This is a genomic window from Clostridium weizhouense (assembly GCF_019431045.1).
GTDB lineage: Bacteria > Bacillota > Clostridia > Clostridiales > Clostridiaceae > Clostridium > Clostridium weizhouense.
On record NZ_JAHXPT010000013.1, the window covers coordinates 1 to 115,343 of the forward strand.

Consider the following 115,343-nt stretch of genomic DNA (forward strand, 5'->3'; position numbering starts at 1 on the left):
CATAAAAAAATCCCACCTCCATAGATAGATGAATTTATTTATTTCATCTGTCTACTTAAGTGGGATTGTATCATTTTGAGATAGCCCTATTTTTCTGATTTTTTTAAGCATATTATTTAAAACATAGCTATTTACTTTGAATAATATTCTTTACCTAAAATAAATACTTTTTTTATTTCAATATTATCATCAAATAATATTAAATCCCCATCATAACCTTCTTTAATTAACCCTTTATGGTCTGCTATTTTACAATGTTTAGCAGGATTATATGATGCCATTTTTACGATTTCATTTAAAGGTAAATCAGAATTTTTATAGATGTTATTAACAGCTTTATCAAGGGTCAAAACGGAACCCGCTAAAGAACCACTATTAACTCTAGCTACATTATTTTTTACTATAACTTCTTGTCCACCTAATGAGTATTTTCCATCAGGCATACAACATGCCATAATAGCGTCAGTTATTAATAAAACATTATCAGTTCCTTTTTGTTTATAAGCAATTCTTAATGCGGGATATGATACATGAACTCCATCAGCAATAGTTTCAGTTGTGATATTAGTATCAAATATAGTACCTATAATTCCAGGATTTCTATGATTAAAGGGTGGCATTGCATTAAAGAGATGTGTCGAATGAGATGCACCACACTTTATTGCATCAATTGTTTCTTCATAGGTAGCTTTAGTATGCCCTAGTGAACATATGACATTATTTTTAGAAAGAAATTTAATTAACTCATTAGAACCATTAATTTCTGGTGCTAATGTAATTGAAATAACACAGTCTTCACAATCTTTAACCATAGATTTATAAGTAGAAATTGATGGAGGTAAAATATAATTTGGATTTTGAGCACCAATTGCATTTGGATTTATAAAAGGACCTTCTAAGTGAATACCTAAAACATGAGCACCTTCAGCCCCATCTTCTTTTAATGTTTTTATTGCTCTCATAGATTTATTAATATCGTTTATTGATACTGTCATAGTAGTTGGTACAAAAGATGTTGTACCATGTTTAGCAATTATTTTTGAAATTGTATTAAGTGAATCTATTGTTCCATCCATAGTATCACATCCACCAGCACCATGAATATGAACATCAATGAATCCAGGGGAAAGATATAATCCTTTTGCATCTATTATCTCATCATCAGTAAAATTAGATGGATTAATTTCTTTAATTTTACCATCCTTAATAAGAACAGAACCACTTTCTATCTTGTTTAAATAAATAATATTGCAATTTTTAATTAACATAAGAAAAACCTCCTAATATTTTAAAATACGGTTATATTTTAAAATAGTGTTGATATTGTGGTATAAAGCAAATTCCAATGCCAATTCGCCCTTATACTACAATATCAACGTTCATTTAAAACATAGCATAAAATAATATTAAAAATTTAATATGTATATGGAAAAATTTAGAACAGATAAATATGTATTTAAAATTTTAGTAAATCTATAGAAATATTAAATGAGGTTATAATTATTTAAAGTAAAAATATAATTAATTTAAAAGGGGGAGATGTGTTATGTATTATTTTAATTTTATTTTGTTGGCAATTATTTTATCATTTTTAACTATATACGTATACAATATATTTAGTTTAAAAACTGCTGGAAAAGAAAATTTAAAGATTTCAAGTTTTTTTATATTATTCAGTTTACCGATAGCTTTATTTATACTTATAATTATGAGTTTATTTTTAAAATTAGCAAACTGGACATTACCAGTTAATATTTCTGCTTATAAAATTTTTATAATATCATTTGTAAGTGTATTTATAATCTTTATTGGAGAATTTATTATAAAAATATTTTTATCTAGTACAATAAGTCGATATTTAAATAGAAAATATAAGAATAATACTCTATCAGAACATCAAATGCTTGAGATAATATCAGATAAACATAGAATTATAGAGATATTTAAAATTATTTTAATGTTTTTAGTGAGTTCTGTTGTATATAGTATATTATTTAACTTATTAAACTTAGTAAGTTCAATAAGTTTGATAATAATATCATCTTTACTTACTAGTATAATCTATTTTTTTATGTTTAGAAGTAAAAAAATAATTTAAAAAATATTTTATTTCAAAATATTGACAGTCTAATTGTAAAGGATTAACATTGATATATGGTAATTACCAATCGGTAAAAATTTAACTGGTATTTATAGGAGGGGTGAGAAATGCCAAATATATTATTAACAAGAATTGACAACCGGTTAGTGCATGGTCAGGTTGGAGTGACTTGGGTAAATCATTTAGGTGCTAATTTACTTGTAGTAGCAAATGATGAGGTTGCCAAAGACCCTATTCAACAAAATCTAATGGAAATGGTTATTCCAGATACAATAGGGATAAGGTTTTTCTCAATACAAAAGACTATAAAAATAATAAACAAAGCAGCGCCAAGACAATTGATTTTTTTAGTCTGTAAGACACCACAAGATGCAGTTAGATTAGTAGAAGGCGGTGTTCCTATTAAAAAGATAAATATAGGAAATTTACATTTTAGCGAAGGCAAAAAACAAATTTCATCAACAGTTTCTATAAATGAAAATGATGTACAAGCATTTAGAAGACTTAAAGAATTGGGCATTGAATTAGAAATAAGAAGAGTACCTGATGAAGCAATAGATGAAGATATTTATAAACACATATAACCCTGTAGAATTAAGAGAATATTTTTATTTATCAAAAATATATTAATGAAGGAGGAAACTCATGTTTGTTAAAGCTTTATTAATTGCAATTTGGGCAGGTATTGCAGGAATTGACTTATTTGATGGATTAACACATATACACAGACCTATAGTAACAGGACTTGTAGTTGGTTTAATTTTAGGAGATGTACAAACTGGACTTATAGTTGGAGCTGCATTAGAACTTGTTTTTATGGGGATGGTTCCACTTGCAGGAGCTCAACCACCAAATGTAGTTATTGGGGGAATTATTGGAACAAGTATAGCTATTTTGGGTAAATTAGAACCTCAAGCGGCTGTTGGAGTAGCGATACCATTTGCTGTGGCTGTACAAGCTGCTATAACATTTATTTTTACAGCATTTTCATTTTTTATGCACAAAGCTGATACTTATGCAGAAAATGCAGATACCAGAGGTATAGATAGAATTAATTATATGGGAATGCTGTTCTTATTTGTATTTTATTTTGTAATTGCATTTTTACCAATATTCTTTGGTGCAGATAGAGCAGCAGACATTGTAAGAGCAGTTCCAGAATGGATTATTGATGGATTAAAAGTAGCTGGTGGAGTAATGCCTGCAATTGGATTTGCAATGCTATTAAAGATTATGTTAAAGAAAGAATATATGGCGTTTCTTATTATTGGTTTCTTATTTGTAACATATGGTCATATTTCAATCTTGGGATTAGCTTTAGTTGGATTAAGTATAGCATTATATGATTATTATTCAGCTAGTAATAAGCAAACAGTTAAAGTTGTAGAGGAGGAATATGAAGATGGAATCTAATGTAGTATATAAGGATCCGAGTCCTAAAAAGGTACTTACTAATAAAGATTTAAATCATATGGTTTGGCGTTCACTTTTTCTACAAGCATCATTTAATTATGAAAGAATGCAAGGTTGTGGATGGCTTTATGGGTTAATACCAGGCTTAAAGAAAATTCACACTAATAAAGAAGATCTTTCTCAAGCAATGAAAGATCACATGGAATTTTTTAATACTCATCCATTTTTAGTAACTTTTATTATGGGTTTGATATTGGCAATGGAAGAAAATAAAGAAGATAGAAATACAATTAGGGCGATAAAGGTTGCTACTATGGGACCGTTAGGTGGTATTGGAGATGCATTATTCTGGTTAACAGCTTTGCCAATTTGTGTTGGTATAGGTGCATCAATGGCTATGGAAGGAAATGTTGCAGGACCTATAGTATTCTTGATAATGTTTAATGCATTACATTTCTTCTTAAGATTCTTTTTAATGAATTATGGATATAAGACAGGAGTTAAAGCACTTTCATCATTAAAAGAGCAAACTAAAAAAATATCTCATGCAGCATCAATATTAGGATTAACAGTTGTTGGTGGATTAATAGCATCAATGGTTAATTTAAAAACAACAATGGTAATTTCAGTAGGTTCTGCAAAAGGTGATTCAGCAATAAAATTACAAGAAGGTGTTTTAGATCAAGTAATGCCTAATATGTTAGCTTTAGGTTATACATTTTTAATGTATAAGTTATTGAAGAAAGGATATTCACCGATTAAATTAATAGTAATTACAATCGCATTAGGATTAATTGCAAAATTTATACAACATATTACAGGCTTTGCAATATTATAATGATTTATGTTTTAAAACTATGTTGGTGATAAATCATAATATTAACATTATTTTAAAACATAGAATAATATAAAAATAAGTTTCGGGTGGAGTTTTAACTCCATCTGAACTTTTCAAATACTTAAAATCATTATTAAAACTAGTATGTATAAAGTATTATCAATAATAAAAGGTAAAATCTATAACTAATAATATGATATAATTATGAAAAAATAGATTAAATTGTAAAGAGGTATACTTAAATGAATAAAATTGATAAAAACTCTAAGATTCCATTATATGTACAATTAATGGATATTCTTATTAATCAAATAGAGAATTATATGGAAGAAAGTGATCAATTAGATTCTGAAAGAGAGATTTGTGAAAAATATGGTGTTAGTAGAACAACTGTAAGACAAGCGTTGGATGAATTAGAAAAACAAAAATATATATATAAAATTCATGGAAAAGGAAATTTTATATCATCAAGAAGATTTGAACAAGAGTTAATAAAAGTTTATTCATTTACTGATGAAATGAGAAAGCTAGGTAAAAAGCCTGTATCTAAATTATTAAATTTTGAAATTGCAGAACCAGATAGTAAAATATCAAGAAAATTAAAAATAAAAGAAAATGAACTGGTATATAAAATAACAAGAATAAGAATAGCAGATGATATTCCAATGATATATGAAGTGACATATTTACCATATGAGAAATTTAACAGAATGACCAAAAAAGATTTAGAAGAAAATCCTATGTATGAAATTTTTAAAAGAAATTTTAATGTTCATATAACGTCGGCAGAAGAAGCACTTGAAAGTGTTTTAATAAATAAATTAGAAAGTATTTATTTAGATGTATCACAAGGTCAACCAGGCTTGAAAATCGAAAGAACAACATATGAAAATAAGCAAGTTATTGAATATACATTAAGTATTGCAAGAGGAGATAAATTTAAATATAGAGTATGCTTAAAAAACTAATAAAAATTTTATAGAAACTGGTAATGATGACGTATCCAGTGAAGGAGGGCATTATGATTTTTGGAAAAACTATTGAAGAATTAGAAAAATTAAATTCAATAAATACAGCAAAAGAAATAAGACAACAACCTTGTTTATGGAAAGAGACATATAAAATAATTTATGATAAAAGAGATAAAATTAAATCATTTTTAAATAAAAATATATCAAAGAATACAAGAATAATATTAACAGGTGCAGGAACTTCAGATTATGTAGGACAAACTGTTTTATTAGAATTAAAAAATAAAGTAAATGCACGAATTGAAGCTATTGCTACTACTGATTTAGTATCAAACCCTAATCAATATATAGAAAAAGATACACAAACCATTTTAGTATCTTATGCAAGATCAGGAAATTCACCAGAAAGTGTTGGAACATATGATTTATTTGAAGAGAATGTTACTAATATATCACAAGTGGTAATTACCTGTAACAAAGATGGAGAATTAGCTAAAAAGGCTATTAAAAATAATAAGGATTTAGTATTGTTTATGCCAGAAGAATCAGATGATAAAGGGTTTGCGATGACAAGTTCTTTTAGCTCTATGTTATTAGCGACAATATTAATGTTTGATATAGATAATATAGAGAAGAATAGAGAATTTGTTGATTTAATATCAGAACAAGCAGAATGTATTTTAGAGAATAAGTGGACTGATGTTTATGACTTGGTTAATTATGGATGCAATAGAGTTGTTTATTTAGGATCAGGAATATTAAAGGGTTTAGCTCAAGAGATGGCACTAAAAAGTTTAGAACTTACAAGTGGTAAAATAGTAACAATATTTGAATCTGTTATGGGATTTAGACATGGTCCTAAGTCAATAATTAATGATGATACTTTGGTTATTATTATGAATTCTATAGATAAATATACTAACCTTTATGATTTAGATTTAATAAATGAAATATATAATGATTCTGGAAATCATAAGCTTGCAGTAATAAGTTATGAAAAGAATGAAAAATTAAAAAATAGGTGTAATAAATATATAGAGATCGATGGTAAAAATGTACCAGAAGTTTATACAGTGTTTAATTATATGTTATTTGGACAAATGTTCGGATTATTTAATTCAATAAAACTTAAAATATCTCCAGATAATCCAAGACCAGATGGTACTGTTAATAGAGTTGTTAAAGGAGTGTATATTCATAAATATGGTGATAGGGAGAAAGAGCAATGATAGGATTGATTATTATTGGACATGGAATTTTCCCGACAGGAATACTTAGTTCATTAAAATTAATTGCAGGAGAACAAAAAGGGGTCATAGGAGTAAATTTTGAATGTGGACAAGGAGTGGATATATTAAAAAAGAATATTGAAAATGCTATTGATAGTCTTAATACAGATGAAGTATTAATTTTATCAGATTTAGCAGGAGGTTCACCGTTTAATGTATCTGTTATTATTAGTGAAAATAGAAAAGATAAAAAAATTAGAGTTATATCTGGAGTAAACTTACCTATGGCATTAGAGGCATCTTTATCAAGGAATGATCATACGATGGAAAAATTAGTTGAAGCTATTAAAACTGCTGCAACTATAGGAATTAGAGAATATAAGAAAAAAGAAATAAAAGAATCTGTAGAAATTTGTGATGGAATATAAATGTTAAAAAAGTTGGATTTAACTTATAAGAAAGGAGATATGTTATGCATAAAATACTTTCAACAAAGGAAATGTTATTAAAAGCACAAAAAGAAGGATATGCTGTACCTGCTTTTAATATACACAACTTAGAAACATTACAAGTGGTTGTTGATACAGCCATGAAAATGAGATCACCTGTAATTATAGCAGGAACTCCATCTACAATAGAATATGCAGGTGGGGCTTATATAGAAGCGATGGCAGAGGTGGCAGCAAAAAAATATGATATACCTATAGCTATTCACTTAGATCATTTTGAAGATATAAATGAAATAAAGAAAAATATTGATATTGGATTTAGATCATGTATGATTGATGCATCTAGAGAAGAATTTGAAATTAATATTATAAAGGTAAAAGAAGTAGTAGAATATGCACATAAATATGATGCTACTGTTGAAGCAGAACTTGGAAAACTTGGAGGTAAAGAAGATAATTTAATAGTATATGAAAAAGATGCAATGTATACAAATCCAGAGGATGCAGTAGAATTTGTAAAAAGGACAGGTGTAGATTCTTTAGCTATAGCAATAGGAACAGCACATGGATTATATAAAGGAAAGGCAAAGTTAGATTTTGAAAGACTAAAAGAAATAAGAAATAAAGTAAGTGTGCCTTTAGTATTGCATGGAGCATCAGATGTTCCAGATGAATTAGTTAAAAAGGCAATTTCACTTGGAATATGTAAAGTTAATATAGCTACAGATTTAAAAATACCTTTTTCAGATGCTGTTAAACAATACTTCAAAATAAATCCCAAGGCAAATGATCCAAGAAAATATATGACTCCGGGGAAAGACGCAATGAAAAAAATAGTAGAACACAAAATAGAAGTTTGTGGAAGTGCCAATAGATATTGAGGTAGATGCTATGTTTTAAGTGAAATGTTGATATATACATAAACAAAGATGGACAGAGATGAAATAGGAAACTCGACTCATGTACATTCGCTGAGTAAGTTCAAGTAACAAAATATAAAATTGCACTCTGTGAAAGTTCGAAGAACCAAATATAAAATTTGGATTCTCACTTTTGACTTTCAGTTAAGAATTCTAAAAGTCAAATTACAATGCACTTTGTCTATTGTATATATCAACTTATACTTAAAATATAGAGCAATAAATGGATTTTATTAAAAAAGGAGCAAAATAATATGATATTAGTTATAAATCTTAATGCTTCTATAGATAAAAGATATGAAATTGAGGATATAAAAAAAGGCCAAGTAATAAGAGCAAGATATGTGGAAAATACTCCCGGAGGCAAAGGGTTACATGTTGCAAATGTAGCTACTATATTAAATGAGGACTGTATAGTGACAGGATTACTTGGGGGGAAGAGTGGAGAATTTATTGAGGAGAAGCTTAAGGATTATGGAATAAAGAATGATTTTACAAAAATAAATGGAGATACAAGAGAGTGTCTAGCATTTATTACAGATGATCTTGTTCAAACAGAAATACTTGAACCAGGTCCAGAGGTAACAAAAAGAGAGCAAGAACATTTTTTAAATAAATATAATGAATTACTTGAAAAGGCTAATGTAATTGTAGCATCTGGAAGTCTTCCAAGGAATGTACCTAAAAATTTTTATAGAACGCTAATAGAATGTGCTAATATTAAAGGAAAAAAATTTTTATTAGATGCTAGTGGTAAAGCATTAAAAGAAGGTATAGAGGGTAAACCATATTTTATTAAACCTAATAAATATGAAATAGAAGCTTTAACAGGTAGAGAAATTTTATGTGAAGAAGATGCTATAAGAGAAATAAAAAATTTACAAAATAGGGGAATAAAATTTATTGCATTATCTTTAGGGGAAAAGGGGTCAATTATTGGTTTTGAAGAAAAGTTTTACAAAGTAACTATTCCTAAAGTTAATGTTGTAAACCCAGTTGGTTCAGGTGATGCTTATGTAGGAGGGATAGCAGTAGCAATTCAAAGAGAATATGATATTATAAATATTTTAAAATTAGCATCAGCTTGTGGGACCTCAAATGCAATGGAAAAAGAAACAGGATTTATAAAAAAAACTGTAGTGGATGATTTATTTAATAAAATCATTATAGAAGAAATATAACATTTTTATTATTTTAAATATAGCCTAAAAAATAAATTACTTGACTTGTGCACTAAATTGAGTAATTTTACCAACTGGCTTAAAATCAAGGTTTATTAAATATCAAATAATAGATTTTAGATATACTCTACTCAATCTTTTGTATAAATTTGGTTTATTTTTGAAATATAACAAGTTAAAATCTATTTAATTCTAAAATTTATGCTTAAAAATAATAGAATGTTGGCTTTTTGGAACATATATCCAAATCACTGCACAAGTCTAGTAAATTATAAAGAATACCTTACCCATTTTATATAAATAAAGGTAAAAATCTTAAAAATACATTTATGTATTTAAGATTTTCACCTTTTTAATTTTACAATAAATTACAGTGTTCTTAAAACTTTAATGTCTTATAAAAATTATTATTTTTAAACACCTTTATGTTTTTCGTTAGCTAATCCTCTTTCAGCCAAAATTTCATAAATAGTTTTTGATGTAGTATCATTTAATGAATATCCTAACAAAGAAACAATTTCATCTAATTTATCTTCAGAATTGGTTTCAATCTCAAGATAAGGAAAAGGACAAAAAGATTTATCATTTATATCTATTTCAACTAATGAATCTTTTATTTTATAGCTTTCACGATATTTTTTATTTGATTCTTTCAATATTAATCCAAGAGATTTAAAAATTCCTTCGGCCATTTTTTTATTATCTACTATTACTTCATTTTCTTCCATAACTTTAAATCTATCTTGAGATAACATCTTTTTAGTAGTCATGTAATATACAACTTTATTATTAAGGTTATCATTAACAGTCCTTATACGGGCATAGCCTTTCTTGTTTAGAAGTCTTCCATCTTCAAAGTCATATATATCATTAACTTGATCTTCTTTTTTGACATTTTCTGCACCGTGAGATAAAAGTATCTTTATTATATTATCAACGTCAATATCAACAATTCTAGTTTCTAATTCTTGCATATATAAATCCTCCAGTAAAAAATTTAGGTATAATTATTAAACCTAAGTAATTTAATGTTATAATATAATTCTTGAAATTGCTAGTATATTAATTAGTGTTTTGAGTTTTTTTATAATTAAAAAATTGTATAATATTTAAGGAAACGGATATGTTTTTATAAATATAGGTAATAAAGGAGAGAAAATATGGAATACATAAGTGAGATAAATATAAATGAAGCAGTTATACATATATTAGATAAAAATGGTTCGGAGCCTGTATTGAATGAATATAGCTTAGAGTTAAATGAGGATATATATAAATTTTTATATAAGCATGTAGAGAAGTGCTTAAAGGATGAAGAACTTAAGTATGGTGTATTTATTCAGGGTACTAATACTGTGAAAGAATGTGTTCAAGACTATTTAAATGGTATAGATGATGATTTGATATCTATTTCAAAAAAATTAGCTAAACAGCTATTTGCTGTAATGCAAATGGATGAAAATATTCCGTCAAGTGATTTAATTGTTATATCTTTAATTACAGATAAAGGGCCAATGATTGGTATTTTAAAGATGGATTATATTAAAAATTTCACCCATGAAATTCAATTTATAGATGAGAAAATAGGGATAGGAATAGTACCACAATCAGCAGGTCTTCCAGGAAGTGGTCAAAAAATACAAAAGGCAGCATTTATAAAGCCAATTAGAGAAGATGAAAGATATAATTTAATGATATTAGATAAGCAAAAAAGAAGTAAAGAAGAAGAGGAAATGGGAATAAATTATTTCTTAAATGATTTCTTGTATGCAAAAATAATAACTAATGAGAGAGATATGACCAAAACATTCTTAAAAGCTACCGAAGAATGGACTAGAAAAAATATAGAAAATGATGCTGAAAAAGCGGAAGTAATCAGAAGTACAGTTAAAAGTAAATTAAAAGAAGATGATAGTATAAATATAGATGATTTATCAAAGGCACTTTTTAAAGAGCATCCTCAAGTAAAAGAAGATTTTTCTAACTTTGTTAAAGCACAGGGGTTAGAGGAAGAAGTTTTAATTGATAAGACCTGGGTAGAAAAAAAGCTTAAAAGAGTTAGATTAAATATTGATAAACAAATTGATTTATACATAAATGAAGAAACATATCATGATGATAGTAAATTTGAAATTCAAAGAAATGGTGATGGAACTATAAATTTAGTAGTTAAAAATGTTATGAACTATATAGAAAAATAGTGTTTAATACTATAATATAAAAAATTAATTTACTTATAAAAACAGTCTCAAACTATTTTGAGACTGTTTTTGGTATATTATATTGAATTTAGTTGTTCTTCATTTAATGCAATTAAATTTTTCATATTTCTTTTATTTTCATACATTAATTTATCGGATCGAGATATTAAATCATTTAAATTTATGTCTTGATCAAATTTAAAGTTGTCATATCCTATTGCAGCACTAAGTTTAAGAGGTGAATTTAAATTATGTGCTTTAATCATAGAATGTAATGTATTAAGTTTATTTTTTAAGTTTTTTTCAGAAACATTAAGTAAAATAGCTATGAATTCATCTCCACCAATGCGGTAACAATGTGCAATTTCGCTGAAGTTTTTATTTAAAATATTAGCAAATGAATTTATTAATTTATCACCACTGCTATGTCCTAAAGTATCATTGATTTCTTTGAGATTATTAATATCCATAGATAAACACCATATTGAATCATATGAATTTAAATTTCTATTTACATGTACAATTTTTTCTTCAAATGCAGCTCTATTTTCAAGAGATGTCATTATATCAGTAAAAGCCATTCTTTCATAAATTGTAGATTGTATTGATGAACGATAGTAATTAAAATGTGAATTTATAACATACCCTAGTTGTATCATTATAAAGAATAATACACCTATTTGAAAACATATACCATAATACGTGGAAATATAAAGATAAAATAATGTTATATCTATTAATGTTCCAATTAACATTGGTATTATTGAAATTTCAAAATATTTACTTCCTATATTTCTATTTTTTCTAGAATTTATTATTATATATAAACATAAAATGCTATTTGTAATTATTAGAATATGTGAAATAAATAACATACTTCTAAAATCAAATACACCTAAAAAATTCAAAACAACTTGTACAATAAAATTAGTTAAATCTAAATAAATTATTGGGACCAATATTTGAGTATATTTTTTATTTGTTGTTTCTAACATTATCATAATTATTGGTATTGAAACTAACATTAATGACATAAATGTTAAGTTGTTAAGTAAATAAGTATTTGGTAGTAGTAATTGCAATATATTTGTTTCAGAAATTGAATATGTAGTTGCTAACAATGCAAATAATCCTATTGAAAGTAAATGAAATAAATTATTTACTTTTTTTAATAGTGCTATCCCTAAAATATTAAATATTATTATTGTAAAGTTAATCATCAAAAATAATATAATATAATTTAAAATTTGACTAGATATAAGATTGTAAATTATTTCGGATTTGGTTCCTATTAATGGTGTTTTTATATCATAAGGTAAATAAGGATTTTCTCCCATCTCTACCTTGAAAGTCAAATTCTTATTATAAAGTTCACTAGGTAACTTAATCATATGTAAAGTACTTTTACCACGATTTGAAAATTTATCATAACTATCATCAGAAAAATTATATATTAAATTATCATTTATATACACATCTAAATTAGCAAATCCTGTACGTAAACATAATAGTTTATCGTTACTAAAATTATCATCTTTAATAGTTTTAGAAAAAGAATAAATAGTATCTTTAGAATACTTTAGATTAAGAGGAAATTTAATGATGTCTTGTTCTTCAGTACGTTTATTTATAAAAAGCCAATCATTATTTAAATTAATAGCATTTTTCCCGATAAATGTATTGCTATTATAGTTCATAAAAATACCAGAAATAATAATTGATATTAAAAAAAGAACTACAGAAAATACTAGTAGCTTTACAATAAGATTTTTATGATCTATTTTTATTAATTTATTCATATTAACACCACCTTGAATTGTAACAATTGAAAGGTTTTCGAATTATAAAATATAATTATATTAATTTATAAATTTAATATATATTTTAGTGTAATATTTTTATTTAGAAAATTTTTAATTATATAATAAATTATACCATATTTTTTATTCTTTACATATAAATAATGTTATTAAAATGAAAAAGATGGTAGATAAAAATACTTTATCTACCATCTTTTTTAGATTATTTATTTCATCAATTTTACGAGTACGGCCTTTTGTGCATGTAATCTATTTTCAGATTCATCAAATATTTCTGATGAATGTTCTTCTAAAACTTTAGTTGTTATTTCTTCTTCTCTATGTGCAGGTAGACAATGAAGTACAATAGCATCATTTTTAGCTACACTCATTAGATTATCATTTACTTGGAACCCGTTAAATGCTTTAATTCTTGCTAATTGTTCTTTTTCTTGCCCCATGCTTGCCCATACATCAGTAATAATAACATCAGCATTTTTAGCAGCTTCTAAAGGAGAGGTTGTTTTTGTGAATTTAACATTTTCTTTTTCAGCAATTTCTTTAGCACGATTTAAATATTTTTCATTAGCGGTATAATTTTCTGGTGATGCAATAGAAAAATTCATTCCAACTTTTAAGCAACCAACCATTAAAGAATTTGCCATATTATTACCATCACCAATAAATGCTACATTTAAACCTTCAAGAATATTTTTATATTCCCTAATTGTCATTAAATCAGCTAAAACTTGGCAAGGATGTTCTTCATCAGTTAATCCATTTATAATAGGGATTGACGAATTCTTAGCTAAAACTTCAATATCTTCTTGAGAATAAGTTCTAATCATTATTCCATCTAAAAATCTAGAAAGAACTCTTGCAGTATCTTGAATTGGTTCACCTCTACCAATTTGTAAGTCTTTATTACTTAGAAATAAAGCATTTCCACCTAATTGATACATACCAACTTCAAAAGATACTCTTGTTCTAGTTGAAGATTTTTCAAAAATCATTCCTAAACTTTTTCCTTTTAAATGATGATGTTCTATACCATGTTTTTGTTCATATTTTAGCTGATCCGCTAAATTTAATATATCTAAAATCTCTTCTTTAGAGAGATCATCCATTTTTAATAAATCTTTTTGCATATAAAATAACCTCCATTTTATTCCTAATTTAAATTTAATTTAATTCTATGTTTTAAGTGAGTATTGATATTTTAAAACATAGAATTATTGGTTAATAGAATTTAGTACATTAAGTAATATATCTATACCATATTTTAATTCATCATTACTTATTATTAAAGGTGGTAATAATCTTACTGTATCTTTACCAGCTGTAAGTACTAATAATCCGTTTTTTAGAGCTTCTTTTTGAACTAATGAAGGAGAACATTTAGTTTTAATACCAATCATTAATCCCATACCCCTAACTTCTAATATTTGATGATTATTAGATTTTGTTAATAGGTCTTTTACGTAAGCACCTTTTTTAGATATTTCATCAAAAGATTTTTCTGTGCAAAGAGTATCAAGTACAACTAATGCACCAGCACAAGCAACTGGATTTCCACCAAATGTAGAACCATGATCGCCAGGATTAAATACATTTTCCACTTTCTTAGAACAAAGAACTCCTCCAATAGGAAGACCAGCTCCTAAACCTTTAGCAACAGTAACTATATCAGCATTAATATCAAAATTATTGTAACCAAACATTTTTCCTGTTCTACCAATACCACATTGAACCTCATCAAATATTACAAGTATGTCTTTCTCATTACATATTTCCACTAAACTTTGTACAAACTCTTTATTAAGTGGAAGTACACCACCTTCACCTTGAATAGCTTCTAACATAATAGCACAAACATCAGAGGTTAATTTTGCTTTAAAATCATCAAGATCATTTGCATTTATATAATTAAATCCTTCTGTGAATGGAAAGAAATATTGATGAAATTTATCTTGACCAGTAGCTTTTAATGTAGTTATAGTTCTTCCATGAAAAGATTGTACTAAAGAAAGAATAGTAGACCTTCCTTTTCCATACTTATCATAACTATATTTTCTAGCAAGTTTTATTGCACCTTCATTAGCTTCAGCTCCTGAGTTTGCTAAAAATACTTTGCTCATTTCAGAGATTTTAGTTAATTTTTTAGCAAGTTTAACAGTTGTATTATTAAGAAATATATTAGATGAATGTTGAAGTGTTTTCATTTGGTTAGTAGTAGATTCAATCCAAGTTTTATGATTATAACCTAAACTATTTACACCTATACCACTTGTAAAATCTAAATATTTATTATTATTTGTATCATAAAGGTAAACACCATTACCATAAGATATTACTGGTTCTAAAAAATTATAAGAATTGACTAAGCATTCTTTTGCTTCATTAAAATCATATGACATAAAAAGTACCTCCCATATAAAGTGATTTTTACTCTGTTTTAATAAATCATAGTTCCTATACCTTCATGAGAAAATAATTCTAAAAGAATAGAGTGGGGGATACGTCCATCAAGAATAGTTGCGTTTTCAACACCCATTCTAATTGCTTCTACACAACAATCAACTTTAGGAATCATACCACCTTTTATTACTCCCTCTAAAGAAAGTTTTGGAATTTGATGTAGTCTTAATACACTTAAAAGAGAATCACTATCACTAGGGTCCATAAGCACTCCTGGTACATCAGTAAGCAGTATTAATTTTTGAGCTTTTAATGCAGCAGCTATTTTTGAAGCGCATATATCTGCATTTATATTGTAGGATTTATTATCCTCTTCACCTAAAGCAATGCTTCCAACAACAGGGATATAACCAGCTGATAGAGTTGTATTTAAAATATTAGTATCTACAGCAGTTATTTCACCAACATATCCTAAGTCTATATCAGATTTAAGTTTTTTAGCTTTAAGAAGACAACCATCAATTCCACATAGCCCAATAGCTTTACCACCGAATTTTTCTATCAATGAAACTAAATTTTTATTTACTTTTCCTCCCAAAACCATTTGTACTATATCCATAGTATCTTCATCTGTATATCTTAATCCGTTAATAAATTCACTTTTTTTATTTAGTTTATTTAAAAAGTCTGATATATCAGGACCACCCCCATGTACTACAACAGGATTAATACCAACGCATTTCATTAAAATAATATCATTTATTACAGTTTCTCTAAGTTTATCACTTATCATTGCATTTCCACCATATTTAACAACTATAGTTTTCCCATAGTATCTTTGAATATAAGGCAGAGCATCAATTAATACTTCAGCTCTTTCATTATGATTCAATTAAATACACCCCCTATATTTATTTAATTACATATTGCTTTAACTTCTATAATCACCATTAATTTTTACGTAATCGTAGCTTAAATCACATCCCCAAACGCAAGCATTACCATCACCTAAAAATAAATCTACTTTAATAGTAATTTCATCTTGAATAAGTATTTCCTTTGCTTTACTTTCATTAAATTCTATTGATGTTCCGTGTTCACATACTTTAATAGAACCAGCACAACTTTCAAAATAAACATCAACTTTATTAGGATCAAAATCGATTTGTGCATATCCTAAAGAACATAAGATTCTTCCCCAATTAGCATCGCTACCAAATATAGCTGTTTTAACTAAATTTGAATTAACTATGCTTTTTCCTAAAGTTACTGCATCATCTTCGGTTTTTGCACCTGATATTTTACATTCAATTAGTTTGGTAGCACCTTCACCATCTTTAGCAATATTTTTAGAAAGTTTTATATTTAAATCATTTAAAGCATTTAAAAATGTTTCATATTTTTCGTCTTTTTCAGTAATTGGATCATTTTTAGCAAGTCCGTTAGCTAAAATTAATACCATATCATTTGTGCTTGTATCACCATCAACGCTAACTCTGTTATAGCTTATTTTTACACTTGATTTTAATGCTTCATTAAGTAATTCAGGAGAAATATCTAAATCTGTTGTTATAAATGAGAGCATGGTTCCCATATTAGGTTCAATCATTCCAGAGCCTTTTGCCATAGCACCTAATGTTATTTTTACATCTCCAATATAAAATTCTAATGCTAATTGCTTTTTAAATGTATCTGTTGTCATAATGGCAGAAGAAGCATCTTCATATCCTTCTTTAGCTAATTCTTTAGTAAGTAAAGGAATACCATCTTTTATAGCATCTATATTTAAAGGAACTCCAATTACCCCAGTTGATGCAACTAAAACATCATCAGTTTTTATATTTAATTCTTTTGCTTGAAGCATAGCCATTTTTTTAGCTTTTTTTAATCCATCTTCTCCATTACAAGTATTTGCATTACCGCTATTAACTATAATTGCTCTTGCTTTTTTATTTAATAAATGCTCTTTTGTTATATAAAGTGGAGCACCTTTAACTTTATTTTTTGTAAAAACTCCAGCAGCATTTGAAGGAACTTCGGAATAGATTAAAGCTAAATCTTTTTTTATTGTACTTTTTTTTAATCCACAATGTATTCCAGAAGCTAAAAATCCTTGTGGAGAAGTTACTCCACCTTGTATATAATTAATATCCAAAATTATAACCCCCTTCTCAATATAAAATTTATAATCGATAATTTTAGAATAATTTCTATGTTATTTTAATTTTATTAATTTATGTTTTAAATGTTAGTTAATAGTATAGTATTATGGAATAAACATAATCTTAAAACATAATATTTTTTATTTATTGCTTAAAATGTATATATTATTAAAAAGCTGGTGAAATTATCTTTAATCCATCATCTTCATTAAAACCTAAAATAAGATTCATATTTTGGATTGCTTGCCCAGCTGCTCCTTTAATCATATTATCAATTGTACTTATAATTATTATTTGATTTTTTCTATGATTTAAATGTAGAGAAATATGGCAATTATTTGATAAACGTATATTTTTAATTGCTGCAATTTCTCCTAATGGTAATATGTGAACAAATGGAGCATCTTTGTAAAAGTCATTATATAATTTGTGTATATATTCAAGGTCTATATTATCCTTTGGAGTACAGTAAATTGTTGAAAGTATTCCTCTGTTTATTGGAAGTAGGTGAGGAGTAAATGTAACATTAACTTTTTCATTAGCTATAAATGATAATATTTCTTCAATTTCAGGAGTATGTCTATGATCACCTATTTTATATGGAGCAAATGATTCATTTTCTTCTGGAAAATGAGTACCTAAACTTAATGATCTTCCAGCACCTGTTGTACCAGACTTTGAATCACAAATAATATTATTTGTATCTATTAAAGAATTTTTTAATAATGGCATTAATCCAAGTTCTATACTAGTGGGATAACAACCAGGATTAGCAATTAAATGAGAGGTTTTAATTTTTTCTTTATTTAATTCAGGAAGTCCATATACACTTTTCTTATGAAGTTCAGGCTCAGAAAACTCTTTTCCATACCAAAATTTATATTCATTTTCATCACTTAATCTAAAATCTGCTCCTAAATCTATACAAATTTTTTTATTATCAATCACTTCTTTAGCTATATCTTCACTTAGCCCATGTGGAAGTGCAGTAAATATAACATCACATTTTTTAACAACCTCATTCATATTTTCACAAATAAGATTTGTTTTATTAAAAAAGTTTTTATATATACTATCAATTTCTTGCCCTTCAAAAGAAACGGAGCTGATAGCTCCAATCTCTATTTTAGGGTGGTTTAATAGTAGTCTTAAAAGTTCACAACCAACATATCCAGTAGCTCCAATTATTCCAACCTTAATCATTTCAATCATTCTCCTTCATTGAATTAATAAATTTGTCTAATTCATTAATTTGTAATTTTACTGATTGAGTAGAAGGTCCCCCAATAACGTTTCTTTCTTCAACACAAGTTGATAAATCTATTGCTTTATATACATCTTCATCAAAAATAGGAGAAAATGTCTTAAGTTCATCTAAAGTCAATTCTTCAATCATTTTATTTTTCTTTATGCATTCAAGTACGATTTCACCCACTATTTCATGAGCATTTCTAAATGCAATGCCTTTTTTAACTAAATAATCAGCAACATCAGTAGCATTGGTAAAGCCTAATGCAGCACTTTTTTTCATGTTATCTTTTTTTACTTTCATAGTTTTAAGCATTCCAGTAAAAGTTTTTAATGATAAGGTAACAGTATCTAACGCATCAAAAAGAGCTTCTTTATCTTCTTGCATATCTTTATTGTAAGCTAGAGGTATTCCTTTCATAACAGTAAGTAAAGTAATAAGATCTCCATAAACTCTACCAGTTTTACCTCTTACAAGTTCAGCAACATCAGGATTTTTCTTTTGTGGCATTATGCTACTACCAGTGCTATAGGCATCATCAAGTTCAATAAAACTAAATTCTCCAGTACACCAAAGAATAATTTCTTCAGAAAATCTTGAAAGATGCATCATAATCAATGATAGGGTAGATAAAGCTTCAATAACATAATCTCTATCAGAAACTGAATCTAAACTATTTAAAGTTATTTTAGAAAATCCAAGATTTTTTGCAACAAGATTTCTATCAATAGGATAAGTAGAAGTCGCTAAAGCTCCACTTCCTAAAGGCATTTCATCAGTTCTTTTATAAGTATCATCTATTCTTCCGATATCTCTTTTAAACATTTCTGCATAAGCTAATAAATGATGAGCAAAAGTAATTGGTTGAGCCTTTTGCATATGAGTATATCCTGGCATTATAGTTTCTATGTTTTCAGTAGATTTTTCTAAAAGAACTTCTTCTAAATTTAAAACATCATGTTTTAAATTAACTAATGCTTTTTTTAAATACAGTCTTAAATCAAGTGTTACTTGGTCATTTCTACTTCTAGCTGTATGAAGCATTTTGCCATAATCACCAATATAATAAGTTAAAGTACTCTCAATAAAGCTATGAATATCTTCTGAAGTAGAATCAATTTCAATAACTCCGTTATCCATTCTTTTAAGTATTTCTAAAAGTCCAGAAGTTATTCTTTCACTAGCTTCTTTAGGAATTATTTGTTTTTCTCCTAGCATTGAAGCATGAGCTAAACTTCCTTCTATATCTTCTTTATACATTCTTGAATCAATGTTAATAGAAGAATTAAAATCATTAACTAATTCATCTGTTCCTTTTTTAAATCGTCCGCCCCAAAGTTTCATAATTATTTCTCCTTTTCTTTAAACACTTGAAATAAAATAATAAATTAAATATATAAATTCTGATGGTATATTACTTTGTTAAATGTTCCTTATAATTTAATGCTTCGTTCATTTTAGCTCTAACAACTAAAGGAAGGCCAAATAAACTTATAAATCCTGCTGAATCTTTTTGATCATATACTTGATCTTCTCCAAAAGTAGCATATTCTTCACTATATAATGAGTAAGGAGATGTCATACCTGCATTTACAATGTTACCTTTGTATAATTTTAATTTAACTTCTCCTGTAACTGTTTCTTGAGTCTTTTTAACAAATTCAGATAAAGCTTCTCTAAGAGGAGTAAACCATAAGCCGTCATAAACTAATTGTGCAAATTTAAGAGCAATTTGTTGTTTATATTGAGAAGTATCTTTGTCTAAGCAAAGTTCTTCTAACGATTTATGAGCTTCATATAAAATTGTTCCACCAGGAGTTTCATAAACGCCTCTTGATTTCATTCCTACAAGTCTATTTTCAACCATATCAATAATACCTATAGCGTTTTGTCCACCAATTCTGTTTAATTCTTCTAAAAGTTCAACACTAGACATTTTATCTCCGTTTAATGCAACTGCATTTCCTTTTTCAAAAGTTAATGTTATATAAGTAGGTTTATCAGGTGCATCTTCAAGAGTATTACAAAGCTCTAATATTTCTGAATATTTAGGTTCGTTAGATGGATACTCTAAATCTAAACCTTCATGACTTAAATGCCATATATTTTTATCTTTACTATAGTTAGTTTCGTAATTTATTTTAATAGGAACTTTTTTTGCTTCTGCATAAGCTATTTCTTCTTCTCTTGATTTTATATCCCAAATTCTCCATGGTGCTATAATTGGCATATTAGGAGCAAAAGCTTTAATTGCTAATTCAAATCTTACTTGGTCGTTCCCCTTACCAGTACATCCGTGACAAATTGCATCAGCACCTTCAGCTTTAGCAATTTCTACTATTCTTTTAGCAATCAAAGGTCTTGCAAATGAAGTACCTAAAAGATATTTTCCTTCATATACTGCATTTGCTTGAATAGTAGGGAATATATAATCATTAACAAATTCTTCTGTTAAATCTTCTATAAAAATTTTAGAAGCTCCAGTTTTTATTGCTCTTTCTTCTAATCCTTCTAGTTCATCTTTTTGTCCAACATTACCAACTACAGCTATAACTTCACATTCATAATTTTCTTTAAGCCATGGTATGATTACAGAAGTATCTAATCCTCCTGAGTATGCTAAAACTACTTTTTTAAATTTTTTCATTTTTAAAGCCCCCTTAATTAATATTAAAAAACATATATATTAATATTATGTTCAAAAAATCATTTTTTATAATTATACAATTATGTGTATAAATAATCAATAGTTTTATGCATAAAAACAAAATAAAAATACTGACAAAAATATTTTTAAATACTTACTAAAAATTAATATTTATATAAAAATTTTAAAAAATAACCTATTTTTTTAATAATATATTATAAAATAGCTGTATAAAATAAAATTATATTTATAGAAATTAAATATAAAAAATATATTTAATTAATAAATATAAAAAATATATGAAATAATATACATATAAAATATATAAGTATTCATAAATTATGTATAAAAATAAAGAAAAAAGATTGTGAATAGTATTAATATTACATAAATGATATAATTTAACTTGAAAGACTAATAAGGAAAATAATAATTTATTATGTATTGATTAAAGGAGGGATGTTCAATTGAATTTTAATAAAAAGAGATTTAATTTATTCACATCCAATGCATACACACAAGTGATATTAAAAATTATTAAAGTATTTTTAATAGCTACTCTATGTCTTATCCTCCTAGCTATTATAGCCATATTGTTTAATAATGGGAAAATGCCTTCATGTTCTATAGTAATTTGCTTAATGGTTGGTTCATTATTAGCAATAAAACAGGAGTTTGGCTCATTAAAAGTAGTAGGATTTACAAGTAAAAATGTTTATAAGCATATTTCATATGGACTTGCTCTTTGTATAATTTATTACTTAACAATAATAGGAATAAATTTATTATTAGGATATAGTGTAGATATTAAATCACTTTCTAATATAGAAATAACAGTTACATTAATTAACTATATAATTGTTGCATTTTCAGAAGAAATTTTATTTAGGGGATATATTTTTAAACTTGTTTATAAACAGACACATGTAGCTAATAAAGCAGTGATTATACAAGCAATTATTTTTTCAGCAATTCATATTGTCAATCCAACCTATGAAAATTTACTTGAATTTATCTATGCTCTGATTATTGGTATTATATTAGGCTTCCTAGTTGTACAACAACAAAACCTATGGGGGGCTATTGTTTTTCATATATTATTCAATTGTGTAAATGAAATATTAATATTAAATAAGTCTTTATATGTTGTTTTAACAGGATTTGTTATAGTAGGATTATTTCTTATAAGTGTTTATAAGAAAAAACAAATACACTTAATCAAGAATAAGAATTAGTTACTTTTATGTTAAGCTTATATAAGAATCTAGGGGGATTTAAATGGAATTTATATCAGGTATAATTGCTGTCTTAATAATTATAATAATTGGAATGCTTTTTGGAAGAATAATGGAACTTGCAGGTTTGATTTTTAAAGCAATTATTAAACTTATTAGGAAACTGTTTTGATATGTGTGTATATCTAAATGCTATTTATAGTATATTACATTACATGTAGAGATAAATCGAAGTATAGGAGTGGATATATAAATAGAAATGTAACTTAACATAATAAATTTATTGAACAATATTTTTTATTGTGTCACAAGAGTTATTTATTATTTAATTAATATATATTGGAGGTAAACAGTGTGTCGGAAATTATTAATTTATTTGAGATTTATATAGATAACAAAGTAGGTTATATGAAACCGCATGGAGATAATAAACTTGGTTATATAAATCAGCATGGAGAAATAGTAATTGAACCAAAATTTAATATGGGATCTGAGTTTTCAGAAGGAGTTGCTGCTGTAGCACTAAATGATAAGTTTGGATATATAAATAAAAATGAACAGATAGTTATTGATTATAGATTTGATGATGCGGATTCTTTCAAAGACGGTTTAGCTGGAGTAGAAATTAAGGATAATTGGGGATATATTAATAAAAGTGGTGAAATTATAATAAAACCACAGTTTGATTTTGTAGGATATTTTTCAGAAGGTTATGCTTATGCAAGGAATAAGGCTAGAAAATATGCTTTTATAAATTCTAAGGGTGAATTTATTACCGATTTTATATATGATCATGTAGGGAGTTTTTCAGAAGGTTTAGCTAGGGTTAAAACAAATGAAGGATGGAACTATATAGATAAATTAGGTAAAAAAATATTTGATTCAAATTTTGAAGTTGCTTTCGGCTTTAAGGAAGGCTTAGCACCAGTAAAGATTAATGGAAAAATAGGATTTATAGATAAGTCTGGAAATTTAGTAATATATAATAAATATCATATAGCAGACGGGTTTTCAGAGGGATTAGCAAATGTAAAGTTAAATAATAAATGGGGATATATAAATAAGAAAAATGAGATGATTATAGAACCTAAATTCGATAATGCATTTAGTTTTAAAGAGGGAAGAGCATTTGTGCAAATAAATGATAAATGGGGTTGTATAAATAAAAATGGAGATATGATTATAGAACCACAATTTGATTTTGCACTTAATTTTACAAATGGACTAGCACGAGTGTTTATAAGTGAAATGAGAATTCCAATATATATAGATAGAGATGGAAATAGAGTGTGGGCACCTAGTAATTTATCGGGTAAATAAAATAAATTCCTCTGTCCATGAGCGTTATACTACAATATCAACATTCACTTAAAACATAGGCAAATAAAAAAGACGAGGTGTAAACCTCGTCTTTTAAAGAAAAATTATTTCATAGAATCAGCTGATCCTAAGATATTGTCAATTTTTGATTCAACAACTTCTTGGATTGCAGTTCTTGCAGCACCCATGTAGTTTCTTGGATCGAAAACTTCTGGTTTTTCTCCGAAAGTTTTTCTTATAGCTGCAGTCATAGCTAATCTTAAATCAGTATCCATGTTGATTTTACATACAGCCATTGAAGAAGCTTTTCTTAACATATCAACTGGAATACCTTTAGCGTTTGCTATTTTTCCACCGAATTCGTTACAAGTTGCAACAGTGTTAGCGTCAACAGCTGATGCTCCATGAAGAACTATTGGGAATCCAGGTAATTTAGCTTGGATTTCTTCTAATATGTGGAATTTTAATTCTGGTTTAGCGTCTGGTGGGAATTTAACAGCTCCGTGTGAAGTTCCTATAGCGATAGCTAATGAATCAACTCCTGTTCTATTAACGAAATCAACTGCTTGATCTGGATCAGTATAAACGTGAGAATCAGCAACAACGTCATCTTCAACTCCTGCTAATACTCCAAGTTCAGCTTCAACAACAACTCCTCTAGCGTGAGCGTAGTCTACAACTTCTTTTGTTCTCTTTACATTTTCTTCATAATCAAAGTGAGAACCATCGAACATTACTGATGTAAAACCAGCATCTATAACTTCTTTAACAGCTTCAAAACTTGGACCGTGATCTAAGTGAAGAGCAACATCTACTCCAGTTTCAGCTATAGCAGCGTCTACCATTGCTTTTAAGTATTTAGCTCCAGCATATTTGATTGCTCCAGTTGAACATTGAAGGATTACAGCTGAATTTCTAGCTTTTGCTCCATTAACAACACCTTGGATTATTTCCATGTTATTGATATTGAAAGCTCCGATAGAGTATCCTCCTTCATAAGCTTTTTTAAACATTTCTTTTGTAGTAACTAATGCCATGTTAATTTTACCACCTTTCAAATTTTGAAAAAATTTTAACAACTAAAAGTTGTCTTAACAAATCAATTATAAACTATAGTTTGTGTATTTTCTACATTTAACGAGTTAAAATTGAAAAAAATCATTATTTTGGCATGATTTTTGCAGTATTCTATAGATTTTAGTTAATTATTTTTACCAAACACCGTTTTAAGAGAATTTAGGCATATGAAGAAAAATAACAACTCCAAAATGCCATGATTATTTTTAAAATTATGCCTTATTTAAAATATGTTGTGTTATAGTATATTTTTTAAAGTTGGTTTTTGGAGTTTTTTTAAATTTTGAGTATTATATTTTAATGTATGTAATGTGGAATTTGCATCGGGAATATCTTTATGACTTAAATAAACTGAAAGCTTTACTGTATCATTAACCAAATTATCAAATTCTTGATGATTTACATAAATTGATGTTATAAAGCCATCTTGATGTATTAAATTTAAAAGATCAATAGATTGAATATAAGCATCTTCTATTTCTCCTTTTATTAGAGTAATTTCTATATCTTCAGCAAGTGTAGAGATATTATCACATAATTTTATTAATGAATTATTAGAGAAATATACTAATATTAAAATTGAAAAGAAAAGCAATATAGAAAAAATAACATTTTTCATTTTTACACTCCTTCTTTCTTACACTCTTTTGAATATTCATCATAAAGTTGATATTTAAAGTTGCCTTCTGTATCATACAAAGCTATTAATACTTCATCGATGGAATTAATATTATGATTTTTTAATACATTAATAATCCATTGTTCATCTTTTTCCATACGAGTTAATGAACTTTTATTAATTTTTCCATCAGATATTAGTATTTTAGGCAACTGTACTTCTTTAGTTTTAGATGTATTATCATTACTATTAGAGTTACCAGATTGAGAATTATAGTTAGTTGGAAGTACAGAAAGTTGACCTCCATTTTCTAAAATAGCATATTGTATTTCATCAAGATTAAAGTAATCTGCAAGTCTTAATTCTTCAAGTAATTCATCTAAATTTATTTGTTGTTTTTTTAATACATCATAATTAATTTTTCCTTTATATATTAGAATACTAGGCTCACCATCAATTATTTTTCTAGAAGCTTGTGATTTTAATTGGATTAGACTTAAAATTGTTTTTAAGAATAATAATGTAATTATTGGTATAATACCTAGTAATAATGGAAGTCTTGAATCTTGCATAGGTAAAGCAGCTAAATCAGAAATCATAATTGTTATTACAAATTCATAGGGCTGAAGTTCACCAATTTGACGCTTTCCCATTAATCTCATAACTAAAACAACTAAAGAATAAAGTATAATAGTTCGAATAAATACTATAAACATAAAAAACACCTCGTATAAATAATATTTGTAAAATTTCGTCTTAATATGCAAAATAGTTTTACCTTTTTAAGTAGAAATATATATAATAGAATTATAAAGGGGAATATATTGAAAAGGAGACATTTGATATGGTTAAGGTATATTCTGAAATGGATAAAAATAAATTAAATCATAAAATAACTTTTTATGATTTAATATCTAAAAAATTTAATGTAGATATTAATAATATAGCTGTATGTAAAATGAATGATAAGTGTTATGAATTAAATAATTTAGTGGAAGACTTAGGTGAAATTGAGCCTATAGAATTTAATACAGAATTAGGTATGAAAATTTATACTAGAACATTACAATTTATTTTTATCAAGGCTACTTTAGACTTATTTCCAAATGCTAAAATAAAAATAGAACATTCTATAAGTAAAGGATTATTTGGAGAAATTATTAAGGATTCACTATTAACTAAAAATGATATTAATTTAATTAAAGAAAGAATGAATGAACTTATAAATAAAAATATTCCAATAAAAAGTGTAAGAATGTCTAAAGAGGAAGCAATAAAAGTTTTTGCTAAATATAACATGTTAGATAAGGTTAAGCTTTTGGAATATTCAAATTTAAAAGAAGTTAAACTTTATGATTTAGATGGAAGATATGATTATTTTTATGGATATATGGCATATTCAACAGGAATAATAAAAGCGTTTGACTTAATATATTATGAACCAGGATTTATATTAAGAAGCCCTAAACAAGAAAATTTAGAAGTTTTGCCAGAGTATAAAGAACAAAGAAAATTAAGTAAAATATTTTTAGAAACAGAAAGATGGCTTAGTATATTAGGTGTAGGTGAAGTTGGAACGTTAAATGAAAAACTGTCTAGTCATGAAGTACAAAGTTTAATTTTAACTTCAGAAGCTCTTCATGAAAAGAAGATAGCCAATATCGCAGATCAAATAGCCAATAAAAAAGAAGTTAAAATAGTTTTAATTGCAGGACCGTCATCTTCAGGAAAAACTACTTTTGCTAATAGATTAGGAATACAGTTAAGGGTTAATGGTTTAATTCCAATACCATTATCATTGGATGATTTTTTTGTTGAAAGAAAAGATACTCCTAAAGATGAAAATGGAGATTATGATTATGAATCTATATATGCACTAGATTTAGAGTTGATTAATAAAACATTAATAGCTTTAATGAATGGTGAAGAAGTGAATATTCCAACTTATAATTTTATAACTGGAAAAAGAGAGTGGAATGGTAAAAAAGTAAAATTACCTAAAAATGGAGTTCTAATATTAGAAGGAATACATGGTTTAAACCCAATATTAACATCAAGTATACCTGAAGAGAATATTTTTAAGGTATATATATCAGCATTAACACAGTTGAATTTAGATAATCATAATAGAATAACTACAACAGATGTAAGAAAAGTAAGAAGAATTGTTAGAGATTCGTTAAGTAGAGGGCATGATGCTGAAGCTACATTAAAAATGTGGCCGTCAATAAAAAGAGGAGAAAAAAAGAATATTTTTGTTTATCAAGATCAAGCAGATGCAATGTTTAATTCAACATTGGTATATGAATTAAGCTTATTAAAGCCATATGCACTAAAAGAGCTGGCTAAGGTTAAAGAAGAAAGTCCAGTATATGAAGAGGCTATTAGATTACAATCTATTTTAAATTTCTTTAAAGAAGTAGAGTCTTCTTATGTTCCTATGAATTCTATATTAAGAGAATTTATAGGTGGAAGCTGTTTCTACGAATATTAAATTAAATATAAGTAAAAAAATAGACCAAATATGTTTGTATATTTGGTTTATTTTACTATATAGAAAATTATAATGTAGCCAAATTTGTGTATAATTCAGATTATATTTTTAAATGGACGATTGACAATTTAGGATGAAATAACTTTATGATTTCTAAAATATATATTTTTCAGAAAGCCAAAGGCTTTCAACCATAATTGTGCACTGCCAACTTTCAATTGTTAATTGAAATGTGGTATAGTCAATTTGTTTTTATAGATATTTTTAAAGAGGGAAAAATCCCCCTTGACTATCACAGATAAATTATGCATTCTATATATGATAATATAATTTTTATTAAAAAATATATCTTAGGTAGATTTTTATCGGAAGGGGGATTTAGTGAAAAATTAGATATTTCACTAAATAACGCATTATGAAAAATGTAGGCGTATTTGATATTTTGGGTCCTATAATGATAGGACCATCTAGTTCTCATACAGCTGGAGCTGCAAGACTTGGAAAAATTGCAAGAACAATAGCTGGTAATGAAATTGTAGAAGTGATATTTTTATTGCATGGTTCTTTTGCGAAGACATATAAAGGACATGGAACAGATAGAGCATTAGTTGCAGGAATTTTAGGTATGGAACCAAGTGATGAAAGGCTTAGAGATTCACTTGATATAGCTAAAGAAAAGGGATTAGAATTTGAGTTTAAAGAAGCGGACTTAGGAGATGTACATCCTAACACCGTTAAATTTCTTATGAAAACCAAGAAGGGTACATATTGTGAGGTCAAGGGATCTTCTATTGGGGGAGGAAATATACAAATTTCTGAAGTTAATAATAATAGTGTAGATTTTACAGGAATGTATGAAACTTTAATAATTACTCATATAGATGTTCCAGGAGTAATACATAGTGTAACAAGTGTTCTTTCAGGAAAAAATCTTAATGTAGCTTTTATGAAAGTATTTAGAAATAGTAAGGGAAAAGAAGCAGGTATGATTTTTGAAATGGATAATAAAGTAAGTAAAGATATTATAGAAGAAATAAAAGCTATAGAGTTAGTTAAAAATGTTATTTCAATAAGTCCAGCAAAGGAAGGTGAATAAGATGCTTGCTAGATCTGGAAAAGAACTTTTAGAAATATGTGAAAAAGATAATATTACTTTAAGTGAATATGCAATAATATGCGAAATCGAAGAAAAAGAAGTAACAAGAGAAGAAGTTATAGAAAAGATGAAAAAAAATCTAAATGTCATGATTTCTGCAGCTAATGAAGGTATGAAAAAGGAAGTATATTCAGTAAGTGGTTTGATAGGTGGAGATGGACATAAATTATATAATTATGCTAAGAACGGAAAGACTCTTACAGGAAGAGCAACAACAATGGCAATGGCAATGGCTCTTTCCTCATCTGAAGTTAATGCTTCTATGGGAAAGATAGTTGCATGTCCTACAGCTGGTTCATGTGGTATTTTACCAGCTGTAATATTATCAGCAGGGCAAGAACTCGGATTAGATCAAGATGAACTTTTAAAAGGGTTATTTGCAGCAGCTGCTGTAGGCATGATTATTGGAATGAATGCTACTTTATCAGGAGCAGAAGGTGGATGTCAGGCAGAGTGTGGTTCTGCTTCAGCAATGGGAACAGCAGCAGTAGTTGAGATGATGGGTGGAACACCAAAGATGAGTTTAGATGCTGCATCAATAATACTACAAAATATTTTAGGATTAGTATGTGATCCAGTAGCAGGACTTGTAGAAATTCCTTGTGCCAAAAGAAATGCTCAAGGTGCTATAACTGCTTTATGTACAGCAGATATGGTGATGGCAGGTGTAAAAGCTAAAATACCTTTTGATGATTCAGTAACAGCTATGTATAAGGTTGGAAAAAGTTTACCATCAGCTCTTAGAGAAACAGCTCTAGGTGGTATTGCAGTAACTAAAGAAGGTTTGAGACTTAAAGAACAAGTTTTTGGAAAAGAATAAAGATAAGTATGTTTTAAAATACATTAATGGGAAAATCTATATTAATAATATATTTATTACTTGACGAATAAGAATTAAAGGTATAAGCTTTAAATTGTAAAAGATAATTTAATAATTTTATAACTAGGGGAGCCAATATTTTGGCTGAGATTGGAAAGACTGATTTCCTGGACTCTTATAACCTGATTTGGTTAATACCAACGTAGGGAAGTACACTAAATAATGCGTAGTATATTTATGTAGCCCTTGGGCTACATTTTTTTTATTCCAAAATAAGTAATTAATTAAAGTTATGTTTTAAAACCATGTTGATATTGTAGTATAAAGCTCATGGACAGAGGAATTTACTTTAAGAACTCTAAAATAAAGCTTAGTCCAATTAATGCATGCTCCCAATCAAAGATTGCTGACAAGCAATTAATTGTACAAATCTTTATTAAGAGTTCTAAAAAGCAAATTCCAATGCCAATTCGCCCTTATACTAGAATATCAACATTCACTTAAAATATAGAATTAATTAAAATTTAGTGCAGTTTCATTACGTTAGGCACATGAAAGTAAAATAATAGACCAAAGATGTGCATTAAATAAAAAAATGAAAGGAGGAATAAAAAAATATTATGAATGAAAAAAACAAGACACAAAAAATTGCATTAAGTGGAATTTTGATAGCAATAGCAACCTTTTTCGGAACATTTTCAATTCCAATAGGAGTAGCAAAAATATCTCCAATTCAGCACTTTGTAAATGTAATTGGAGCAATAGTTTTAGGCCCAATTTATGCTTTAGCAAATGCATTTATTACATCATTAATAAGAAATATTTTAGGCACAGGTAGTTTATTAGCATTCCCAGGAAGTATGATAGGCGCATTTTTAGCAGGAATTCTTTATAAAAAATTTAGGGAAAAATTCGTAGCTGTAATTGGTGAAGTAATAGGAACTGGAATATTAGGTGCTTTAGTAGCTTATCCGATAGCAGCAGTGCTTTTAGGAAAAGAAGTAGCATTATTGGTATATGTTATACCATTTACTTTTAGTTGTAGTGCGGGAGCGATTATTGCTTATATGTTTTTAAAAATTCCTGTGATAGAAAAATATTTAATGACTAATGAAAATATAAAATCACAAAGTATTTAGAAAAAAAGTTGTGTTTTCAAATAGTGTTGATATATCAGTAAAAAACAAATTTTAATTACAGATGGTTATTATACTTTATAAGAACAACATTTATTAAAAAGATAGATTAGAAAGAAGAGGAGAAAAAATGTTTAGAGCACTTACAATTGCTGGATCTGATAGTTGTGGAGGAGCTGGGATTCAGGCAGACTTAAAAGCATTTTCAGCTAATGGGGTTTATGGTATGAGTGTTATAACAGCAATAACAGCTCAAAATACGATGGGTGTCTTTGGAATTCAAGATATAAGTCCAGAGATGATTGAATCACAGATTGATGTAATTTTTGAAGATATTAGAGTAGATGCTATAAAAATAGGAATGGTATCAAAAATTGAATCTATAAAAGCTATATCAAATTCATTAAGAAAGATAGAAAATTTACCAACAGTTATTTTGGATCCAGTAATGGTTTCTAAAAGTGGATTTAATTTATTATCAGAGGATGCTAAAGATACTTTAATTAAAGAATTATTTCCATTGATTACATTATTAACACCTAATTTGCCGGAAGCAGAAGAAATTTTAAGGATAAAAATAAAAGATTTAGAAGACATGAAAGAAGCAGCAAAAAAACTTAGAGAATTGGGACCTAGATGTGTACTGATTAAAGGTGGACATTTAGAAAATGAAGCAACTGATTTATTGTTTGATGGTGAGAAGTTTATTTTTTTACCACAAGAAAGAATAAATACTAATCATACTCATGGAACAGGCTGTACATTGTCATCTGCTATAGCTGCTAATTTAGCTAAAGGAATGAATATTGAAGATGCAGTTAAAGAAGGCAAAAGGTACATAACATGTGCGATAAAACATGGATTTGAACTTGGAAAAGGTGTTGGACCCACTAATCATTTTTATGAACTTTATAAAAAAGCTGGAATGTTAAAGTAAATTCCAATGCCAGTTCAGGCTTATACTACAATATTAACACTGTTTTAAAAGGTAGACTAAATTAAAGTACAGTTCAAGAATAAAAAAATCATAAAGACTGTGTATGTGGAAAACTTTTCCACAATATACTTCTTCGAATGTCTGTGAGAAAAATATGCCAAACAAATATATTTTATAAATTTTTAATATTAACGGAGGAATTTAAGATGAATTATAAAACTCAAATGGAAGCGGCAAAAAAAGGGATTATTACTAAAGAAATGAAGATAGTAGCTTCTAAGGAAAATATTTCAGAAGAAAAATTAATTAAACTTTTAGCAGAAGGAAAGGTAGTTATACCAGCTAATGTTAATCATAAATCACTTAGTCCAGAGGGAATTGGGGATGGACTTAGAACTAAGGTAAACGTAAACTTGGGTATTTCAGGAGATTCAATTGATTACTGTAGAGAAATGGAAAAGGTAAAATTAGCAATTGATTTTGGTGCAGAAGCTATAATGGATTTAAGCAATTATGGAAAGACACAAGAATTTAGAGAAAAACTTATTGAATATTCTCCAGCAATGATTGGTACAGTCCCAATGTATGATGCAGTTGGATATCTTGAAAAAGATCTTTTAGATATAAAAGCAGAAGATTTTCTTAATGTAGTTAGACAACATGCAAAACAAGGTGTAGATTTTGTAACTATTCACGCTGGAATTAATAAAAGAACAATTTCTTTATTTAAAGAAGATAAAAGAAGAATGAATATTGTATCTAGAGGAGGATCTTTATTATTTGCTTGGATGGAAATGACAGGGAACGAAAATCCATTTTATGAATACTACGATGAGTTATTAGAAATCCTTAGAGAATATGATGTTACAGTAAGTCTTGGAGATGCTATGAGACCAGGATGTCTTGATGATTCTACAGATGCAGGACAAGTCGCAGAGCTTATAGAGTTAGGTCTTTTAACAAAGAGAGCATGGGAAAAAGATGTACAAGTTATGATTGAAGGACCAGGTCATATGGCAATGAATGAAATTGCAGCTAACATGCAAATTGAAAAAAGATTATGTCATGGAGCACCTTTTTATGTACTTGGACCATTAGTTACTGATATAGCTCCAGGATATGATCATATTACATCAGCTATTGGTGGAGCTATTGCAGCAACACATGGAGCAAATTTCCTTTGTTATGTAACTCCAGCTGAACATTTAAGACTTCCAGATTTATCTGATGTTAGAGAAGGAATTATTGCATCAAAGATTGCAGCACATGCAGCAGATATAGCTAATGGACTTCCAGGGGCAAGAGATAGGGATAATAAAATGGCAGATGCTCGTCAAAAACTTGATTGGGAAGAAATGTTTAAGATTGCTATTGACGGAGAAAAAGCTAAGGAATATTTTGAAAGTGTTCCACCAGAAGATAAGCATAGTTGTTCTATGTGTGGAAAAATGTGTGCAGTAAGAACTACAAATAGAATATTAAATGGTGAAAAAGTTGAACTTTTACAAAATGAGGTTAAATAATCATGGGTAAGGAAATAGTTAAAAAAGTTTGTGAATTATTAAAAGATGTTAGAAATCAAAAACCTCTTGTCCATAATATAACAAATTATGTTACAGTTAATGATTGTGCTAACATACTGCTTGCAATGGGTGTATCACCAATTATGGCTGATGATATTAAAGAATCAGCTGATATTACTAAAATTTCAGATGCACTTGTAATAAATATAGGTACATTAAATGAAAGAACAATTGAATCTATGATTGCATCTGGTAAGAAAGCAAATGAATTAAATATTCCAGTAGTTTTTGATCCAGTAGGTTCAGGTGCATCTGAATTCAGAAATTCAACTACTAAAAGAATACTAGAAGAAGTAAGAATCGATGTTTTACGTGGTAACATGTCTGAAATTAAATTTATAAGTGGATTAGAATCTACTACTAAAGGTGTTGATGCTTCTGAAAGTGATATGAAAAGTGGAAATGAAGAAGGAATTAATGTAGCTAAAAATTTAGCCAATAAACTTAATTGTATTGTAGCAATTACAGGGGTAACAGATATAGTATCTGATGGAAAACGTACTGTTATGCTTGCAAATGGAACTAAAATGCTTGCAAATGTTACGGGAACAGGATGTATGACAAGCGCTTTAATTGGAGGAGCTTGTGGAGCAACTAATGATTATTTTATAGGAGCAATTGCAGGGATTGTTTCTATGGGAATAGCAGGAGAGATTTCTTTTGAAAAATCAGGAGAAATAGGGCTTGGAAGTTTTAGAGTTGGAATTATAGATGCTATAAGTAATATGAATTCTGACGTAATTATAAATATGGTAAAAGTTCAAGAAATATAAAAATTAATAATTAAGGCATATGAAAAAATAATAATCCTAATATAGATTCCATAAGGGTTAGTTACTTTCATATGTCTTAATAAAGTTTGGCTATGTTTTAAGTGGATGTTGATATTATAGTATAAAGCTCATGGACAGAGCTGAAATAAGAAACTTGACTCATATATATTCGTCCAGTAAGTTCGAGGGACAAAATATGAAATTTTGACTCTCACTTAAGAACTCTAAAATAAAACTTAGTCCAATTAATGCATGCTCCCAATCAAAGATTGATGACAAGCAATTAATTGTAAGATTAAAAGGAAACTCGACTCATGTACATTCGCTGAGTAAGTTCAAGTAACAAAATATAAAATTTTGACTTTCACTTAAGAGTTCTAAAAAGTAAATTCCAATGCCAGTTCGCCCTTATACTATAATATCAACACTATTTTAAAATGTAGCCTAGAATTAAAGAATAGAATAATAAATTACAAGGAGAATAAAGAGGAATGAAACCTAAAATAGATTATAGTATTTATCTTGTAACAGATAGGGACTTAATGAGTACTGATACATTAGAAGAAGCAGTAGAAGAGGCCATTAAAGGAGGATGTACTTTAGTGCAATTAAGGGAAAAGGAATGTACATCACTTGATTTTTATAATACTGCTTTAAATATAAAAAAAATAACTGATAAATATAATATACTCTTAATAATAAATGATAGATTTGATATTGCAATGGCGGTAGATGCAGCTGGAGTTCATGTAGGACAAAGTGATATACCATCAAGTGTGATAAGAAATATTATAGGAAATAATAAAATCATTGGAGTTTCAGCTAGTTCATTAGAAGAAGCACTTAAAGCAGAAAAGGATGGAGCGGATTATTTAGGGGTTGGTGCAATGTATGCAACAGGAACTAAAAAAGATGCAAATAAAACATCAATAGATGAATTGAAAAAAATAAGATCAAATGTATCAATTCCTATTGTAGTAATAGGAGGAATAAATAAAGAAAGAGTTAAAGATTTTAAGGATACTAATATTGATGGACTATCAATTATATCAGCAATTATAGCTCAGAAAGATATTAAAAAAGCTACAAGAGAATTAAAAGAATTATTTCTAGAAATAAAATAATTTAGAATTATTTAAGGAGAACCATACCATAAGTAAATGCGGTTTTTACTAAAATTATACAATTAAAATGCAATATCATACTTTGTATGGTGTTGCATTTTAATAACTAACTAAATTTTTACTTAATTGGATTGAAACGAATGTATTTAGTTAAAGATTGGTCTATGTTATTTTTTGAAGGCATAATAGCGATTATAAATGACTTTGTAAATTCTATCATAAAAGAAAGATACATAAGATTTGTAATAAATTTAGCTAATGTTATGCTGTGGGATATTTTTAACACAATACCTCCAAAAATTAGCAATGGTATTCCTGAGAAACCTAGAAGAAAAGTTAAGATAACACAATCTTTAATATGTTTAGTTCTCATTTTTTTACTTGCTATTGAAGTATCAAAGCCAACAAGTTTACATAGAAAAGTGCATACAATTATTATATAGTAATATTTCATAAATATATTTATCAAAGAATTACTTGTTGATATTTGTAATGAATCTGTGAGTGTACTATAAATAATTATAAAAATTGAATTACCATATAAAAAGATAGAGGCATAATGTCTTGTGTGCTTAAGTGTGTTATATTTTGGCTTAGATAAATCTATTGATAGGGATATACAGATGGATAATGAAACAGCAAATAGCCATATAAGGATAAATAGTTTTATATAGATATTTATTTTATCAATAGATGGTAAAAAAATATACAAATAATAAATGAATAAAAAGAAGTAGTTTACTGATATTGTTGAACTTAAATTAATAGCATCATTTTCCTTTAATCCAACAGAGTATCTGTTATTATTAAATAATTTAATAATAGAGTCTAAAACTGTTATTCCGCATATTATCATAAATGTTATAGCCAATGTATTATAGATAGGGATGAGACTAAATACCCCTGAGATAAAATCATTAATAGTTATATTTCTATATACTAATAATGCACTGCAAAGAGGCGTAATAATTGAAATTGTTGTTCCAATACAAATTTCATGAAAGGTTAATTTGTTATAATATTCTCCAACTATTATTTTATATAAAAATTGACCTATTTTTTTACCGAAAATTAGTGTGAAAATATCATAAATATCATTAACTTTAATGAATGTGTGCTTATTTTGCAATTTATACATAAGAGGAATCATAATCCTTCCAAGATATATGATTAATATTTCTAAGCTTAAAATCATTATTGGAATAGAAATTATATAATTAAAGTTACTAAATTCATTTTTATAATAGATTAAAATAAATTCAATAATAATAAGTATTATAGGAAGATAGTATTGTTTAATTGGAAAAGCTACAGTGCTTTTTTTAATATTTTCCAAAATATAATTTATACATGCAATCATAATGTGAATGACAATCATTAAAAATAAAGCTGAAAAAAATTTATTCCATATGAAGGAGATACCACCATTTTTCATTAGTATAACAGATGTAATTGATAATGCTATAAATGGAATAACTTCATATTTGATAAACCTTTTGACAATAGGTACATAATAAAATGGAACAACGCAAATTAGCCATGATATAAAATAAGTTGCTAATCCGTTATTATTTTTAAGGATAGGAGTCATAAAAAAACTTAATGCTCCAAATACGACTCCATATAATAATTTAAATTTATCAATTTGTGGCATAATAATAGTTCCTGAAAAGATTAAAATAGCCAAGGATAACCATAAACCGCTCCACATATCATAGTCTATTGTTAATAAAATTAATGCAAGAATACCAACTGATACGATAAGTAACTGTATTATAACATCCTTATTCAATTTAAACGCAACATCTGGAATAGGGATTTTATTTAATACAACACCTAATCCTCTAAAAATGATTGGGAGAAGTATTATCAATAGAGCCCAGTATTTTAGGTTTATCAATATTATTATTGGAGAAATAAAAGTAACACATATAAGACTTATAATAATTGAAAATTTTGATGTTTTTTTAATAATTTTATTTGGGTGAAATATTAATAATGCTAATATTGGAGATAATAGCATCACTAAAAAAATTAATTTATTTGAAATTAAAATCATATAAAATTCTCCTTAGTATATAATTTTCTTATTTATATAATTGATTTATTGAGTAAACTTAAATAATTTAATATTAAAGTTTTATAACTGTATTAGGTATTTAAGTTTAAATTAAGCATTAACTTTAAAGGAAATATAGGGTTTTAAGTTCAAAAGTTAATTTATACATTTGACTAAGGCAAGATAAATCAACGATATTTTAAATGAATAAATTAAGATTTAATATTAAAACCCTATAAGTTTTCCTTTAAAGTTAATTGTTAAACTTATGAATAAATTTTTAGATAATGGACAGAATTTAGAGTAACAAACTAAGATATTTTGACACTTTTTTTATATACTATTCTGTCAAGTTCTTCATTACTTAGTTTTGCTTCAGGTAACAACGATTTTTGAAGCATATATTTTCTAAAGTCTTTGAGTGTATCAGGATTTTTCTTTGAATAAATTTGAGCATAAGATTTACGGGGATGACCCTTTATTTCAGCAGTATAGATACTTTTTTTAGATGGCTTTTTAAACACTACATTTCCATGCTTATCGTAAGTTATTTTTGCTAAACTTGTTTGATTAACTTGATGATAAGTTTGCCTCTGGCTTAGAACTTTATGTTGAAGATACTGGCTAACTGAATAAAAGTAGTTAGGTCTTACAAAGGTTTTAGGAACTAAAAGTAACAGTAAGTTATTTGCTTTTAATGGATAGTCTTCTAGTGTATTCCAACAATTTAAATGAGGGTCCCAATAACAACCTAATACTTGTTTTTTATCAGTTAGTGGAATATTAAGTTTTTTGCATTGTAATTTGGTAAAATCGTAGAGTTTTTTTCTAAGAATATTGGTTAGGAGGTCAGATAGTCTGTCCTCTGCAAAGTTATCAACAAAAACGCATAAATCCATTGGATTAGCAATAATACCATCCTTAATAAGATTTTTATTGGAGACTTCTTTAAAAATATCATATAATACTTTGGAAGTTGCTCCTTTACCACTTGATTGATGTCGGGAAAGACCTAATTTGGTTTCATTAGGTTCATGACCAAAGTCTAATAATTTATATAATTCATAATCATTATTAGAAGTGCAACAGTTAAAAATAGAATCAAAGAAACTATTTATGACATATGAACATTCTTTTGAAAAAGAATCATTTGAATTTTCAATAATACAAGGGTCGATAAATAACTTTATATCGGTGTTTAAATTTATATCAATAAAGTCAATATCCTCATGTCCATTAAGATTAAGATTAAAAAAATTGCTAAAGTGCATCGAATTCCTCCTTAAATATAACATAAAATGTTAAAAAAATTTAATTTAATTTTTTATGAGAATATGATACACTATTACTGTGTATGAATAGTGTACTTACGGTTCTCATAAAGATATAATGTAGATAAGTAAGTATTTAAGCACTGATATTTGCGGTATTAGTGCTTATTTTATTTTTTAAAAATAAAATACTAATGGCTTTATATTATCACCTCCATATAAAATTTAATATCTATATATAAACTGTAGTAAACTACAGGAATTTTAAGAAGTTTGAAATGTTGTTAACCATGTTTTAAAGTTGCATATATCTGAAAAATATTCAATTGTTAATTTAGCATTTTTCAGATATAAATTATTATTGTATATAATACAAATTTTATCTAAACTTTTATCATATTTGTGATAGGGAGTATTAATTTTTTTTAGTATTTCATGATAAGTAATATTTGATTGGAATGCATAGTGCCTTAGTGACCAAGGACTATGCATATTAGATAACTCATTAGAAATATCATTTAAGTGACGAAGTGTTTTAGAATCGTCATAATAAAAAATATATATATGTCTGCAAATTATACGTTTAGGCAAGTTTCGCTTGCAAAAATTCCCTATATTATCCATGAAATTACACCTCATTAAAATTTGGAATTGCATTATATCTTCCAAGTAAATAAGATTTATCAACTTTTTTATCAAAACGCTCATTAAATTGCTCTAACGAGTATAATTCTGATTCATTATTTGCACTTTTATTTACAAACCAAATTTCATCACGTCTTAATAAATCAAAGTTAAGAAGTCGTGACTCGTGTGTAGTAACAATAAGTTGAATGTTTTTCTTACCTAAAGAATTTAAGTATGATTCAATAAACTTATATGTTAAAAGCGGATGAAGGCTTCTATCAATTTCATCTATTATATATATCCTGTTATTATTTTCCGAAAATAATATTTCTATTAATTCTAAAATTCGTCTTGTACCATCAGACTCTTCACAAATATTGAATGTTCCATGTGAACCATGTTCAAATTCAATTGTCTTTGTTAATATATTATAATTTTCATTGACCTCAAAAATGAAAAATTCTTTATCACCACGTAAAAGTAATCCTATTTCTGTAGGTGGAATAGATTCTTTTTTTGCACGGATAATTTCTTTTTCAATATTATCACGAACATCTTTTAATAATTCATCAGGAACAGAATTCGCAATGTCCTCACGTTTAGCATCTATGATTTTAAAATTTGTTATGCCTGTACCAAACTTATTAATAGTATTAAATATTTCTTCAGAATTAGCCTTAGTCATGAAATATGAGTAATTTGAAAATGGTTTATCAGGGTAGTTAATATCTAAGTCAAACTTAAACCAATTAAAAATGTTCTTGAAGACTATTAGTTCTGATTTAGTCTTATACAGTTCAGACTTATCCCTATTCATTACACTTAAAAATAGAGCAGATTCATCTGTTTTTGTATCATCAAAATATATATTAACACGTTTTAGAATGTTATCATCTTTGAAATATTTACCTATAGAGTATTCATTTTTAGTCAAATCTCTATTAAATATAAGATATGAAGAATCTTGATTTATTTCGTATAGCCATTCTTTGGTTATACTATTTTCATTAAGTAATGTTTCAAAACCATAATTATAGAACTTATTATCTACCTTAATTTCAAACTCAAAATGACTTGTTTTATTTTTATTGTCTTTATTTGCTCTATTATATTTTTGAGTGAATCCTTTAGGAAGCCCTTCTAGTATAACTTTTTGTGAAAAATCTATAGCATTTATAAAATTAGATTTACCAGAAGCATTTGCTCCATATAAGGCACTAAATCTAAGAATATTTAATTTTTTACTGGTTAATAAATGCTCACGTTTTCCTCTAGCTTTTCCAGCTAGCATACTAAATTCCTGTAGTGAACCTATTGACATAAAGTTTTCAATTTTAACTTTTATAAGCATGGGATTTTCCTCCTATATTTCTTATAAGTATATAATAAGTGAAAAAATCACTTATGTCAATAATTAATAATGGATTTTACGATAAATAATGTTTTAAATACGAAAAAATCACTTTGTATTGAAGGAGGTGAAATGATATTGAATAAGAGTAATAAAATAAATTTGAAAATATATATTATTATAATGAGGCTCTTATATATATTTAAAGTATAGATAGGAGGTTTTTATATTTCATAGGAGGTACTAAAATGATAGAAATAGCTTATTTAAGGGAAGATGGAGTTTTAAAAACTATGCCACAGGAGGTACAAGAAAAGATAAAGGAAACACTACAAATACTAGACTCAGAATACGGATATAATAGAGATAAATACAAGGATAATGGAGGTTATGTTATAGTTGTAGATAAGCAAGAGGATTTTAGACAAATAAAGAAAAAAACATATATTGATTGCAATACTGTTATAGCTGAGTATGTAGATAAGATAGTATGTAGCAATAGTGAGGTATATACTAATTCTCTAATACTTTGTAATAATGATTATGCTATATCATTAATAATTCCATTGGAGCTAACACCTGAAAATCTAAGAAATTATATTATTGATTAAAAGCCTTAATTACCAAATACAATGGTGATTAAGGCTTTTATTATTTGCAAAGACATAGGAGGTTACTATGACAAGAAAGGTAATAAAAGAAACTAATTACTGTCAGATAATTAGTCAAGGCAAAGTAATTGATGAAGATTATACCTATTGCATTGAAAAGATATTTATTAAAGCTATAAAAAGAGATGAAATTAGGTTTAGCCTTTACAAAGATACTATTAGGTCAGCAGAAAGATATATCCCACGTTCATTGGATGTAACAGAAGAACAATTATTACAGTTAATTAAAGAAGCAATAACTGAAGGAGTATTCTCAAAGGATTTTATAAAAAAATTATCTCAAATATTAAATGAAAAGTAGGAGGAGTAAAAATGTTTGAAAATAAGAGCAGTCGTTATATTACTAGAGGAGTTAATGAAACATTAAGCATTCATATGCAACTATTACTATGGAATTTAATTGATACATTAAAGGAGGATAAAAACATAGAGGTGGATTATTTACAAGTGTTTAGGTTCAAGCATATTACTAATAATGAAAAGTACAACCTTAGTATTACTCATTCACAGGAAGTACCAGAGTATAAAAAAGAGTATTTATTTAATGTAGATAATCCTATTAGTGAAAAAGTATTTGTTATTGATAGTGGGGATTACGCTACTATGTTATTGGCAGAAGAATATTAAAAGATTGGAGTGGTAGAAATGAATAAAGATTTAGTAAAGGGAATGGTATTTAAAATTGATGAAACAAAGAGAGTTGGAACAATGAGAATAGATTGGTACGATGGAAGACTTTGCAACCAATGGAATCCAACAAACCTTCTAATGGAGCTAAAAACAAGCTCAAAAATTGACCTAGAGAAACTGCAGCAGGAACTAAACTACCTCCAATTTGAGCTTCTTTCAAGCTTTGAGAGGGTAGAGGAATACTGCAATGGTACTGGCTACGACAAAGAAACTCTATTTTCAATTTCATTAGATTATGCTGATTATGCAATTAAACTTATACCAGTAAAAGATGCTTATAGCTATATTTATACTTATATAAAATAAAGAGCCTTTCACACAAAATTGATTACCTATTTAGTATTTCTAATTACCTTTTTAGCTTTCAAATAATAAAGCAATTCTTGCTTATCTTCTATGTTCCAATTATTAAAATCCTTAAGTAGTTCAATAACAGGAAGGAAGTTTATATCATTAATAGCTTCACCAAATGTATTATTTTGTGAGTCTTCAACAAAGTATGAAGTAGGTGTATCTAAAGCATTGGCAATAATTTTTAGACTATCTATTGAAGGGTTACTTCTTCCATTTTCAATATCACTTAAAAATGATACAGATATTCTTTCTTCTGGTATTGTAGCAGTTATATCAGATAGCTTTTGTAGTGAAATACCTTTAGCTTTTCTGATGGCTTTTAATTTATCTCCTAATTGCATAACATCCTCCTCAAATTTTCGTAAATAACGTATTAAATTAAGTATAAACAAACTTAGATAAAATGTAAATTAATTTGATAAAAATGGTATGAATTATACTTTTGGCGTAAAAGCGATTGTGTATTTACGTTTTTAACGTATAATGAATAACATGAGGGTGGTAATTTTGGATAAAATAGGCGAAAAAATTAAGTGTGAAAGACTTAAGAAAAGTTTAAAGCAATATGAGCTAGCAGAAAAAGCAGGAATATCTAATACCTTTCTTTCAGATATTGAAGTGGGAAGAACTACACCTTCATTGAAAACACTAAAGAAGATAGCTCAAGCATTAGAGCTTGATATTAAGATATTTTTATAAGGAATAAATTAGTTTTAAATTTGCACTTCATTATTATGTTGATAGAAAGTATACATGTAGGTTAATCAACAGAAATTGTTATAGGAGGATTAATATGAAGTTTATAATTAATGCATTAATATTATTCGGAATTATATGGTTATTAATATTCTTAGGAACTTTATTTGGATTAATAGGGCTTATGATTTTAAGAATTTTTATGATAGTTGGGATACCAGCACTTATAATATGGGTGATATATAAGTTATTTAAAAGATAATGAGATTGTATAGTAATCTATGCAATTTGAAGCATTGGATAGGATGGCAATAAAATATATAAATTAATTTATATTTTAAAATAAGATAAGAAAAGAGGTAATAATATGGCGAAAGCAACATGTCGAGTATGTAGAGGTAAAAAGATAGTAAAGTGTGAGGATTAGGGATTAACCTACGGTACATATGACCATAGTGATGTAACAATACAAGGCTCATGTCCAGCTTGTGGTGGTACTGGCAAAATACCATGTCCAGAATGTCACGGAACAGGAAAAGTAGATGACTAAACTTAAAGAAATTATAGATAACAGGAGATGAGAGTTTGGGTTTATTTAATAAGTTAAAGGAAATAGTATTAGTAGAATTAGGCGATGATGATGCTGCAAAGCTTTCAAGAAAATTTTTAGATTTTGTAAATAATGAAGCAGATAAGAGAGATAGAAATAAAAATAGTATCTTAAAATTAGCAAGAAATATGGATAATAAAAGTGATGATGAATTAAAAAGAATTTATCAAACTAGCTCTGGTGATATGAAGATAGCGGCAGGGTATCTTTTAAAACAAAGAGGATATTAAATATTAATAAAAGAAACATTTATGTCTAAAATAATTAGATATTGATGTTTCTTTTTTAATAATAATTTTGGGGGTGAAGGGGAAAAGAGGGAATAGAATTTCAAAAAAATCTGTGACAGAAAATTTGAATTGAAGAATAAAAAAATTTGTAAAACAATGCCCACCTATGCCCCTCCACCACTAAAAAAGCGAAAAATAATGTATAGGAAGAATAAAAATATGAAAGAAATAACAATATTAGTACTTGAAATAATATTACTTATACTAAAAGGCTTTGATGTAACTGATGCTACTAAAAGGACATCTGAAAAACATGGTGTAGAATTTGCAACATTGTGGGAAGTTATACCCAAGAAGTGGAAGTAATAATAATGAGATTTTGAAAGCTTATGCTAACAAAATCTCTTATTTTTTATAAATAAAATTATCTTCAAATTTTTTTGTCAAAATAATAAGGTATATTTAAAAATATCATCAAACTAAAGCTATTAGTCTATAAGTGTATATGGGTTATCCGACGTTTGTGAAAGAAGATAAAAAGCTAAATTTGGAGTAATTCTACGAAAAATTGAGTAAATAGAGAATAATTTAAAACAGAAGCTTTCAATTATAAAATAATTTTAAAGCATTTGTAATTATAGACTAAGTAATTTAGCTAGAAAATCTTTTTTGTGTATACATATAAAAATCGTGAAATATGAAAATTTTTTATTTCTTTAATGCATGATAATATACAAATACGAAATAGATAAAACCTTACAGCATATTAAAAGTTTAAAGGAGGAATAAAAATGGCACTTAAAAAACTTACAGAAGCACAAAAACTTAGAATAGCTAATATGAAGCAAGGAGAGGTAACACAAACAATGAGTACATCTAATAATTCAATAACTAATGCAAGTATTGTTTCAAGAGAGGAAGTAATCCCAAAAGTAGAAAATGTTTTGGAAGATGTAATTGAGGATACTAAATACCAATCAATGCAGAAGAATATTATTCCTCAAAATATTTTTGTAACAAATATCAGCAATAAAGAAGGACAAGCAAGAACAAACTATGATTACTCACAAGATGATGAATCAGAAGATGACTTTTTCCAAGAGGAAGAAGCAAACAATGATGATATTGATGGTATTAACTCATTACAAGATTTATTAGTAGAAATAACTACTAGAAAAGCAAAAATACCAGAAGGTGAGATTAAATTTTTAATTAAACATATTAGTTTAGAAAGATGTGTGGAATCACGCTATGGAATAGCAAATCAAGTAACAGTGCATTACCATCTCCACAAAGAAATAAATGGTGAAATCAAAGAATTTTCGTTGAAGCAGAAGTATTATGTTTCTAATTATCCTAAGTCAAGATTTGGAAAGCTTTACAAAGCTTTAACAGGTAAAGAAACTAGTAATCACATTAACCTAAGAAAGCTTTATGGTATTTCAGGCACAGCAGAAATTACATATTATACGGCTGATAATGATGATGTTTTCGAAAATGTTGATATTGAAAGCATAAGGGTAATAAGAAAACATGCATAAGCACTAGAAATACCATTAAATATTGATGGTATCACATAAATGATATCATCAATAATATCAAAGGAGGAGCTTACATGAAGATAAAGAATTTTAAGGACAATCAAGCTAGGATATATGAAGAAATCAAGGAATATATTTATCCTATTAACGTTAATATAACAGAGATTCCTGTAGAATGTGGCAACCTAGCAGAGATTCTTAAAGATAAAGGTTTAAATTACTCAGATAATTCCCAAATAATTGCTACAGCTTGTAGTGGTATAAAGGGTGGGTTAAACATATTCTGTTCAATCATGAAGCATTTTTCGGATGTTTCACAAGATAGTGCTACTTTAATATATGAACAATGCTTAGAGGACATTGCTAAAGGTACTACATATCCTGTCAATGGATATAAAGAAGAGATAAGAAAAATGGTAAAAGAAAACAGGATGGCAGAGATAGGTTTTCTAAAGAAGGAAAATGGTAAGGGTTACTATTTTAATGCCAATATATTTGTTAAATATCTAATGAAGAGAATAATTGTTGGTAGACTTAATAATGGAGAATTTTCTATATATAACACAAAAGGATTTTATGAAATTGTAGATATTAACATAGTTGGTAAGATAATTAGGTATCTTATGCATGAAGTTCAAAACAATATTTGGCAAAGTATTTACGAATCAGAAGTATTAAAAGTTTTATCACTAGAAGCAACAACGATAAAAGAGTTAAATCCTAATAGAGAGTATATAAATCTTGAGAATGGGATGCTTAATCTGTACACATTAGAGTTAATAGAGCATAATCCAAGCTTTCTATCAAGTGTACGTATTCCCATTATATATAATAAAGAAGCAAATAGTGAGCTATTTAAAAGAGTTATTAATGATATTACTATGGGTGATGAAGAGCTTGCTAAAGTAATACAAGAAGTATTTGGTTATTCCCTTACTGCTGAAACAAAGGCAGAAAAAGCCTTTATGTTTTATGGTAGTGGTTCAAATGGAAAGAGCCTTCTTGCAAAAATATTAATGACTTTAGTTGGTGAAGCAAATGTTTCTAGTATTTCATTAGAGCAATTTTCAGAACAATTTGGGTTAGAACCTATTATAGGAAAAACATTAAATATAGCAACAGAGAATGAGTTAGGAAATACTAAAATGAGTACTGAAAGTATAAAGGCGATAATAAGTGGAGACCTACTTAGTATTCGAATAAAGTATAAAGAGGCGTTAAAGTATATGCCTATTTGCAAGCTGTTATTTCTTGTAAATACACTTCCAGATACAATGGATAATACTCATGGATTTTATAGGAAGATAGAAATTATACCTTTTAGACGTAAGTTTACTGATATAGATAAAGAGGTAGATTTGTTTGAAAGATTAAAGCAAGAATTACCAGCAATACTAAACTGGGCATTGGTAGGTTTTCATAGGTTGAGAGCTAATAACTACCGATTCTCTAGGTCAAAGGCAATACAAGATACAAAAAAGGAATATGAAGAAGACCAAAATCCTGTTTTAAAATTTTGTCAAGATTGCATAACATTTAAGCAAGGTGAAAGTGTTAAAAAAAGTGAAGTTATAATGGCTTATGATAAATACATAAGAATGAATGGGATTGATGATAAAGGGTCAAAGAGTTGCCAAAAATTTTGGAAGTTTTTCAAGCTTACATTAGATAAAAATGGTCAAAAATATTCTGATAAAAAAGTTAATGGATATATGCATTTAAAAGATATGACATTAAAGAATGAATTTCTGAGTGAGTCAGATGATTTTATAATAAATTTCTAAATCCTTGGGGCAAAGGTGTTAAGGGGGTAGAGAAATTGAAAAAGTTTTTGATAGAGAAATTCAATTTCTGAGGGGAATTTTTTCTGAAATCTATTCCCCTTTACCCCCTTCGCCACTATCTATAAAGATATAAAAAATATAACTATAAATAAAAAATAATAAAATTCTAGGAGGAATAAAACATGGAAAACATATTAACAAACACTATAAATAACAAAGAGGTAATGACTGAGGAATTATTTAAGAATGCTATTGGTTCAATTATTAAGAGTAAGAGTAGAACTGCTGGAGAAGCAGGAGTAATGTCAATTGTTAAGGCTAGAACAGGTAATAGAAATACATTATCTAAAGAATTACTAGCTAAACTTAATAATCCGCAAAAAATACAAATAGCTTATACAGAAGATAGTGTTATTATTGGTGAAAAACTTCCTAGTAATGATAGCTCATTTAATGTAAAGATTAGTGGTGCTAAAGGAATGGTTTATTCAGCTGGATTAGCTAGAGAAATTAGTGAGTTGTTTGAATTAGATTTTAGCGATAGAACATCTATAACATTCAATGAAGTTGAATATGTTTTAAATGAAGAATACCCAGTAGCAGTAATAAAAATAAAATAGAGTACAATAAGTGGTAAAAGTGGTTAGAAACTTATTTAAAAACTATTAAAAATTAAGTAAATATAAATTTATATTAAAAAATTAGGTTTCGAGCTATTACAATATTAAAAAATTAAATTCTAATGGAGGAATGAGAATGTTTGAGCCAATTTTAGTTGTAAATGATAAAAAGGATACATTAGTAGAAACAATAAATGCAGATAATATTATAAAAGTTTTAATTTCAGTAAATCCAGTTTATAGCTGGCTTGAAGATAACATATGTAGTATTAGTTATAAGCTGTTAAAAGGATTTGTAACTAATATAATTCCATTAAGGAATGCAGGAAAAGAGTATTTTAAAGTAATTGTTAATAAGAGAGTTGGATTTAAAGGAGAGCTATGGAAGTTGTATAACCGTTTAGATAAAGATAATAGAGAAGGTAATCTAAAAATAAAATCATACTTTGAGCTAATGGGGTTAGGGTATGATGGAGAGTTTTTAGGTGGAAGGTGTCCAATAGATGACATCATTAAGTATTTAGATAATTAAAATAGATAAGGAGATAGACGGATGAAAGAAGAAAATACACTAGAAGAAATATTAGCTACAATAGCAGATATAATACTAGATTATATAGATAAAAACAGATGTACCAATGGAGAGATTGGAGGTAATAAAAATTAGATTCAGATATATATTATTTACTTGGTAAAAGCTTAGATAATTAAATTGATGGAGGAAGTAAAATTATGTTAAGAAGTTTAAATAACAATGTAGAAACTAAAAAGAAGGTTGCGATTTATGTAAGTCCTTATGGTAAACAAAATGACAAAGAATGTTATAGCAATGAGGAACAAGAAAGGTTAATAAGAGAGTATTGTATTAATAATAACTTGGAAGTCTATAAATGCTATTCAGATAATTTAAGTGAAACAAGCTTTCTGAATAACAAACCTTCACTAGAAGAATTATTAAATGACTCAAAAGATAAAAAGTTTGATAAGTTAGTAACTTTTAAGCTTAAATGCTTAGGTACAAAGCTGGAAAATGTGCTGAAAATAATCAGCATTACTCATAAAAACAATATAACTTTAAATTCATATTCAGAACCATTTGAAACAGATACACCATCAGGAAAAATGCAGTTTGAAATGATGAAGATGATAATAGAGTTTCAAAAAGAATTTGATAATTAAATATAAATTTATAATGGTGTTAAGAAAGTCAGTATTTCTATAACACCATTATTTTAATTAAATTAATGGAGGAGTAGCTATGGGATTTATAACTTTAACTAATGATATAACTAAGGAGCAAATAAGAAAGCGAGTAGCAATTTATTGTAGAGTTTCAACACTTGAACAGGCTGAGGAAGGATATAGTATAGATGAACAGCAAAGATTATTAATAGAATGGTGTGAAAAGAACGGATATATTGTATATAAGTGTTATTCGGATAGAGGAATTAGTGGTAAAAATATTAAAGATAGACAGGCATTAAAGGACTTACTTAGTGAGGCAGAAGAAAAGAAGTTTGATATGGTGATTTCATGGAAGATTAATCGTATAAGTAGAAGGTTAGCTGATGCATTAAAAATAGTTGATTTATTAGAGAAAAATAATATAACTTTTAAGTCTTATTCAGAACCTTTTGAAACTGATACACCAGCTGGAAAAATGCAGTTTCAAATGATGGCATTAGTTGGGGAATTTGAAAGAACTACAATAGCACAGAATGTAAAGATGGGGATGTGTGCTAAAGCTAAATCGGGAGAATGGTGTGGAGGAAGAGTTTTAGGGTATGATTTAGTACAAATAGAAGCATTGGAAGGAGCTAAAAGAAGAAAGACGAAGCTAACTATAAACAAAAATGAGGCTGAAATAGTAAAGATTATTTTTAATGAATATGCTAGTGGTAAAGGATACAAAGCTATTACAGGTCAATTAAATAAGTTGCAGTATAAAACTAAAAAAGGAAATAATTTTTCAGTAAGTTCAATAAAAGATATTATAACTAATCCTGTTTATATAGGTAAGGTAAGATATAATGTAAGACAAAATTGGTCTGAAAAGAGAAGGAGAAATATAAATGCTAATCCAATAATAGTTGATGGAGTACATGATGCTATAATAGATATAGAGCTGTGGGATAAGGTTCAAATTGTACTAGCAAGTAAGGTCGGAAAGCCATCAAGAATCTACGATGGAGAATACCCACTAACAGGAATACTAAAGTGTCCTAAGTGTGGAGCTGGAATGGTAATAATGAGGACTACAAATAAGTTAGCAGATGGAACAAAGAAAAGAATAGCCTACTATGCTTGTGGTAATTGGAAGAACAAAGGGACAGCAGTTTGTAATTCTAATACGATAAGAGTTGATAAGGCAAATGACTATGTTTTTGGCAAGATTTCAGAACTATTTTCCAATGAAAAAATGATTAAAGCTATAGTAGGCAATGTTAATAGAGAAAGAACTAAAAAAATAAATCCAGCTAAGAAAGAGCTAGAAAGTATTGATAAGGAGCTAGAAAAATTAGATAAAAAGAAGAAGAAAATATTTGAAGCTTACGAAGATGAAATAATAACTAGAGATGAGTTTTTAACGAGAAAAGAAGAGTTAAATAGTAGAGTTAAGGTTCTTGAAGAACAGAAAGCTCCACTAGTAGTTACATTATCAGATGATGTAAGCGAAGAGATACCATATGAGTTTATAAAGAGTATATTAGAGAATTTTAGTAAAGTATTAATGGAAAGTGAAAGTAGAGAACAAAAGAAGAAATTATTGCACATGATAATATCAGCGATTTCAATAAATGAGTTAAGGGAAATAGAATCAATAAAACTAAGAATAAATGATAGTTTAGTAGAATATTTAAGTAAGGAAGAAGGTGTATCTGTAAAGGGTACTCCTTCTTCTTTTATTTTAAGGAATGTTGGATTGAATGTGTTGAATTTAGATATTGCTATATAAAAATTATTGGGGTTTGTGGGATATTTAGTAAGATGATATAATTAACTAAACGTATTTATAAAGGGTGAATAATACAATTAATGGGAGGCAAAAGAGAGATGAATCAAAATAATTTTACATTATACTATCCGACTATTGAATTTAGAAATCCTATGTGGCTTTGGTGTGCAGCTATACTATGGGATAAAGTTTATCGTATTGTTCCATCGGGGTATATCCCTAAAGATTCTGATAACATAAGAGAGCTAATAGAATGTAGTGACTTCATCAAGCCAATAGACCCTAAACAATATTCTAAAACTTCAATTGAAGGATTTATGGAGTTTATGAATGATGAAAAGAAGGCGTGGGCATGTGCATTAGAAACAGCAAGATATAAGAATGATAAATATATAAATATGCATAAGGATAAAGTTGATGTAAAGTTAAGAAAAATGATTTTATCTAAAAATATAAATAGTAAAGAGTGGTTAGGGGTTAATGAAGATATTGCGTCATTATATATGTTATATTTAGCTGGAGTTATTGCAGACAAAAATAATCTTGTACTATCAACAGATAGTTCAGAAGCGTGGTGTGGAAGAAATTTCTTTCAATATGAAGGGAAAATAGATTCAGAATGTTTAGATGATGACTTAACAGCTTTAAGTGCAGTAACCATTAGTGGAATAATACCTAATAGTATTATAAATATATCACCAAAAGAGTTAATAAAGTTCAGAAATAATTCTGGTGATGAAAGAAAAAATTTTTATCAAAGTATTAGTGACTTGAATAATGCATTAAGTAGTTGTTGTGATAAGCAAATAATTGCTGATATTTTAAATGAACATATAGTGAAAATTAAGAATTCAAAAAAAGAATATAAAAAGAGAATGAGGGATATAAAAGTATCTGGTTTTTTAGGCGTGAGAACAGCTGTTATTCCTATAGCTATTCCTGTAATTGAATCAATTAAGACAATTTCTGAACCGATGAAAAACAAATTAAATTTACTAGGGGTTGGTATTGGAATTGCTGGAGCTTGTTTTGACATAAATAGGTCAATTGCGAAAGAAAAAAAGAATCATGAATGCAACTATCTTTTAGAATTACAACGTAGAGTAATAAATCCTAATTTCGGATATCAGAGGTTAGATGATAGTAACATCCATATAGGATATCATAATTTATTGAATTATGAGTTAAATCATTTTATTTATGATTAAATTAATCATCATTATTAGAATCTAGGGGGATACGATTATGGGTAGAAAGTTTTATTTAGATACAAATGCTATATATACATTAGCTAATAAACTAGAACGCTTAGCTAAGATGGATAATGTTTTCATATCTGTTTTAGGAATTCAAGAGATATTATCACGTGCTAGTGATGAAAAGTGTTTTAATAAAAGAAAAGCATTGATAACTAAAATAGTAGAAAGTAAAATGAAGTTTTATCCATATATTCCATCGGAGTGTATTGCAATGGCATTTAAACTAGATATCTCTGATTTGGAATTTGTTGAAGCGCAAAAAGAAGAATTTTATAAAAAAATAAGTTTACTGTTAAGCAGTAATAGTTATGAAAGTTACATTAAAGGTCTTGAAAATATCGGTATAGATGAAAAAGAAGTTTTATCAGATTTAAAGGACAGAAAGAAAAAAATATCAATAAAACTTAATGAGAATTTTAAAGAAATGAAAATGCAATTTAAGGAATCTGAAGGAAAAACTGTGGAAATAGATATAGATAATATTATTGTAGATGATAATTCCTTAAAGAAAAGGCAAAATAGTTACATTAAAGAGTATCTAATCCCTTTTCTTAATAATATTAAAATTGAGTATACTAATGAGGATGTAGACGAGTTATGTGATAATTATTGCGGAGAATTAACAGCATTTTTGTTAGGTCAATCAATGTATGGATTTGGTAGAAGTTATTATGGTCAGTTAGCACAAATGAATGATTACTTAGATATACAACATTTACTATACTTAAGAGGAGAAGATGATGTTATTGTAACAGATGATAAGATTTTCCAAAAATCAACTATACTTAATCAAAGAATAAGTGTTGAGGAGTTTATAAAAGAAGTAGGAATATAATAAAATTAGTTGAGTATAATAAAAACCGCACTTACTACTGATACGGAGAACCGTACCATAAGTAAGTGAGGTTTTTAGTCTTAGGGATTGAAATGACGTGCTTAAGGCTGCTTTTTAATTTTATTCTAAAGTGAAGCACTAGTCTTTGGTGGATAGGTGCTTTTTCTCTTTTCCATTAAGTTCTATATTAGTTGAAAAGTTTTGCCTACACTTGTTTTTACTAAATGAATAAGCAGAGAAAGTTACTGTGATAAATTTATTTTGAAAAACATATTGACTCTCACGTTGCGTGATAGTGTATATTGATATTAAAAGGAGATGATGATATGAATACTCTTAATAAGTATATTAAACCCTTATTAAAGATGTTTTAAATACAACAGGTTTTGATAATATCTCAGCTTACCTTTGGGGTGATGAGCTTGCACAGCTACAAGGATTTTTTCCTCAAGGAATGCCTTATTGTGCAGGTTATGCCTGTGGTTATCATATGATAAAGAATTATCTAAAAAAAACAGGGAAATCAATTGTAGAAGCTACATTAACACCAGCAAGTGATATTTTGAAGGAAATAGAGGTTTTTTGGAATGAAGAGTCAGCTTAAAACTGTAAATGAAATAGTAAAGCTAACAGGTATTACTGTTAGAGCATTACATTATTATGATGAAATAAATCTACTAAAGCCATCAGATAATACTGAGGCGGGATATCGACTTTATAGCAATGAAGATATTGAAACATTACATCAAATAATGTTTTTAAAAGAAATTGGATTTGAACTAAAACAGATAAAAGATATTATTCACAATCCTGAGTTTGATAAGACAGAAGCTTTAAAAAACATAAAGAAATATTGATTCTCAAGAAGAAACGTATTGAAAAATTAATAAAACTTGTAGATTCTAAATTAGAAGGTAAGTCAAACTTAAGCTTTTCAGAATTTGATGAATCAAGTATTATTGCTAAACAAAAAGAATATCATGAGGAAGTTGAGAGACGTTTTAAAAACACACAGGCTTATAGTGAATTTGAAGACAAACAATCTAAGCGCAACAATAAATTACCTAATATTGATAAAAAAGCAAGGGAAATTTTCGGAGAGATTGCAGAGTGCATGGAATTATCTCCAAGTTGTAAAAAAGTTCAGCATCTTATTTCATTGTGGCAAAATTATATTAAAGAAAATTTTTTTAATTGCACTAATGAAATCTTGCAGTGTTTAGGATTGATGTATGTAGAGGATGAACGATTTAAGACATATATCAATAGTATTTGTGATGATTTAGCTCAGTATATAAATGAGGCTATCAACTTCTATTTTAAAAGTAAGACAAGGGAATAATAATTTATTAATAAGTATAAAAATTATATTATTAGATATAATTTAAAAGAATATTTAGATTTTGGAAAATATTTTAGTATATGTAATGTGCTTTATGATGATGAAATAATTTAAGAAAAGTTCTAACTAGAAATGTATATGAGTACTGCTAAAAATCAGAATATCTATAAATGAATGTATGATTTTTGAAATGTAAAGTTAGTATAAAGTATTGACATTGATAAAAAGAAATGATACGGTAAATACATACCGAACGAAAGTATGTAAAGGAGATTGAAATGGCAAGAAATAAAAATCCAGAGATTACAATAAATCGTATATTAGATACTTCGATGGACTTATTTTTAAAAAAAGGCTATGATAATACAACTATTCAAGATATCGTAGATGAGTTAGGGGATTTAAGTAAGGGTGCAATTTATCATCATTTTAAATCAAAAGAAGAAATAATGGAAGCTGTAATACCTAGAATTTATAAAGGTTCTGACGAAGATATTTTAGAGTCAGAAAAAATTAATTATGAAAATGGGTTAGATAAGCTAAAAAAAATATTACTTAAATCTTTAAAAAATCCAGCTCAAGAAAGAATTATTAAAGCTGCACCTAATTTAATGAAAAATCCAAGAATTTTAACACAACAGATTTTTGATGTTGTAGAAAAAATAGTACCAAATGTGATAGAGCCTATTATTAGAGAAGGTATTAATGATGGTTCTATAAATACTAATAATCCAAAAGAACTTGCAGAAAGTTTTATTATATTGATGAATGTATGGATGAATCCATCTGTATTCTTTGTGAACAAAGAAGAATTTAGACAAAAATTTGAATTTTTAAAAGAGTTATTATTAGGTTTAGGTATGCCAATATTAGATGAAGAATTCTTTAAATTAATGGAACAGTATCGTAGTATAATTGAAAAGAGTAAAAAGTAACTGCCTGTATGGCAGTTTAATTTTAAAACTTTACATACCGCATGAATGTATCTAAAGATATTTATTAGGAGGAAAATATGGAAAATAAAATAAAACTTTTAAACAAAAACTTTACATTAATGGTCATAGGACAAATAATATCTCTTTTTGGGAATGCAATTTTAAGATTTGCTTTACCATTATATCTCTTAGAAAAAACAGGATCAGCTACATTGTTTGGATTAGTATCAGCTTGCTCATTTATTCCTATGATTTTACTGACTCCATTTGGTGGAATCATAGCTGATAGAGTAAATAAGAAATATGTTATGGTTGCATTAGATTTCGTTACAGCATTAGTAATGATTGGTTTTACAATTTTTATAGGAAGTACAAATTTAGTATTCTTGATAATTATAACGTTAATGATCTTATATGGAATTCAGGGAGCATATCAACCATCGGTACAAGCTAGCTTACCTTTTTTATTAGATAGAGAAGATTTATTAAAGGGAAATGCAATTATTAATCAAGTTAGTGCTTTAGCTAACTTAATTGGACCAATAATAGGTGGCCTTTTATATGGATTATATGGATTAACACAAATATTAATAGCAAGTATAATTTGTTTTATAGTAGCAATAGTTATAGAAATGATTATGAAAATACCGTATATAAAAAATGAAACTACAGATAGTGTAATTTCAATAGTAAAGGATGATATAAAAACTAGTATAAGGTTTATCGTTAAAGAAAAACCAGTGTTATTTAGAACTATTATTATAATTTCACTTTTTAATTTAGTTTTAACTTCAATGATAATAATAGGAATACCAGTAATTATTACAACTACATTGAACATGTCGAGTCAAGCTTATGGATTAACACAAGGGGTTATAGCGTTAGGTGGTTTATTTGGAGGTGTTTTAACAGGGGTATTAGTTAAAAAGTTACAGATATCTAATAGTTATATAATACTACTTTTTGATATATTAGCCTTAATTCCTATTGGATTAACTCTTATGTTTGAAGTACAAGCTACTATATCATATATTGTTATAACTGCTAGTTGTTTCTTTATTATGATTGTATCTACTATATTTAGTATTCAGATGATAGCTTTTATACAAGGTGAAACACCAAGACATTTAATAGGAAAGGTAATTTCAATTTGTTTAGCCATAGGAATGTGTGCACAACCAATAGGACAATTAATATATGGATATCTTTTTGAAGCATTAAAGAATAATATTTCATTAATAATTTTTGGATCATTTTTAGCAGGGGTAATAATTGTATTTATATCAAAAAAAGTTTTCAATAAATTAAATATAGAGGAATTAAATTAAGTTTAAAGAGAGGGATTAATAGATGCAAAAAAGATTAAGAATAATAAACTATACCATAATTAAAATATTTAATATTTTAATAGGAGTACCATTAGTGTTTGCAGTAACATTAGTAATTTTATCAATATGTTTAGTGGATTTAATACTTTTATTACTACCAGTTTTTTTTATATGTAATATATTTTTTCAATATATAGTTGTTATAGTTAGTCAAAATAATTTAGGAATACAATTTATATTTACTATTATAGGAACAGTAATGGGATATTATTTACAAAGAATATTAAAAATATATGTTCCTAAATGGTTTAAGGAAGTAGGGATGTATATAAATAAAAGTTTTACTTTTTATTATTAAAAAATTATGATTAAAACTTGAATTTGCAATTAATTATGAAGTACTTATACGTAAGAATAAAGCTGTAGATTCTTATTATCTAAATTTATAAGATGTAGAAATTGAAGAGAAAATCATAAATAATAAAGTTTAATACAAGCATATAGACTGTATGTAAAATTAGTGATAAAATGTATAAAAATAGGGGGTGTGAGAATGAAAATAAAAAGAATGCTTATGTTAATAATAATTACAATTTTTATTATGCCAACTTCGGCATTTGCAGATACTCAGAGCAAAAATATTAATGTATCTTTTAATGAAATTAATATTAAGGTTAATGGAGTTGATTTTAAAGGCGATAACATGGTATACAATGATATTATATACTTGCCAATAGGTGATCTTTCAAAACTATTAGACTTATCTGTGTATTACTATAAACCTACAAATACAATATACATGGGATGTCTACCTGCTGGAAATATTGCTGAATCTTGTAAATTATATGATGAACCTAAAGATGTAATTCAAAAAGGATTAAATAATATCGATGTAGCATTTAATAATGTTAATATTAAAGTCCATGGAGAAACGGTTAATGCTATGACTATATCATATAAAAATACAACCTTTGTTTCTTTAAAGGCAGCATGTGAAATATTGAATATTGGTGTTAAATATGATGTATCTACATTAACTGCATATGTAGGGGGACAGGCTAACTTAAATAACGTGACTTATAATAGCTATCAAAATGGTTTTTCAGATAATCAAAAAAATTTATATGCTGAACCAGCGACTGGAGATATGCAAGGATGGCAAAAAATTAGAGGACATGAATATGAGGGGATTGTTGAGATTTATTATCAATTAAATAGAAATATCCAAAGTATAAAAGTAAAAGATATAAGAAATGTTGATTTAAATAAAATTGTTGAATGGGTAGATGATAATGGTATAAAGAGATATAATTCTGTAGGAGATATATATCAAATGTTTTATCATTTTGGTTCATATTCAACAGAATGGTTTGATAAAAAATTTGGTGATTTATATACAGAGTGGCTAATAGTAGAATCTATAAATGCCGAAAAAATTGTATCAGATTATTTAGGAATGACAGGACAAAATCAAAGACAAAATAATATAACACTTACTCCAGATGCTAAATTTAAAACTATAGAGTAATAAAAAAGAAAAATGTGAGTACTAAAGATATGATAAAACATTGAAAAATATATAAAAAACAGTCAAAAGATGAAGTTAAGAATTGATAAAAAAATATATATTAATAAAAAAATTACTTACTTAATTGTAGGTAATTTTTTTATATTATCTGTGAACTTCAGTTACATTTAATCCATAATAGATATCTTCAAATCCCTTTTTATTTATTTCTTGTGATAATTGAATTATTATAAATGATAAGATAAGAATGGAAAGAATCATTATCATATGGGCTCAATTTTATTTATGAAATAAGAATGAGGTTCTATGTAGTATATAGAGTTGATAAAATATGTATAGAAAAAAGATTGGAGGAATTATTTATGACAAGAGATATTTTAAATGCATAGCAGAGGCTATTGCATTATTATAAAAATATGATGAAATAGTCTTTGCAAATCCTAAAACTTGAATGACTAGGAGGAGCAAAATGAGCTATTTTAAAAAATATCAATGGGAATTAATACCTGAAAACTTACCAAGAGTAAAAAGAAATTGTCCTAAATGTAATGAAAAAACACATTATATAAATAGTGAAAAATTTAGAGTAAATGCAAATAAAAATAATATTGATATTTGGCTAATTTATCAATGTGAAAAATGTAAATCAACTTGGAATATGACAATATATGAAAGAATAAAGCCTTGTGATATTAATAAATATGAGTATGAAAAATTTTTTTCTAATGATAAAGAGTTAGCTAGAAAATATGCTTTTAATTTAGGCATATATAATAAAAATAAAGCTGAAGTTAATTTACAAAATGTAAATTATAAATTAATTCAAAAGAAATTAGATGGATATTATATAAATGAAAATGAATTTGTTATTAAAATTGTTTGTAAGTATCCAATAGAATTGAGAGTAGATAAGCTTTTAAGTGATAAACTTAGACTTTCAAGAAGTAAAATAAAAAATATGCATAAAAAAGGAATAATATTCATTAATGATGATAAAAATTCATTAAATATAAAAGTAAGAGATGGAATGGAGATACATGTTTTAAAGGTAGTAGAGAATATAGAAATTTTAGAAGCTATTATAGTATAAGCCGTTTCATCAACTTGTATGATTAAAATTACAATCTAGCAGGTTTAGTCTAGTATAATAAATAACTTGAAATTGTTAGACATATATTGGTTATATATATATTATAATTATATATATAAGGTGCAAGTTATAGTAACTATTGCTCTTATGAAGTAAATTTTAAAGAAATTATACAATTGCAGTTAAGAAAGGGGCATAGTTTTTATGAGAAAATATGTTATTTATGCATAGCAGAGGCTATTGCATAACAGTTAATGATTGAAATATATAAGTTCCAATAAAGTTTGTTTATTAATATAAATCTTAGAATATTTATAAATGATATTAATTATCACTATAGTGAGGAACTTATATAGAAAATTTATGATATATATGCTTCTAACTAGAGATTATTAATTTTCTATAAAAATTATATAAAAGATCATAAATGTAATAACTTAATTAGAACATATATATATAATAGTCTTTGCTCAATCCTAAAATTAAAATTATATTTAGGAGGAGCATATAGTGAGCTATGCAAACGCAAGGGATATTTTCCCTAATGAAATATTAGAAATAATTCAAAACTACGTGGACGGTGAATATATTTATATACCTAGGAAAGAAGAAAATAAAATTGCATGGGGTGAACTATCCCAGAGCAAAAAGGAACTTTTGAATAGAAACACAAAGATATATGAAGATTATTTAAAAGGAATGTCAACACATAGTCTTTCAGAAATATATTATTTGTCACCTAAAACTATACAAAGGATTATTTTAGAAAAAAAGAAGATGAGATAACATAAAGTGTGCTACTTAATTTGTTTTTAGGTGGCGCATTTTTGTTTAAGAATTAAGTATGAGGTTGTCATTAAAAAGAAAAAGCTAATGTTTCCAAATTTATCACATGCGTAAGTTGAGTTAAAAGTGTATTATTAATGAATACCTATAAATAAGGAAATTTTGCTTAATTAATTTATTACCAATCAATGTAAATAAAAGATTACTATAATATATATAGTTTCTTTTATAAATAATAAATTTAGAATACTGTACATTTACAAAAGGTAGAATGTATTGTATAATCACATAAATGGTAATAATTATCATTTTATAAAATTGAGTTGATGGAGGGAGTTATGAAAAGTTTAAAAGGAACAAAAACTGCGGAAAATTTAATGAAATCATTTGCTGGAGAAAGCCAAGCTAGAACAAGATATACATATTATGCAAGTATAGCAAAAAAGCAAGGCTATGTTCAAATTTCAAATATATTTATGGAAACTGCTGAGCAGGAAAAGGAACATGCTAAAAAGTTTTATAAATTTTTAAAGCAAGATTTTAAAGATGAAGTTATTGAGATAACAGCATCATATCCAGTATCATTCCATGAGGATACACTATTAAATTTAAAAGCTGCTGCTGCTGGTGAAAATGAAGAGTGGACAGACTTATATCCAGAGTTTGCAAAAATAGCAAGAGAAGAAGGATTTGAAGTAATTGCTGTGACTTTTGAAAGAATTTCTGAAGTTGAGAAAAGACATGAGGCTAGATATTTAAAATTAGCTAAAAATATTGAAGAAAATTCAGTATTTAAAAAAGAAGAATCTGTATTATGGAAATGTTTAAATTGTGGGTATATATATGAAGGTGTAGAAGCACCTATTAGTTGTCCAGCTTGTGCACACCCTCAAGGATATTTTGAAGTATTTGTAGAAAATTATTAATATATATTATAAAAGTTATTGGATAGACATCCGTATAGGAGGTTTATCCTTTTTTCTTTAAACATTATTTCTAATTCTAAGTAGTTACGAAGTAAATTATACGGTTGTTTATGAATCGAATATAATAAATATATTATATATAGTCTTGTATAAATTATGGCCAATAACGAAAGTAATTGGCCATGTAAAATCTTTTGAAATTTTCTACTATCTACTTAACAGGAAGTAGCTTACTTTTAATGTTTACTACTTTTCTTTATTAAGTTATATAAATTAAATTAAATCAAATCATTTAAGCCATTAACTGTAGTTTGTTCATCCTCATTAATAGGAATAACTATGCATTTTTGACCATCAATTATTTGAGATTTTATTTGAGGGATTTTTTCAGGTTTTACTTGAAGTATAACATCATAGCTAGAAGTAACATTATTATCTTCTGAATTTGTATCTTCAGATTCTTCTAAAATCATATTATCATCATTAAGTTCTGTAGAAAGATCAGTTTCATTATCTACAGCAACCTCTTGTTTAACTTCCTCAAGCCTAGATTGTAGTATTTCTACCTGCTTTGCGAGGTGTTCTTCTTTTTTTCTTTGAGCACTTGCTTTAAGTATTTTTGAGTCAATTAAATGCTCTGCTAAAGGGAGATCTTCACCAAAATTTTCTACATAAGATTTTTCAATTTTAGTAGTAGCTTCTTCAGGGACTCCGCTTTCTGTTAAAATATTTTGTATATCTTTTTGTTTTAATATTATAGGTTCACCATCTGTATCATCATATATTTCATTATATTCATCTATCATAGTATTTAGATTTTCTTGTATTTCCATAAAAATTTTCTCAGCTTTTTTTTCATCATCACTAATAGAATCTTTAATAATTGTTTGGAAAGCTTCTTTTTGTATAGTAGCAGTCTGTTTTGAAGAACAACCTAAAGCATTTTCCATTAATTCAGGATGTGGGTCCTTTGCATTTTTAGTGTAATACATCACAGAGTTAACATCTGAACTACGATCAATAAAAGCAGGAAATACAAAGCCAAGGGTTGGAGCATTCACTACCCAATCTCTAATACGTGCTTTTATTTTCTTTTCTTCTTCAAAGTATCTAAGTCCAGGTTCTGAAAGTGAAACAGGGCATAGAGCACATAAAATATACTCATATACTTCTTCAGATTCATCTATTTTAGCATTATCCTTAGTCTTAGTGATAACATCATAGGCATCATGAAAGACTAGTATTAAAAAATTACCAGTATAATCATAAGCATCTATAATAGAGTTATAAAAATCTTCAAGTAGTACATCATCTTTCAATTGACTTTTTTTTAGTTGCATAAGAGAAAGTTGTTTCTCATTTTCAAGATTTTCATTAAGTGGAAAGTTAAGCTCTAAAATATTATTACCAATAGTTCCAGATAGGACTTTTTTAGCAATTTCTAAATACTTAAAGTATTCGTCCTCATCTAAATTTAAAAAGGTTTCTCTAAAATTTAAAAGGATATTTTTTTCACCATTAACATAGCAACCACACATTTTAGTGAAGGTGCAATGGTCCTTCTTTAAACGCTTTTTTAACTCAAGTAAATCTTTTTTCTTCATATATAAACCTCTCAATCTAATATCTCTATTTGTAGGTATTACTTAACATACTATTATTAAGTATAGTATGTTTTTTATATTAATTAAAGATTTTATTAAGTAAATTTATTTACTCACAATAAGAAAAAAATATAATATATGTAAAATTATGATATAATTTATTAAATAAAAAAGAATATTTATGAAATCACTTGGAGGTAAAAGAATGATTATAAGAAAAGCGAATATAGAAGATTGGGAAAAATATCTTCAAATGTTAAAACAATTAGATACTGAAACAAAAAATATGATGTTTGAGCCAGGTGAAAGAAGAACAAATGTTGAACAAATTAAAGGAAGAATTGCTACTATGAATGGAGAAAATGGCATTATATTTTTAATAGAAGATGAAAACAAAATAGGTGGTTTTTTAGCAGCACAAAGAGGAATTCCAAATAGAATACGTCATAGTGCATATATAGTTATTGGTATGCTTAAGGAATATAGAGGAAAGAAATTTGGAACAAAATTATTTGAAGAAGTTGAAAAGTGGGCTTTAGAAAATCATATTACAAGATTAGAGTTAACAGTTGTAAAAAATAATAAAGCTGCTATTAAGCTATATGAAAAAAGTGGATTTAAAATTGAGGGATTAAAAGAAAAATCAATGATTATTGATGGAAATTATGTAGATGAGTATTATATGGGTAAGATTATATAATAATGAGAATTAATTATATTACCTAATAAACTTGATCAATAAATTAATCTAACAAATATATTTTATCTTTATTTTTTTTGTTTATAACAGGAAGTTTATCAATTTAAACGATTATTATAGCATTAATAAAGTTTATCTATGTATTTTAAAATTTAAAGAATTATCTAACTGTACCATAAATAAACTTTAAATATTCAAACTACTAAATTGAGTTTTGCTATATGAGCAAAAACATTACAATCTAAAAAGATTTTAATATTAGCATTTATAATGTATAATATATGTAAATAAGTTAAAAAGAGGGGAAAGAGAATGTGTATTAAAAAATATATTTTTAGTTTGTTTATCATAGTTGCAATGTTTTTTTCAATGAATCCAATTACTGCATTTGCAGATTCACCAGTAACATCTACTGATTTTTACAAAGCTTATATTGATATTGATATGGTAAAAACAGCTAAAGAAAAAGGCGTTATAGATGAAGAAATAGCTAATTACTTGTATTCAAGCAAAAATCCTATTGATGTTAAAGCAGCAGTTATTAATGCATTGGGTTGGAAATTCGAGGGTAAAAACAATGCAGAAAATTATGTTAAGCTAATGTATTCAAGTGATATAGATAAATTAGATATAGATTCATTATCTGGAGATGAAATTTTTTGCATAAGCTATATGATGGCTTTAGATGATTATTTTCATGTTGATAAGGCATTGTTATTAATGGAAAAAGCCTATGAAAAAAATAATACTAATTTTACAATTGCACTAATTCAAAGTATTTTAAAAGGACAAGCTAGTATTGAAAATGGTAATTGGGGACTGATTTGGGTTAATACAAAGAATGTTTTAAATGATAAAACACTTGTAAAAGATATGAAACAAGAAGCAATAGATAGTATAGTAGAATATATGAAATTATATAAAGAATATTAATTTCAACTAAAAAGGTAGAGTTATTAATTTAAATCTACCTTTTTTAATTACATAAAAAACGATAAATTAAAATAATTAATAGAAAGTAATTGAAAATATTAAAAATAGGTGAAAATATGACAGAGATTTTTTATGCAATGGATCATGTACTTTTATTAGCTGATTATAATGATCCTGAAAGACATAAACATTTGGCAAAACATTTATTAATTAGTTTAGGGGAAGAGATTACTTGTTTCGTTGAAGATGAACAGGCTACTTGTAAAGGAATTATAATTTCTTCTAATGTACTTCATACAATTGAAAATAATGGTAATGATATTTTAGTGTATCTATTTGATGAAACAACAGATATAGCTAAAGAAATAGAAGAAAAATATTTACAAGATAATTTTTACTACGTTTTGAACTCATCTATTGTACAGGAAATTAAGATGATTTGGCAGAAGGATATGTTAAAGAGAAAAAATGATAAAGAAATACAAAAAAATTATTATAGTATTTATCAAAAAATATTAAGGGTGTGTAATTTAGATACATCCAAACCTTATGTTACAGATGAAAGAGTTAAAAAAGTATTGCTTTTGCTTGAAGATATGGAAGAAATCACAGAAGGTATAACAGATTATTTAGCAAAAAAGGTATTCTTATCTAAGAGTAGACTTTCTCATTTATTTAAGGAGGAAACAAGGATATCATTAAGTAGTTTTTTAGTTATTATGAAAATAGCAAAGACATATGAATATATATTGTTAGGTGAAAGTATTACAGAAGCATCTATAAAAGCTGGATTTAATAGCTCTTCTCATTTTGCTACAACTAACAAAAATATGTTTGGAATATCAGCAAGTGAATTTAGAAAAGACGTTAAAGTTATAAAGATAAAATAATTAAGAGGGTTTTAAAATAAATATATTAACACTAGAAATAATATTAATATATTTAATCAAATGGATTCTTTATGGATATATAATAATTAAATTTAATGAAGTTATAGTATTTTAAACTTAGCTATTATTTGGAAGTTTTATTTTCAAATAATAAATACAATAAAGGCATAGTCAACTTAAAAGGACTATGCCTTTAAAAATATTATAGGAGATGAGAAAAATGAAAAAAGACAAGATTACTTTTAATAAAGGAATATATTCTTTAAATAAAGAGCCAAATTTTAATTTTCAGTTAAATCGTATAGTAATGTGGAATGATGGAGATTTAGAAGAGATAAAAAGAATTGCTCACAAAATTAGAAATAGCGATACTTGGAAAAAAGAGCTGATAGATATAGGAAATAAAGCTGTTAATGAAGGGAGAATAAAAGAAGCTATTGCGTATTATAGAATGAGTGAATTTTTTATGTATGATAAAGATCCAGATAAAGTGAAGTATTATAAATTAGCTGTAGAGATGTTTTATGATTATTATAAAGAATATTTTGATGATAAAACTGTAATTAATTATCAAGTACCTTATGAAAATGTAATATTACCAGTATTATATACGAAAGCTGTAGGGAAAAAGAAAGACACTATTTTACTTCATGGAGGAAATGATTCTTATATGGAAGAACTATTTTTTGTAATGCTTTATTTTGCAGAGAATGGTTTTGACGTATATCTTTTTGAAGGCCCAGGACAAGGAGGAGTAATGCGTATTCAAGGAAAGCATTTTACTTATAAATGGGAAGAACCTGTAAAAACAATTATTGAATATCTTGACATTGATGATATTACTATAATAGGAGCATCTTTAGGGGGAATGTTGGCACCTAGAGCAGCAGCTTATGAAAAAAGAATTAAGAGAGTTATAGCATGGTCTATTTTTCCTAATTTCTTTTCAGTAGTATTAAGTAGGATGCCTTATGGAGAACAAAAAATAGTAAAGTTATTAATGAAGTTTCATGTAGCACCTATAATTAATTTACTTTTTAATTTATCGGCAAAAAAAGATGCTACGGTAGATTGGGGAATTAAGCATGGTATGTATGCTTATAATGCAAAATCTCCTTATGATTATGCAGTAAAGCTAAGTGAATTCCAAATAGAGAATATTGGACATTTAATTGATCAGGATGTATTAGTCATAGGGGCAAATAAGGATCATTTTATTAATTATAAAATTTTTAAGGATGAATTAGAATGTTTAAATAATATACATTCTTTAACTTTTCGTCTTTTTACAGATAAAGAAATTGCTTCTAATCACTGTAATATGGGAAATACAAAACTTACTTTAGATACTATGATTAATTGGATAGAACAGATTAAATAATTATATTAATTTTAGAAAAATAACATTTTTAATTTATCTGAAGCTTTAATTAATAAAAACACAGAAATTAAAATCGTTAACGGTTAGTGTTGATATTAAGTTTAAGATTCAGATTTTTTTATTATTGTTTATCATGTAGAATAATTTCTTTGCTATAAGTAAATAAGTATTTATATGTAATATTCAATAAAGTTTGTTCATTAATATAAATATTAAAATCTGTATAAATGATATTGTTCACCAGTATAGTGAGGCACTTATATAGTAAATTTATGATATATATGATTTAAAGTTTATATTGTTAATTAAAGATAATTTGTGGTATTTATAAGGTGGTAGACCAGTAATCTTTTAAAAAGAATATAAAGCTATTAATTTAATAAAAACATATATTAAAAAAAAATTGAAATTATTATTCAATGTTCTGAATATATTATTAATATAATAATTCAATGATATTTAAATATATGACTAGAAGGAGGGGAAGGTTAGGTCTTAAAAAGTGGATTATTAATAAATATTTTTGGAGGGGTAGCTTTGGGATTAAAAAAGCTTGAAAAGAAAAGGTTTACAAAACTATTTATACTTAGTTTAATAGTAGTGTTTTCTTTGTCTATAACTAAGGTAACATATGCTATAACTGGAACAGGTACAAGTACAGATCCATATTCAGTATCACAAGCTATGAAAAAACAAGATAATACATTAAAAACTGTTCAGGGGTATATAATTGGACAGCCAATATCTAATACTAAGGTTTTGACAAAAAGATATACTACTGATACTGCTATTGCAATTGCAGATAATGCAGAGGAAACTAAGACTTCAAATATGATTTATGTTAAACTCCCTACAAATTATCGAGACTCTTTTGGACTAAAAACAAATCCAAGTTTAAAAGGTACACAAATTAATGTTACAGGTTATTTGACTTCATATTTTTCACATGATGGATTAAAAGATATTGAGAGCATAACAAAAGTAAATTCCACAGATGTGAATATTTCAGATGATAATACTTCAGATGATAGCATTTCTGAAGACAACACTTCAGATGAGAGAATTGATGAAGATAATAGTGGAAATAATAGTGGAGATAATGAAGAAATAACTGAAGGAAGTAGGATTGAGACAACAACTTCATATGATTCTACGTATTATGAAAATGCTATTGGAAAGACAGGAACAGCTTTAAAATCATCACTTCATGAAATAATTGATAATAATAAAAAGTTATCATACGCTGCTGTTTGGGAAGCATTGATGGATACTGATGAAGATCCTAATCATAAAAATAATGTAATACTATTATATACAGGTCGTTCACAACCAAAAGCTACAAAAGGATCAGGTGTAGATAATTGGAATAGAGAACATGTTTGGGCAAAGTCACATGGTAATTTTGGAACTAAAGCAGGACCAGGAACAGACTTACATCATTTAAGACCAGCAGATGTCTCTGTAAACAGTACAAGAGGAAATTTAGATTTTGACAATGGTGGAGTGGCACATAGTGAAGCAACTTTATGTAAATATGATAATGATTCATGGGAGCCAAGAGACAGTGTAAAAGGTGATGTAGCTAGAATGTTGTTTTATATGGATGTAAGATACGAAGGTGATAATGGAGAAATAGATTTAGAATTAAATGATAAAGTTAACAATGGATTTAATCCATACTTTGGAAAATTAAGTACGTTGCTTAAATGGAATATGCAAGATCCCGTTGATGAATTTGAAAGAAGGAGAAATGAAATAATATATAAAAAATATCAGCACAACAGAAATCCATTTATTGATCATCCAGAATGGGTAAATCAAATATGGGGTTAAAATTAAAAAATTCTAAATATATGAATTTATATAATATCAGAATTAAAAAAATTATATAGAAAAAGCCAAATAGGCAGTAAAAATTATTTTAATAATAATATTAAATATAGAAGAGCTTATTTATAATTAGTAGCTTTCAATTCAAAATTGAAGTTACTATTTTTTTGAGGTTTTTTATAAATAATACTATAGAAAAATATATGAATTTCATTGACAAATAAAATAATTAAAAATATAATTAGTTAGAAATCTAACAAATAATAGGGGTGAAATAATGAATAATGAGAAACATATTGGGAAAGAAGTAGCTATTTTTGCTAATAGAATTGGTAGAAAAATAAGCAAAGAAGCTTCACAATATGGTTTAACAGGTGTTCAAGCCAGGATTCTTGGTTTTATATATCATAAGTCTAATAAAAAAGATATATTTCAAAAAGATTTAGAAGAAGAACTTGATATTAGACGTTCATCTGTAACTAGTGTTCTTAAACTGATGGAAAAGAATGAACTTATCAAAAGAGTAAGTGTCTGTGAAGATGCAAGACTTAAAAAGATAATCCTTACAGAAAAAGGCTTAGAAATTCAAGAAAAAGTATATGATTTTATCCTTAAATTTGAAAAATCTTTAAGAGATGAGTTACGTGAGGATGAAGTAGAAACCTTAATTAATTTAATTGATAGATTATCAAGAAAGATTGCTGATTAAATGCAATTTTTTGAATAATTAGTTAGAAATCTAACAAAAGGAGGAAAGTTATGATAAAAAAAATAGCAAAGTATGTAGCAGAATTTAAAAGAGATAGTATTATTACTCCTGTATATATTGTTTTAGAAGTAATAATGGAAACAATCATTCCATTGTTAATGGCATTAATCATTGACAATGGAGTAGGAAAAGGGGATATGAAGTATGTATGTATTATTGGAACAGTGATGATAGTAACAGCATTTTTATCTCTTACTTTTGGTGTATTAGGTGGGAAATATGCAGCTAGAGCATCTTCAGGTTTTGCTAGAAATTTAAGAAGGGGAATGTATTATAATATACAAAATTATTCTTTTTCTAATATAGATAAATATTCTACAGCAGGTCTTGTAACTAGATTAACTACAGATGTAACAAATGTTCAAAATGCATTTCAAATGATAATAAGAATATTTGTAAGAGCACCACTTATGCTGATTTTTGCCATGGCAATGTCATTTTATATTAATGCAAAATTATCTCTAATATTTTTAGGTGCAATAGTTTTTCTTGGAATCTTATTATATTTTATTATGACTAAAGCACATCCATATTTTTTAGAAGTTTTTAAAAGATATGATGATTTAAATGCTAGTGTACAAGAAAATTTGACTGGTATTCGTACAGTAAAGGCTTATGTAAGAGAAGATCATGAAATAAGTAAATTTTATAAAGCATCTGAAACAATATATAAATATTTTATAAGAGCTGAAAAATTAATTATACTTAATGCTCCTGCAATGCAGTTTACAATTTATAGTTGTGTTTTACTTTTATCTTGGCTTGGAGCAAAGGCTATAGTTTCAAATTCCATGACAACTGGAGAATTAATGAGTTTGTTTGCGTATACAACTAATATATTAATCAGTCTTATGATTATTTCTATGGTATTTGTAATGGTAATTATGTCAAAGTCATCTGCTGAAAGAATTATAGAGGTTTTAGATGAAAAAAGCGATTTAACAAATGTAGAGAATCCAGTTTATGAAGTAAAAGATGGTTCTATAACATTTGAGAATGTTAATTTTAGTTATAGTAAGAATATGGACAACTTAACTTTAGAAAATATAAACTTAAAAATTAATTCTGGTGAAACTATAGGTATCATTGGGGGAACAGGAAGTGCTAAATCTACTGTTGTTCAACTTATTCCAAGATTATATGATGTTACTCAAGGAAGTGTACAAGTTGGCGGAATTGATGTTAAAAAATATGATATAGAGACTCTTAGAAATGAAGTTTCGATGGTATTACAAAAGAATGTATTATTTTCTGGAACTATAAAGGAAAATTTAAGATGGGGAAATAAGAATGCTACTGATGAAGAATTAATTAAGGCATGTAAACAAGCACAAGCAGATGAATTTATAGAAAATTTCCCTGACCAATATGATACTTTTATAGAACAAGGTGGAACAAATGTATCTGGAGGGCAAAAACAAAGACTATGTATTGCAAGAGCTTTACTTAAAAAACCTAAAATATTAATTTTAGATGATTCTACTAGTGCAGTAGATACTAAAACTGATGCTCTTATTAGAAGGGCATTTAAAGAAACAATACCAGATACTACAAAAATTATTATTGCACAACGTATTTCTTCAGTTCAAGATGCAGATAAAATTATTGTATTAAATGATGGAAAGATAGATGGATTTGGAACTCATGAAGAGTTATTAAATTCAAATGATATATATATTGAAGTTTATGAATCTCAAGTGAAAGGAGCTGATAATAATGAGTCAAAGTAACACAAGAAGAATGAATAGACGAGGTGGACATGCAAATGTTAGTAAGGATTCTTTAAAAACATTAAAGAGATTATTATCTTATGTATTTAAAGGATATAAGTTTTTATTTTTTATTGTATTATTAACTATTATCATAAGTTCCCTTGCTAATGTTGTTGGTACATTATTTTTAAGAAATTTAATTGATGATTATATAACACCGCTTTTGAATAAATCCGGAGCAGATTTTGGACCATTACTTAAAATGGTAATCACTATGGCAGTAATTTATTATGTTGGAGTTTTATCAACATACATATATAGTCGTATAATGATTATAATTTCTCAAGGATCTCTTAAAAGAATAAGGGATGATATGTTTGCGCATATGGAAACTTTACCTATTAGTTTCTTTGATACAAATTCACATGGAGATTTAATGAGTTTATATACAAATGATACAGATTCATTAAGACAAATGATTAGTCAAGGTATACCACAACTATTATCAGCAATCATAACAGTTGTTAGTATATTTATTTCTATGATTTATTTAAGTTTACCACTAACAGGGATTGAAGTTTTAATTATACTTTTAATGTTTTATGTTACTAAATTTATTGGTAAAAAAAGCGGAAAATATTTTGGTCTTCAACAAAAAGATTTAGGTGCAGTAAATGGTTATATAGAAGAAATGATGGAAGGGCAAAAGGTTGTAAAAGTGTTTTGTCATGAAGAGGAAGCAAAAGTTAATTTTGATAAATTAAATGATATGCTTTTTAATAGTGCAAATAATGCAAATAAATATGCCAATGTTTTAATGCCTGTCATGGGTAACATTGGTTATATAAATTATGTATCTGTGTCTATTTTGGGATCTATTCTTGCTATTGGATCATTTGGTGGATTCACTATAGGAGGACTTGCATCATTTTTACAATTAACAAGAAGTTTTAGTCAAACAGTAAATCAAATGGCTCAACAATTTAATTTTGTTATTATGGCTTTAGCAGGAGCTGATCGTATCTTTAAACTTTTTGATGAAAAAAAAGAAATGGATGGAGGATATGTATCCTTAGTTAATGCAAAAGAAGATGAAAAGGGAGAATTAATAGAAGCAAAAGAACGTACTGGTATTTGGGGATGGAAACATCCACATGAAGATGGAACAGTTACTTATAAAAAACTCCTTGGAGATGTAGTATTTGATGATGTTGATTTTGGTTATAATGATGAAAAAATTATATTACATAATATAAAACTTTATGCAAAGCCAGGAGAAAAAATAGCTTTTGTAGGTGCTACAGGTGCAGGAAAAACTACTATTACTAATTTAATTAACCGTTTCTATGATATTCAGGATGGGAAAATAAGATATGATGGTATAAATATTAATAAAATTAAGAAAGCTGATTTAAGAAAGTCACTTGGAATTGTACTGCAAGATGCTCATTTATTTACTGGAACAGTTGCAGATAATATTAGATATGGAAAATTAGATGCAACGAATGAAGAAGTATATGCAGCCGCAAAACTTGCAAATGCAGATCAATTTATAAAACATCTGCCAAATGCATATGAAACAGTGCTTACAGGTGATGGAGGAAATTTATCGCAAGGGCAAAGACAATTATTAACAATTGCTAGAGCGGCTATTGCTGATCCACCAGTTTTAATATTAGATGAAGCGACATCTAGTATTGATACAAGAACAGAAGTTATTGTTCAAGATGGTATGGATAAACTTATGAAAGGAAGAACAGTTTTTGTAATTGCTCATAGGCTTTCTACAATTAAGAACTCTGATGTAATTATGGTATTAGATCAGGGAAGAATTATTGAAAGAGGAAATCATGATGATTTAATTAAACAAAAAGGTAAGTACTATCAACTTTATACAGGAGCTTTTGAATTATCTTAAAGAAATTTTATAAATATTAAAATTTAACTTTACTTCAAACATATTTATTTAATATACTATTTACAATAATCAGTTGTATATATATAATAGTACTATATTTTATAAAGATTAATATTGATAGTTACGTTGAAAGAGAAGAGTATATAGTAGTTGATTTAAAGCGAGTTAGGGATAGTGTAAGCCTAGTATTTGATTCTATAGAAGGAAGCTCCCGAGTTTAAACTGAAAACTTTATTGTGTAGTAGGTTTAGGGTATTCTCCCCATATAGAGATAGTGAGTGGATTAAGTTTACTTAATCAATTTAGGTGGTAACGCGGAATTAACTTTCGTCCTAATTTTTTAGGACGAAAGTTTTTTATATTTTACTATGTTTTAAGGCAAATTCAAAAAAAATAATAGACCAGTATGCTCGTCTATTTGATCTATTATTTTATTTCATGTGCCTAAGTGAATGTTTATACTAAAATATCAACACTGTTTTAAAATATAGTAGTATATTTATATAGTTTTTAGGAGGAAAAAGAATGAGTTTAGAAAAATTAGCTAATATAATATTTCCTGATATTGATAAGACACCAGAATATTATATTCAAAAATATCCAAAAAGAAATTTAAAAGAAGGTGCAGTTGTTACTAGATATGCACCATCACCAACAGGATTTCAACATATAGGTGGAGTATTTGCAGCTTTAATAAATGAAAGATTAGCAAGTCAAAGTGAAGGGGTTTTCTATTTAAGAATAGAAGATACAGACCAAAAAAGAGAAGTTGAAGGTGCAATTGAAGATACAATAAAAACAATGCATAACTTTGGAATGGACTTTAATGAAGGTATGACAGGTGAAGAAACTTTTAAAGGAGAATATGGTCCATATAGACAAAGTCAAAGAGCAGAAATTTATAAAACTTTTGCAAAAGACTTAATTGCTAAAGGATTAGCTTATCCATGTTTCTGTACGCCAGAAGAATTATCAGAATTAAGAGAAAAACAAATAGCTCAAAAGATAACACCAGGATATTATGGCGAATATGCTAAGTATAGAAATTTAACTCCAGAAGAAGCTATAGCTAAAATAGAAGCAGGTGAAAAGTATATCTTAAGATTAAAATCACCTGGAAACATAGAGAATAGAATTGAATTTTATGATTTAATAAAAGGAGATATATCATTCCCAGAAAACAATCAAGATATTGTTTTAATAAAAGGTGATGGACTACCAACATATCATTTTGCACATGCTATAGATGATTCTTTAATGAGAACTACTCATGTTATAAGAGGAGAAGAATGGTTATCATCATTACCTATACATGTTCAATTATTTGAAGTATTAGGATTAGAAAGACCAGAATATGCTCATATTCCAACAATAATGAAAAATGATAATGGTTCAAAGAGAAAATTATCAAAGAGAAAAGATGCAGAAGCTGCTGTTTCTTATTATACAGAAGTTGGATATCCAACAGTTTCAGTTATTGAATATTTATTAAATATAATAAATTCAACATTTGAAGAATGGAGAGCTGAAAATCCTACAGTTGATTATCATGAGTTCCAAGTAGCTTTAGATAAAATGAGTAAATCAGGAGCTTTATTTGATATAGTAAAATTGCATGATGTAAGTAAAAATGTTATTTGTAAAATGAAAGCAGATGTAGTTTATGATAACTATGTGACTTGGGCAAAAGAATTTGATAAAGAGATGTATGAATTAGTTACAGCTAATGAAAAAATGTCTAAAGAAATGTTTAATATAGATAAAGAGGGTCCAAAACCAAGAAAAGACTATGCTAAGTGGGATGAAGTAAAAGAAAAAATCTTCTATTTCTTTGATGAATTATTCTATAAGGAAAAGGCTGAGCAAGTTGAATTGCCAAAGACAGTAACATTAGAATCAGCAAAAGAAGTAATAAAAGTATACATGAATAAATATAACACTAATGTTAATAGCCAAGAAGAATGGTTTGAGGATTTAAAGACAATTGGTTTAGATTTAGGATACTGTGCAAATAGAAAAGAATACAAAGCAAATTTAGATCAATATAAAGGTATGATTTCAGATGTTGCAGGTGCAGTAAGAGCAGCATTATCACATAGAAGCAACACACCAGATCTTTATACTATTATGAACATATTAGGCGAAGATAAAGTAAAAGAAAGATTTGAAAAGTTTTTAGAAATATAAACATAATAAGACGAGATTAAAAGCTCGTCTTATTATGGAATCTTAAAAAATAAGTTAAATATTTAAATTCATAATTCGATATCTTTATTTTTTAAGTATATTAGATTAAAATTAACAATAGATGTAAATACATATAAGTATATTATGTAATAACTTTCAGATGTAAAAATAAGTAATAGGAGAGATAGAATATGTCTAATGAAATTAATTCATCTAACTTCATAAGAAATATAATTGTTGAAGACTTAGAGACTGGAAAACATAAAAAAATAATAACTCGTTTCCCACCAGAACCAAATGGTTATTTACATGTAGGTCATGCTAAATCAATAGTTTTGAATTCAGGATTAGCTGAAGAGTTTAACGGAAAATTTAATTTGAGATTTGATGATACAAATCCTACTAAAGAAGACACTGAATATGTTGAATCAATAAAAGAAGATGTAAAATGGCTTGGTGGTAATTGGGATGAAATATTCTTTGCGTCAAATTATTTTGATACAATGTATGAAAAAGCTATTCTTTTAATCAAGAAGGGATTAGCATATGTTTGTGATTTAACTCCAGAAGAAATGAAAGAATATAGAGGAAGCTTAACTGAACCAGGAAAAGAAAGCCCTTATAGAGATAGAACTGTTGAAGAAAATCTTGATTTATTTGAAAGAATGAGAAAAGGTGAATTTAAAGATGGGGAAAAAGTTTTAAGAGCTAAAATAGATATGGCTTCTCCAAATATAAATTTTAGAGATCCTATAATTTATAGAATTGCTCATGCAGAACACCATAATACAAAAGATAAGTGGTGTATATATCCAATGTATGATTTTGCACATCCAATAGAAGATGCTATTGAAGGAATAACTCATTCAATATGTACTTTAGAATTTGAAGATCATAGACCTTTATATGACTGGGTTGTAAAGGAATGTGAAATGGAGTCTGTTCCTAGACAAATTGAATTTGCAAGATTAAACATGACTAATACAGTTATGAGTAAAAGAAAATTAAAGCAATTAGTTGATGAAGGAATAGTTGATGGATGGGATGACCCAAGAATGCCTACTATATCTGGATTAAGAAGAAGAGGATATACATCTGAAGCTATAAGAAACTTCTGCACAGCAATAGGTGTAGCTAAATCTAATTCATTAGTAGATTCTCAAATGTTAGAATACTTTATAAGAGAAGATTTACAATTAAAAGCACCATCAGCAATGGCTGTTATGAGACCATTAAAATTAGTTATTACAAATTATCCAGAAGGTCAAACAGAAATGTTAGAAGTAGAAAATAATGCTAAGGATGAAACTCAAGGAAAGAGACTTGTACCATTCTCAAGAGAATTATATATAGAACAAGAAGATTTTATGGAAGTTCCAGTAAAAAAATATTTCAGATTATTCCCAGGAAACGAAGTGAGATTAAAAGGTGCATATTTTGTTAAATGTACAGATGTTATAAAAAATGAAAATGATGAAGTTGTAGAGATACATTGCACTTATGATCCAGAAACAAAATCAGGTTCAGGTTTTACAGGAAGAAAGGTAAAAGGAACTATTCACTGGGTAGATGCTAAAACAGCAAAACCAGCAGAATTTAGATTATTTGAACCTTTAATATTAGATGATGAAGAAGAAAATGAAGGAAAGAATTTCTTAGAACAAATAAATCCAAACTCAATGGAAGTGTTACAAGGATTTATTGAACCAACAGCTGTAAAAAATGTTAAGGTGCAAGATAAGTTACAACTTATTAGAAATGGATTCTTTACAGTAGATTCAAAGTATACTACTGATGAAAAGTTAGTATTTAATAGAATAGTATCACTTAAGAGTTCATTTAGATTAAAATAACAAAGTAGAAAAAGAAGAAATATAAAATTAAATATATAAAAACTAATAATAAAAAATAAGCCGCCTCAAATTTGAGACGGCTCTTTTTTATTTTATACTATATTACCAGTTTATCCCGATTAGACCATTAATAAGACTAATTCCTCCTTTGTCAGGTGAATGAGCTTTTATTTGAACAGATACATTATCTTCATAGTTAGGGCATTGGTTTCCTTCCTCTGAAAATTCAGTAACATATGAATTATAAATTAGTTTTGAACTCTTACTTAATAATTCAATTACCATTTCTTGTCTTAATCTTATAATTATATCAAAGGTTGTACCATCTTCAAAAGAAATTGTACGAACTACTTCAGTTCCACCATCGCTATTTAAAGTAAGTGTATTTTTAGGAATAATCCAATCAGCTAATGACTCTATAGCGTATTGAATACCAGCTTCCCCTAACTGTATTGCTAAATTTTTTAATTGAATAACAAATGCATCATCCATAGTAATTTTTAGTTCCTCCACTAATTATAGAATTAGTAACTATTATTTATATTATTATATGATTTTATAATTAAAATGTTACTTTTTAATTATTATAAAACTACAATTTAATCTAGATTTAATGAGGTTAGAGAATTATTTTTACAATTAAATAGGTTAAAATAATATTTTTATGAATACTATTTATAATTAGTCCAGTTTTTTTATTAAATTAACTGTATTTAAATATTGAGAAATATTTCTTAATAGTAGATTATTTTATGGAACGTATAAATTTATCAATTTACTGTCTTAATATAATTTAAACTAATTACATTAATATGTAATATATGGTATAATTTTCAATGGAATAATATTTTTTATGTTTTGAATTAAAAATATAGAATTTAACAATGTGGGGGGAGAAATAGTATGGACAAGTATAAAGTTATTGAGATTAAGAAAAGTGTTTTTGAAAATAACGATAGACAAGCAGAACTACTTAGAAAAGAATTAAAAAAAGATAAAACTTTTTTATTAAATTTAATGTCATCACCAGGTTCAGGCAAAACAACAACTGTTTTAAGAACTATTGAAGCTTTGAAAGATGAAATGAAAATAGGAATTTTAGAAGCAGATATTGATTCAGATGTAGATGCTAATACTGTATCTAAAACAGGTGCTAAAGTAATACAACTTCATACAGGAGGAATGTGTCATTTAGATGCAGATATGACAAAACAAGGGTTAGATGGACTAGGAACAGAAGAGATTGATTTTGCAATCTTAGAAAATGTAGGCAATTTAGTGTGCCCAGCAGAATTCGATACTGGTGCATCAAAAAATGCTATGATTTTAAGTGTACCAGAAGGAGATGACAAACCGTTAAAATATCCATTAATGTTTTCAATTGTTGATGTATTATTAATCAATAAGATTGATGCTATGGATTATTTTGAATTTGATTTAGAAGCAGTTAAGAAGTATGCAACAAAATTAAATCCAAATATTAAAATAATCCCGATATCTGCTAAAAATGGAGAGGGAATTGATGAATGGGTTGATTGGATACGTACTGAAGTAGAAATTTGGAATAAAAAATAGTAACATAATAAAATTTAATATGGGGGCAAATGTATATGGTAAAAGAAAAAGTGCTTGATCTGGCAAATAAAATTAGTAATAAAAAACGTGGTTCAAAAACAGAAATTATGCCAGAAGATCCTGAATATAAAATTCTGGAACCCGTTATTACAGAAGAAATGGCAGAAGTAGCTCTTTGCCTTGAATTACGCAAACCGATGAGTGCTAAGGAAATCGCTCCTTTATGTAGTAAATCTGTAGAAGAAACAGAAAAGCTTTTATGGGAATTAGCAATGGCTGGGGCCGCTTTTGTTAATAAAATTGATGGGGTTGATAAATATTGGCATGAGATTTGGGTTCCAGGTCACATGGAAATGATGGTTAACAACAAGGAAAATGTTAAAAAGTATCCTCAAATCGGAAAGGCTTTTGATGATTATGGAAAATTAAGAGGCCCGAAAGCGGCAGGTAATGTTCCAGTAGGTTCTGGTCCTATGCGTGTTATCCCTATTGAACAATCTATTTCAGGTGAAACTAGAAGAGCATCTTATGAGGAAGTCTCCAAATATCTTAATGAAAATACTATTTTTTCAGTTTCTGATTGTTCTTGTCGTACAGCAAGAGAAGTTATGGGAGAAGGCTGTGGTCACTTAAAGGAAGATATGTGTATTCAACTAGGACATGCTGCTGAATATTATATTCGTACAGGTAGAGGAAGACAGATTACTCGTGAAGAAGCTTTTGAAATTATTAAAAAAGCTGAAGCAAATGGGTTGATGCATAATATACCAAATACAGATGGACCAGGAAAAACTCATGCGATTTGTAACTGTTGTGGGTGTGGGTGTTTTGCAGTGAGAATTGCTAATATGTTTGTAAATCATGATATGGTACGTTCAAATTATGTTTCACAAGTAGATACAGAGAAATGTGTTGCTTGTGGAGAATGTGTTGAAAATTGTCCTACGGGGGCATTAAAAGTAGGTCAAAAAATTTGTACCAAAACACCTATTCTAGAAAAGAAAAGAGAACTTCCTTATGATACAGAATGGGGTCCGGAGAAATGGAATATTGATTATCGTACCAACAGAAAAGTTGTTGTAGATACAGGTTCAAGTCCTTGTAAAGCAGAATGTCCTGCTCATATAGGCATTCAGGGGTATATCAAGTTGGCATCTCAAGGAAGGTATACTGAAGCACTAGAACTTATTAAACATGAAAATCCATTTCCAGCAGTATGTGGACGTATCTGTCCAAGAAAATGTGAATCAGCTTGTACTAGAGGAGATATTGATGATCCGATTGCTATTGATGATATCAAGAAATTTATTGCAGAGCAGGATTTGAATAAAGATATTCGTTATATACCTGAAAAAAGACATCAATATGGGAAAAAAATTGCTGTTATCGGTGCAGGTCCTTCAGGACTTTCTTGTGCTTTTTATTTAGCTATTGATGGTTATAAGGTAACTGTATTTGAAAAACAAAAACTACTTGGTGGAATGTTGGTACTAGGAATACCTTCTTTTAGATTGGAAAAAGACGTGGTAAATGCAGAAATTGATATTTTAAAAGAATTAGGTGTTGAGTTTAAGACTGGTATTGAAGTTGGTAAAGATGTAAGTCTTAATGATTTACGAGATCAAGGATTTAAAGCATTTTATCTTGCAATAGGTGCTCAAATGGGTAGGAAATTAGGACTTCAGGGTGAAGATGCCGATGGGGTAATTACTGGTGTAGAGTTTTTACGTAAAGTAAATTTAGGCGAAAATTTGAAAATAGAAGGAGAAACTATTGTAATTGGCGGAGGAAATGTTGCTATTGATGTTGCTAGAACTGCTACACGTATTGGTGCATTAAAAGTTCATATGTATTGCCTTGAGAGCAGAGAAGAAATGCCTGCTCTTGATGAAGAAATTGAAGAAGCATTAGAAGAAGACATTAGTATTAATAATTCATGGGGACCAAAGCGCATTATCATGGAAAATGGACATGTTATAGGTGTAGAATTTAAAAAATGTATTTCTGTTTTTGATAAAGATAAAAAATTTAATCCTAAATTTAATGAAAACGAAACTAAAACAGTAAAAGCAAATAATGTGTTAATTTCGGTAGGTCAAGCAATGGATTGGGGTGAATTATTAAAAGATTCTAAAATGGAGTTAAATCCTAATAAGACAATTAAAGCTGATCTATTTACTTTACAGACAGGAGAACCAGATGTATTTGCTGGTGGAGATGCGTTGACAGGACTTAAGTTTGCTATTGACGCAATTGCTTTAGGTAAGGAAGGGGCAATTTCAATTCATCGTTATGTTCAACCAGGACAAAGTTTAACTCTTGGACGAATTAAGAGAGAATATCGTGCTTTTGATAAATCAAATCTTGTTATTGAAGGATATGATAATATTCCAAGACAAAAAGCAAGGAATATTATCTCAAATAAATCTAAAGAAACCTTTAAAGATTTACGTGGTACATTTACAGAAGAACAAGTAAAAAAAGAAACACAGCGATGCCTTGGTTGTGGAGCAACAGTTGCAGATCAATATTTATGTTTAGGATGTGGTGTATGTACTACAAAATGTAAATATGACGCAATTAAACTTGTACGAAAGTATGACAAGCAAAATCCAGAATTTAAAGATATGAAATCTACAATTGTAAAATATGCATTAAAACGTAAGGTGAGAATTGTAATGAAAAAACCAGTAAAAGCATTAAAATCAATGTTTTATAGTGAAAAAGACAAATAATATAAATTATACAAAATAAAAGATGGGAGAACTATGTTTCTCTCGCTTTTAGGCACATGAAAGAAAATAACAAGTCCAAAATGCGATGTATATTTTGCGTCAGACAAGGAAACATAAAGATTTAATAGCGAGATATTAGAGAATTATGCTGACGCAACATGACACGAAATAGAGTAGCATATTGACTTGTTATTATTTTGAATGTTCCTTAAATTTATATAAGCGAGGTGAGGCTAATTGCATGAATTAGGAGTTGTAATTGAAGTTGTTAAAACTATCGAAAATTTCGCAAGAAAAAATTCATTAACCCAAATAGATACACTGGTGCTCCAAATTGGTGAGCTATCATCCATAATTCCAAGATATATTGAATCATGTTATCCAGCAGCTGTGGACGGTACATTATTACAGAACACAAAATTGAAAATTGAAATATTACCAGGGAATGGTATATGTAAAAAATGTAGTAAAGTTTTTAATCTTATAGAGAATGATGGTAAATGTCCATACTGCCAAAGTACAGATTTTGATATATTAGGTGGAAAAGAGTTTATGATTAAGGAGGTAGTTGCTTGTTAAACTGTTAGAAGGCCACACCATTGTTCATGCACTACATTTGGAAAAAATTCACGTTCCACAGTAACTTAGCGAATTTTTTATATTTAAGTAACATAATTAAGGAGGAGAAAATAGGGATGAATAATAAGCTGATAAAATTTATAATAACATTAACAATAGCTACATTATCTGTAAGTGCAGTAGGATGTTCTAATAATGGAAAAGATAATGTAAAAAAAACAAATGCTGAAGTTCATGAAAGTAATTTTGAAACAGTAAAATTTGTATATTCAGATGGTGCTAAAGATTATGATGTAACAGTAAAATCACCAAGACAAAAGGCAGTAACATTATCTCAATTTATGACAGAAATGCTATTAGCACTAGGTTTAGGGGATAGAATGGTGGGAACAGCTCTTTTAGATAATCCTATATTACCAGAATTTGAAGAGGCTTATAATAAAATACCAGTACTTAAAATTGGAGAAGGTCATTCTGTATCTAAAGAAGCTTTTATAGCAACCGGTGCAGATTTTGTAAGTGGATGGGATTCATCTATAAGTGAACAAACTACAGGAGCGCCTGATGAACTTATATCAAAAGATATAACCCCATTTATGGCTAAGTCTTATAGGGCAGACTCTACAGTAGAGACTGTTTATGAGGATTTTGAATTATTAGGAAAAATATTCGGAGTACAAGATAAAGCTAAAGACGTAATAACTAAAATGAAAAGTGATATAAAAGTTGTGACTGATAAAGTTGGGGATATAAAAGAAGAAGATAGAGTGAAAATGATGGTATATGATTCAGGTCAAAATGATGCAATGGTAGTTGGAGCAGGGCTTGCTAATAACTTAATAAACCTTGCAGGTGGAAAAAATGTGTTTGCTAAGAATGCAAACAAGCCTTATATACATGTTTCATGGGAAAGTATAGTAGCAGAGAATCCAGAAGTTATATTAGTAACTGACTTTATGGCAGGAGAACCAGTACAAGAAAAAATAGATTTCTTGAAAGCACATCCTGCGCTTAAAGATGTACCTGCTATAAAAAATAACAAAATATATGTTGTAGGATTAGCTGATTTATCTCCAGGTGTTAGAAATCCTAAGCTTATTGAGCAAATGTATGAATATTTTTTTGGAGAAAATAAGTAATGCAAGTAGCTTTAGAGGAGAAAAAAAGCCTTTCTAAAAAGAAAGGCTTTTTACTTTGGCTTATAGCTTTAAGCTTAATATTAGTAGTTATAATAGTTGCAGCAATAGCTGTAGGTAGTACGTATATTAAACCTGGAGAAGTATATAAAATACTACTTAGTAAATTAACAAATGGAGCAGTTTATAGTGATATTGGAAGTATAATGACACAAAATATAATATGGGAAATAAGGTTTCCTAGAGTATTACTAGGATTTATATGTGGAGCAGGACTTGCCATTTGTGGAGTCCTTATGCAATGTATCACTAAAAATCCAATAGCTGAACCTTATATATTAGGTATATCATCAGGAGCATCTTGTGGTGCTGTTTTTGTTATAGTTTTAGGTGGGGTGTCATCACTTGGGATAAATAGTGTTGGAGCAGGAGCATTTGTAGGCTCTCTTATATCAGGAATATTAGTTTTTGCTATAGGTACTCAAATGGGAAAAACAACGTCCACTACAAGATTAGTATTATCAGGTATGGCAATATCAACAATATTTTCGGCACTTACTAATTTACTTATATATTCTGCAGAAAATTCAAATCAAGCTAAAACTGCTTTGTTTTGGACTGTTGGTAGTTTAGGTGGTGCCAAATGGGAGGTTTTATTATTTCCATTTATTATATTAGTTATAGTTATGATAGGAGTATTAATAATGTCTAAATCACTAGATATATTACTTCTTGGTGATGATAGCGCAATAATACTTGGAATTAACATAAAACTTATAAAATCTACAATTTTAATACTAGCTACATTACTTACATCAGCATTAGTTTCTATAACTGGAGCGATAGGATTTATAGGACTTGTAGTGCCACATATATCTAGAACTATAGTAGGAAGTGATCATAAAAAACTTATAGTACTTTCATCATTAATAGGTGCTATATTTTTAATATTATCAGATATTGTAGCTAGAGGTCTTTTCCCACCAATAGAAATACCTATAGGAATAATAACTTCATTAGTTGGAGGGCCATTCTTCTTGTATTTGATTTCTAAGAAAAATTATTCATTTGGAGGAAAATAGTAATGTTTAAAGTGCAGGTTAGAAATTTAAGTTTTAGCATAGATAAAAAAGCAATACTAAAAGATATATCTTTTAATATTAAGAAAGGTTCATTTGTAGGAGTTATAGGTCCTAATGGTTCAGGAAAATCTACATTGCTTAAAAATATATATAGACTTTATAAACCATCAAGTGGAAGTATATTATTAGATAATAGAGAATTGGTTAAAATAAAACATAAAGATTGTGCAAAAGAGATTGGAGTTTTAGCCCAAGAAAGTAATACTCACTTTGATTTTACTGTTGAACAAATAGTAAAGATGGGACGATATCCATATAAATCTGTTTTTGAAGATTATTCTAAAGATGATTTACAGATGGTTAAGGAAATGCTAAAAAAGGTAGGCTTAGAAAATTATAGTCATAGGAATTTTTCAGAGTTATCAGGTGGAGAAAAACAAAGAACTTTAATAGCAAGGGCTTTAGTTCAAAATACTAATTTTTTAATACTAGATGAACCAACAAATCATTTAGATATAGGTTATCAGATACAACTTATGGACTTAGTTAAAAGTCTTAAGATAACTACTTTAGCAGCTATACATGATATGAATTTAGCATCTATGTATTGTGATTATTTAATTGTAATGAAAGATGGAAGGATAAAGAAAGTTGGAACAGTAGAAGACGTAATAAATTCTAAAATGTTAAAAGAGATATTTGGTGTAAATGCATATGTAGGAGTTAATCCTGTAAATAAAAAATTACAAGTATCATTTATGTATACACATGAACATATTAAAGGCCTTGGAACTGATCATATACATGAAGACGGATTTACAGGAGTGCATACTCATTAAAGGTTTAAAAATATTTGATCTATTATTTTATGTGCCTAAATTTACACATTATTTTGTGTAGTCAAAAATATAAGAGTATGCTAAGATATTTAAATAATAGTCGTTACAGAAAAGTCATATGCCGCACCATTATTTCTGCACTATGTTTGTGGAAAGGGTGCATGGCTAAAAAAATTAATTATTTTAGTTGGAGGTATATATGAGACTTATTAGTGTCTCTAGCCTAAAGGGAGATGAAATTTTAGGAAGACAAATTTATGATGAACTAGGTAGAGTTTTACTTAATGTTGGAGTAAAATTAAAGCCTTATTATATTGAAAAGATTAAGGAAATGGGAATTAATTCAGTATACATTGATGATGATATATCAAAAGATGTAGATATTGAGGAAAGTATTTCTGAAAAGACAAGGCAAATGAGTAAACATGCTGTTAAGGATATGGTTCAAAAATATTGCCGTGAAGGAAAAACTGATAGTACAAGTGTTATAAATTCAGTGAATTCAGTAATTGAGGATATATTATCAAATAAAAATGTTTTAATAAATGTTGCAGAAATAAGTTCAAGTGATAACAATATATATTCGCATTCTGTAAATGTTTGTGTATTGTCTACAATAATAGGAATCCATATGGGATATAGTATGTTAAAGCTTAAAGATATAGCTGCAGGTGCCCTAATGCATGATATAGGAAAGATAAAAATCATGAATGACAAAAAACTTTTAACACAATTTAAGACGAAAGAAGAATTAGATAAGTATATTAAATTAATGCATCCAAGAGTTGGTTATGATTTTTTAGGGGAACAGTATATTTGGAATGCCGCTGTCAAGGTAGTTGCTTTAATGCATCATGAAAGAAGTGATGGAAGTGGTTATCCTTTAAAAGTACAAGGAAATGAAATAAACCAAATTGCAAAGATAGTATCTATATGTGATGTTTTTGATAATTTAGTATCAGGAAGAAATATGGATAAAAGTAAAACTGTACCTGAGGTTATCGAATATCTTGTGGGTATGAGTAATATTTATTTTGATGCAGAAATAGTAAAAAAATTTACTAGCAATATAGCTGCTTTTCCAACGGGATGTGCTGTTATTTTAAGTTCAAATGAAAAGGGGTTAGTTGTAAGACAAAACAACTCAATGCCAACTAGGCCTGTGGTAAAAGTTATATATGATAAAATTGGAAATTTACTTTCAGAACCTTATGAAATTGATTTATTAAAAGAATTAACTCTTTTTATTATAAAAACCTGTGAACTTTAATTTATTGGAGGACTTTATGAGTAGTGAAGGTGATTACATAAATATTAAATATTCTAATGAATGCTTTAAATTAATTAATGAGACTTTCTGCAAATTTTTAGATTTAGATAGTATTAATTATCAAGTAGAGCTTAAAAGATCATTAGAAAAAATTGGTTTATTCTTTAATTTAGATAGAATTTATATTTATTATTTTTCTAAAGATCCTACTTTTATGAAAATAGAATGTCAATGGAATAAAGAAGGCATTTCACCTAAAAGGAAAATTGAGGAAGAAGAGGTGGTTTATGCTCTTCCATGGTTGATGCGTGAAATTAAAAACAATGATTTTGTTGCAATAAATAGTATAGAGGAATTACCAGATGAAGCACTATTCTCAATTGATGCTTTTTTAAAGGAAGGAATAAAATCTTCTCTTATAATTCCATTAAAAAGTCAAAATAAGTTAATAGGATTTATAGGATATGAAAGTTTATCAAAATCTATAATATGGGATGAAAAACAAATTAACATATTACGAGATATTTCAAAGGCTTTTTCATGTGCAAAATCAAGAATTACAAAGGAAAAATTATATGAATTAATACTTGATGGACAATCAATTTTGCTTAATAACTCTGAATCACAGATTTGGGCTTTAAGTAATGTTACTTCTTATGCAACTGTTAATGAAGCACATGCAAAGTTTTTTGGCAAAAAGAAGAGTGATTTAGAATATCAGGACTTATATGATATATTCGATATAGAAACTGCAAATAAATTTTCAGAAAATAATTGGGATTTATTTGAAAAAAATGAATTAACAGAAAAAGATCTTGAAATTAAGAATTATAAAGGTGAAAATAGATTGCTTAGAATTAAAAGTAAACCATATAAGGATGAGGCAGGTAATATTAAATATCTAGTTTGCACAGCTGAAGATATTACAGAACAGAGAAAAGCAGAAAAGGAGTTATATAAAGCAAAAGAGCAAGCAGAAACAGCTAATATAGCTAAAAGTCAGTTTCTCGCAAATATGTCTCATGAAATAAGAACACCTATAAATGGAATATTTGGATTTCTAAAGTTATTGCAATCAACTAATTTATCTTTAGAGCAAAAAGAATTTATACGAGAAGCAAAAGCAGCTTCAGAGGTATTATTACATATTATTAATGATATATTGGACTTTTCAAAGATTGAAGCTAGAAAATTGAAAATGGAAAAAATTGAGTTTAATTTAAGAAATATTATTGAAGATGCAGTTTCACTTCTTGCTCCTAAGGCTGAAGAAAAAGGGATTGAACTTTATACTATGATTAAAGCAGAAGTTCCTGAAAAAGTTATTGGTGATCCTTCAAGACTTAGTCAAATTTTAAATAATCTTATAAGTAATGCAGTAAAATTCACTCAAAAAGGTGAAATTGCTGTTACTGTTGATTTTTTAGAAGAAGATAATGGAATAGCTGTGATTAACTTTCAAGTAAAGGACACTGGAATTGGGATTCATGATGATCATATTAATACCATTTTTCAATCTTTTAGTCAGGGAGATGCTTCTACCACTAGAAAGTATGGAGGAACAGGACTTGGCCTCGCAATATCTAATGAATTGGTTAAGATGATGGGTGGTGAAATTTATGTTGAAAGCATATTAGGGGAAGGATCTACATTTAAATTTAATGTGAGATTAAAAATTGCTAATGGAGGATTAAAGCAAAAATTTGCATTTGAAAAGTTTGCAGGAATGAATATTTTAATTGCTGATGATAATACAAATAATAGAAAAATTGTTAGTTCATATCTTCAAGATATAGGATTAAAAGTATTTGAAGCAAAAGATGGTACTAGTGCAATTACTACAATTCTTACAAATGCAAATACAGAAAACAAAATAAACATTGCTATTATAAATTATAAAATGTCAGATATGACTGGTTATCAACTTGCAACTACATTAAAAACAATACCTTTTGCAAATGATATTAAACTAATACTTTTAACTTCAGTAACTCAAAAAGGAGATACTAAACTTGCAAAAGAATATGGTTTTTCATCATATTTAGGTAAACCTGTAAGAAGAGATGAGTTACTTGAGTGTATAGCTAGAGTATTGGGTTTAAAAAAAGAGAATGAAGAACCTCAAGTTGTAACAAAACATATAGTTAAAGAAGTTAAAAATGTATTAAAACCAAGAATTTTATTGGTTGAAGACAATGAAATGAATCGTAAAATTGTTATAAGCATGCTTAAAACTCATAATATGACTTGTGATATAGCTGTTGATGGTAGTGAAGCATTAAAAGCAGTAGAAAAAAAAGATTATGATGTTATTTTTATGGATTGTCAAATGCCAGTAATGGACGGATATGAATGTACATCTAAAATAAGGTTGCTTGAAGGGACGAAAAAGCATAATAAAATTATTGCAATGACTGCTAATGTTATGGAAGGTGATTATGAAAAGTGTATTAAAGCTGGAATGGATGCATATATTAGTAAGCCTATTAATTTTGATATTATGTTTAATATGATAGAAGATAATACTAAAGAAAATTGTAAAGTACTCGATTATAATAATATTATAGAAAGTAATATTAATTATTTTGTTCAAAGTACAGGACTTAAAAAAGAAGATGCAAAAGAAATTCTTGAGGAATATATAAAGTATTTACCAGATTTATTTGAGAATATTGATAAAGCTATTTATAATAGTGATTTTAATAAATTAGCGGGATTAGCTCATGAATTAAAAGGTTCTTCTGGAAATTTAAGAATAAATTCTATTTATGAATTGGCAATAAAACTGGAAGAAGCAGTTTTAAAACGTGAAATAGATGAATGTATTAGATTTTTTGGTGAAATAAAAGACTTACTTTGCTAGGAAATTAAAAAACATATATAAAGGAGTTTTTGATGTGAAAAAGATCTTAGTTGTTGATAATTCATCTTTTATGAGGATGTTTATAAAAAAGATTATTGAACAAGGTGGTTTCAATACAATATTCGAAGCAGCAGGTAGAGAAGATGCTATAGAGATATTTAATAGCGAAAGTCCAGATATTGTATTTTTAGATCTGAATATGTCTGAATCCACAATGGATGGTATTGATGTTTTAACTGAAATGATGAAAATTAATCCTAAAGCAGTTGTATTTATTATATCTGCAGTAGGATATGAAAGTGTAAAAGATCAATGTATAGAACTAGGAGCTAAAGGATATATTAGGAAACCTTTCGATACTGAGGAGTTATTAAAAACATTAGAAGAGTATAAATAAATACTATTTATACTAACAGAAAAACCCCTAGATTAATTAGATTAGTCTAGGGTTTTTATTATACATAGATTTAGAATTATTTAAGAAGAAGCGTATCATAAATCAGATGAAAGATATGAAATAATAAATCCTCTTTACGATTAAAATTAAATTATATAGTAGCCATTAAAAATGGATATTATTTTTTTTAGAATTAATAAATGTAAACTTTATAATAAAAAGTTTATTTATATGTAGACAAAATTATAAAATAGTCATAATATAAATATATAGATAAAAGTGAAAGAGGTATTGAGTAATATGAATGAAAACAATAAAGAACTATTTTGGGATGCAACGATTGAAGAGGTAAAAAGAGGGTATATTGAGTGGGATGAGAGTTATAAGTGTATTATTTGTGAAGAGGAATTTACAAAAGGAAGAATATATGAAATAGATTCTATGTTTTACGATGCAAAAAAGGCAACAGAACTTCATATAGAAAAAATTCATGGTTCATCATTAGAGTATTTATTAGGAATGAATAATACTTTTACTGGTATATCTGAAGTACAAAGAGAATTATTAGTTTTAATAGCTTCAGGGTTAACGGATAAAGAAATTGCCACAAAGTTAGGGGTTGCACATTCAACAATAAGAAATCATCGTTATAAATTACGTGAAAAAGAAAAGCAAGCAAGACTATTTCTAGCAATGATGGAGCTTATATCTAGTGGAACAAAGAAAAAGATAAATAAACTAGATACAGAGTCTATATGTGATGCACATAAAACAGCAACTACTCTAGATGACAGATATAATATTACTGATAAAGAAAGAGAAAATACTATTAAAAACTATATGGATGAAAATGGAGCTATAAAGACATATCCATCTAAGGAGAAAAAGAAGATAATAATACTAGGGGAAGTAGTTAAGAACTTTTCAAAGGGAAAGAAATATTCAGAAAAAGAAATAAATAGAGTTTTAAAAAGAATATATGAAGATTATGCTTCTATTAGAAGAGCACTAATAGAATATGGATTTATTGAACGTTCTAATGATTGCAGTAGCTATTGGATAAAAGAATAGTTCTTAAAACAAATCATATAATCTGTAATACAAACGTACTTAACAGAATATATTTATAAAAAGTTAATTAATTATAGAATATATGATTGGAGGAATGTAGAATGGATTTTAATAAATATCATTCACAACTAATTAAGGATATAAGTCATTATACAACTAGAACCAAAATAGGAACTATACTAAAAGCTGAGCAAAAAGAAATCACAGAAGATAATAAAAGAATGCAGGCTTTAGATGTTATTATTAAACTTAACAAAGATGAATTAATAAAAATAGAAGGAAAAAATAATATATATAACTTTAATGTTTCTATAGATGGAAAAGATGTTTATACAACACCTAAATGTAATCATAGAGATGAAGAATTTAGAAACTCTATAAAAGATGCAAAGGAGTATATTAATTTTATAAATTGTTTTGAAAACTTAGGTAAGATATTTAAAAAGAAGAGAAAAAAATAATTCATATGAAAACTAGTAATTATTAAATTATATTTTAATATTACTAGTTTTTTATTTTTTGATTTGAATATTATAACATAATTATGTAATATTAACATAAATAATTAAATTATAAAAAGGGGATAGCATTATGGTTTATAGACAAATACAATTATATAAATTTTTAGATTATTGTAATAAAAATAATTTGGAAAAAAAGGTATTAGATTGTGGAGCAGGAGAAGGAAATTAATGTACAAAATATTAATTGTAGAAGACGATATAACTATAGCAAGTATTTTAAAAAATCATTTATGTAAATGGGGATATGAAGCAGAAATTATTTCTGATTTTAATAATGTTATGTATGAATTTATTAAATATGATCCTGAATTAGTAATTTTAGATATTACTTTACCTTTTTATAATGGCTTTCATTGGTGTACAGAAATTAGGAAAATATCAAAGGTGCCTATAATTTTTGCATCATCTGCTAGTGATAATATGAATTTAATCATGGCTATTAATATGGGTGCTGATGATTTTATTGCAAAGCCATTTGATTTAAATGTAGTAGTAGCAAAAATACAAGCATTAATTAGAAGAACTTATTCATTTCAAGGAAAAGTAAATATATTAGAAAGTAATGGAGCAGTTCTTAATTTAGGGAATACAACTCTTACATATAATGATGACAAACTGGAATTAAGCAAAAATGAATTTAAGATATTACAAATACTTTTAGAAAATAAAAGTAAAGCTGTTTCTCGTGACGATATTATGAATTATCTTTGGAATAGTGATAGTTTTATTGATGATAATACATTAACTGTTAATGTAACTAGGCTTAGAAAAAAGTTAGAGGATATAGGACTTAAAGATTTTATTAAAACTAAAAAAGGAATTGGTTATATGGTAGGTGATTAGTATGCAAAAAGAATCTATTTTTTTTATGATATTCTCTTATTTTAAAGAAAGAATAAAGATTATTTGTACATTTTTTATATTTATTAGTATATTTTTAGTTGTATATTTATTATATCATCTTCCGTTAGAACCAGTTTTATATGCTAGTTTATTAACAATTACATTAGGGTTTCTATTTAGCTTATATGATTTTTATAGATTTTATAATAAGCATAGATTTTTAAAATATATTTTTAATACAGTAGAAGATAAATTAGAAAAGATGCCAGAAAATAATAAATTGATAGAAGAAGATTACCAAGAGATTATTAAAAAAATATATAATAGTAAGTCAGACTTAGAGTATAAGATTAATAATAATCGTAGTGAAATGATAGATTATTATACAATGTGGGTACATCAAATAAAAACACCTATTTCAGCATTACATATGATTTTACAATCTATGGATTCATGTGAAAACAAGAAACTTATGAATCAAGAAGTATTTAAGATAGAGCAATATGTTGAGATGGTACTTCATTATCTTAGATTAGAAAGTATGTCTTCTGATTTAAGATTAGAAGAATATAATTTACAAAATATTCTTCATCAAGTAGTTAAGAAACATGCTTTAATGTTTATTAATAAGAAGATTAAATTGGATTTAGAGGAAATAGATTATAGAGTGATAACTGATGAAAAGTGGCTTACATTTGTATTAGAACAGATTTTATCTAATGCATTAAAATATACTAAAGAAGGTACAATTTTTATTTATATGGATAAACAAAATAAAGATACTTTAATAATTAAGGATACTGGAATTGGAATAGAAGAAGAGGACATACCTAGGGTATTTGAAAAAGGATTTACAGGATATAATGGTAGAATGAATAAGAAGTCTACAGGTATAGGGCTATATTTATGTAAGAATATTTTAAATAATCTTTCTCATAAAATATTTATTACCTCAAAGGTAGGAAAAGGAACAATGGTAGCTATTGATTTTTTAAGAAAGAAGATTGAAATAGAGTAAGGCACAATAAAATGTGTCTAATCTTACACATATGTAAGGTTAAAAGAAGAAATGTAAGTCAAGATTAAGGCAATACATTTCTTTTTTTATTATACTTAATTTGTAATAAGGTACATTAAATAATGACTATGTTTTAAAACATTGTTGATATTTTAGTATAAAGCTCATGGACAGAGGAATTTACTTTAAGAACTCTAAAATAAAGCTTAGTCCAATTAATGCATGTTCCCAATCAAAGATTGATGACAAGCAATTAATTGTACAAATCTTCATTAAGAGTTCTAAAAAGCAAATTCCAATGCCAGTTCGCCCTTATACTAAAATATCAACATTCACTTAAAACATAAAGAAAATAATAAATAAGTATGTTCAGTTTATTATTTTATGTATCTAAAGATTTGGAGGTAATAATAAATGGCATTATTAGAAGTTAAAAATTTAAAGAAGATATATATTACAAGATTTGGTGGAAATAAGGTAGAGGCATTATCTGATATTTCATTTTCAGTGGAAGAGGGAGAATATGTTGCTATTATGGGAGAATCAGGTTCAGGTAAAACTACTTTACTTAATATATTAGCATCATTAGATAAACCAACAAGTGGTGAAGTTTTATTAGAAGGAAATAATATTGTTAATATAAATGAAAAAGAAATTTCTGCTTTTCGTAGAAATCATTTAGGATTTGTATTTCAGGATTTTAATTTACTTGATACATTTTCATTAAAGGACAATATATTTTTACCTTTGGTGTTATCAGGAAAAGAATATAAAGAGATGAATGAAAGATTAAAACCAATTGCGAGTAAATTAGGAATTAGAGATCTATTAGAAAAGTATCCATATGAAGTATCTGGAGGACAAAAGCAAAGAGCAGCAGTGGCAAGAGCACTTATAACAAATCCTAAATTAGTATTAGCAGATGAACCAACAGGAGCATTGGACTCAAAATCATCTACTGAATTATTAAATTTATTTTCAGATATAAATAAAGCAGGTCAAACAATAGTAATGGTTACTCATAGTACTAAAGCAGCTAGTCATGCTAATCGTGTGTTATTTATAAAGGATGGAAAGCTTTTTCATCAAATTTATCGTGGGTCTATGAAAAATGATGAAATGTATCAAAAGATTTCAGACAGTCTTACTGTTTTAACAACAGGAGGTGCTGAAATTGAATAATTCATTTTATTTTAAATTAGCTCTGACTAATTTGAAGAAGAATGGTAAGACTTATTTTCCTTATGTTATAGCGGCAATTTGTGCAGTAATTACATTTTATACTATGAAGTCTATGGTTTTAAATAAAGGACTAGACACAATGAGAGGTGCTGATGCATTAAAAACATTATTAGGATTTACATCGTATGTAATAGCTATATTTTCTATAATATTTCTATTTTATACTAATAGTTTTCTAATAAAGCGTAGAAAAAAAGAAATTGGGCTTTATAATATTCTTGGAATGGAAAAAAAGCATATTGCAAAAGTACTCTTTTTTGAAACATTAATAGTAGCGATTATAAGTTTAGTTTTAGGATTAATAGGTGGAATTATAATAAGCAAGTTATTGTTTTTAATATTGCTTAATTTAATAAAATTTGAAGTTACATTATCTTTTTCAATATCAATTCCAGCAATAATTTCTACAGTCAAGATTTTTATTATAACTTTTATAGCTATATTAATTAAAAATTTTATAGAAGTTAAAATCTCTAATCCTATAGAATTATTAAAAGGTGGAGAAAAGGGAGAAAGAGTACCAAAAACATCAAAATTGTTGGCTATTTCAGGAATTATTGAATTGATGGTAGGCTATGGTATAGCCCTTACAGTGGAATCTCCAATAGCTGCCATTACAGTATTTTTTATTGCTGTACTTTTAGTAATGGCTGGAACATACAGTACTTTTAGAGCTGGTAGTATAGCTTTATTAAAATTATTAAAAAAGAATAAGAAGTTCTTTTATAAGACAAATAACTTTATTTCAGTATCAGGAATGATATATAGAATGAAGCAAAATGCTATAGGACTTGCTAATATATGTATTCTTAGCACAGCAGTGCTATTAACAGTATCTACTACAGTATGTTTATATGTAGGCCAAGAGGACAGTCTTAGAAATAAATATACTCAAGATGTGAATATATCATTAGATAAATCAACAAAAGAAAATATTGATAAAATTAATATGATGATAAATCAAGAATCACAAGCTAATAATGTAAGTTTAAAAAATGAATTAACTTTTAATTCTATAGATATGATGGTAAGAGAAAATGGAGAAACATTTGAAGTTACAGAACCGAATATGTATAGTATGGGAAATATGATGTCTTTAGCATTTTTAACATTAGATGATTATAATAAATTGGAAGGACAAAAGGTTTCTCTAGATAACAATGAAGTTCTTATATTTTCTGTAGAAGATAATTTTGAAAAAAATTCTATAACTTTGGGAAATAGAAATTTTAATATTAAAGAGGAATTAAATGAGTTAAAAATATCAAAAAAGCAAGATAATCCTATGATTAAGGAATATTATATTATTGCAAAAGATGAAAGCATTCTAAAAGAAATATATAAAGACATGAATAATAAAGAATTAGAGGCTATGAGCTATAATGTTGCTTTTGATATTCAAGGAGAAAATAATAATTCTATTATGAATTTCTCTGATAATTTGAAGGCTAAGGTTAATAATGTGGCTAAATGGAATTGTCATAGTATATATACTGAAAGGGAAGATTTTTATACATTTAATGGCGGATTCTTATTTATAGGTGTTTTTTTAGGATTATTATTTACAATGGCTACAGTTTTAATAATCTATTATAAGCAAATTTCAGAAGGTTATGATGATAGTGAAAGATTTAAGATAATGCAAAAAGTTGGTATGAGTAAAAGAGAAGTTAAAAAGACTATTAGTAAACAAATATTAATGGTATTTTTCTTACCACTAGTTACAGCTGTAATTCATATTGTTTTTGCCTTCAAAGTAATGAAAAAAATGTTAGCTTTATTTGCAATAAGCAATACAAGTTTATTTTTGCAATGTACTTTAGGAACAATGATTACTTTTGCTATAGTTTATATATTAGTTTATAAATTAACAGCAAAAACCTATTATAATATTGTTCAACAAGAAGATTAAAAAATTAAATTAAAATTAATAATAGAAATAGTTAAAAAATTAGGCTATGTTTTAAGTGAATGTTGATATTGTAGTATAAAGCTCATGGACAGGATTTAAATAGGAAACTCGACTCATGTACATTCGCTGAGTAAGTTCGAGTAGCAAAATATAAAATTTTGACTCTTACTTAAGAGTTCTAAAAAGCAAATTCTAATGCCAGTTCGCCATTATACTAGAATATAAACACTGTTTTAAAACATAGCTAAAAATTAAAGTATATAAAGTATATAATGTAGAAAAGTAATATCTAGATAATTTAATATTTAGATATTACTTTTTTTATGTTGTTTATTTTGAGGATGATAGAAATTTAAAATATTATAATACTTATAATATAATATAAAATAGTAATATAGTATAATTTAGTGTTTTATACTAAAAAATAGATTTTAACAATATAATGTTAAAGTTGAATGAAATATCTATAAATGTTATAATATACTATGTATATTTATGTAAAATTCTCGATGATTATTAGCTTAGGAGGTATTATATGTCTATAGTAGAAGTTATTAAATATAATGGTGGACCAGATGTTTTTGCGTGGAAGTATCCTAGTGAAGAATTAGGAACTTGGACACAATTAATCGTTAATGAATCGCAGCAAGCTATTATTCTTAAAGGTGGAAAGGTTTTAGATGTTTTTGAAAGTGGAAGACATACATTAGATACTGGAAATATTCCATTACTTAATAAAATAGTAAATTTGCCTTTTGGTGGACGTTCACCATTTACTGCAGAGGTTTGGTATGTTAATAAAGTTTATTCATTAGATATTAAGTGGGGAACATCTTCACCTATTCAAATACAAGATCCAAAGTATGGAGTGTTTGTACCTGTTCGTTCTAATGGTATGTTTGGTATACAAATAGAAGACTCAAAGAAATTTTTAATAAAACTTGTAGGTACTTTATCAATGTTTGATAAAAGTAGTCTTGTAAAGTATTTTAGAGGATTATATGTTACAAAAGTAAAAGATGCAGTTTCTTCTTATTTGATACATAAGCAAGTAAGTGTTTTAGAAATTAATGCTTATATTGATGAAATTTCTAATTATATGATGGAGAGAATTGAACCAACATTAAGTGAATATGGAATTAAATTAGTTAATTTTTATGTAAATGATATAAGTGTTCCTGAAGATGATACAGCTGTAATTAAGTTAAAGGATGCATTGGCTAAAAGAGCTGAAATGAATATAATAGGCTACAATTATGAGCAAGAACGTTCTTTTGATACATTAGAAGGTGCGGCTAAAAATACAAATTCATCTGGCTCAAATATAATGGGTGCAGGAATGGGACTTGGAATGGGTGTTGGTTTAGGAGGAGCATTTGGAGGGGCATTTGGAAATGTTTCTAAAGAAATTAACACAAAAGCTTCTATAAATAAAAGGGAGTGTCCTAAATGCCATTCTCAGTTAGATATAAATCAGAGATTTTGTGGAGCATGCGGATATGATATAGAAACTAAAGTAGATAAAGAGAAGGCTAAAATATTATGCTGTAAATGTGGTTGTGAACTAACAATAAAAACAAAATTTTGTCCAGAGTGTGGAAAAAAATATAATCCGTGTAAAGAATGTGGAGCAGATATGCCAATAGATAGTAAAATTTGTCCATCGTGTGGACATGAACTTCCACGTAAGTGTCCTAAATGTGGTGCTATGATATCTAAAAAGGTTAAGTTTTGTTCAGAGTGTGGTGAATCTTTAGCTAATAAATGTCCAAAGTGTAATTCAATAATTGAAGGAACACCTAAATTCTGTCCAGAATGCGGAAATAATCTTTGTTAAGGAGGATGTTATGAATAATAGAATAAAAGCATTTTCTATTATTGGATTGCTTATTGAAGTTTTAACTATTTTCATATTTTTTATGCTTACAAAAGATAGAACATCTATAAGTTGGATTTGCCTAATTTTTATGTTATTAGCTGAACTTATTTTATTTGCTGGACATGCATCTATTGAATATATTGCACAAAGATCATCTCAAATTATTATTAGAGCTGGCATTGGTGTTACTTTGGTTGGATATGGGGTGATTTCTTTTCTTATTTCATTAATGTTTATTAAAGCAGAAGGAGAATATATTAAGTATTTTATAAGCTTACAAGCAACTCTTCTGATTTTTACTGCTGTTTTAATTATAGTATTTATAATTAGTGGAAATAAGATTAGACAAGATAGCAACAAAGTATTAAATGCTACTAATAAAATTAGCATTTTTATTGAAAGAATTAATTTACTTAAAGTTGATCCTAATAATAAAAATTATGAAAAATTTCTTGATAAAGTTTATGAGAGTTTAAGATATAGTGACGTTTCAGCGACAGTACCTAGTGATTCAGATTTAGAAGTTAAAATTACTAAATTAGAAGTTGCTTTATTAAGTAATGATGATCATAAGAATGATAAAGTAATAAATTTGATAGAAGAAATATTAATGTTAATTAATAAAAGAAAAAGTGAAGTGAAAAATATAAAATTAGGGGGGATTTAAAATGAATCAGGAGAGTAAATCAAGAACTACTATTGTTGTAAGTCAAATAGTAGAAAAAATACAGTTAATATTAGGTATAATAATTACATGTTTTTTTGGAATAGGTTTTTTAGGATGTATTTCTTCTGGGAATATTGATGCTGCAACTATTATTTTAGCAATTGTTTTTCTTTCTTTAGGTGTGTGGCTTATAATTTTAAGTAGAAAACGTAATAAGCTAATTAAAAATTTTAAAACTTATGTTTCTATATTATCAGTTGATCCAACAGGATCTTTAGAAAATTTAGCATCTAGTTTAGGTACATCTCAAGATATAGTAAAAAACAACTTAAAATTAATGTGTGATAAAAAATATTTTGTAAATGCATATCTAGATACTGAAAGGAATTGTATTGTTTTTCCATCAAAATCAGAGCAAATTAATTCTACAGCTCAACAATCTTCAAAAGTGTCTGAATCGAACAAAGAATATAATACAGTAAAATGTAAAAATTGTGGAGCAGACAATAAAATACCTAAAGGAATAATTGGAGAATGTGAATTTTGTGGTTCACAAATAAAATAGGGGGATAATGGACATGTCATCAAATGCTAACAATAAAAAATCTACTTCATGGGCGCTTGTAATAATAGCACTTATTATATTTTGGCCGATTGGATTATATTTATTTTATAAAAAAGTAAATAGTGATAAAACAGAAGCATTAAAAAACAGCCAAACTTTAAATGTTATTGGATATATATTTACTTTTTTAGCTATTTTTTATTTCATTATGATAGCTTCAGGAAATGCAAAAGATTTAAATGGAAATCCACAGATTCGTTTATATGTAGTAACTATTTTCTTTGCTATTGGTGGTAGTTTTATGTTAAGTACTGCAAAAAAAATGAAGCAGAATGCAGAGAAATGTAAAAAATATATTTCTGTTATAGCAAATGAAAATCAAACATCTATTGATGATATATCAAAGATATTTTCAACAAATTATGACCAAGTCTTTAAAGATTTAAATGAAATGATTAATAAAGGATATTTCCAAGGATCTCATATAGATATAAATAATGGTAAAATAATTTTACAACAGCAAAAAACCCAACAATTTAATAATAATTCTGAGAAAGATAATTCTGAGAAAGATAATTCAATAAATAAAGAGCCAAAAGTTAAGGAAATTAAGTGTAAAAATTGTGGTGCTAATAATAAATTTATATCAGGAGAAACTTGTGAATGTGAATTCTGTGGTTCTATATTAAGTGATAAGTAAATATTTTAATTTAAATAATTTAATTAAAGTCTTTAATTACAGAGTATAAAAACTAAGTAGAAAAGTAATATCTAGATAATTTAATATTTAGATATTACTTTTTTATTTGGGATATGTTTTACAATATAACCATTTAGTTAAAAGATAGAGTAAAAATAAGTGAACTTATGTTTGAGAATTATTATCTCTGGTATATACTATTAATATAAAATAAAAAACTAAGCCATAAAAATAATATTTAGATATTATTTTTAAATGTGTATAGAACAAAAGAAAGGACTAAAAAGTATGAAAACACAAATAAAAAATAAAACAATACTAACATCAGTAATAGTAGTTTTAATTGCAGTTTTATCTTTGGTAGGATATAAGAGCTTTTTCAAGAGCTTAAATAAACAAGAAGGTAATAAGCAATATACATTAATAGTTAGAGATTATGAAGATACTTATAATAAAGAATATAACTTTAACACAGATAAAGAATTATTAGGAGAAGCTCTAGATGAAAAAAATATTATAGAAAGTGATAATAGTGGAGCAAGTAGGTTTGTAACGACTGTTGATGGAATAAAAGCTGATGCTTCAAAGGAAGAATGGTGGAATTTAAAAATTAATGGAGAGAATTCTCAAACAGGTATAGATAATACATATATAAAAAATAAGGATAAAGTAGAATTTGTACTAACTAAGGGTTGGTAATTATGGATACAAATATTAAAATAAACATAAGGGAACTTATATTATTTGGTATACTTTCAGGAGTAGTTATAGTTTCTCAGATAGCTTTGAGTTTTCTTCCTAATGTTGAGCTAGTTACATTATTAATTATATTATTTTCTTTAATATATAAAAGAAAGTCATTATATATTACAGGAATTTTTGTAGTAGCAATAGGACTTATGCATGGGTTTGGGACATGGTGGATAGGATATTTAATATTATGGCCATTGTTATCAATTTTAACTGTTTTAATAAGAAGAGTTTTATTAAATAATTATTTATTATTATCAATTTATTCAGGGATTTTTGGACTGCTTTTCGGATTTTTTTATGCAATTCCTTATGCTATATTTGGAGGAATAAATGCAGGTATAGCTTATTGGGTTGCAGGAATTCCATTTGATATAATACATGGAGTTAGTAATTATTTTATAATGCTTTTATTAGGAGAAAGATTATTTAATTTAATAATTAGTTTGAATAAAAAATATAATTTAAATTAATACAAAAAAAGAGGTGGGATATAGTGGATAATAGGGAAAAGATTTTTTTTGTTTTAAAAAAATATTATGGATTTAATACTTTAAGAAGAGGACAATTTGAGATTATAAATAGTATACTTCAACAAAGAGATACTTTTTGTCTTATGCCAACAGGAGGAGGAAAATCTATTTGTTATCAAATTCCTGCAATAATTTTAGAGGGTATAACTATTGTAATATCTCCACTAATTTCACTTATGAAGGATCAAGTTGATAATTTAACTTCATTAGGTATTAAATCAACTTATATAAATAGTACTCAGAATACAGATACTATAAAAGAAATATTATTTGATGCATCAATTGGTGAATATAAGATAATATATATTTCACCTGAAAGACTTGAATCTAAAATGTTTAGAGACATGATAAAGGAACTAAAAATATCTCAAATTGCTGTTGATGAGGCACATTGTGTATCACAATGGGGACATGACTTTAGAAAAAGTTATTTATCAATCCAAGGTTTTTGTAAAGAACTAAAAGCTAGACCAATAATATCAGCATTTACTGCAACTGCAACAGAAGAGGTACGAAGAGATTCAGTTAAATTATTAGGTCTTGTAAATCCTTATATATATAAAGGAAATATCAATAGAGAAAATTTAAATTTAACTGTATTAAAGGAAATAGATAAGCTTGAAATTCTTAAAGATATAATTAGAGATAATGAGGGTGAATCAGGAATAGTTTATTGTGCTGCAAGGAGTGAAGTTGATAATTTATATTATTATTTAAAAGATATAGGTTTTAATGTAGGTAAATATCATGGTGGTTTAAAAGATGAAGAAAAAGAAAATTTTCAAGAAGATTTCTTATATGAAAGATTAGATGTGATTATTGCTACTAATGCATTTGGGATGGGAATAGATAAATCTAATATTAGATTTATTGTACATTTTACTCTTCCTCAAAATATAGAATGCTATTATCAAGAGATAGGTAGAGGGGGAAGAGATGGAGAACTTTGCAATTGTTATTTATTTTACTCAGAAGACGATATAAGTAGAGTTGAATACATAATAAATAAAAGTTCTACTTTGAGTAGAAGAGAGATTGAATTAAGAAAACTACAATCAATGATTGATTATTGTAATATAAAAAAGTGTTATAGAAACTTTATTTTAAAATATTTTGAAAATGATTTTCAAGGAAGTTACTGCAACAATTGTAGCAACTGTTTAAATGATGATGAATTAAAAGATTTTACAAGAGAAAGTCAGATGATTTTATCAACTGTTTTTAGAACAAAGGAACAGTATGGAATATCAGTACTTATAGATATTTTAAAAGGCTTTAAAGGCCCTAAAATAATAAAAAATCATTTAGATCAGATAACTACATATGGAATAATGAAAGAGTATGGAAGTGGACTTATTAAAGATTTAATTAATAGTTTATTAAATGATGGATATGTTGATTTAAAAGAGGGGACATATTCAATGTTAAAACTTAATGCACGTTCATTTAGAGTATTAAAAAGTAAGGAAAAAGTAGTTTTTAAGATTTTGGATAAGGAGTACACTATATTAAATAAGGAGTTATTTGAAGAATTGAAGATATGGAGAAAAGAAAGAGCGTATAAAGATAGAATAAAACCATACATAATTTTTTCAGATACTACATTAATAGATATTACTAATAATAAACCAAATACTTTAGAAAAATTATTAGAAATTAGAGGTGTTGGAGAGAAGAAGATAAGTGCATATGGTGAAGAAATATTAAAAATTATAAATATGTTTTAAGTAAATGTTGAGATTGTAGTATAAACAGAATTCTTAGCATGAGATAAAGCTTATCTTTAAGTGATGTTTGTTATGAAATTATAGATATTAGTTATCGATAAAGAATGATGGACAGTGGAATTTAAAATTATACTACAATATTATAAAACATAGTTCAAAAATAAAATTTAATGGAGGAAACTTTTAATGAATATATATGAAGCTTGTGTAGGTAACTATAATGAAGCCTTAAAAGCTGAAAGTCTAGGTGCTAATAGAATTGAATTATGTGACAATCTTTTAGAAGATGGCACTACTCCAAGTTATGGGACTATAAAGAGAACAATAGAAGAATTAAATATTCCAGTCATGGTTATTATTAGACCAAGAGGAGGAGGGTTTAACTATTCTTTAGAAGAAATTGAAATAATGAAAGATGATATTAGAATTTGTAAAAAACTTGGAGCATATGGAGTAGTTATAGGTGCACTTAAGAATAATGCTATAGATATAAATGTAATTAAAGAACTTGTGAAAATAGCAAAACCTATGAGTATAACATTTCATATGGCTTTTGATGAAATAGAAGACAAGTACAAAGCTATTGATGAACTGGTAAGTTTAGGTGTAGATAGAATATTGACTAAAGGCGGAAATAAGGATGCATTAAATGGAAAAGAAATGATAAAAAGTTTAGTTGAATATTCAAATGATAGAATTTCTATTATGCCAGGAAAAGGAGTAACGAAAGAAAATAGAGAATTTATATTAAATTTTACTGGAGCAAAAGAAATTCATGGTACTAAAGTAGTGTAAAATATAATTTCTAATGTATTCAGCAGATCAATTAATTACAACAGAAACATTAAAAAGTATTGTAAAAGAAATGATATATAAGTTCCAATAAAGTTTGTTCATTAATATAAATTTAAAAATATTTATAAATGTTATGACATTGCAGTATAGTGAGGAACTTATATAGAAAAATTTATGATATATATGATTCTAAGTAGATATTATTAATTAAAGATATAATTTTCTATAAAAATTATATAAAAGATTATAAATGTAATAACTTAATTTAGAACATATATATTAATGAATAAAAAATTTTTAAAATAATATGTTCCAATTATTATAAAATAGTGGCTGTATCAAAAAATATGATACAGTCACTATTTATAGTGCTTTTCTTTGCAATATATGAATATTATTTATTATTAACTTAGTTTTTTCTTATATATAGTTACCTTTCCACCTGAGTATTCAATACCATCTTCAAGATACTTCCATCCAGTTTTTTCATAATAATTGCAAATATCGGTATAAAGAAAAAGTTCTTTATACCCTTTTTTCTGCAATAATCAATTAAAAATCGCTGTAATTCTTGTCCAATATTTCTACTTCTATAATCTTCTTTAACAAATAATGCTGATAACCATGGATAAAGATCTTGTCTACTCAATAAATCACCTCTCCATAATCCTATAGTTCCAACCAACTTATTATCCATAAGTGCAATAAATGTTAAAGGCAATTGATTTTTTCTCAAACTATTTTTCACTATACTTTCCCAAAAAGCATAATTATCTTCATTACCAAATTCTTTCCAAAGCCAATCTATTATATTATCTAAATATTCTTTATGGTCTGCTAAGTGTTCGATAGTTAGCATATTAAATCATCTCCTTTATCCCTTAAAAATACATAACTAAAAATTATATTTAAAATACATCTTAACAAAATTAGCCATAGGGGATTCATCATCTTTTTCTCCTATGAAATCTAAATCACTATCATAAAAATATAAATATGCTATGCTTTTTTGCTCGTCAGATGTTCCAATCATACCAAAGGATTTTGGAAAATCTGTATAATCTTTTTTATTTTCAGATACAACTTTAAAATTATAACTATTTACTGAAAATTCATTTTCAGGAATAACATAGTCACTGTCATCAATATCAAATTTAACTTTTTTATCTAAAAAAATATACTTTTGATCTAATTTATCTTTTTCATTCTTATATGTTGTATCATCATAATTTACAATAAGAGCAACAGAATCAGCTGCAAATATAAACATTGATGTATGAGTATATTTATAGTCTATATTTTTATATTTAGGTAAATCATCAAGATTAGGCATAATATCTTTTGCTCTAAAATCAATTTGAGTGCCACTATTAAGATAATCTTTAATATTTGAACTTGATTTATCACATCTAGCAATGCAGAAAATAAAAATAATTAATATAATAGCTAATAAACATTTTTTTATCACTTTAAATCACTTCTCTTCATATTATAAAAACTGTTTAACCTTTAAGACCATTGGCTTGGCGTTCCATGTTTTCGATAACAATATCAAAAATTTCTCCTAAAGAAGCACAATACTCAAGCACTTTCCATGGAGTATTAGTGTGAAAATGAATTTTAATTAATTCATCATCACCAACAGCAAGCAAACAATCACCTTCAATATTTTGTGTAATATATTCGTTTATTTCATCTTCTGAAAGATTATGTCCTTCTATTAGTAATTGGGTATCAAATTTGTATTGAATCATAATATAATCTCCTTTATTTTTCTCTTATAAAAATTACTATTTGTTTATGACTTATATAAACACTTTTTACTTCACATTTAATTAAAATTGTTTATTAAGATTACTATTAATTGTACATAATAATAACCATATTTACAATAATTTGAAAAATATAATTAAATGAATAAACAATATATTGACAGATTATATTTTTATAAAATAAGATTGTTTTTTATAGATTATAAAGTAAATTCTCCTGTCCATGAGCTTTATGCTACAATATCAACATTCACTTAAAACATAGCCAATTATATAAATGAATAAGTTCAAATTTTCAAATTTAAACAGAAAAGAAAGATACGGTAACAGTATATAAATGTTAGTGGTTAATTTTATATAATTAAAATGAGAAGAAAAGGAGTGATATACATGGAACTTAATAAAGAGTGCATGGAAATACTTCGATATATGCTTGAAAAAGATGATTACATAAAAACTGAAGAATTAGCTAAAAAATATAAAATAACTGATAGAGCTATTAGATACAAAATAGATAAAATAGAAAAGTTTTTAGTTAAAAACGGTTTTAAATATTTTGAAAAAAAGTATGGAAAAGGCATTAGAGTAACTAATGCTAAAGAAGTAAAGGTATACATAAAGAAATTCGTTTCAGAATTTACACCATATAAATATGCATATTCAAAAGAGGAAAGAATCCTTTTTATTACATTAAGACTTCTTCAACAAAATGAAAATATCAAAATGAAGGAGTTTGAAGAAAAATTATGTGTTTCTAAAAATACATTATTAAAAGAAATTGATGCAATACAAGAAAATTTAAAAAAGTATAATTTAAATTTGATTAGAAAATCAGGGGTTGGACTTACAGTTGAGGGTCTAGAAATAGACAAAAGAAATGCTGTAATAGATATTATCTCAGAAAGTGTATCTGTAGAGGATGTTGTTAACTATGTTTCAAAAAAATCAAGTCAATCCAAAATAAGTATGCTTCAATTTGATGCATTATTTAAGGAAATAGATATTGATTTTATAGATGAACTTATAAAAAATGCTGAAGTTAAATTAAAGAGAGAATTTAGTGATGAAGCATATGGCGGTTTAGTAACACATTTAGCAATAATGATAAAAAGGGTGCAAATAGGCAAAGTAATAAGCACACAACCATTTAGTAATGATTTTGTTAAAGAAACATTAGAATATGAAGTTACAAAAGATATTATTAGTAAGATTGAAGAAAAATATAAAATAAAAGTTCCAAATGAAGAAATAGGTTATATAGTTATTCATCTTTTAGGTGCAAAAGTTGTTAACAATAAGTTTTTGGTAAATAAGAAAGAAGACAATAAATTATTAGAGATAATTGAGTTTATGACTAGATATATAGAGTCATATTACAAAATAAATCTTGATGAAGAAAGAGATGGATTATATGAAGGATTATTATTACACTTAAGACCTAGTTTATATAGAGTTAAATATGGATCAAAAATAATAAATCCACTTTTTGAAAGAATAAAATCAGAACAATCAAGATTATTTAAAGTTGTTACAACAGCATGTAAATATTTAGAAGAATATATAGGTGAAGACTTAGGAGAACATGAGATTTCATATATAGTTCTTCATTATGCAGCTGCTATAGCTAGATATGAACAAAAAACTAATGGGCAAGCTGATATTATAGTTGTTTGTGGTTCAGGAATTGGTTCATCTAAGTTGGTTGCATCTAAAATACTAGAAAGATTTGATGTTAATATTTTAGGAACTTATAGTAGTAGAAACATAACATCAGAATTAGAAAATAGTTGCAATTATATTGTAAGTACTATAGATATACCAAGTTTAAATAAAGATAAATATATAAAAGTTTCTCCACTTGTTACAAATAAAGATTTAGAGAAATTAGAAAAGTATATGAATCCAATTACAAAGATAGATAAGGGTAAAGACGAGATATTATTATTGGATAGAATTATAGAAAAGGTAAAGAAATATTGTGAAATCAGAGATGAAGAGCAGTTAAGATATGAAATTTTATATGAAATGAAAAAGCAAGAGGAAATAGAAATTTCAAATAAGGAAAAGTATTCACTAAGTCATTTTATAAAGAAAGAGAATATAGAATTAAAGTTAAACTGCAAAGATTGGAAAGATGTTATTTCTAAAGGTTCAGATATATTAATAAAAAAAGATTATATAACAGAAAATTATAAAAAGGGGATAATTGAAAAGTTAGAAGAAATAGGACCATATATGGTTATTGCACCAGGAGTATGTTTAGCACATGTAGATATGGTTGATGAGATAAATAGAACTTGTATGAGTCTTATAAATTTAAAATATCCTATTAAATTTAATAGTAAATTTAATGATCCCGTAAGAGTTGTATTAACTTTTGCAACAAAGGATAAAGAATCTCATTTAAATGCATTACTTGGATTTATGAATTTAATAAATAATGCAAATGATTTAAATAGTTTAATTTCTACTTCTTCAAAAGATGAAGTGATAGAGATAATTAAAAAATATTAAGCTATTTTTTAATTATATGTTTATATTATAGATAAAACTTATAATATAAACATTATTTTAAAACTTAGCCTAATATCAAATAAAATTTTAAATATTTAAGGAGGAGAGTTTATGAAAAGAGAAGAAGTTAATTTTCTTAATGAAAAATGCAAAGAGGTAAGAAAATTAATACTTAAAGAAATTCACAGTGTTGGAAAAGGTCATTATGGTGGATGTTTATCAATAGTTGAAGCTTTGGTATTACTTTACAATAAAGAAATGAATATAGATGTATCAAATCCTAAGATGGATGCACGTGACAGATTAGTTTTATCTAAAGGTCATGCAGGCCCTGCACTTTATGCTACATTAGCAGATAAAGGATATATAGCTAAAGAAGAATTAGTAAGTTTAAATAAGGAAAATACTAATTTACCAAGTCATTGTGATATGAATAAAACAAATGGTATAGATATGACAACAGGTTCACTTGGACAAGGAATAAGTTGTGCAGTTGGTATGGCTAAAGCTTCTAAAATCAAAAAAGACAATGCATATATTTATTGCATAGTTGGAGATGGAGAATGTCAAGAAGGACAAGTTTGGGAAGCAGCATTATCAGCTAGTAATTTTGATTTAAATAATTTAATTGTATTTGTTGATTATAACAAAATGCAATTAGATGGATCTTTAGAAGATATTATAAATATGAGTCCAATGGATAAGAAATGGGAAGCTTTTGGATTTAACGTTGAAACAGTATTAAATGGACATAATGTTGAAGAAATTCATGAAGCTATAAATAGAAGCAAAAAACAAGATAAACCTACAGCAATAATACTTAATACTGTAAAAGGTAATGGTGTGCCTGTAATAGAAATTGCAGGTTATAAAAATCATAGTATGGGTTTAAGTGATAAAGAATTTAAAGAATCACTAGAATTTTTAATGTAGGGGGGAAGCAGTTATGGAAATGAGAAAAGTTTTATGTAATGTAATGGAAGAGTTAATGAATAAAAATGATAATATAGTATTTATGGATGCTGATTTAGCAGAGGCAAATGGGACTATGCCTTTAAGAAAGTTATTCCCTGAAAGAGCTTTTGATATTGGAATAAGTGAAGCTAATATGGCAAGTATGGCAGCAGGAATGAGTGCTTATGGAATGAATCCATATATATGTACATTTACTGCTTTTTCTTCAAGAAGAATTTGCGATCAAATAGCAATTTCTATGGCTTATGCAAAGCAAAACGTTAAAATTATAGCAACAGATGCTGGAATTGCATCTGAATTAAATGGTGGAACTCATATGAGTTTTGAAGATATTGGAGTATTAAGAAGTATTCCTGGAGTTACTATTATTGATGTAGTGGATGAGTTTCAATTAAAAGAAGTACTATATAAAACTGTAGATTATAAAGGTGTAGTATATATAAGAATTCCTAGAAAAGATGTACCAAAGGTATATGATGAAAAATATGAATTTAATCTATCTAAAGCTGATGTTATAAAAGAAGGAAAAGATATAACTATATTTGCTACTGGATTAATGACGAATACAGCAGTAGAAGCAGGTAAACTTTTAGAAAAGGAAGGAATAGATTGTGAAATTATATCTGTTTCAACTATTAAACCTATAGATAAAGAAACTATAATGAAATCTCTTAATAAAACTAAGAAAGCTATTACTATTGAAAATCATAATGTAATAGGCGGTTTATATAGTGCTATTGCAGAAGTTTCATGTGCAGAATGTCCAAGCCATATTGTTAGCTTAGGTGTTAAAGATCATTTTGGAGAAGTTGGCAGTATGAAATTCTTAAGTAAAAAATATAAAATGACAGCTATAGATATCGTTGAGACATGTAAGTCAATGATAAAATAGTTAAATTATAAGGTATATTGAAATAAATTTGTAATTAATAGAACTCTCCTATAGAGCTTGGAAAATGAATTTAAACAAGCTTTTAAGGGGGAGTTTTTTATATACATCTTTTGTCTATGAGCTTTATCTTATAACTAGTATATATAATTTTATAACAGCTACACATTTAGGAATACCTACTTATAATCCTTAGTTGAAAACAAGTTTTATTTAATTCTCGCCTGATAAAAAATATCTATTGTAACTTTGAAGTTGTTATTTATTCTTATGTACCTAAATTTGAAAAAGTAAGTTCAATTCTTCAATTTTGATTGGAAATCAATAGTGATGTAAACATATTCAAAAGGAAGCTAAAAGTTAATATAATTAAAGTATACCAAAGGTCAATACATGGATGGGAGATATAGAAATGTTAGTAGATTTAATAACAGCAGAATTAATAGATGTAAAAGTTAAATGTAGAGATTGGAAGGAGGCTATAAATAAAGGCGCCAAATTATTAGAAAATAAAGGATTCATTAAAGAATGCTACAAAGAAGCAATAATAAATAATTTTAAAGAATTAGGAGCATATATGGTAATAGCACCAGGAATTGTATTATCCCATGCAAGGCCAGAAGCAGGAGTAAATGAAACTGGAATAAGTATAATGACTTTAGAAGAACCAATAGAATTTGGAAGTGAGTTAAATGATCCAGTAAAATTAGTAATAACATTAGCAGCCAAGGATAATACAAGTCATTTAAGTTTTTTATCTAAACTTATGGAAATTTTAATGAATACTGAAGACTTAAATACATTAATAAATGCAAATGAAGTCAATGATATAATCAATGTTATAAAAAAATATAAATAAAAGAAATTAGGAGGAGTTTATTATGAAAATTTTAGTTTGTTGTGGATCAGGATTAGGAAGTAGCTTTATGATTGAAATGAATATTGAAAATACATTAAAATCTTTAGGAATCAAAGGAATTGAAGTAGCACATTCAGATTTATCATCAGCAAAAGGAATTCCAGCTGATATATATGTTGGAACAAGAGATATTGCAGTTAGACTTGAAGGACTTGGTGGAGAAGTTGTTTCTTTAAATAATATGATAGATTCAGAAGAATTAAAGAACAAGCTTGTTGAAGTATTAAAGAAGTTAAATTATATCTAAGTCTATCAAAAATTTATTTAGGCACAATGAAAAATATTTATTTTAACTTTGGACTTGTTATTTATTTTCATGTGCTTTATACGAATTAAAGATGAAAGCTATAAGTTACAGAAAAAAATATTTCAATACTTTCAGATAGAACTAAAATTCTATCTGAAAGTAAAAATGTTATTTATATTAGTCCAATGTTTAATTTTATATTATTAATCATTGAATAAATAATTTGTCTGTAATTATAAAATTAGGAGGTTTTATTATATGTTAAAGTTTATAGTTGATATACTTAGTGAACCATCAATATTAGTTGGTTTGGTAGCACTTATAGGATTATTATTACAAAAAAAATCTGTTACAGAATGTATTACAGGAACTGTTAAAACAATTATGGGATTTTTAGTTCTAGGGGGTGGAGCTGCTTTAGTACAAGGCTCACTTGGATATTTTGGAAAAATGTTTCAACATGGATTTGGAATTACAGGAATAGTTCCAAACAATGAAGCTATAGTAAGTTTAGGGCTTACTGATTTAGGTAGAGAAACCGCACTTATTATGGCATTAGGTATGCTTGTAAATATCTTAATAGCTAGATTTACAAAAATGAAATATATATTTTTAACAGGACATCATACTTTATACATGGCATGTATGCTAGCAGTAATTTTAGTTGCTGGAGGATTTAAAGGATCATCTGTAGTTATTGTCGGAGCATTATTATTAGGATTAATTATGGCGACTATGCCAGCGTTAGCACAACCTTTCATGAAAAAAATTACTGGTACAGATCAAGTTGCATTTGGTCACTTTGGTACTTTCGGATATGTTTTAGCAGCTTTAGTAGGTAAAGCAGTTGGAAAGAATTCTAAATCAACAGAAGAAATTAATTTCCCTCAAAGTTTAACTTTTTTAAGAGATACATCAGTTGCAATATCTTTAACAATGTTAGGTTTATACTTAATAGTAGCTATAGTATCAGGACCAGCATATGTTGCAGAAATAAGTGGTGGTAAAAATTTAGTAGTATTTTCATTAATACAATCAATAACATTTGCGGGTGGAGTTTATGTTATCCTTGCAGGAGTTAGATTAATACTTGCAGAAATAGTTCCAGCATTTAGAGGAATTGCAATGAAGTTAGTTCCTAATGCAAAACCAGCATTAGATTGTCCAGTAGTATTCCCTTATGCACCTAATGCAGTATTAATAGGTTTCTTATCAAGCTTTGTAGGTGGTATTGTTGGACTCTTCATATTATTAGCAATTGGAGCACCAGCAATATTACCAGGAGTTGTTCCTCACTTCTTCTGTGGAGCTACAGCAGGGGTATTTGGTAATGCTACAGGAGGAAGAAAAGGTGCTATACTAGGAGCATTTGCACAAGGATTATTAATAACATTCCTACCAGCATTATTAATGCCAGTACTTGGTGGATTGGGATTTGCTGGATCAACATTCAGTGATGCAGACTTCGGAGTATTTGGAATAATAATAGGTAAGATACTATCAATATTTGCATAATATTTATTAAAATAAAAGAAATTAATTTAAAATGGAGGTATAGCAATGTTTATAATTCATTGCTATACCTTTATAGTTATTATTAAAAGTGAGAGGTATAAGAAAATCCATTATTGTAATGAGTACTACAAGCATTATAATAATGGATTTTCTTTTTATTTTTATTAGCTATAATGATTATTTTATAAAAATTTGTCATACTGTTCCCTTTGAGTTGAATATATTTTAATAAAAAGGAGGGCGGGATTTATGGACTTTAGAAAATTTATAGAAACAGATAGAGAAAGTTATAATAAGAAAAAGTTTGAAGGAACTTTTTTGGAGTATTTAGAAATAGTTAAGAAAAATCCTGATGTAGCAAAATTATCACATAAAAGAGTATATGACATGATAAAGAAAAAAGGAATAGAAGAATTAAAAGGAGATGAAAATCCCAGAATAAGAAAGATATATGGAAATGACGTAATAAGGAGATATGGATTTTTCAAAGATGAGTTTTATGGTATTGACAAGGTAATTATGAAGTTATGTAATTACTTTAAATCAGCAGCAATGAAAGGAGAAGAAGAAAGGCAAGTTTTATATCTTGTTGGCCCAGTTGGAGCTGGTAAATCATCAATTGTTGAAAGTATAAAAAGAGCATTTGAAGAATGTGATCCTATTTATGCATTAAAAGGATGTCCAATGCATGAGGAACCTCTTCATCTTATTCCTAAACATCTAAGACCAAAGTTTGAAGAATTATTAGGAATACAAATAGAAGGAGACTTATGTCCTATATGTAAGTATAGGTTAACACATGAATACAATGGAAAATATGAAGACTTCCCAGTTACAACAACTGATTTTTCAATAAGATCTAGAAAAGGAATAGGTGTAGTGCCACCAGTTGATCCTAATAATCAAGATACTTCAATTTTAAATGGTTCTATTGATATTTCTAAAATGGATTTATATTCTGAAGATGATCCAAGAATATTCTCTTTAAATGGTGCTTTTAATGTTGGAAATAGGGGTATAGTTGAATTTATTGAAGTATTTAAAAATGATGTTGAGTATCTTCATACAATAATTACTGCAACTCAAGAAAAATCAGTACCTTCACCAGGTAAAGGTGCGATGATTTATTTTGATGGAGTTATATTAGCTCATTCAAATGAAGCAGAATGGAATAAGTTTAAATCAGATCACACAAACGAAGCCATATTAGATAGAATAGTTAAGGTTGAAGTTCCTTATTGTTTAGAATTAGATGAAGAAGTGAAAATATACAAAAAGATTTTAAATAAGAGCAATTTTAAGGCACATATATCACCCCATACAATTGAGACTGCTGCAATGTTTGCAATATTATCAAGATTAACTCCATCAACAAAGGCTGATCCAATTACTAAATTAAAAATCTATAATGGTGAAGAAATAGTTGAAAAAGGAAGTACTAAGAGAATTGATATATTAGAACTTAGAGAAGAAGCAGGACAATATGAAGGAATGAAAGGAATAAGTACAAGATTTATTGTTAAAGCAATAGATAATGCACTTGCTGATTCGGAATATGATTGTATAAATCCTTTAAGTATAATGGAAAGTTTAATAAAATCGGTTAAAGAATTAGATATAGTAGCTGATGAAAAGAAGAGGTATCTAGGATTTATACAAGATACTATAAGAAAGGAATACAATAAGATTTTAGAAAAAGAAATTACAAAAGCATTTATTGTATCATTTAGAGAACAAGCTGAAACTTTATTTAATAATTATATAGATAATGCAGAAGCTTATGTTAATAAGAATAAGATTAAAGATTCTTCTACAGGAGAAGAACTTAATCCAGATGAAGAATTTATGAGAAGTATTGAAGAACAAATAGGTGTTTATGATGCTTCAGCTAAAGGTTTTAGAAGTGATGTAACTTCATATATGTTCTATATAGTTAGAAATGGAGGAAAAATTGATTATACTTCATATGAACCATTAAAAGAAGCTATAGAAAAGAAACTTATAGCATCAGTTAAAGATTTATCTAGAATTATAACAAAATCTAAAGTTAGAGATGAAGAGCAAGCTGAAAAATATAATTCTATGGTGGAAGAAATGAAAAGAAATGGATATTGTCTTCATTGCTGTGATGTGATTTTAAAATATGCTGCTAATAATTTATGGAAGGATTAAAATGACCTATGGCAGTATTTAGAAATGGAACTGATGCTCAAGTAGATCACGACAGAGCGATAGAGGATAAAAGAAGGCATAGACAATTAGTTGAGAAATCAATAAAAGAAAATTTAGGTGATATCTTATCAGAAGAAAGTATAATTGGTCAAAGTAAAAATAAAAAATTTAAAATACCAATAAAAAGTATTAAAGAATATCAATTTGTTTATGGAAAAAATTCTAAAGGGGTAGCGACTGGCACAGGTGAAGAAAGGAGAGGTGATAAGCTCGATAGTGGAGGAGGAAAGAATGGCAGTGGAAAAGGAAATAAAGGTGCTGGAAATAGTGAAGGTGATGATATATATGAAACTGAAATTACACTTGATGAACTTATGGAGTATATATCAGATGAATTAAATTTACCTAATTTAGATGAAAAAAAATATTCAGAAATAATTACTGACAGTTGTGGTAAAAAGAAGGGCTACCAAAGACATGGTATAAAACCAAGACTTGCAAAGAAAAGAACTGTAATGTG

The 115,343-nt window shown here is 27.1% G+C and carries 110 protein-coding genes, 1 riboswitch and 1 other annotated feature (1 of these 112 running past the window's edge); of the genes, 88 read left to right on the forward strand and 22 right to left on the reverse strand.

Features of this window, described 5'->3' with window-relative positions:
- Positions 1 to 131 precede the first annotated feature (131 nt).
- Complete coding sequence (gene nagA / locus KYD98_RS14455) at positions 132 to 1,268, reverse strand: N-acetylglucosamine-6-phosphate deacetylase (RefSeq protein ID WP_219780760.1); 1,137 nt, start codon at positions 1,266 to 1,268, stop codon at positions 132 to 134.
- Between the two features lie 278 nt (positions 1,269 to 1,546).
- Between nagA and KYD98_RS14460 the strand changes: the two genes are divergently transcribed.
- From KYD98_RS14460 to KYD98_RS14500, 9 genes are all read left to right on the forward strand, one after another.
- Positions 1,547 to 2,098 carry a hypothetical protein gene (locus KYD98_RS14460; RefSeq protein ID WP_219780761.1) on the forward strand — a complete coding sequence of 184 codons (552 nt, stop codon included), beginning with the start codon at positions 1,547 to 1,549 and terminating at the stop codon, positions 2,096 to 2,098.
- Between the two features lie 110 nt (positions 2,099 to 2,208).
- Complete coding sequence (agaV, locus tag KYD98_RS14465; protein WP_219780762.1) at positions 2,209 to 2,685, forward strand: PTS N-acetylgalactosamine transporter subunit IIB; 477 nt, start codon at positions 2,209 to 2,211, stop codon at positions 2,683 to 2,685.
- Positions 2,686 to 2,746: 61 nt separating this feature from the next.
- Positions 2,747 to 3,514 carry a PTS N-acetylgalactosamine transporter subunit IIC gene (gene agaW / locus KYD98_RS14470; RefSeq protein ID WP_219780763.1) on the forward strand — a complete coding sequence of 256 codons (768 nt, stop codon included), beginning with the start codon at positions 2,747 to 2,749 and terminating at the stop codon, positions 3,512 to 3,514.
- Positions 3,504 to 4,352, forward strand: a complete 849-nt coding sequence (locus tag KYD98_RS14475) for a PTS system mannose/fructose/sorbose family transporter subunit IID (RefSeq protein ID WP_219780764.1) — start codon at positions 3,504 to 3,506, stop codon at positions 4,350 to 4,352. The genes agaW and KYD98_RS14475 overlap by 11 nt, the downstream gene beginning before the upstream one ends.
- Positions 4,353 to 4,594: 242 nt before the next feature.
- Positions 4,595 to 5,320, forward strand: a complete 726-nt coding sequence (locus tag KYD98_RS14480; RefSeq protein ID WP_219780765.1) for a GntR family transcriptional regulator — start codon at positions 4,595 to 4,597, stop codon at positions 5,318 to 5,320.
- Positions 5,321 to 5,373: 53 nt separating this feature from the next.
- Positions 5,374 to 6,552, forward strand: a complete 1,179-nt coding sequence (locus KYD98_RS14485; RefSeq protein ID WP_219780766.1) for an SIS domain-containing protein — start codon at positions 5,374 to 5,376, stop codon at positions 6,550 to 6,552.
- Positions 6,549 to 6,980 carry a PTS sugar transporter subunit IIA gene (locus KYD98_RS14490; protein ID WP_219780767.1) on the forward strand — a complete coding sequence of 144 codons (432 nt, stop codon included), beginning with the start codon at positions 6,549 to 6,551 and terminating at the stop codon, positions 6,978 to 6,980. Before KYD98_RS14485 ends, KYD98_RS14490 begins: the two co-directional genes overlap by 4 nt.
- A gap of 44 nt (positions 6,981 to 7,024) precedes the next feature.
- Complete coding sequence (locus KYD98_RS14495) at positions 7,025 to 7,882, forward strand: tagatose bisphosphate family class II aldolase (RefSeq protein WP_219780768.1); 858 nt, start codon at positions 7,025 to 7,027, stop codon at positions 7,880 to 7,882.
- 293 nt (positions 7,883 to 8,175) lie between these two features.
- Positions 8,176 to 9,102, forward strand: a complete 927-nt coding sequence (locus KYD98_RS14500; RefSeq protein ID WP_219780769.1) for a 1-phosphofructokinase family hexose kinase — start codon at positions 8,176 to 8,178, stop codon at positions 9,100 to 9,102.
- Between the two features lie 413 nt (positions 9,103 to 9,515).
- On the opposite strand, the gene KYD98_RS14505 is transcribed toward KYD98_RS14500, so the two are convergent.
- Positions 9,516 to 10,076 carry a class IV adenylate cyclase gene (locus tag KYD98_RS14505; RefSeq protein ID WP_219780770.1) on the reverse strand — a complete coding sequence of 187 codons (561 nt, stop codon included), beginning with the start codon at positions 10,074 to 10,076 and terminating at the stop codon, positions 9,516 to 9,518.
- Between the two features lie 186 nt (positions 10,077 to 10,262).
- Here KYD98_RS14505 and KYD98_RS14510 point away from each other — a divergent pair, with 186 nt between their 5' ends.
- Complete coding sequence (locus KYD98_RS14510) at positions 10,263 to 11,303, forward strand: nucleoid-associated protein (RefSeq protein WP_219780771.1); 1,041 nt, start codon at positions 10,263 to 10,265, stop codon at positions 11,301 to 11,303.
- Positions 11,304 to 11,380: 77 nt separating this feature from the next.
- On the opposite strand, the gene KYD98_RS14515 is transcribed toward KYD98_RS14510, so the two are convergent.
- The 8 genes from KYD98_RS14515 to KYD98_RS14550 all read right to left on the reverse strand — a co-directional run bounded on the left by KYD98_RS14515 (position 11,381) and on the right by KYD98_RS14550 (position 21,578).
- Positions 11,381 to 13,102 (reverse strand): diguanylate cyclase domain-containing protein, encoded by a 1,722-nt coding sequence (locus tag KYD98_RS14515; RefSeq protein ID WP_219780772.1) that lies wholly within the window; start codon positions 13,100 to 13,102, stop codon positions 11,381 to 11,383.
- A gap of 227 nt (positions 13,103 to 13,329) precedes the next feature.
- Entirely contained in the window at positions 13,330 to 14,250 is a 921-nt protein-coding gene (argF, locus tag KYD98_RS14520) for an ornithine carbamoyltransferase (protein ID WP_219780773.1), read from the reverse strand.
- A gap of 84 nt (positions 14,251 to 14,334) precedes the next feature.
- Complete coding sequence (locus KYD98_RS14525; protein ID WP_219780774.1) at positions 14,335 to 15,519, reverse strand: aspartate aminotransferase family protein; 1,185 nt, start codon at positions 15,517 to 15,519, stop codon at positions 14,335 to 14,337.
- 38 nt (positions 15,520 to 15,557) lie between these two features.
- A complete protein-coding gene (argB, locus tag KYD98_RS14530; protein ID WP_219780775.1) occupies positions 15,558 to 16,412 on the reverse strand; it encodes an acetylglutamate kinase in 855 nt (284 codons plus the stop codon).
- A 39-nt stretch (positions 16,413 to 16,451) separates the two neighbouring features.
- Positions 16,452 to 17,675 carry a bifunctional glutamate N-acetyltransferase/amino-acid acetyltransferase ArgJ gene (gene argJ, locus KYD98_RS14535; RefSeq protein ID WP_219780776.1) on the reverse strand — a complete coding sequence of 408 codons (1,224 nt, stop codon included), beginning with the start codon at positions 17,673 to 17,675 and terminating at the stop codon, positions 16,452 to 16,454.
- Positions 17,676 to 17,850: 175 nt separating this feature from the next.
- The gene (gene argC, locus KYD98_RS14540; protein WP_219780777.1) at positions 17,851 to 18,885 is read right to left on the reverse strand and encodes an N-acetyl-gamma-glutamyl-phosphate reductase; all 1,035 of its coding nucleotides are present in this window, start codon (positions 18,883 to 18,885) and stop codon (positions 17,851 to 17,853) included.
- Position 18,886: 1 nt separating this feature from the next.
- Positions 18,887 to 20,275 (reverse strand): argininosuccinate lyase, encoded by a 1,389-nt coding sequence (gene argH / locus KYD98_RS14545; RefSeq protein WP_219780778.1) that lies wholly within the window; start codon positions 20,273 to 20,275, stop codon positions 18,887 to 18,889.
- Positions 20,276 to 20,345: 70 nt separating this feature from the next.
- Complete coding sequence (locus tag KYD98_RS14550; RefSeq protein WP_219780779.1) at positions 20,346 to 21,578, reverse strand: argininosuccinate synthase; 1,233 nt, start codon at positions 21,576 to 21,578, stop codon at positions 20,346 to 20,348.
- Between the two features lie 467 nt (positions 21,579 to 22,045).
- On the opposite strand from KYD98_RS14550, the gene KYD98_RS14555 reads away from it, so the two are divergent.
- The 3 genes from KYD98_RS14555 (at position 22,046) to KYD98_RS14560 (ending at position 24,133) form a co-directional block, all read left to right on the forward strand.
- A complete protein-coding gene (locus KYD98_RS14555) occupies positions 22,046 to 22,813 on the forward strand; it encodes a CPBP family intramembrane glutamic endopeptidase (RefSeq protein ID WP_219780780.1) in 768 nt (255 codons plus the stop codon).
- 43 nt (positions 22,814 to 22,856) lie between these two features.
- Positions 22,857 to 22,985 (forward strand): hypothetical protein, encoded by a 129-nt coding sequence (locus KYD98_RS18270; RefSeq protein WP_258049844.1) that lies wholly within the window; start codon positions 22,857 to 22,859, stop codon positions 22,983 to 22,985.
- 182 nt (positions 22,986 to 23,167) lie between these two features.
- A complete protein-coding gene (locus tag KYD98_RS14560; RefSeq protein ID WP_219780781.1) occupies positions 23,168 to 24,133 on the forward strand; it encodes a WG repeat-containing protein in 966 nt (321 codons plus the stop codon).
- A 104-nt stretch (positions 24,134 to 24,237) separates the two neighbouring features.
- Here the strand turns inward: KYD98_RS14560 and fba are convergent, their stop codons facing one another.
- The 3 genes from fba to KYD98_RS14575 all read right to left on the reverse strand — a co-directional run bounded on the left by fba (position 24,238) and on the right by KYD98_RS14575 (position 26,545).
- Positions 24,238 to 25,170, reverse strand: a complete 933-nt coding sequence (gene fba, locus KYD98_RS14565; protein WP_219780782.1) for a class II fructose-1,6-bisphosphate aldolase — start codon at positions 25,168 to 25,170, stop codon at positions 24,238 to 24,240.
- Between the two features lie 278 nt (positions 25,171 to 25,448).
- Positions 25,449 to 25,829 (reverse strand): DUF4363 family protein, encoded by a 381-nt coding sequence (locus tag KYD98_RS14570; RefSeq protein WP_219780783.1) that lies wholly within the window; start codon positions 25,827 to 25,829, stop codon positions 25,449 to 25,451.
- Between the two features lie 2 nt (positions 25,830 to 25,831).
- Positions 25,832 to 26,545, reverse strand: coding sequence for a DUF421 domain-containing protein (locus KYD98_RS14575; protein WP_219780784.1), 714 nt, complete (start codon positions 26,543 to 26,545; stop codon positions 25,832 to 25,834).
- Between the two features lie 128 nt (positions 26,546 to 26,673).
- Here KYD98_RS14575 and KYD98_RS14580 point away from each other — a divergent pair, with 128 nt between their 5' ends.
- The 8 genes from KYD98_RS14580 to thiE all read left to right on the forward strand — a co-directional run bounded on the left by KYD98_RS14580 (position 26,674) and on the right by thiE (position 35,852).
- Entirely contained in the window at positions 26,674 to 28,323 is a 1,650-nt protein-coding gene (locus KYD98_RS14580) for a nucleoside kinase (RefSeq protein WP_219780785.1), read from the forward strand.
- Between the two features lie 415 nt (positions 28,324 to 28,738).
- On the forward strand, positions 28,739 to 29,419 hold the full coding sequence (gene sdaAB / locus KYD98_RS14585) for an L-serine ammonia-lyase, iron-sulfur-dependent subunit beta (protein WP_219780786.1): 681 nt from the start codon (positions 28,739 to 28,741) through the stop codon (positions 29,417 to 29,419).
- Position 29,420: 1 nt separating this feature from the next.
- Positions 29,421 to 30,299, forward strand: a complete 879-nt coding sequence (gene sdaAA / locus KYD98_RS14590; RefSeq protein WP_219780787.1) for an L-serine ammonia-lyase, iron-sulfur-dependent, subunit alpha — start codon at positions 29,421 to 29,423, stop codon at positions 30,297 to 30,299.
- 115 nt (positions 30,300 to 30,414) lie between these two features.
- Positions 30,415 to 30,525: riboswitch (TPP riboswitch) on the forward strand.
- Between the two features lie 394 nt (positions 30,526 to 30,919).
- Complete coding sequence (gene thiW / locus KYD98_RS14595) at positions 30,920 to 31,438, forward strand: energy coupling factor transporter S component ThiW (protein WP_219780788.1); 519 nt, start codon at positions 30,920 to 30,922, stop codon at positions 31,436 to 31,438.
- A gap of 127 nt (positions 31,439 to 31,565) precedes the next feature.
- Complete coding sequence (gene thiD, locus KYD98_RS14600; RefSeq protein ID WP_219780789.1) at positions 31,566 to 32,372, forward strand: bifunctional hydroxymethylpyrimidine kinase/phosphomethylpyrimidine kinase; 807 nt, start codon at positions 31,566 to 31,568, stop codon at positions 32,370 to 32,372.
- A 206-nt stretch (positions 32,373 to 32,578) separates the two neighbouring features.
- A complete protein-coding gene (gene thiC, locus KYD98_RS14605) occupies positions 32,579 to 33,895 on the forward strand; it encodes a phosphomethylpyrimidine synthase ThiC (RefSeq protein WP_219780790.1) in 1,317 nt (438 codons plus the stop codon).
- Between the two features lie 2 nt (positions 33,896 to 33,897).
- Complete coding sequence (gene thiM, locus KYD98_RS14610) at positions 33,898 to 34,728, forward strand: hydroxyethylthiazole kinase (protein ID WP_219780791.1); 831 nt, start codon at positions 33,898 to 33,900, stop codon at positions 34,726 to 34,728.
- A 491-nt stretch (positions 34,729 to 35,219) separates the two neighbouring features.
- On the forward strand, positions 35,220 to 35,852 hold the full coding sequence (gene thiE, locus KYD98_RS14615) for a thiamine phosphate synthase (RefSeq protein ID WP_219780792.1): 633 nt from the start codon (positions 35,220 to 35,222) through the stop codon (positions 35,850 to 35,852).
- A gap of 118 nt (positions 35,853 to 35,970) precedes the next feature.
- On the opposite strand, the gene KYD98_RS14620 is transcribed toward thiE, so the two are convergent.
- The 3 genes from KYD98_RS14620 to KYD98_RS14630 form a co-directional block, all read right to left on the reverse strand.
- Entirely contained in the window at positions 35,971 to 37,911 is a 1,941-nt protein-coding gene (locus KYD98_RS14620) for a hypothetical protein (protein ID WP_219780793.1), read from the reverse strand.
- A 311-nt stretch (positions 37,912 to 38,222) separates the two neighbouring features.
- Positions 38,223 to 39,182 carry a DUF8370 family protein gene (locus KYD98_RS14625; protein ID WP_219780794.1) on the reverse strand — a complete coding sequence of 320 codons (960 nt, stop codon included), beginning with the start codon at positions 39,180 to 39,182 and terminating at the stop codon, positions 38,223 to 38,225.
- 628 nt (positions 39,183 to 39,810) lie between these two features.
- On the reverse strand, positions 39,811 to 41,160 hold the full coding sequence (locus tag KYD98_RS14630; protein ID WP_219780795.1) for an AAA family ATPase: 1,350 nt from the start codon (positions 41,158 to 41,160) through the stop codon (positions 39,811 to 39,813).
- 248 nt (positions 41,161 to 41,408) lie between these two features.
- On the opposite strand from KYD98_RS14630, the gene KYD98_RS14635 reads away from it, so the two are divergent.
- From KYD98_RS14635 to KYD98_RS14650, 4 genes are all read left to right on the forward strand, one after another.
- Positions 41,409 to 41,771 carry a hypothetical protein gene (locus KYD98_RS14635; protein WP_219780796.1) on the forward strand — a complete coding sequence of 121 codons (363 nt, stop codon included), beginning with the start codon at positions 41,409 to 41,411 and terminating at the stop codon, positions 41,769 to 41,771.
- A gap of 67 nt (positions 41,772 to 41,838) precedes the next feature.
- Positions 41,839 to 42,132, forward strand: coding sequence for a hypothetical protein (locus KYD98_RS14640; RefSeq protein ID WP_219780797.1), 294 nt, complete (start codon positions 41,839 to 41,841; stop codon positions 42,130 to 42,132).
- An 11-nt stretch (positions 42,133 to 42,143) separates the two neighbouring features.
- Positions 42,144 to 42,458 carry a DUF960 domain-containing protein gene (locus KYD98_RS14645; RefSeq protein ID WP_219780798.1) on the forward strand — a complete coding sequence of 105 codons (315 nt, stop codon included), beginning with the start codon at positions 42,144 to 42,146 and terminating at the stop codon, positions 42,456 to 42,458.
- Positions 42,459 to 42,476: 18 nt separating this feature from the next.
- Positions 42,477 to 42,827 carry a hypothetical protein gene (locus tag KYD98_RS14650; protein WP_219780799.1) on the forward strand — a complete coding sequence of 117 codons (351 nt, stop codon included), beginning with the start codon at positions 42,477 to 42,479 and terminating at the stop codon, positions 42,825 to 42,827.
- 26 nt (positions 42,828 to 42,853) lie between these two features.
- On the opposite strand, the gene KYD98_RS14655 is transcribed toward KYD98_RS14650, so the two are convergent.
- The gene (locus tag KYD98_RS14655) at positions 42,854 to 43,216 is read right to left on the reverse strand and encodes a helix-turn-helix domain-containing protein (RefSeq protein WP_219780800.1); all 363 of its coding nucleotides are present in this window, start codon (positions 43,214 to 43,216) and stop codon (positions 42,854 to 42,856) included.
- 157 nt (positions 43,217 to 43,373) lie between these two features.
- Here KYD98_RS14655 and KYD98_RS14660 point away from each other — a divergent pair, with 157 nt between their 5' ends.
- From KYD98_RS14660 to rbr, 22 genes are all read left to right on the forward strand, one after another.
- On the forward strand, positions 43,374 to 43,574 hold the full coding sequence (locus tag KYD98_RS14660) for a helix-turn-helix domain-containing protein (RefSeq protein WP_308462464.1): 201 nt from the start codon (positions 43,374 to 43,376) through the stop codon (positions 43,572 to 43,574).
- A gap of 94 nt (positions 43,575 to 43,668) precedes the next feature.
- Positions 43,669 to 43,833, forward strand: a complete 165-nt coding sequence (locus KYD98_RS14665) for a hypothetical protein (RefSeq protein ID WP_219780802.1) — start codon at positions 43,669 to 43,671, stop codon at positions 43,831 to 43,833.
- Between the two features lie 323 nt (positions 43,834 to 44,156).
- Positions 44,157 to 44,411: a hypothetical protein gene (locus KYD98_RS14670; protein WP_219780803.1), complete on the forward strand. Its 255-nt coding sequence runs from the start codon at positions 44,157 to 44,159 to the stop codon at positions 44,409 to 44,411.
- 219 nt (positions 44,412 to 44,630) lie between these two features.
- Entirely contained in the window at positions 44,631 to 44,777 is a 147-nt protein-coding gene (locus KYD98_RS14675) for a hypothetical protein (protein ID WP_219780804.1), read from the forward strand.
- A gap of 425 nt (positions 44,778 to 45,202) precedes the next feature.
- Positions 45,203 to 45,952, forward strand: a complete 750-nt coding sequence (locus tag KYD98_RS14680) for a hypothetical protein (protein ID WP_219780805.1) — start codon at positions 45,203 to 45,205, stop codon at positions 45,950 to 45,952.
- 74 nt (positions 45,953 to 46,026) lie between these two features.
- The gene (locus KYD98_RS14685) at positions 46,027 to 47,736 is read left to right on the forward strand and encodes a DNA primase family protein (RefSeq protein ID WP_219780806.1); all 1,710 of its coding nucleotides are present in this window, start codon (positions 46,027 to 46,029) and stop codon (positions 47,734 to 47,736) included.
- Positions 47,737 to 47,918: 182 nt separating this feature from the next.
- Complete coding sequence (locus tag KYD98_RS14690) at positions 47,919 to 48,356, forward strand: amidophosphoribosyltransferase (protein ID WP_219780807.1); 438 nt, start codon at positions 47,919 to 47,921, stop codon at positions 48,354 to 48,356.
- Positions 48,357 to 48,492: 136 nt separating this feature from the next.
- Complete coding sequence (locus tag KYD98_RS14695; RefSeq protein WP_219780808.1) at positions 48,493 to 48,888, forward strand: hypothetical protein; 396 nt, start codon at positions 48,493 to 48,495, stop codon at positions 48,886 to 48,888.
- Positions 48,889 to 49,088: 200 nt separating this feature from the next.
- Complete coding sequence (locus KYD98_RS14700; protein WP_219780809.1) at positions 49,089 to 49,535, forward strand: recombinase family protein; 447 nt, start codon at positions 49,089 to 49,091, stop codon at positions 49,533 to 49,535.
- Positions 49,536 to 49,614: 79 nt separating this feature from the next.
- The gene (locus KYD98_RS14705) at positions 49,615 to 51,312 is read left to right on the forward strand and encodes a recombinase family protein (protein ID WP_219780810.1); all 1,698 of its coding nucleotides are present in this window, start codon (positions 49,615 to 49,617) and stop codon (positions 51,310 to 51,312) included.
- Positions 51,313 to 51,410: 98 nt separating this feature from the next.
- Positions 51,411 to 52,520 carry a hypothetical protein gene (locus KYD98_RS14710; RefSeq protein ID WP_219780811.1) on the forward strand — a complete coding sequence of 370 codons (1,110 nt, stop codon included), beginning with the start codon at positions 51,411 to 51,413 and terminating at the stop codon, positions 52,518 to 52,520.
- Positions 52,521 to 52,557: 37 nt separating this feature from the next.
- A complete protein-coding gene (locus KYD98_RS14715; RefSeq protein ID WP_219780812.1) occupies positions 52,558 to 53,406 on the forward strand; it encodes a hypothetical protein in 849 nt (282 codons plus the stop codon).
- 394 nt (positions 53,407 to 53,800) lie between these two features.
- Complete coding sequence (locus KYD98_RS14720; protein WP_373368740.1) at positions 53,801 to 54,010, forward strand: DUF2268 domain-containing putative Zn-dependent protease; 210 nt, start codon at positions 53,801 to 53,803, stop codon at positions 54,008 to 54,010.
- Positions 53,994 to 54,263, forward strand: a complete 270-nt coding sequence (locus tag KYD98_RS18275) for a MerR family transcriptional regulator (RefSeq protein WP_258049847.1) — start codon at positions 53,994 to 53,996, stop codon at positions 54,261 to 54,263. The genes KYD98_RS14720 and KYD98_RS18275 overlap by 17 nt, the downstream gene beginning before the upstream one ends.
- Positions 54,260 to 54,748 carry a TipAS antibiotic-recognition domain-containing protein gene (locus tag KYD98_RS18280; RefSeq protein WP_258049848.1) on the forward strand — a complete coding sequence of 163 codons (489 nt, stop codon included), beginning with the start codon at positions 54,260 to 54,262 and terminating at the stop codon, positions 54,746 to 54,748. Before KYD98_RS18275 ends, KYD98_RS18280 begins: the two co-directional genes overlap by 4 nt.
- 278 nt (positions 54,749 to 55,026) lie before the next feature.
- Complete coding sequence (locus KYD98_RS14730; protein WP_219780813.1) at positions 55,027 to 55,683, forward strand: TetR/AcrR family transcriptional regulator; 657 nt, start codon at positions 55,027 to 55,029, stop codon at positions 55,681 to 55,683.
- A gap of 77 nt (positions 55,684 to 55,760) precedes the next feature.
- Positions 55,761 to 57,011 carry an MFS transporter gene (locus tag KYD98_RS14735; protein ID WP_219780814.1) on the forward strand — a complete coding sequence of 417 codons (1,251 nt, stop codon included), beginning with the start codon at positions 55,761 to 55,763 and terminating at the stop codon, positions 57,009 to 57,011.
- Between the two features lie 22 nt (positions 57,012 to 57,033).
- On the forward strand, positions 57,034 to 57,369 hold the full coding sequence (locus KYD98_RS14740) for a hypothetical protein (RefSeq protein ID WP_219780815.1): 336 nt from the start codon (positions 57,034 to 57,036) through the stop codon (positions 57,367 to 57,369).
- A 195-nt stretch (positions 57,370 to 57,564) separates the two neighbouring features.
- Positions 57,565 to 58,539, forward strand: coding sequence for a hypothetical protein (locus KYD98_RS14745; RefSeq protein WP_219780816.1), 975 nt, complete (start codon positions 57,565 to 57,567; stop codon positions 58,537 to 58,539).
- A gap of 469 nt (positions 58,540 to 59,008) precedes the next feature.
- Complete coding sequence (locus KYD98_RS14750; protein ID WP_219780817.1) at positions 59,009 to 59,629, forward strand: DUF1062 domain-containing protein; 621 nt, start codon at positions 59,009 to 59,011, stop codon at positions 59,627 to 59,629.
- A 510-nt stretch (positions 59,630 to 60,139) separates the two neighbouring features.
- On the forward strand, positions 60,140 to 60,415 hold the full coding sequence (locus KYD98_RS14755; RefSeq protein ID WP_219780818.1) for a CD3324 family protein: 276 nt from the start codon (positions 60,140 to 60,142) through the stop codon (positions 60,413 to 60,415).
- A gap of 338 nt (positions 60,416 to 60,753) precedes the next feature.
- Positions 60,754 to 61,341: a rubrerythrin gene (gene rbr, locus KYD98_RS14760; RefSeq protein ID WP_219780819.1), complete on the forward strand. Its 588-nt coding sequence runs from the start codon at positions 60,754 to 60,756 to the stop codon at positions 61,339 to 61,341.
- Between the two features lie 278 nt (positions 61,342 to 61,619).
- Here the strand turns inward: rbr and KYD98_RS14765 are convergent, their stop codons facing one another.
- Entirely contained in the window at positions 61,620 to 62,945 is a 1,326-nt protein-coding gene (locus KYD98_RS14765) for a DUF4317 domain-containing protein (RefSeq protein WP_219780820.1), read from the reverse strand.
- 205 nt (positions 62,946 to 63,150) lie between these two features.
- Between KYD98_RS14765 and KYD98_RS14770 the strand changes: the two genes are divergently transcribed.
- The 10 genes from KYD98_RS14770 to KYD98_RS14815 all read left to right on the forward strand — a co-directional run bounded on the left by KYD98_RS14770 (position 63,151) and on the right by KYD98_RS14815 (position 77,118).
- Complete coding sequence (locus KYD98_RS14770) at positions 63,151 to 63,645, forward strand: GNAT family N-acetyltransferase (RefSeq protein ID WP_219780821.1); 495 nt, start codon at positions 63,151 to 63,153, stop codon at positions 63,643 to 63,645.
- A 312-nt stretch (positions 63,646 to 63,957) separates the two neighbouring features.
- Positions 63,958 to 64,578 carry a hypothetical protein gene (locus KYD98_RS14775; RefSeq protein ID WP_258049850.1) on the forward strand — a complete coding sequence of 207 codons (621 nt, stop codon included), beginning with the start codon at positions 63,958 to 63,960 and terminating at the stop codon, positions 64,576 to 64,578.
- Between the two features lie 116 nt (positions 64,579 to 64,694).
- A complete protein-coding gene (locus KYD98_RS14780) occupies positions 64,695 to 65,468 on the forward strand; it encodes a helix-turn-helix transcriptional regulator (RefSeq protein WP_219780822.1) in 774 nt (257 codons plus the stop codon).
- A gap of 220 nt (positions 65,469 to 65,688) precedes the next feature.
- A complete protein-coding gene (locus KYD98_RS14785) occupies positions 65,689 to 66,849 on the forward strand; it encodes an alpha/beta fold hydrolase (protein ID WP_219780823.1) in 1,161 nt (386 codons plus the stop codon).
- 537 nt (positions 66,850 to 67,386) lie between these two features.
- The gene (locus KYD98_RS14790; protein ID WP_219780824.1) at positions 67,387 to 68,682 is read left to right on the forward strand and encodes an endonuclease; all 1,296 of its coding nucleotides are present in this window, start codon (positions 67,387 to 67,389) and stop codon (positions 68,680 to 68,682) included.
- A 274-nt stretch (positions 68,683 to 68,956) separates the two neighbouring features.
- Positions 68,957 to 69,388: a MarR family winged helix-turn-helix transcriptional regulator gene (locus KYD98_RS14795; protein ID WP_219780825.1), complete on the forward strand. Its 432-nt coding sequence runs from the start codon at positions 68,957 to 68,959 to the stop codon at positions 69,386 to 69,388.
- Positions 69,389 to 69,438: 50 nt separating this feature from the next.
- Positions 69,439 to 71,178, forward strand: coding sequence for an ABC transporter ATP-binding protein (locus KYD98_RS14800; protein WP_219780826.1), 1,740 nt, complete (start codon positions 69,439 to 69,441; stop codon positions 71,176 to 71,178).
- Positions 71,179 to 71,188: 10 nt separating this feature from the next.
- Entirely contained in the window at positions 71,189 to 73,078 is a 1,890-nt protein-coding gene (locus KYD98_RS14805; protein ID WP_373368741.1) for an ABC transporter ATP-binding protein, read from the forward strand.
- A 117-nt stretch (positions 73,079 to 73,195) separates the two neighbouring features.
- Positions 73,196 to 73,416, forward strand: a binding site (T-box leader).
- Positions 73,417 to 73,603: 187 nt separating this feature from the next.
- On the forward strand, positions 73,604 to 75,265 hold the full coding sequence (gene gltX / locus KYD98_RS14810) for a glutamate--tRNA ligase (RefSeq protein WP_219780828.1): 1,662 nt from the start codon (positions 73,604 to 73,606) through the stop codon (positions 75,263 to 75,265).
- Positions 75,266 to 75,456: 191 nt separating this feature from the next.
- On the forward strand, positions 75,457 to 77,118 hold the full coding sequence (locus KYD98_RS14815; RefSeq protein WP_219780829.1) for a glutamine--tRNA ligase/YqeY domain fusion protein: 1,662 nt from the start codon (positions 75,457 to 75,459) through the stop codon (positions 77,116 to 77,118).
- A gap of 102 nt (positions 77,119 to 77,220) precedes the next feature.
- Here KYD98_RS14815 and KYD98_RS14820 read toward each other — a convergent pair whose 3' ends face one another.
- Positions 77,221 to 77,610 carry a hypothetical protein gene (locus tag KYD98_RS14820; protein ID WP_219780830.1) on the reverse strand — a complete coding sequence of 130 codons (390 nt, stop codon included), beginning with the start codon at positions 77,608 to 77,610 and terminating at the stop codon, positions 77,221 to 77,223.
- 411 nt (positions 77,611 to 78,021) lie between these two features.
- On the opposite strand from KYD98_RS14820, the gene hypB reads away from it, so the two are divergent.
- From hypB to KYD98_RS14935, 23 genes are all read left to right on the forward strand, one after another.
- Positions 78,022 to 78,693 carry a hydrogenase nickel incorporation protein HypB gene (hypB, locus tag KYD98_RS14825; protein ID WP_219780831.1) on the forward strand — a complete coding sequence of 224 codons (672 nt, stop codon included), beginning with the start codon at positions 78,022 to 78,024 and terminating at the stop codon, positions 78,691 to 78,693.
- 35 nt (positions 78,694 to 78,728) lie between these two features.
- On the forward strand, positions 78,729 to 81,428 hold the full coding sequence (locus KYD98_RS14830; protein ID WP_219780832.1) for an FAD-dependent oxidoreductase: 2,700 nt from the start codon (positions 78,729 to 78,731) through the stop codon (positions 81,426 to 81,428).
- A gap of 237 nt (positions 81,429 to 81,665) precedes the next feature.
- Positions 81,666 to 82,007: a hydrogenase maturation nickel metallochaperone HypA/HybF gene (locus KYD98_RS14835; RefSeq protein WP_219780833.1), complete on the forward strand. Its 342-nt coding sequence runs from the start codon at positions 81,666 to 81,668 to the stop codon at positions 82,005 to 82,007.
- Positions 82,008 to 82,123: 116 nt separating this feature from the next.
- Positions 82,124 to 83,146 carry an ABC transporter substrate-binding protein gene (locus KYD98_RS14840; protein WP_219780834.1) on the forward strand — a complete coding sequence of 341 codons (1,023 nt, stop codon included), beginning with the start codon at positions 82,124 to 82,126 and terminating at the stop codon, positions 83,144 to 83,146.
- Positions 83,146 to 84,225 carry a FecCD family ABC transporter permease gene (locus KYD98_RS14845; protein ID WP_219780835.1) on the forward strand — a complete coding sequence of 360 codons (1,080 nt, stop codon included), beginning with the start codon at positions 83,146 to 83,148 and terminating at the stop codon, positions 84,223 to 84,225. Before KYD98_RS14840 ends, KYD98_RS14845 begins: the two co-directional genes overlap by 1 nt.
- Positions 84,226 to 84,227: 2 nt before the next feature.
- Positions 84,228 to 85,064, forward strand: coding sequence for an ABC transporter ATP-binding protein (locus KYD98_RS14850; protein WP_219780836.1), 837 nt, complete (start codon positions 84,228 to 84,230; stop codon positions 85,062 to 85,064).
- Positions 85,065 to 85,263: 199 nt separating this feature from the next.
- Positions 85,264 to 86,334, forward strand: a complete 1,071-nt coding sequence (locus KYD98_RS14855) for an HD-GYP domain-containing protein (protein WP_219780837.1) — start codon at positions 85,264 to 85,266, stop codon at positions 86,332 to 86,334.
- Positions 86,335 to 86,350: 16 nt separating this feature from the next.
- On the forward strand, positions 86,351 to 89,197 hold the full coding sequence (locus KYD98_RS14860; protein WP_219780838.1) for a response regulator: 2,847 nt from the start codon (positions 86,351 to 86,353) through the stop codon (positions 89,195 to 89,197).
- Between the two features lie 34 nt (positions 89,198 to 89,231).
- On the forward strand, positions 89,232 to 89,594 hold the full coding sequence (locus KYD98_RS14865) for a response regulator (protein WP_219780839.1): 363 nt from the start codon (positions 89,232 to 89,234) through the stop codon (positions 89,592 to 89,594).
- A 300-nt stretch (positions 89,595 to 89,894) separates the two neighbouring features.
- Positions 89,895 to 90,665 carry a DUF2087 domain-containing protein gene (locus KYD98_RS14870; RefSeq protein ID WP_219780840.1) on the forward strand — a complete coding sequence of 257 codons (771 nt, stop codon included), beginning with the start codon at positions 89,895 to 89,897 and terminating at the stop codon, positions 90,663 to 90,665.
- Between the two features lie 101 nt (positions 90,666 to 90,766).
- Positions 90,767 to 91,126 (forward strand): hypothetical protein, encoded by a 360-nt coding sequence (locus KYD98_RS14875; protein WP_219780841.1) that lies wholly within the window; start codon positions 90,767 to 90,769, stop codon positions 91,124 to 91,126.
- 231 nt (positions 91,127 to 91,357) lie between these two features.
- Positions 91,358 to 92,032, forward strand: a complete 675-nt coding sequence (locus KYD98_RS14880; protein ID WP_219780842.1) for a response regulator transcription factor — start codon at positions 91,358 to 91,360, stop codon at positions 92,030 to 92,032.
- 1 nt (position 92,033) lies between these two features.
- Positions 92,034 to 93,050: a sensor histidine kinase gene (locus tag KYD98_RS14885; protein ID WP_219780843.1), complete on the forward strand. Its 1,017-nt coding sequence runs from the start codon at positions 92,034 to 92,036 to the stop codon at positions 93,048 to 93,050.
- Positions 93,051 to 93,464: 414 nt separating this feature from the next.
- Positions 93,465 to 94,232, forward strand: a complete 768-nt coding sequence (locus KYD98_RS14890; protein ID WP_219780844.1) for an ABC transporter ATP-binding protein — start codon at positions 93,465 to 93,467, stop codon at positions 94,230 to 94,232.
- Positions 94,216 to 96,204: an ABC transporter permease gene (locus tag KYD98_RS14895; protein ID WP_308462462.1), complete on the forward strand. Its 1,989-nt coding sequence runs from the start codon at positions 94,216 to 94,218 to the stop codon at positions 96,202 to 96,204. Before KYD98_RS14890 ends, KYD98_RS14895 begins: the two co-directional genes overlap by 17 nt.
- Positions 96,205 to 96,739: 535 nt before the next feature.
- On the forward strand, positions 96,740 to 98,041 hold the full coding sequence (locus tag KYD98_RS14900) for an SPFH domain-containing protein (protein WP_219780846.1): 1,302 nt from the start codon (positions 96,740 to 96,742) through the stop codon (positions 98,039 to 98,041).
- Between the two features lie 10 nt (positions 98,042 to 98,051).
- Positions 98,052 to 98,750: a hypothetical protein gene (locus tag KYD98_RS14905; protein ID WP_219780847.1), complete on the forward strand. Its 699-nt coding sequence runs from the start codon at positions 98,052 to 98,054 to the stop codon at positions 98,748 to 98,750.
- Between the two features lies 1 nt (position 98,751).
- Positions 98,752 to 99,315 (forward strand): hypothetical protein, encoded by a 564-nt coding sequence (locus KYD98_RS14910; protein WP_219780848.1) that lies wholly within the window; start codon positions 98,752 to 98,754, stop codon positions 99,313 to 99,315.
- 13 nt (positions 99,316 to 99,328) lie between these two features.
- Positions 99,329 to 100,015, forward strand: a complete 687-nt coding sequence (locus KYD98_RS14915; RefSeq protein WP_219780849.1) for a hypothetical protein — start codon at positions 99,329 to 99,331, stop codon at positions 100,013 to 100,015.
- Between the two features lie 288 nt (positions 100,016 to 100,303).
- On the forward strand, positions 100,304 to 100,714 hold the full coding sequence (locus tag KYD98_RS14920) for a DUF4430 domain-containing protein (protein WP_219780850.1): 411 nt from the start codon (positions 100,304 to 100,306) through the stop codon (positions 100,712 to 100,714).
- A 2-nt stretch (positions 100,715 to 100,716) separates the two neighbouring features.
- Positions 100,717 to 101,238 carry a hypothetical protein gene (locus KYD98_RS14925; protein WP_258049853.1) on the forward strand — a complete coding sequence of 174 codons (522 nt, stop codon included), beginning with the start codon at positions 100,717 to 100,719 and terminating at the stop codon, positions 101,236 to 101,238.
- A gap of 23 nt (positions 101,239 to 101,261) precedes the next feature.
- Entirely contained in the window at positions 101,262 to 103,025 is a 1,764-nt protein-coding gene (recQ, locus tag KYD98_RS14930; RefSeq protein ID WP_219780851.1) for a DNA helicase RecQ, read from the forward strand.
- Between the two features lie 186 nt (positions 103,026 to 103,211).
- Positions 103,212 to 103,820 carry a copper homeostasis protein CutC gene (locus KYD98_RS14935; protein ID WP_219780852.1) on the forward strand — a complete coding sequence of 203 codons (609 nt, stop codon included), beginning with the start codon at positions 103,212 to 103,214 and terminating at the stop codon, positions 103,818 to 103,820.
- Between the two features lie 430 nt (positions 103,821 to 104,250).
- Here KYD98_RS14935 and KYD98_RS14940 read toward each other — a convergent pair whose 3' ends face one another.
- The 3 genes from KYD98_RS14940 to KYD98_RS14950 are packed head-to-tail and all read right to left on the reverse strand — an operon-like array spanning position 104,251 to position 105,574.
- Positions 104,251 to 104,679, reverse strand: coding sequence for a GNAT family N-acetyltransferase (locus KYD98_RS14940; RefSeq protein WP_258049854.1), 429 nt, complete (start codon positions 104,677 to 104,679; stop codon positions 104,251 to 104,253).
- A gap of 36 nt (positions 104,680 to 104,715) precedes the next feature.
- Entirely contained in the window at positions 104,716 to 105,288 is a 573-nt protein-coding gene (locus KYD98_RS14945; RefSeq protein ID WP_308462463.1) for a hypothetical protein, read from the reverse strand.
- 34 nt (positions 105,289 to 105,322) lie between these two features.
- Positions 105,323 to 105,574: a fatty acid kinase subunit FakA-related protein gene (locus tag KYD98_RS14950; protein WP_219780853.1), complete on the reverse strand. Its 252-nt coding sequence runs from the start codon at positions 105,572 to 105,574 to the stop codon at positions 105,323 to 105,325.
- A gap of 408 nt (positions 105,575 to 105,982) precedes the next feature.
- Here KYD98_RS14950 and KYD98_RS14955 point away from each other — a divergent pair, with 408 nt between their 5' ends.
- From KYD98_RS14955 to yhbH, 8 genes are all read left to right on the forward strand, one after another.
- A complete protein-coding gene (locus KYD98_RS14955) occupies positions 105,983 to 108,106 on the forward strand; it encodes a BglG family transcription antiterminator (RefSeq protein WP_219780854.1) in 2,124 nt (707 codons plus the stop codon).
- A 111-nt stretch (positions 108,107 to 108,217) separates the two neighbouring features.
- Positions 108,218 to 109,039: a transketolase gene (locus tag KYD98_RS14960; protein WP_219780855.1), complete on the forward strand. Its 822-nt coding sequence runs from the start codon at positions 108,218 to 108,220 to the stop codon at positions 109,037 to 109,039.
- Positions 109,040 to 109,052: 13 nt separating this feature from the next.
- Positions 109,053 to 109,973 carry a transketolase family protein gene (locus KYD98_RS14965; RefSeq protein ID WP_219780856.1) on the forward strand — a complete coding sequence of 307 codons (921 nt, stop codon included), beginning with the start codon at positions 109,053 to 109,055 and terminating at the stop codon, positions 109,971 to 109,973.
- Between the two features lie 409 nt (positions 109,974 to 110,382).
- On the forward strand, positions 110,383 to 110,829 hold the full coding sequence (locus KYD98_RS14970) for a PTS sugar transporter subunit IIA (RefSeq protein WP_219780857.1): 447 nt from the start codon (positions 110,383 to 110,385) through the stop codon (positions 110,827 to 110,829).
- Positions 110,830 to 110,851: 22 nt separating this feature from the next.
- Entirely contained in the window at positions 110,852 to 111,136 is a 285-nt protein-coding gene (locus KYD98_RS14975) for a PTS sugar transporter subunit IIB (RefSeq protein ID WP_219780858.1), read from the forward strand.
- A 258-nt stretch (positions 111,137 to 111,394) separates the two neighbouring features.
- Positions 111,395 to 112,651, forward strand: coding sequence for a PTS ascorbate transporter subunit IIC (ulaA, locus tag KYD98_RS14980; RefSeq protein WP_219780859.1), 1,257 nt, complete (start codon positions 111,395 to 111,397; stop codon positions 112,649 to 112,651).
- 249 nt (positions 112,652 to 112,900) lie between these two features.
- Positions 112,901 to 114,823 (forward strand): PrkA family serine protein kinase, encoded by a 1,923-nt coding sequence (locus KYD98_RS14985; RefSeq protein ID WP_219780860.1) that lies wholly within the window; start codon positions 112,901 to 112,903, stop codon positions 114,821 to 114,823.
- 8 nt (positions 114,824 to 114,831) lie between these two features.
- Positions 114,832 to 115,343 carry the beginning of a sporulation protein YhbH gene (gene yhbH, locus KYD98_RS14990; RefSeq protein ID WP_219780861.1) on the forward strand. 667 nt of this gene lie beyond the right edge of the window, so 512 of the gene's 1,179 nt are visible here — the first part of the coding sequence; its start codon is at positions 114,832 to 114,834; its stop codon lies off the right edge, out of view.

Bases quoted from the DNA above. Each gene is read 5' to 3' on its own strand.
- nagA (WP_219780760.1), bottom strand. From the start codon at position 1,268: ATGTTAATTAAAAATTGCAATATTATTTATTTAAACAAGATAGAAAGT.
- KYD98_RS14460 (WP_219780761.1), top strand. From the start codon at position 1,547: ATGTATTATTTTAATTTTATTTTGTTGGCAATTATTTTATCATTTTTA.
- agaV (WP_219780762.1), top strand. From the start codon at position 2,209: ATGCCAAATATATTATTAACAAGAATTGACAACCGGTTAGTGCATGGT.
- agaW (WP_219780763.1), top strand. From the start codon at position 2,747: ATGTTTGTTAAAGCTTTATTAATTGCAATTTGGGCAGGTATTGCAGGA.
- KYD98_RS14475 (WP_219780764.1), top strand. From the start codon at position 3,504: ATGGAATCTAATGTAGTATATAAGGATCCGAGTCCTAAAAAGGTACTT.
- KYD98_RS14480 (WP_219780765.1), top strand. From the start codon at position 4,595: ATGAATAAAATTGATAAAAACTCTAAGATTCCATTATATGTACAATTA.
- KYD98_RS14485 (WP_219780766.1), top strand. From the start codon at position 5,374: ATGATTTTTGGAAAAACTATTGAAGAATTAGAAAAATTAAATTCAATA.
- KYD98_RS14490 (WP_219780767.1), top strand. From the start codon at position 6,549: ATGATAGGATTGATTATTATTGGACATGGAATTTTCCCGACAGGAATA.
- KYD98_RS14495 (WP_219780768.1), top strand. From the start codon at position 7,025: ATGCATAAAATACTTTCAACAAAGGAAATGTTATTAAAAGCACAAAAA.
- KYD98_RS14500 (WP_219780769.1), top strand. From the start codon at position 8,176: ATGATATTAGTTATAAATCTTAATGCTTCTATAGATAAAAGATATGAA.
- KYD98_RS14505 (WP_219780770.1), bottom strand. From the start codon at position 10,076: ATGCAAGAATTAGAAACTAGAATTGTTGATATTGACGTTGATAATATA.
- KYD98_RS14510 (WP_219780771.1), top strand. From the start codon at position 10,263: ATGGAATACATAAGTGAGATAAATATAAATGAAGCAGTTATACATATA.
- KYD98_RS14515 (WP_219780772.1), bottom strand. From the start codon at position 13,102: ATGAATAAATTAATAAAAATAGATCATAAAAATCTTATTGTAAAGCTA.
- argF (WP_219780773.1), bottom strand. From the start codon at position 14,250: ATGCAAAAAGATTTATTAAAAATGGATGATCTCTCTAAAGAAGAGATT.
- KYD98_RS14525 (WP_219780774.1), bottom strand. From the start codon at position 15,519: ATGTCATATGATTTTAATGAAGCAAAAGAATGCTTAGTCAATTCTTAT.
- argC (WP_219780777.1), bottom strand. From the start codon at position 18,885: ATGATTAAGGTTGGAATAATTGGAGCTACTGGATATGTTGGTTGTGAA.
- argH (WP_219780778.1), bottom strand. From the start codon at position 20,275: ATGAAACTTTGGGGCGGACGATTTAAAAAAGGAACAGATGAATTAGTT.
- KYD98_RS14550 (WP_219780779.1), bottom strand. From the start codon at position 21,578: ATGAAAAAATTTAAAAAAGTAGTTTTAGCATACTCAGGAGGATTAGAT.
- KYD98_RS18270 (WP_258049844.1), top strand. From the start codon at position 22,857: ATGGAATTTATATCAGGTATAATTGCTGTCTTAATAATTATAATAATT.
- fba (WP_219780782.1), bottom strand. From the start codon at position 25,170: ATGGCATTAGTTACTACAAAAGAAATGTTTAAAAAAGCTTATGAAGGA.
- KYD98_RS14570 (WP_219780783.1), bottom strand. From the start codon at position 25,829: ATGAAAAATGTTATTTTTTCTATATTGCTTTTCTTTTCAATTTTAATA.
- KYD98_RS14575 (WP_219780784.1), bottom strand. From the start codon at position 26,545: ATGTTTATAGTATTTATTCGAACTATTATACTTTATTCTTTAGTTGTT.
- KYD98_RS14580 (WP_219780785.1), top strand. From the start codon at position 26,674: ATGGTTAAGGTATATTCTGAAATGGATAAAAATAAATTAAATCATAAA.
- sdaAB (WP_219780786.1), top strand. From the start codon at position 28,739: ATGAAAAATGTAGGCGTATTTGATATTTTGGGTCCTATAATGATAGGA.
- sdaAA (WP_219780787.1), top strand. From the start codon at position 29,421: ATGCTTGCTAGATCTGGAAAAGAACTTTTAGAAATATGTGAAAAAGAT.
- thiW (WP_219780788.1), top strand. From the start codon at position 30,920: ATGAATGAAAAAAACAAGACACAAAAAATTGCATTAAGTGGAATTTTG.
- thiD (WP_219780789.1), top strand. From the start codon at position 31,566: ATGTTTAGAGCACTTACAATTGCTGGATCTGATAGTTGTGGAGGAGCT.
- thiC (WP_219780790.1), top strand. From the start codon at position 32,579: ATGAATTATAAAACTCAAATGGAAGCGGCAAAAAAAGGGATTATTACT.
- thiM (WP_219780791.1), top strand. From the start codon at position 33,898: ATGGGTAAGGAAATAGTTAAAAAAGTTTGTGAATTATTAAAAGATGTT.
- thiE (WP_219780792.1), top strand. From the start codon at position 35,220: ATGAAACCTAAAATAGATTATAGTATTTATCTTGTAACAGATAGGGAC.
- KYD98_RS14620 (WP_219780793.1), bottom strand. From the start codon at position 37,911: ATGATTTTAATTTCAAATAAATTAATTTTTTTAGTGATGCTATTATCT.
- KYD98_RS14625 (WP_219780794.1), bottom strand. From the start codon at position 39,182: ATGCACTTTAGCAATTTTTTTAATCTTAATCTTAATGGACATGAGGAT.
- KYD98_RS14630 (WP_219780795.1), bottom strand. From the start codon at position 41,160: ATGCTTATAAAAGTTAAAATTGAAAACTTTATGTCAATAGGTTCACTA.
- KYD98_RS14635 (WP_219780796.1), top strand. From the start codon at position 41,409: ATGATAGAAATAGCTTATTTAAGGGAAGATGGAGTTTTAAAAACTATG.
- KYD98_RS14640 (WP_219780797.1), top strand. From the start codon at position 41,839: ATGACAAGAAAGGTAATAAAAGAAACTAATTACTGTCAGATAATTAGT.
- KYD98_RS14645 (WP_219780798.1), top strand. From the start codon at position 42,144: ATGTTTGAAAATAAGAGCAGTCGTTATATTACTAGAGGAGTTAATGAA.
- KYD98_RS14650 (WP_219780799.1), top strand. From the start codon at position 42,477: ATGAATAAAGATTTAGTAAAGGGAATGGTATTTAAAATTGATGAAACA.
- KYD98_RS14655 (WP_219780800.1), bottom strand. From the start codon at position 43,216: ATGCAATTAGGAGATAAATTAAAAGCCATCAGAAAAGCTAAAGGTATT.
- KYD98_RS14665 (WP_219780802.1), top strand. From the start codon at position 43,669: ATGAAGTTTATAATTAATGCATTAATATTATTCGGAATTATATGGTTA.
- KYD98_RS14675 (WP_219780804.1), top strand. From the start codon at position 44,631: ATGAAAGAAATAACAATATTAGTACTTGAAATAATATTACTTATACTA.
- KYD98_RS14680 (WP_219780805.1), top strand. From the start codon at position 45,203: ATGGCACTTAAAAAACTTACAGAAGCACAAAAACTTAGAATAGCTAAT.
- KYD98_RS14685 (WP_219780806.1), top strand. From the start codon at position 46,027: ATGAAGATAAAGAATTTTAAGGACAATCAAGCTAGGATATATGAAGAA.
- KYD98_RS14690 (WP_219780807.1), top strand. From the start codon at position 47,919: ATGGAAAACATATTAACAAACACTATAAATAACAAAGAGGTAATGACT.
- KYD98_RS14695 (WP_219780808.1), top strand. From the start codon at position 48,493: ATGTTTGAGCCAATTTTAGTTGTAAATGATAAAAAGGATACATTAGTA.
- KYD98_RS14700 (WP_219780809.1), top strand. From the start codon at position 49,089: ATGTTAAGAAGTTTAAATAACAATGTAGAAACTAAAAAGAAGGTTGCG.
- KYD98_RS14705 (WP_219780810.1), top strand. From the start codon at position 49,615: ATGGGATTTATAACTTTAACTAATGATATAACTAAGGAGCAAATAAGA.
- KYD98_RS14710 (WP_219780811.1), top strand. From the start codon at position 51,411: ATGAATCAAAATAATTTTACATTATACTATCCGACTATTGAATTTAGA.
- KYD98_RS14715 (WP_219780812.1), top strand. From the start codon at position 52,558: ATGGGTAGAAAGTTTTATTTAGATACAAATGCTATATATACATTAGCT.
- KYD98_RS18275 (WP_258049847.1), top strand. From the start codon at position 53,994: ATGAAGAGTCAGCTTAAAACTGTAAATGAAATAGTAAAGCTAACAGGT.
- KYD98_RS14730 (WP_219780813.1), top strand. From the start codon at position 55,027: ATGGCAAGAAATAAAAATCCAGAGATTACAATAAATCGTATATTAGAT.
- KYD98_RS14735 (WP_219780814.1), top strand. From the start codon at position 55,761: ATGGAAAATAAAATAAAACTTTTAAACAAAAACTTTACATTAATGGTC.
- KYD98_RS14740 (WP_219780815.1), top strand. From the start codon at position 57,034: ATGCAAAAAAGATTAAGAATAATAAACTATACCATAATTAAAATATTT.
- KYD98_RS14745 (WP_219780816.1), top strand. From the start codon at position 57,565: ATGAAAATAAAAAGAATGCTTATGTTAATAATAATTACAATTTTTATT.
- KYD98_RS14750 (WP_219780817.1), top strand. From the start codon at position 59,009: ATGAGCTATTTTAAAAAATATCAATGGGAATTAATACCTGAAAACTTA.
- rbr (WP_219780819.1), top strand. From the start codon at position 60,754: ATGAAAAGTTTAAAAGGAACAAAAACTGCGGAAAATTTAATGAAATCA.
- KYD98_RS14765 (WP_219780820.1), bottom strand. From the start codon at position 62,945: ATGAAGAAAAAAGATTTACTTGAGTTAAAAAAGCGTTTAAAGAAGGAC.
- KYD98_RS14770 (WP_219780821.1), top strand. From the start codon at position 63,151: ATGATTATAAGAAAAGCGAATATAGAAGATTGGGAAAAATATCTTCAA.
- KYD98_RS14775 (WP_258049850.1), top strand. From the start codon at position 63,958: ATGTGTATTAAAAAATATATTTTTAGTTTGTTTATCATAGTTGCAATG.
- KYD98_RS14780 (WP_219780822.1), top strand. From the start codon at position 64,695: ATGACAGAGATTTTTTATGCAATGGATCATGTACTTTTATTAGCTGAT.
- KYD98_RS14785 (WP_219780823.1), top strand. From the start codon at position 65,689: ATGAAAAAAGACAAGATTACTTTTAATAAAGGAATATATTCTTTAAAT.
- KYD98_RS14795 (WP_219780825.1), top strand. From the start codon at position 68,957: ATGAATAATGAGAAACATATTGGGAAAGAAGTAGCTATTTTTGCTAAT.
- KYD98_RS14800 (WP_219780826.1), top strand. From the start codon at position 69,439: ATGATAAAAAAAATAGCAAAGTATGTAGCAGAATTTAAAAGAGATAGT.
- KYD98_RS14805 (WP_373368741.1), top strand. From the start codon at position 71,189: ATGAATAGACGAGGTGGACATGCAAATGTTAGTAAGGATTCTTTAAAA.
- gltX (WP_219780828.1), top strand. From the start codon at position 73,604: ATGAGTTTAGAAAAATTAGCTAATATAATATTTCCTGATATTGATAAG.
- KYD98_RS14815 (WP_219780829.1), top strand. From the start codon at position 75,457: ATGTCTAATGAAATTAATTCATCTAACTTCATAAGAAATATAATTGTT.
- KYD98_RS14820 (WP_219780830.1), bottom strand. From the start codon at position 77,610: ATGGATGATGCATTTGTTATTCAATTAAAAAATTTAGCAATACAGTTA.
- hypB (WP_219780831.1), top strand. From the start codon at position 78,022: ATGGACAAGTATAAAGTTATTGAGATTAAGAAAAGTGTTTTTGAAAAT.
- KYD98_RS14830 (WP_219780832.1), top strand. From the start codon at position 78,729: ATGGTAAAAGAAAAAGTGCTTGATCTGGCAAATAAAATTAGTAATAAA.
- KYD98_RS14840 (WP_219780834.1), top strand. From the start codon at position 82,124: ATGAATAATAAGCTGATAAAATTTATAATAACATTAACAATAGCTACA.
- KYD98_RS14845 (WP_219780835.1), top strand. From the start codon at position 83,146: ATGCAAGTAGCTTTAGAGGAGAAAAAAAGCCTTTCTAAAAAGAAAGGC.
- KYD98_RS14850 (WP_219780836.1), top strand. From the start codon at position 84,228: ATGTTTAAAGTGCAGGTTAGAAATTTAAGTTTTAGCATAGATAAAAAA.
- KYD98_RS14855 (WP_219780837.1), top strand. From the start codon at position 85,264: ATGAGACTTATTAGTGTCTCTAGCCTAAAGGGAGATGAAATTTTAGGA.
- KYD98_RS14860 (WP_219780838.1), top strand. From the start codon at position 86,351: ATGAGTAGTGAAGGTGATTACATAAATATTAAATATTCTAATGAATGC.
- KYD98_RS14870 (WP_219780840.1), top strand. From the start codon at position 89,895: ATGAATGAAAACAATAAAGAACTATTTTGGGATGCAACGATTGAAGAG.
- KYD98_RS14875 (WP_219780841.1), top strand. From the start codon at position 90,767: ATGGATTTTAATAAATATCATTCACAACTAATTAAGGATATAAGTCAT.
- KYD98_RS14880 (WP_219780842.1), top strand. From the start codon at position 91,358: ATGTACAAAATATTAATTGTAGAAGACGATATAACTATAGCAAGTATT.
- KYD98_RS14885 (WP_219780843.1), top strand. From the start codon at position 92,034: ATGCAAAAAGAATCTATTTTTTTTATGATATTCTCTTATTTTAAAGAA.
- KYD98_RS14890 (WP_219780844.1), top strand. From the start codon at position 93,465: ATGGCATTATTAGAAGTTAAAAATTTAAAGAAGATATATATTACAAGA.
- KYD98_RS14900 (WP_219780846.1), top strand. From the start codon at position 96,740: ATGTCTATAGTAGAAGTTATTAAATATAATGGTGGACCAGATGTTTTT.
- KYD98_RS14905 (WP_219780847.1), top strand. From the start codon at position 98,052: ATGAATAATAGAATAAAAGCATTTTCTATTATTGGATTGCTTATTGAA.
- KYD98_RS14910 (WP_219780848.1), top strand. From the start codon at position 98,752: ATGAATCAGGAGAGTAAATCAAGAACTACTATTGTTGTAAGTCAAATA.
- KYD98_RS14915 (WP_219780849.1), top strand. From the start codon at position 99,329: ATGTCATCAAATGCTAACAATAAAAAATCTACTTCATGGGCGCTTGTA.
- KYD98_RS14920 (WP_219780850.1), top strand. From the start codon at position 100,304: ATGAAAACACAAATAAAAAATAAAACAATACTAACATCAGTAATAGTA.
- KYD98_RS14925 (WP_258049853.1), top strand. From the start codon at position 100,717: ATGGATACAAATATTAAAATAAACATAAGGGAACTTATATTATTTGGT.
- KYD98_RS14935 (WP_219780852.1), top strand. From the start codon at position 103,212: ATGAATATATATGAAGCTTGTGTAGGTAACTATAATGAAGCCTTAAAA.
- KYD98_RS14940 (WP_258049854.1), bottom strand. From the start codon at position 104,679: ATGCTAACTATCGAACACTTAGCAGACCATAAAGAATATTTAGATAAT.
- KYD98_RS14950 (WP_219780853.1), bottom strand. From the start codon at position 105,574: ATGATTCAATACAAATTTGATACCCAATTACTAATAGAAGGACATAAT.
- KYD98_RS14955 (WP_219780854.1), top strand. From the start codon at position 105,983: ATGGAACTTAATAAAGAGTGCATGGAAATACTTCGATATATGCTTGAA.
- KYD98_RS14960 (WP_219780855.1), top strand. From the start codon at position 108,218: ATGAAAAGAGAAGAAGTTAATTTTCTTAATGAAAAATGCAAAGAGGTA.
- KYD98_RS14965 (WP_219780856.1), top strand. From the start codon at position 109,053: ATGGAAATGAGAAAAGTTTTATGTAATGTAATGGAAGAGTTAATGAAT.
- KYD98_RS14970 (WP_219780857.1), top strand. From the start codon at position 110,383: ATGTTAGTAGATTTAATAACAGCAGAATTAATAGATGTAAAAGTTAAA.
- KYD98_RS14975 (WP_219780858.1), top strand. From the start codon at position 110,852: ATGAAAATTTTAGTTTGTTGTGGATCAGGATTAGGAAGTAGCTTTATG.
- ulaA (WP_219780859.1), top strand. From the start codon at position 111,395: ATGTTAAAGTTTATAGTTGATATACTTAGTGAACCATCAATATTAGTT.
- KYD98_RS14985 (WP_219780860.1), top strand. From the start codon at position 112,901: ATGGACTTTAGAAAATTTATAGAAACAGATAGAGAAAGTTATAATAAG.